Below are 111,120 nucleotides of genomic sequence, written 5' to 3'. Positions count from 1 at the left end.
GGCCGGTCGTGGGCCCTTCTCCTCGACGATACCCGGCCGAACCCATCTCCTCGACGATACCCGGCCACCGTCACTCGTCACTACAAACGACGTCCTCGACGACACGCCGCGATCTATCGTCGTCCTCGTCCGTCTCGTACACGTAGAGTTCGTCCGCTCGTTCGTCTCGCGTCGTTCGATGGGTGCCGTCACAGAACGGGTACGTCTCCGCGAGACCGCACTGACAGATCGCGACGTTCCCTTTCTCGGAATCGATGTCGTCTTCCTCGAGTTTTCGCGGGCCGGTCGCGTCGTGACGGACGAGTCGTGCCATGTCGAGAGCGACTGCTCCGCGGTACTAAACGGTGGCCACGTCGTTCGGATCGATTGCTCGAGCCGCGAAATCGGGAAAATCGGAACACGGCAGGCAGCACGCCTTTCTCCCTACCGATCGACAATCGTGCCATGGTCGACGCCCTCACCGTGCTCGCGGTCGTCCTTCTGATCGGCGGTATCGCCGGCACTGTCGTCCCGCTCGTTCCCGGCGGTGGTCTCTCGCTGGCCGGACTCTTTCTCTACTGGTGGCACAGCGGGTACAGCGAACCTGGCGTCGTCGCGTTCGTCGCGTTGACCGCCCTCGCCCTGGCAACGCTGTTCGCGGAGTTCTTCGCCGGGTCGATCGCTGCCCGCGCCGGCGGCGCCTCGTGGCAAACGACCGCGCTCGCTGCTGCCGTCGGCATCGCACTGATGATCGTGACCGGGCCGCTCGGCTTCCTGGTCGGCCTCTTCGGCACCGTGTTCGCCCTCGAGTTCGTCGGGAACCGCGACCTCGAAGACAGCCTTCGGGCGGCCGGCTACGCCACCGCTGGAACGCTCGCGTCGACGGCGGTCCAGGTCCTGTTGACGAGTGCGATTCTCGTCGGGTTCATCCTCGCCGTGTTCGTCTTCTGATCGCCCCGAACGTGCAGGATCGCTGACCACCGAAACGATTGTGTCACTGGATCGCCCAGAGTCGGCATAATGCGCTGTAGCGAGGACGGCTGCGACCGGGACGCCGCTGTAGAGTTACACATCCCGTGGGCCGAAAACCGCGTCGTGTGCGCGCCCCACGCCCGCGTCCTGGGTCGTCAGGACGGCGTCGTCGCCGACCCGTTTCCGGACAGCGGGGCGGACCTGCTCGATGAGTGAGGTGTTTCGACTGAAAGCGGCTGCTCGAGACGTCGAGCTTCGACTGAAAGCGGCTGCTCGAGACGCCGATTACGGGTGCGCGTAGTAGGCGACGACCTCGTCGCTGCCTTCGTCGACCTCGTCGATCCGGGCGAAGCCCACGCGCTCGAACTGGACGACGTCGTCGGGAGAAAGGTCCCCGACCTCGGGTTCGGCTCGCCCCTCGACGTCGCCGTCCATCGTTCGCAACGTGAGCGGGACGCTCTCGGCCGCCGGCGCCCAGTGGATCACGTCGACGTCACCCTCGCGAACGACGTCGATGGAGTCGCCCGTGTACTGGAGGACGTCCCGGGTGTACTGGAAACAGCCGAGCCCCTTCAGCCAGATGCGCTCCTTTCGCTGGGGAACGTCGTCTTGCTCGAGGACGACGGCGTCACCGACGGGGATGTGGCGCACGCCGCGGTCCTCGTGGTTCGGGTGGAGTGGTGGGTTCGCCTCGTCGGGCGGACTCCCGGCCAGCCCGACTTCGGCGCCTTCGCGAACGAAGAACCGCCGGTCGGTCTCCTCGTCGATCAGGTTTCGGTTTTCGGCGTAGATGGAACTCATCGCGAGGTCGACGTCGCTCGTCGAGGTGCCGAGCTGGATCATGGCGTCGGTGATCGCTTCGCCGCGGATCCCGCGGCGCCGGAGGCTCTGGATGGTCGGCGCCCGCGGGTCGTCCCAGCCGTCGAGGTGGCCGGCCTCGATCAACTCCCCGATGCGGGAGGTGCTCATCTTCACGTCGTAGGCGTCGACCTGCACGTGGCCCCAGTGGACGACCTCCGGGTACGTCCAGTCGAAGTAGTCGTAGAGGAACCGCTGGCGTTTCGCGGAGTCCTGCAGGTCGATACCCCGGATGATGTGGGTAATGCCAATGCGGTGATCGTCGACGCCGGACTGGAAGTCGAGCATCGGCCAGCAGCGATAGTCGGCAGCCCGCTCGCGTGGGTGGGGCGTGTCGACCATCCGGAAGGCGACCCAGTCGCGGAGGGCGGGGTTCTTGTGCTCGATGTCCGTCTTGACTCGCAGAACCATCTCGCCGCTTCCGTACTTGCCCGCGACCATGTCCTCGAACTCCGCGAGGACCGTCTCCGGGTCCTTGTCGCGGTGGGGACACGGCTCGCCGGCGTTTTTCAGGTCGCTAAACTCGTCGCCCGGACACGAGCAGGTGTAGGCCCCGCCCATCTCGATGAGCTCTCGAGCGTGATCGTAGTAGCTCTCGACCCGGTCGCTCGCGCGGTAGATCGCGTCGGGCTCGAACCCCAGATACTCGATGTCCTCGAGAATCCAGTCGTAGGCCTCGAGGTTCGGCCGCTTCGTCTCGGGGTCGGTGTCGTCGAATCGAACGCAGAACCAGCCGTCGTAGCGCTCCTTGTAGGTCCCGATGACGGCGGGCATCCGCGCGTGACCGATGTGCCAGGGGCCGTTGGGATTCGGCGCGCAGCGCATCCGGATCTCGTCGTACTCGTCGGCGTTCGGGAGGTCCGGGAGGACCGTGTCGTCCTCTTCGTCCTCGGCCTCGAGTTCGGCCAGCTCCTCGGGTGCCAGTTCCTCGAGTCTGGCGCGGCGCTCGTCGGGGTCGAAGCCGTTGACTCGAGACACGACGCCACCGACGACGCCGGGGACGTCGTCGGCGTGCTCTCGGAAGTCGGGGTTGTCGCCCATCAGCGGCCCCATGACGGCGCCGACGTTGGCCTCGCTCCCGTGTTTGACCGCGTTCAGCAGTGCGTGTTTCTCGGCCTCGCGCTCGACGCGGCCTCGTAACTCCTCGTCCATGTTGACGAACAGTTTCGCCCGCGCGTTCAAAACAGCCGCGGTGTGCGCCCGAGTCCGTGCTCGAACGCGCCGGTCAGTCCTCGAGCGTTCCGACCGGTCCTCGAGCGTTCCGACCGGCCCTCGAACGCTCTGATTAGTCCTCGGAGACGTTCGACGCCTCGGCGACGTCCTCCTCGTAGACGATCATCTGCTGAATGTTCATCCACAGTGCCATCTGCTGCATCTCGCCCTCGTTGTGGGCCTCGAGCCACTCGTTCTTGACGCCCCAGCCGTAGGCCTGCCCCTCGAGCGGGTTGACGATGTCGCCGACGAGCATGCTATAGTCGCTGTCGCCGTTCGCGACGACCGTCTGGTTGTACGCCTGGACGATGACGCCCATCTCGTCGAGGGTGGCCTGGTAGAGGTCGTGGTCGACGCCGGTCGCCGGCGAGTCATCTGACTCGTTGGTAGACTCGTCGGCGGAGTCGCTGTCCGACTCGGTAGCAGATTCGCCGTCCGACGAGTTCGAACCCCGCTCGAGGTCGTCGCCGACAGTCGACTGATACTCGAGGATGAGGTCGCCGTCGTTCTCGTAGAGCGCTTCGACGGTGATGTCGTAACCCTGGATGCCGTTCTCGAGGACGTAGTAGAATTCCTCCGGCGTGCCCTGCGGTGGATCGGATGGTTCGGTCGGTCGGAAGTTCCGGCCGGAGCTGCCGAGAAACGAGCCGAGACAGCCGGCGAGGCCAGTCAGCCCCGCCGCCCCGATACCGCCCAGCAGGCGGCGGCGAGAGAGCGAACCGTTCGAGTTGTCCATACTCTTCGTAGCGACAACACGGGCAAAAACCTCCGTTCCATTTCGAGCGGTGAGTCGTCGATCAACTCGAGCGGTGAGTCGTCGATCAACTCGAGCAGCGAAAAATCGCCGACGAACGGCCCAATCGCTGCCTCAGTAACCGCGTTCAATCAGGTAATCGGCCACCTGGAGGAGCAGTTCGCGAGCCTCGTTGTCGGGGAGCACCTCGAGGCGGTTCTTCCCGCGGTCGACGAGGTCGCGCGCCTTGTCGTTCGCGTAGGAGATCGACCCGGAGTCCTCGAGCGTGGCGACAGCGTCGTCGATCTCGGCCTCGGTGACGGCGTCGACGTCGGTGGTGTCGACCAGCGACTCGACGTCGACGCCCTGCTCGCGGGCGTGGACCGTGATGAGCGTCTGCTTGTTCTCGACGAGGTCGCTTCCGCGCTGCTTGCCGAGCTTTTCACTGGGAACGGTCAGGTCGAGCACGTCGTCTTGAATCTGGAAGGCGCGTCCGACGTCGAGTCCGTAGCCGTAGAGCGCGTCGACGGTGTCCTGATCGGCTCCCAGCAAGATTGCCGGGAGGGCCGCCGAGGCCGCGTAAAGGACGGCAGTCTTCTGCTCGACCATCTCGAGGTACTCCTCGGGCGTGACGTCCTCGCGCGATTCGAAGCTCACGTCGAGTGACTGCCCCTCACAGATCTGGGTACAGGTGTTCGCGAGAACGTCGAGCGCCTGCACCGTTCGGTCGGATTCGGCGCCCGTCTCGAGCATGATCTCGAAGGCTTTCGAGTACAGCGTGTCGCCAGCGAGAATCGCTGTCTCGAGGTCGTAGGCCTTGTGGACGGCGGGCACGCCGCGTCGGAGGTCGTCGTCGTCCATGATGTCGTCGTGGATGAGCGTGAAGGACTGAATAACCTCGACGCTGACTGCGGCGGCCATGAGGTCGACGGTCGTCGACTGGAGCGTCGGGAACTCCCGGTAGGGCGTCGACAGCGGCTCGACGTCGGCGAGTGCTTCCCCGGTGGCCAGTAGGACCGTCGGCCGAAGCCGCTTACCGCCGGCGTCGAGCAGGTACCGGGACGCCTCGTAGAGCCGTTCCGGTCGCGTGATCGGTAGCTCTTCGGGGATGGCCTCGTTGACGAGTTCGCGTCGCTCGCCGACGGCCTCGAGCACCGCTTTCTCGCGTGCCTCGGGTGATGTCATGTCAGTCGACAAGTTGGATCAGGTTGCCGTTCGCGGTGATGTGGATGTCCCGGCCCAGTTTGTAGCCCTCGTTTCCGGCGAGTCCGACGTATCCCGAGAAGCCCTTGACGTCCTGGTGGGCGGGGATGACGTGCTGGGGCTGGAGCGCATCGAGCATCTGGTAGTGGCCCTCCTGACAGAGGTGGCCCGAGACGTGGATGTCGTCGTAGATGCGCGCACCCTGCATGCCGAGCAATTTCTCGGCCTGGTAGCGTTGCCCCTCGTTGGTCGGTTCGGGGATGACGCGGGCGGAGAAGACGACCTTGTCGCCGTCGTCCAGTTCGTACGGCGTCTCGCCGCGGGCCATACGCGTGAGCATCGCGCGGGGTTCGCCCTGGTGGCCCGTCACGACGGGCAGGAAGTTCTCTTTTCCCTCGTTCATAATCCGCTTGAACGTCCGGTCGACGGACTTCCGGTGGCCGAACATCCCGAGGTCGCTCGGGAAGTCGATGAAGTCGAGTCGCTCGGCGGTGCCGGAGTACTTCTCCATCGAGCGCCCGAGCAGGACGGGCTGTCGGCCGATGTCGTCGGCGAACTCGACGAGGCTCTTGACACGGGCGATGTGGCTCGAGAACGTGGTGGCGACGATGCCGCCGTCGTAGTCTTCCATGCTGTGGAGGACGTCGCGAAGGTGTTCGCGGGCGACGTTCTCGGAGGGGGTGCGCCCCTTCTTGTTGGCGTTGGTGCAGTCCTCGATGTAACAGAGGACGCCTTCGCCCTCGCGACCAATCTCACGGAAGCGCTTCATGTCGATGGGGTCGCCGATGACGGGCGTGTGGTCCATACGCTTGTCCAGGCCGTAGACGATGGCGCCCTCGGGCGTGTGTAAGACCGGGTTGATCGCGTCGATGATCGAGTGGGTGACGTTGACGAACTCGAGTTCACACCCGTGGTCGCCGATGGTCATCGACTCGCCGGGATCCATCTTGATCAGGTCGTTCTCGACGCCGAACTTCTGTTCGCTCTCGATTTGCTGTTTGGTCAGTTCGATGGTGAACGGGGTCGCGACGACGGGGGCGTCGTAGCGGTGGGCGAGTTTCGAGATCGCGCCGATGTGGTCGAGGTGGCCGTGGGTCGGGACGATCGCCTGGACGTCGCCCTCGAGGTCGCTCATGATCCGATCGTCGGGGATGGCGCCCATGTCGATCAGGTCGAGGCTGTGCATGCGTTCGGTCTCGACGTTGTCGTGGATGAGAACCTGTGAGAGGTTCAGACCCATGTCGAAGATGACGACATCGTTTCCTGCGCGAACGGCAGTCATCTGCCGTCCGACCTCCTCGTAACCGCCGATGGTTGCAATTTCGATTTCCATGGTTGTATACACTGAGCGCGTTCAGCGCTCATCGAAACGGTCCGCGGACTGCCGGGTACGAAAGACCGCCACGGTGTCGCGTCGGTCGGGGTCCCGCTATGCGTTCGGGATCGATTCCGGACGTCGAACACGGCGAGGCCGTGTCCACGTCGCGCGAACGCACTTGCCCGCGGGTTTCGCTACCCCCGTCTACACACCCAGGTAGTATAAAGTCCGTGGGTTCGACGACCGATCGGTGCGGGTACACCACTGACTGTCGATGAACACAACGGCTGTCGCTCGAGTAGAGGGCTACGGATATCTTTGGCCGTATCCGAAATACACTCATTCAGACGAGTGGATAGAATAAACGTCTCGCACGTTGTCTCGGATTTATTCTACGGGAATACTCACAATAACATTAATATTTAGGTGTGTTGAATCGCGACCTATGCCACCACGACACACGAGTGACGATGGCACGACCGGTCGACCCGTTTCGCGACGAACCCTCCTCCGCGGTCTCGGCATCTCCGCCGTCGGTATCGGCACGCTCGGCGCGGCGACATCGTCCGTCCAGGCAGGGAAAGGCGACTCCTGCGAGTACCCGCCGATGGACTTCCCGCGCGTGAGCACTCGAGGTCACTTCGACACGACCTGGTACGGGAGCGTCTACATCACCGACGGAAACACCGACACGAACTACGACCTCGCGGGTGATCCGATCCCTGGAGTCGGCCAACCGGCGTTCGGGGAACTCCTGATCCACGCCCACGGCTGGAACAACGACCGCGAGGGCGGCGTCTGCTCGACCAGCACCGCCGCGAACACGTTCGACCTCGAGGGGTACGACCAGCCGGTCGTCGGCTACACCTGGGACGCCGACTACGGCTGGTACAACGCGACCGAAATCGCCGAACGAAACGGAGCCAAACTCGCGAATTTCCTGGTCGACTATCGTGCCCAGAATCCCGACGTGACGCTCCGCCTGTGCTCGCACTCGCTCGGTGCGCGAGTCGTCCTCAGCGCGGTCGCGACGCTCTCGTCGTGGGGGTACCACGACCTCCTCGAGAGCGTGACCCTCCTGGGTGGCGCCGCCGACGACGACGCACCGTCGCTCGAGGGGAGTTACGGCTCCGCGATCGCGAATTCGACTGGCCGCCTCGACAACTTCTGGATGAACGACGACGCCGTACTCGACTGGGCCTACGGCACTGCCGAGATGGGGACCGCGATCGGTGCGACGACGATCGATGGCACACCGCCGTGGAACTACACCGACCACAACGTCGACTACGTTCCGGATCACTTCACCCACTACAAGCCCGACGGGTGCATCCACGAGGTCGTCGCGACGTTCTGAACCCGTCCGCTTCGCTTCGTTTTCTCCGGCTGTCTGAGCGCCGCTGGGCGGTGAATCGCCTAGCTGCTAGTCGTACAATTTTAATTATCTATAGTCTAAAGTACCTCATTTTTTAGAGGTTTCTCTCAAAACCCATCAAAACTCGAATATTGCCCAATACGGCGCTCTAATGCCCATAAACGACAACAATAGGTGACTATTTAGAAATAGGCTATGGGACGGGGCGAAAAGATTGAAGTCGCCTATATTGGTGAAATACGGGGGCCTACCCATAATCTGGCTTCCTCAGTTCGAACACAGCTCACAACTAATATATATTATTAGAGTATAGTTGTCTACTGAGATATGCGTTCGGGATATCGTTGTACGTCTGCTCGAGAATACGCTTCTTCCCACTCGTTTCCCGCGGTCGTCGCGAGGTCGTGAATCCGCTCGAGTTCCGCGATCGCGTCGTCGTGCTCGTCGACCCGGAGGTCGTGAGCGAGACGGGGTTCGTCGGGGTCGAATACGCACAGGGCAGCGCTCTGGGCGTGTTCGCCGCGCTTGTCGCCCCCGGCGTCCTCGCCCGCCCGAAGGGCGTCCAGAAGTCGCCGGTCCAGTGGACTCCCGCTCGAGGCTTCGAACGCGTCGGCCACGGTTGCCAGTACGTCGGCCGATCCCAGCATGTTTCCCGCGACGGTGTACCCCTCCCCCTCGAGGTCACCGGCGACGGGGACGCACTCTGAACCGGTCACCGCGACCGTGTCGCCACCAGCGTCGACACCGTGAACCTGCCGGACGGTGGCGTGTGGGTCGTCCGCGAGCTGCGATTCGACGGCGTATTCGACGGGCGTTCCTGCCTCGAGTGCACGAATCGCTCGTACACCCAGGGGCGTGCTGGTCGTCGCCTGCGTGCAGACGGCTCCTCGCCGGCAGACGAACGGTGCGGTCGACCCGACGGCGATGGCCTTCGTCGCGACCACGACGCCATGGCGACCGTCGACCGTCGCGCAGATGGAGAACGTCACGATCGGTCCGTCTCCGACGGTGCGGGCGACCGACCGTGCACGGGGTGGCTCATCTCCTCGAGCGACAGGTGACAGGCGATCCGGTGATCGCTCTCCGCGGTGACCGGCTCGGGAAGCGGCTCGTCCGTCTCGCACACCTCACCGATCTTCTTCGGACAGCGCGTGTGGAACGGACAGCCGGTCGGCGGATCGATCGGGCTCGGGACCGTCCCCTCGAGCAGGATACGCTCGGTCTCCCGGTTCGGATTCGCGTGCGGGACCGCCGACAGCAGGCTCTCCGTGTAGGGGTGATACGGCGGCTCGAACACCTCCTCGACGGTGCCGAACTCGGCGATTTTGCCGAGGTACATCACCGCCACGCGGTCACAGAGGTGCTGGACGACGCTGATGTTGTGGGAGATGAACAGGTACGAGAGGCCGAACTCGTCCTGGATGTCGTCGAGCAGGTTGAGGATCTGTGCCTGGACGCTCACGTCCAGCGCGGAGACGGGCTCGTCACAGACGATGAGGTCGGGTTCGACCGCGAGCGCGTTCGCGATGGCGATCCGCTGTTGCTGGCCGCCGGAGAACTGGTGGGGATACTTGTCGGCGTCGGACCCAGAGAGACCGACGCGCTCGAGCAGCTCCTCGATCCGTGCGCGCTTGTCGTCCCCCGTCGCGATGCCGTGTTTCGCCATCCCTCTGCCGATGATCTGGGCGACCGTCTTGCGCGGATTGAGCGAACTCTTGGGGTCCTGGAAGATGATCTGCATCTCCTTGCGGAGGCTCCGAATCTCCTTCTTCCCGAGTTCGTGCAACGGGTGACCGTCGAAGTAGACCTCGCCGCCGGTGGGCTCGAGCAGCTGCATCACGGTCCTGGCGACCGTCGACTTGCCACAGCCGCTCTCGCCGACCAGACCGACCGTCTCGCAGCGGTCGATCGTGAAGCTCACACCGTCGACCGCCTCGACGTACCGGCGCTCGAGCGTCAGCCCGCCGCTCTCGGTTCGGGCCAGCGAGAGATTCCCGAAGAATCCGTCCCCCGCCGAGAAGTGCTTCTGCAGGTCGCGAACCTCGAGTAACGGCTCCGCGTCCGAGCGCGTCTCGCGGTGTCGACGTTCGACACCCTCCTCGACGGCGGGCTCCGAGAGGTCGAGTTCGTCGGTTCGAATGCACGCCGCCTGGGCGCCCGGCGGGGCACCAACGACCGGCTCGAGAGGTGGGTCACGGCCGGAACGGCACGCCTCGACGGCGTGTGGACACCGGTCGGCGAAGTTACAGCCATCGGGCAAGGCCTTGAGGTCGGGCATCGATCCACCGAGCGCGTAGAGGCGGTTCCGGTCCGAGTCGACCGCCGGAATCGCGTCGATCAGCGTGCGCGTGTAAGGGTGTCTCGGCTGCTCGAAGACGTCGTCGACGCGGCCCGTCTCGACGAGGTTGCCGGCGTACATGACGCCGACGCGGTCACAGGTCTGGGCGACGACGCCCAGGTTGTGGGTAATCATCAGGATCGAGACGCCGCGCTCCTCGCGGAGGTCGTTCAGCAGGTCCAGGATCTTCGCCTGGGTCGTCACGTCGAGCGCCGTCGTCGGCTCGTCGGCGATGATCAGGTCCGGCTCGCAGGCCAGCCCGATGGCGATCAGCACCCGCTGGCGCATCCCCCCGGAGAACTCGTGGGGGTACTCGTCGATGCGCGACGCCGGGTCCGGAATCTCGACTTCCTCCATCGCCTCGATGGCGATTTCGCGCGCCTCGCTCTCGCCGACGTCCTGGTGGAGCCGGATCGTCTCGACGATCTGCTGGCCCACGGTGAGCACGGGATTGAGCGAGGTCATCGGATCCTGCGGGATCAGCGTGATCCTGTTCCCGCGGACGCTCCGCATCTCCTTCTCGGTGAGCGTGAGGAGGTCGGTCCCGTCGAAGGTGACCGACCCGGAGACGATTTCGCCCGGGTAGCGGATCAGGCGCATGATCGACTTCGCCGTCACGCTCTTTCCCGCCCCCGACTCGCCGACGATACCCATCACCTCCCCGCGCTCTAGGTCGAACGAGACGTCGTCGACTGCGGTAACGACCCCGTCCTCGGTCCGGAACTGCGTGCGGAGGTCCTCGACGGCGAGGAGCGGGTCGCTGGCGATGGCGTCGCCAGTTGCCGTCACTGTATCGTCGGTGCCGCCAGAGCCGTCAGTGCTGTCGATAGTGTGTCTAGAGGTCATTCGATGATCTCCCCCTTGGGATCGAGGACGTCGCGGAGGCCGTCACCCAGCAGGTTGAACCCGATGACGGCGACGGCGATCGCTCCCGCCGGGAAGAACACGAGCCACGGCGCGTCGCCCATGAACGACCAGCCCTGGTTGATCATCAGGCCCCACGAGGGGGTCGGCGGCTGGACGCCCAGCCCGAGGAACGAGAGGCTCGCCTCGAGCAACATGGTGAACGCGACGTTGATTGATCCCTGGACGAGCAGCGGGCCGACGCAGTTGGGCAGCACCTCCCGGAAGATGATGTAACCGTCGCTCTCCCCGCGGGCGACGGCGGCTTCGACGAACGATTCGTTGCGCACCGACAGCGCCGCGCTGCGGGCGACCCTGGCGATGAACGGCGTGTACACGAACGTGAGCGCGAGGATCACGTTGTTGAGACTCGGCTCGAGGACGGCGACGATGGTCAGCGCCAGCAGGATCGGCGGGAACGACATCATCGCGTCCATGCCGCGCATGAGTCCCTCGTCGATCAGCCCCTGGTAGTAGCCGGCGACGACGCCGATGGTCGTCCCCATGACCATCGCCGCGCTGATCGAGGTGAACCCGACGTATAACGAGATCCGGGCCCCCATCATTACGCGACTGAAGATGTCGCGGCCGAGGTCGTCGGTCCCCATCGGGTGCTCGAGCGACGGCGCGAGCTCTCGGTCCTGGACGTTCGTCGCCTCGGGGTCGTGGGGAACGACGAACGGCGCGAGTATGGCCGTCGTGAAGAGCGCGACGACGATGAGCAACCCGATTATCGCCTTCTGGTTCCGGCGGAACTGGCGGGCGAATCGGCCGTAGTGGGCCTTCTTTTCGTCCGTCAGCCGGAAACGTTCGGTCGACATTACTCCGAGCCTCCGTAGCGGATTCGTGGATCGACGTACGCGTAGAACGTGTCCGCGAGGAAGTTCGAGACCATGTAGATCAGTGCAATCACGATGATACACCCCTGCAAGAGGGGAATGTCGCGGTTCTCGATGGCCGTCAGCGTCAACTGACCGATGCCCGGCCAGGAGAACACCTGCTCGAGGACGACGACGCCCCCGAAGGCGTAACTGAACTGGAACGCGATGACCGTGATGACGGGAATTGCGGCATTTTTCAGCGCGTGGCGAATCACGACCGCCCGCTCGCTGAGCCCTTTCGACCGGGCGAATTCGACGTAGTCCTCGCTCAGTTCGTCGATCATGCTCGAGCGCGTCATGCGCATGATGTAGGCCGTCAGTGCGACGCCCATCGCGCTCGCGGGCAGTGCGAGGTGGTGGGCTGCCGCTACGGGATCCTCCATCGGCGAGACGTACCCGCGGGTCGGGAAGCCGCCGAGGGTGAGCGCGAACACGTAGATGAACACCAGTCCCCACAGGAAGATGGGAAGCGAGAGGCCGACGAACGCGAGCATCGACGCCGTCAGGTCAGTCGGCGTGTTCTTCTTGACCGCGGCGATGACGCCGAGCGGGATCGACAGACTCACCGACACGATCGTCGCGGAGACGGCGAGGAGTAACGACCGCGGCAGTCTGACGCCGATCAGGTCGACGACCGGCGTCCCGTACCGGAGGGACGTGCCCATGTCTCCCTGGAGCATGCCGACGACCCAGTCGACGTACTGCAAATACAGCGGCTGATCGAGCCCCAGCTGCGCCTCGAGCTGGGCGATCGACGCATCGTTTGCGTTCGGACCGAGGATCAACAGCGCCACGTTCCCGGGCAGGATGTTCGTGAGCCCGAAGGTGATGAGCGATACGAGGAACAGCGTGATCGCCATGAACCCGAGGCGCTTGGCCAGGTAGCTAACGAACGCCATCTATGCGAGTGATCTGTGTCGCGTGGGATTGGTCGTGGTGCGCACGTGAAGTCACGGATTACTCCATCCAGGTGTTTTCGAATCTGAAGGTCGAGCCGTCGGGCGACATGACCTCGCCCTTGTAATTGGGTTGACGGGCCATCAGTGTCGGCATCCAGTACAGCAGGATGTGGCCCGACCGGCGTTCTTGCAGGATCTCCGCGGCCTCGTGGTACAGCGGCGCACGTTCCTCGATTTCGTAGAGTTGCCGCGCCTCGTCGATGAGGCCGTCGTACTCCTCGTCCTCCCAGCCGGTGAAGAAGAACGCCCCCTCGGAGTGGAGCGGTCGGTGGAAGCCGGCGTCCGGGAACCACAACGCCAGGTACGAACTCGTCGTCGCCTGGAAGTTCCGGTCGGTGTAGACGTCGCTGAGCCAGTTGCTCCAGGTGATGAGCTGAATGTTGAGGTCGATCCCGACCTCGGCCGCCTGGGATTCGATGACCTGCGCGGCAGTCACCTGGTCGTTGTACTGCTCCGGAATCTGGAACGTCGCCTCGAACCCGTCCGAGTACCCGGCGGCGTCGAGGTGCTCCTGGGCGAGTTCGTAGTCCTGCGGCCGCGGCTCCAGGTCCGGGTGCTCCCACTCACTTCCCGGCGCGGCGGGACTGGTCGCGACCTGCCCCTGGCCGTACAGCGCCGCCTCCATGACTTCGTTCTTGTCGATGGCGTACTCGAGGGCCAGTCGAGCGTCCTGGCTGTCGAACGGCTCCTCCGTGCAGTTGACGCCCAGGTAGACGAGCGACTTCGGGAACCGGCTGATGAAGTCGACGCTCGAGTCGCTCTCGAGGGATTCGGCGTGTCGCGGCGGGACGTCGTTGATGAAGTCGACCTCGCCGGCTTCGAACGTATTGAGGCGGTTGTCGTCGTCCGAAATCTCGGACTTGGTGACCCTGTCGAGGTAGGGGAGTTCGTCGTCCCAGTAGTCGTCGAACGTCGTCATCACGAACTCGGAGTCGAGTTCCATGCTCTCGAACTGAAACGGGCCGGTCCCGATTGGTTCGCTAATCGAGTCCTGTTCGGCCTGCTCGGCGGTAAGGACGTGCATGTGCGAGGTCGCCATCCGCGAGAGCATCGGCGCGAACGGTTCGCTGAGTTGCATGACGAACGTGTGGTCATCCGGCGCCTCCATCGAGTCGACCAGCGCCATGTAATCCGCGGCCAGTCCCTCGTTCTCCTCGATTCGGGTGAAAGAGGCGAGCACGTCGTTGGCGGTCAGTTCGGTGCCGTCGTGGAACTGGACCCCCTGGCGGATGTCGAACGTCAACTCGAGGTTGTCGTCCGAACTCTCCCAGTTCTCGGCCAGCAGCGGCTCGAGTTCGTAGTCCCAGTTCACTCGCACCAGCCCCTGCGTGATGTTCTCGAGGACGCGTGCGCTCGCCGCTGCGCTCTCGAAGTGCGGATCGAGGCTCTGGACGGGAACGCTGCCACCCCAGAGAAGCTCCCCGCCCTCGACCGGATCGTCTTCCTCGGCGTCGGGTCCGGTCTGGTTGCCGTTCCCGTTGCCGAGGCCATTTCCGTTTCCATTCCCATTGCCACCGCCGCCGAGACACCCGGCGAACGCGATCGGCACCCCGGCGGCGGCCGCCTTCACGAAGAGCCGACGGCTCGGACCCGTCGACGAATCGGCAGTCTCCGGGCTACTGTTATGACTTGCCATGCCTGCCTGTGAGTACCACACTCATCACATATAAATGTACGCATTATTTCGTTCGAATACTGAAGACGGGTGTCTCAGCCACTCGAGACGCGAAATTCGCTCGCCGAGATGGTCTCCGATTCGTTCAAGAATCGGCCAGTCGAGCAATCGCCTCCGCGAGGACGGCCGTCGCCCTGGCACAATCCGTCCATTCGGTCCACTCCTGGGGGTTGTGGGAGAGCCCATCTCGAGACGGGGCGAACAACAGTCCCGCATCGGTTACCCGCGCGACGTTCATCGTGTCGTGAGCCGCGCCGGAGTGCATCCGGAGGGTCTCGACGCCGGACGCCGCGCCCGCCTCGAGCATCGCGTCACGACACCGGGGAGCCATCGGTTCCGGCGGGATGTCGTACGGTCGGGTCACCGTTACGTCGACGACGCGCTCGGCCTCGACCCGCCGCGCACTCTCCTCGAGCGCCTCGACGAGTGACTCCATCGATTCGGGTTCGACGTCCCGGACGTCGACCCCCAGCCGGACCGACCCCGGAATGACGTTCGTCGCGTTCGGCGAGACTGACGCCTTTCCGACGGTGCCGACCGCGGACGCCGAGTGGTCGGCGACGATTCGATTGGCTGCGTCCTCGACGTCGAGGACGATTTCGCTCGCGGCGGCGAGGGCGTCGCTCCGGTCGTCCATCGGCGTCGATCCCGCGTGGTCGGCTTCGCCGGCGACGTCGACGTAACAGTGGGTGATTCCCGTGATCGACGTGACGACGCCCGCCGACGCTCCCGCCCGCTCGAGTTTCGTCCCCTGTTCAACGTGCAGTTCGAGCCAGGCGTCCCACGCGGCAGCGTTGAGGCGTCCCGAGCCGCGATAGCCAATGTGCTCGAGAGCGTCCTCGAGCACCGTCCCCGAATCGTCCTCGAAGGCGAGCGCCTCGTCGACGGTCGTCCGGCCCGTCGCGACCGACGAACCGAGCAATCCGTTGCCAAATCGCTGTCCTTCCTCCTCGGAGAAGCACACCACGTCGATCGGCCGGTCGAGGGATTGGTCTGACTCCCGGATCGCCCGGACGGCCTCGAGCGCCGCGTAGACGCCGAGTGGGCCATCGAAGATGCCGCCGACCGGCACCGAGTCCAGGTGGCTTCCCGACGCGACAGGGGCCGCCGTCGAATCGGCTTCGGGCGGGTCCCACCGGCCGACGACGTTGCCGACGGCGTCGATTCGTACCTCGAGACCTGCGTCCTCGAGTCGGTCGACGAACCGATCGCGCGCCAGTTCGTTCGCTTCCGTTCCCGTCAGTACCGTTCGCCCGCGGCCGTCGACGTCCGCTAACGCGCCGAACCGGGCGTTCGCTTCGATGTCGGCCCGAAGCCTCTCCTCGGAGACCATCATGTACACCTGACCGATGCGAAGCCTGCTGTGTTAAGTGTTTGCGTTTGACAGCACCCACGGTATCGAGCCGTCCGCGTTCGACGGCACCCGAACAGTTATGGGACGTTCCGTTAGAGCGTTGCGTACACTCGAGGCCTCGGCCATCGATTGAGCCGTGAATCCGAACCCAGACGGCATCCACGGGAGTGGACTGTCACCGGCCGTCGCGGGTCGAGGTCGAGACGACCACGAACGCCCACCATGAGACTCGCGTGCATTCAACCCCCCAACCGGTTCGACTACGCAACGGCGATCCAGCGCATCGTTACCGATCGATTCCCGGACGTCGAGTTTCGCGTCCTCGACCCCCGACGCGATCAGTTGCACTCAGTAGTCAATGCCGATGCGGTGATCGTCACCGGCTCTCACGCGCGCATCAACCGACGGCCCCCGTTCCTCGTCCACCTCGAGGACGCGACCCGCGCCGCCATCGCCGAAGCGATTCCGATCCTCGGCGTGTGTTTCGGCCACCAAGTCGTTACGTCGGTGCTCGGCGGCACGATCGAGACGCTCCCGGAGCGTTCGGCCGGATTCGAGGACATCGACCTGACCGAAGCGGGATCGAACCACGACCTGTTCGCCGGTTTCGACCGCACCATCACGTCGTTTTGCTGGCACCGCGACCACGTTCGGGAACCGCCACTGGACGCGCGAGTCCTCGCGACGAATCGAACTGGCGTACAGGCGTTCGAATCGACCAGGGTGCCCGCTCTCGGCATTCAGTTCCACCCCGAATTCGATCGGTCCATGGTCGAGATCATCCTCCGCGACCGGCTGGCTTCGGACCGGTGTCGCCAGCACCTCTCGCGCTCGGCCACGCCCGACCGGTACGCGAAGGCACAGGAGTCCAGACGACTCTACACGCGCTTCCTCGAGCAGTACGTCGTGGACTGAGTCGTCGCCGACGTTGCCGGCTGAACCATCGATATCGTCGGGTCGACTTCGATTGTTACTCCCTTCGAAATGAGAACGCCGGCGTTCGTTCGATTGCTGGGAGGGTCATCGCAAGCGTGTGCACCCGAGCAGTTCTCCGGATTGAGCCGACCACCGGCTAACGCTACCAGCGGTTCGCCAAATGCGAACAGTTTTGAGGTGTGCTCACGAGTGACACATATGAACGACCACGAAACCGGTTCCGCCCGGACCCTCGAGACCGTCGCTCGAGCCTGTGACGTGATCGAAACGCTCGAGAAACGCGACGGCGTCGGGGTGACCGAACTGGCGACGGCGCTCGACCTCTCGAAGAGTTCGGCCCACTCCTACCTCAACACGCTTCGGGAGAAACGGCTGGTGGTCAAACGCGGCGACACCTACCACCTCAGCCTCGAGTTCCTCTATCTCGGCAAATCGGTTCGCCATCGGCACGTCCTCTTCGAGCACGGCAAGTCGACGGTCGACCGCCTCGCCGAGCGGAGCGGCGAGTACGCCCACCTGATGTGCGAACAGCACGGCCTCGAGCGAAACATCTATAAAGTCCCGGGGGAGAACGCCGTTGGCGACGACTACCACACGGCGAAGGAACAGAAACCGGACTTTCTCCACTTCACGTCGACCGGGAAGGCCGTTCTCGCACACCTCCCCGAGACTCGGGTTCGATCGATCGTCGACAGCTACGGGCTAGTCCGGAAGACAGAACACACCATCACCGACCTGGACGCGTTGCTCGCGGAGCTCGAGTCGATACGCCAACGCGGATACGCGGTCAACGACGAGGAGGAGATCAAGGGCATTCGTGCTGTCGGTGCCCCAATCCGAAGCGCGAACGGCGAGGTGCTCGGGGCGATCAGCGTGTCGGGCCCGACCAGTCGACTCAACGGCGAGTACTACCACGACGAATTACCCCACATGGTCATGGAGAGCGCGAACGTGACCGAAGCGAGTATCAACATGTCCACTGCCAGCGAAACTCTGTGAGCGAGCTACGGCCGTTACGTGCTTATTCGTGTAATGCCTCGCCCAGAGGGTTTGTTGTTCGCATTTCACGAACACCTTCGGATTCAGGTGTGACGGGCCGCCATCGTCCGTTCGTCAGTCTCTGATGACCGCAGGGGCAGTCAATGCCGGGCATCGAGTATGCCTTCGATATGCGAGAAGCGACCACATACTAGAATTAGATATATTCTGGAACCTGTCCGCTTTGAACTGTACGCTATAACGCTCTGTAACACGAAACTGGGAGTGATACCTTCAATTTGGCGAATGAAAATATAAGAAACGAGATCCGTGTACGACTGCGTACGACCGGGTACGTTCCATCCACGATGGGTTGGTGTCTCAAGGGAAACGAACCGCGAAGGCTCGGGTAGAGTAGAATCGGTACTAAACGTATGTTGAAGTGAAGTCCTCGAAAACTATCCGTGTATCTGGCCGTGAACGCGAGGTCAAACGCACCCATAATGGATTATCACTACTATAGTACACGTTCGAAAGGGGTCGCTTCCGCCGGTACAGATCAGATTTCGACGAAGCGGCACGAAGACGCGACACCAGTATTACGAGCTTATGTGTGTAACACAAGGTGCCAGAACACGGCTGTTTGCGCGTCCCGGAAACCTGTTTGTCCACTGCAAACGATCTGTATCCAATATGATGTTCAACACTTTTTCATCACCGATCCAGAATAGCAGTGAAAGGCGTCGTATTCGGGATTACTACCACTTGAGGGGAGCAGGCGGCAAGGAGGTCGTTTGCGAGGAGCGAATCACACCTGCGTCGAGTTCACTTCGATTACGTTCGCCGCACTTCGGACGATTTCCGGCAACTCCTCGCGAAAGCGATCCCGTTTGAACCGACTGGTCGGCCCCGAAATGCTGATCGCACCCTGTATGTCTCCGTTCTTGTACACGATCGGCGCCGCAACGCATCGGAGACCGGAGAGGACCTCCTCGTCGTCATAGGCCACATTCTCCTGACGGATCCTCTCGAGTTGGTCGAACAGCGCTTCCCGCGTCGACACCGTGTTCTCGGTGTGTGCGGGCAAACCGTGCTCCTCGATAATCTCCTCGACGCGGTCTCGCGGGAGTTGGGCGAGAATCGCCTTCCCCAGTGCGGTGCAGTGAAGATCCTTTCGTTCACCGGTGTAGGAGGCGGTTCGAATAGCGTTCGCTCCGCGGGCCTTGTGGAGGTAGACGCCACGGCCGTGCTCTTCGACCATGAACTGCGCTACTTCACCGGTCTGTTCGGCCAGTTTATCGACCTCCTGTCTGGCGATCTCGTGAATCGCAACGCCGTTCTTCGCGAACTCGCCGAAATCGACGAATTTGAGGCTGATTTCGTAGCCGTTTCCGCGTTTGACCACGAACTCGTTATCCAGGAGCGTCGCCAGATGGGAGTGAACGGTCGCCTTGGAGTAGCCGGTCTCTCGAGCGAGTTCGGAGACGCCCGAACCGCCTCGTTCACGAAGTGCATCGAGCAGTTCACACGTGGTTTCCACCGCCTGTATCCGGCGTCCCCCTTTCGTTGGCGTCGATTGCTCGCTCATAGTTAGCTATACGCTGGAGAACCACCTTAACTGTTTGCAAGGACCAAACGAACGCTAGAGATGCTGGGCCGGTTCGACGTGGTCCGCCGTCGTACTATTCTTGATCGATACCCCCGACCGGTCGTCGAAGAGGTGAATCTTCTCCTCCGGAAACACTACGGCGATGTCGTCTCCCGCACCGATACGCGTCTCGCCATCGACGCTAAGCGTGTAAATCTGATCTCCAAGTTCGATGTAGGCATAGGTCACTTCCCCCATCGGTTCGACGACGTCTACCTGGGTCACGATCGCGTTCGGTTCGCTTCCATCGGTCAGTTCGATGTGTTCGGGTCGAATGCCGAGGGTCAGCTGGTCGGCCGCTTCTTCGAGCAACGATACTGTCTCTTCGGACAGTTCGTACTCGAACGCGTCGTTGATCAATCGATCCCCGTCACGGGTTACGTCGAGAAAGTTCATCGACGGCGAACCGATGAACCCGGCGACGAACTGGTTGTCGGGTTTGTGGTAACACTCGAGCGGCGTACCGATCTGTTGCAGTTTCCCGCCGTTGAGGATGGCGATTTTGTCGCCCATGGTCATCGCCTCGGTCTGGTCGTGCGTGACGTAGATCGTGGTGACGTCCATGTTCTGCTGGAGTTGCTGGATCTCCGTCCGCATTTGCGTTCGAAGCTTGGCGTCGAGGTTCGACAGCGGCTCGTCCATCAAGAATACTTCAGGTTCACGGATGATTGCCCGTCCCAGCGCCACGCGCTGTTGCTGGCCGCCAGAGAGCTCCTTTGGCTTCTGATCGAGGAGGTCGCTAATTTCGAGGAGTTTGGCCGTCGATTCCACGCGTTTGTCGATTTCGTCGCTCGAGAGGTCCGTCGTGATCTTCAGTCCGTACCCGATGTTTTTCCGGACCGTCATGTGGGGATACAGTGCGTAGTTCTGGAACACCATCGCCATGTCCCGATCCTTCGGTTTGGCGTCAGTGATGTTCCGGCCGTCGAGCCGTATCTCGCCGCTGGTCGCCCGCTCCAGGCCGGCGATGCATCGGAGCGTCGTCGACTTCCCACAGCCGGAGGGTCCCACGAGGACCAGAAAGTCGCCGTCTTCGATCGTGACGTTCAATTCGTCGACGGCGACGATGTCGTTACCGCCTCCGTCGAATACCTTCGTCAAGTCGCGTAATTCGAGTTTGCCCATGATCCTCAGTCGTGACTATAGAGTTTCTGGGCATGGTATTAAACTTCTTTCCTCGGTGGAGGTTGATGGTCCGTGACGTCGAGCGTCGTCGTTCGCCCTTACAACATGGCAATCAGCGACCCGTTCGCGTCCACCCATTCGCCCGGAGCCGGATCGCCGTCGGTACGAGAGAGCGATTCCCCGTCGACGACGACATCCGAAACTGCGGGCGTATCGACGATCTCGACCGTCACCTGGTCCGCCGAGAGTGGGGGCACCTTAAGGGAGAGGGATCCGTCGCGAACTTCGCCTGAAATCGTCACGAGCTCGTCCGCGCTCTCGTCGTAGTACCGCCCACTCGCCGCGCCGTCCTTGAGAGTAACCCGGAAGGAGAGTTCGTCCGGCGTTCCCGGTTCGACGTACGGCGTTGGCTCTCGTTGCGGAAGGACGCTCCCTGCACGAACGAAGATCGGCATTATCTCGAGTGGCGCGTCGATGGCGACGGTTTGCTCGCCATCGTACCGCTCGCCGTCCCAGAGGTGACGCCACTCGCCTCGCGGAAGGTAGACGTCACGGGTCGTCTCGGATTCGAAGACCGGCGCGACGAGCAGGTCCTCGCCGACGAGGTACTCCGTATCCAGCCGATGCGTTCGCGGGTCGTCCTGGTACTCGAGCACCAGCGGACGAACCTCCGGCAGCCCCGTCCGGGCGGCGATTTCGGCGTAGGTGTACAGGTACGGGAGCAGCCGGTACCGGAGCCGGGCGTACGTCCGGAAGATGTCGAGCGCCTCCTCACCGAAGGCCCAGGGCTCGCGGGGCGTTGTGCCGTGACACCGGCTGTTGCTCGAGAGCAGGCCGAACTGGGCCCACCGGACGTACAGGTTGTCGCTCGGGGTTCCGCGGAAGCCGCCGATGTCGTGACTCCAGAACGCGATTCCCGAGAGGGAGGCTGACAACCCGCCTCGAAGCGCCGCGGCCATCCCGTTCCAGGACGTCTGGGGGTCGCCGCCCCAGTGCATCGGGAATTTCTGGCTCCCCGTCCAGGCCGCTCGCCCCCAGACGAGGGCCTCCTCGTCGCCGTTGACCTCGCCGACCGTCTCGTATACCGCGCGGTTGTAGAGATAGGGGTAGAGGTTGTGCATCAGTCGACCGCTCTTCCCGTTGGCGAAGACGGCGTCTTCGGGGACGTACTCGCCGTAGTCCGTCTTGAAGACGGTCACGCCCATCTCGAGCAGCCGTCGGTGTTTGTCCTTCCACCACTCGACGGCGTCGGGGTTCGTGAAGTCGACCAGCGACCCGCGATAGTCCCCTTGGCAGGTGTGATCCATCACGTACGGCTTGCCAGAGCCGTCGGTGACGAAGTACCCATTCTCGGCCCCTTCGAGGAACGCGTCCGTCCCCACCGGGACGTGAGGGTGTTCCCAGAGGGAGAGCCGGAAGTTCCGCTCGCGCAGTTCCGCCATCATCCCTTCCGGCTCGGGGAACTGATCGGTGTCCCACTCGAGCGTGCAGGACTCGCTGGGGGGCATCCAGAACGGGTCCAAGTGGAGGACGTCACAGGGAATCTCCTCCTCGCGAAGCCGGTCAGCGATGGCCTCGAGTTCGTCCCGCGATTCGTAGCCGAGGCGTGACATCCACGTCCCGAAACTCCACTTCGGCGGCCGTTCGGGTCGGCCGGTGAACGCGGTGTACTGGCGAACGATCTCCTTCAGCGTCGGGCCGTAGAAGAAGACGAACGCGAACCGATCGTCATCGACGGTGACCGTCCCGCTGGCGGTCGATTCCGTGCCGAAGTCGTAGGTGACTCTGGCGGTCGTATCGACGAGGAAGCCGTAGCCCTCGGTCGAGAGGTGAAACGGGATGTTCTTGTACGCCCGCTGAGTCTCGGTTCCGAGTGGTTCCTCGTGCCAGGCCTCGATCGTCCGGCCGCGGCGGTCGAACTCGACGAACTGCTCGCCGACGCCGTAGAACTTCTCGTCGGGGCGAAGACGGAATCCGGTTCCCGTTTCGGCCATTCGACGGGGATTGTGATTGATTTTCTCCTGTACGCCGCCGAGGGGGGCGACGCGGTCCTCACCGAAGACGTCGAGATCCTCGCGCTGTTCCTCGAAGACCGTGCCGTCCTCATCCTCTATCCGAAAACTCCACTCGTCAAGGCCGACGACGACGGTGAGAACACCAGTCTCGAGATGCAGGGACCCGTCCCGTTCCGTCGCTTCGACGTCGACCGACGACCCCAGCGCCGACTCGTCGTACTCCGGGTACGTGCGTTCGGCACGGACCTCGGGATTCGTCTCGAGTTCGAACCGGAACGTCCGATCGTCGTAGAACTGAAGCGTCACGGGCCAGGTCCGCTCGGTGGCGTCCGGGGGACCGTCGACCGCGCACTCGAACCGAACCGTGTCATCCTCGAGATCGTACGACTCGACCGCCGAAACCGTCAGTCGCTCGCGTTGCATCGATACCTGGAGTGGTGTGGCTCTGGCTAATAAATGTACCCCGTCGAGCTTCGTCGAAACGTCGCTGTTCGGTCCTCCTCTCCACACCCGTTCGACAGGCCCCTCGCCCGGAACTATTTACGCCCGTTCCGCGAAGCGCCCTCCATCGACGTTCCATGCAAGAGTCCAACACGGAGCAGGTCGCCGCACTGCTTGAGACGCTCTCCCTCGAGGAGAAGGTCGCCCAGCTCGGCACGGTACGGATCGGATCGCTCCTCGAGGACGGGTCGTTCTCCCGGGAACGCGCCCTCGAGGAGATTCCCCACGGCATCGGTCGCGTCACGCGCGTCGGCCGAGAGAGCCGCCTCGAGCCCGCGGCGCTCGCTCGCGTCGTGCGCGACGTCCAGTCGTTTCTCGAGGCCAAGACGCGACCCGGTATTCCCGCTATTTTCCGCGAGGAAGCCCTCTATGGGTACGCCGGGCGAGGGGGAACCGCCTTTCCGCAGAGCATCGGGATGGCCAGCACCTGGAATCCCGAACTCGTCGGACGCGTAGCAGACGGGATCTCGAGCCAACTTCGCGCGATCGGTTGTCGGGCAACGCTCGCGCCGGTTCTCGACCTGGGGCTGGATCCCCGGTGGGGACGAATCGAGGAGACCTACGGCGAGGATCCTGCACTCGTCGCCCAAATGGGGCTCGTCGCCATCGAAGGGTTCCAGGGCGGGAGCGGAGAGCCGGTCGTGGCGACCGCAAAGCACTTCGCCGGCCATGGACGGCCCGAAGGCGGCCGAAACCGCGCTCCCGCCTCCTGCTCGTTTCGAACGCTCGAGGCGAACGACCTCCGACCGTTCCATGTCGCTGTCGAACGGGGTGGCGTCGAATCGGTCATGGCGGCCTACCACGCCGTCGAAGGCGTCCCCTGTCACGCCGACGAACGGCTCCTCACCGACGTCCTCCGGGACGAGTGGGGATTCGACGGCACGGTCGTCTCCGACGGCCGCGGGATCGAACTGCTCTGTGACGATCACCGCGTCGTCCCCGACCGTGCGACAGCTGGGAAGACTGCGTTACGCGCCGGTACCGACGTCGAACTCCCGGAACGCGAATGCTATGGTTCCGCTCTTCTCGAGGCGGTTCGCGACGGGGAGGTCCGCGAGGCGCTCGTCGACCGAGCCGCCCGTCGCCACCTCGAGCAGAAGTCTCGACTCGGCCTCTTCGAGTCGGCGGCCCCCGACCCGGACCGAGCCGGGGAGGCCTTCGACAGCGAGGAGCATCGTCGCCTCGCTCGACGAGCTGCTCGAGAACGACGGCGTCCTGCCGCTCTCGGCGGACGCGACCATCGCAGTCATCGGACCGAACGCTGACAGTCCCCGACACCTGCTCGGCAACTACACCTACGCGGCTGCGGAATCGGACGAGAGCGCCCTCGACGTGGTCACGCCGCTCGAGGCCATTCGTGATCGCCTACAAACGCGATCTGTTCGGTACGAGCGCGGGTGTGCGGTTCGCGTCGAGGACGATGCGACCGACGGCGAGTCGCGCGACTTCGATGCCGCGACGGCCGCTGCCAGGAACGCCGACGTCGTCGTGGCCTGCGTCGGGGGCCGATCCGGGATCGACGTGGAACGGGACGCGACCGGTACCGCGGGGGAAGGCCTTGACCGGACGTCGCTATCGTTGCCCGGGCGGCAGCAGGGATTACTCGAAGCGGTCGCCGAAACCGGGACGCCGCTCGTCGTCGTGCTCGTCAACGGACGTCCCCTCTCGCTGGCATCTCTCGACTCGCCCGCGGCCGTTCTCGAGGCGTGGCTTCCCGGCCAGGCCGGTGGACTCGCGATTGCGGACGTGTTGTTCGGCGTCGTTGACGCGACCGGACGCCTCCCCGTATCGATCCCGCGATCGGCCGGACAGCTTCCGGTTCACTACCGCCGGACACCCCTTTCGGCGAAACAGGGCTACGTCGACGAACCCGCGGACCCGTGGTTCCCGTTCGGCCACGGCGAGAGTTACGCGGCCTTCGAGTATGCGAATCTCGAGGTAGAATCGGCGTCGGTACCGATCGGCGGGGCAATCGACCTCTCGCTGGACGTGACGAACGCTGCCGACCGCTCGGGCGTCGAGGTGGTGCAACTCTACGTGCGCGACCGCGAAGTTAGCGTGACGCGCCCAGTTCGGGGAACTCCGCGGGTTCCGGCGCCTCTTGCTCCCGCCAGGCGTGCGTCGACGGGTCTCGTTTTCGCTCCCGACTGACGCGCTCACGCTTCTCGATCGGGACGCCGAGTGGGTCGTCGAACCGGGATCGTTCGAGGTGCAAGTCGGGCAATCGTCGGCCGATATCCGGCTCCGTGAGACCGTGACGGTGACGGGCGAGCGGTCGCCGCCGTCGTCGCCGGTCGCCGTGATGGATTCGATGGGGAATCGCTAGGCCGGCGCTAATTGCTCTCCGTCGTCGGTCGTCCGATCGAGACCCGTACCTACACACCACAAGGTTTATTCGAAGCTTCGAACATCGGTTAGACGATGCACGAGGACGAACCAGACTACCGTATCCCACAGGGCGGCGGCGTCCCCTGGCGGGACATGGGCATGCAGGAGTCACACCGACCCGCGGATCGGGACATCGAGATCACGGACGTGAAGACGATGGCCATCGCCGGAAACTTTACCTGGGGGATCGTCAAGGTCGAGACCGATTCGGGGGTCTACGGGCTCGGCGAGACGTTCCGGGCGGAGGCCGCGCTGGACATGACCGAGCGAATGTCGATCGACCTCGAGGGCGAGAATCCCCTCGACACCGATCGAATCGTCGAACTTCTCGAGCAGCGATACACCGCGACCGGCCGCATCGGTCAGGCGGCGTTTACCGCAATCGAAACCGCCTGCTACGACATCAAGGGGAAGGTGCTTGACGTTCCGGTGTACGAACTGCTCGGTGGGAAGTACCGCGACGAGATCAAGATCTACTGCGACACCCACGGCGGCGAGTCCCTCGGCGAGGCCGTCGCCTACGATCCGACGGACGTCTACACGCCGGAATCGTACGCCCGCGCGGCCCGCGAGGTCGTCGACGAGGGCTTCGACGCGCTGAAACTCGATCTCGACGTGCCGACGCACGCTGCCTACGACGAGGCGAACCGTCGAATGGACAATGCGGCCATCGAGCACAAGGTGCGACTCGTCGAGGCGGTTCGCGACGAGATCGGCTACGACATCGACCTCGGGATGGATCTCCACTGGAACTTCACCGTCGAGACCGCCATCCGCCTGGGTAAGAAACTCGAGCGATTCGACCTGGCATTCCTCGAGGACCCGGTACCGCCGGAGAAGTTCGAGGCCCAGAAGCGGGTCACTCAGGCGCTGGATCTGCCGGTGCTCACCGGTGAGAATCTCGTGAAGCCTCACCAGTTCAACAAGGCCGCCCGGGACGGGGTCTTCGACATTGCTGCTCCGGACGTGAACAAGTGCGGCGGGCTCGGGGAGTACCGAAAGATCGCCATGATCTGTGACCTCTACGGGGTTCCCGTGGCCTCCCACAACATCTCGAGCCCGCTCGGGACCGTCGCCGGAGCGCACGCGTCGGCGTCCATTCCGAACTTTCTGATGATGGAGTACCACTCCCGCGACGTCCCCTGGTGGAACGACATGGTCGAACGCGTCGAGGGGAGCGGTCCGATTCTCGAGGACGGCTACATCGACCTCCCCGAGGGCCCCGGCCTTGGCGTTCGGTTGAACCGCGACCTCTGTCGGGAGTACCTGGCTGACGGGTCCGAACTGATCGTCTGAGTCGCCCTCACTGTCTGGCTCAACTCGAGCGCTTTCGCACTCCTGTTCGTTTCCGAGCCGGGCCCGAATCCTGGAACCCGACTTTTTGCCGGCACTATCGCATCAGAGCCCCACGTCCTCGTCCGGTTTTCGCCACCAGTGATCCCTCGAGCCATCGCCTCGAGAAGGTAGATTTATGTGTCCGCTGAGCACAAGATCAGGCAGCGCATGAGTAAATTGCCGATAGCTCGTACCACCGGGGATATCTGTCGACTTTTTCGCCAGCTCGTCTCTGGTGATCGGGGATGGCAGGCGACGGTAATCGGACTCGGAATCTCGCTCGTTTTTGCAGTGGGTCTGCCCTGATGTCGCCCGTCGGGAATCGCGTTCTTCCGGGGCTCGTCGTCCTGGCAGTGCTCGGTATCCTCGCCAGGATCATCGGCGGCGCGACGGTGGTCAACCCGCTCGTCGTGGCCATCGTCCTCGGCGTCCTCGTGGCGGTTTTCGTCGGCGTACCTTCGTGGGCCGAACCCGGCGTCGGTCGATATAAATTGCTGCTGGAGACCGGAATCGTGCTACTCGGGGCGAGTCTCGCCGTCGATCAGTTGGTCGCGACCGGGCCAGTCATCGTCGTTCTTGCCGTCGCGGTCATCGCAGTGGGCGTCGGGTTTACGGAAGTAATCGGCCGCCTGCTTGGTATTGGACGGGAGTTGCGCCCGCTGCTGGCGGCCGGCGGGAGCGTCTGTGGTGTCTCGGCGGTCGTGGCCGTCGGGAGCAGCATCGACAGCGACGAAAGCGCGATCACGTACGCTGCCGGTACGATCCTCCTCTTCGACGCGGTTACGCTCGTCGCGTTCCCAATCGTCGGCTCCCTGCTGGGCGTCCCGGATCGCCTCTTCGGCGTGTGGGCGGGGTTGAGTCTCTTCAGCACCGGGCCGGCCGCGGCCGTCGGCTTCTCGATGTCCGAGACCGCCGGCCAGTGGGCGACGGTCACGAAACTGATCCGAAATACGTTCATCGGCGTTCTGGCGGTCGCGTACACGGTATATCACGTCGCCGACGCCAAGCGAACGAACGTCTCGCAGGTGTGGTCCCGGTTTCCGAAATTCCTTATCGGGTTCGTTCTCGTCGCGATGCTAGCGAATCTGAACGTACTGGACGAGTCCGCACGTACGTCCGTTTCGCTCGTCGGCGACTGGTTGTTCACGCTCGCGTTCGTCGGCCTCGGAATCGACCTGAACCCGCGCCAGTTCCGAACGACCGGGCTCCGACCGGTCGCGGTCGTCCTCGCCCAGTTCGTGACGGTCACGGGGCTCGCGTATCTCGCCGTCGTGACGCTACTGTGAGGACGCCGCACTCGTATCCACTCGTATCAAGCCTTTAATGAAAAAGTATATAGTTAACATGACTGTATGACGTTAACATGGCATGGGAAGACAGTGCTATCAGACGACGTCAGATTATCAAAGGGGCTGCTGCAGGCGGTAGCGCGTTCGTAGCTGGCTGTCTCGGTGGTGGTGGCGGGGAGGAAGATGGAGGCGGATCGATAAACTTCGTTCACATCGCCTCGTTCGAACCCTCCGCGAACGACTTCAAGGAGGCCTACGATAGCCAGTCCGACGCGACCCTCGAGGTTCAGGCGACGCCCGCGGAATCGAGCTCGAGTCGCGAGTACTACGTCAACCAGTTCGCCGCCCAGTCTTCGGAGTTCGACGTCGGGATGATGGACGTCGTCTGGCCGGCGGAGTTCGTCGACGCGGGCTGGGCCGCGGAAGTCGACGACCCGGACGGGCTCACCGACGAGATGCTCGAGACGCCGGTCGAGACGGTCACCATCGACGACTCGCTGTACGGCATGCCCATGTTCACGGACGCGAACGGGCTCTACTATCGAACCGACCTACTCGAGGAGGCCGGATACGACGAACCGCCGTCCACGTACATGGAACTCGTCGACATGGCTCAGGACATTATGGACCAGTCCGACGAGGACCTCAACGGCTACATCTGGCAGGGCGGTGCCAACGAGGGGTTGACGATCATGTGGCTCAACTGGCTCTGGGGCATGGGTGGCTCGGTCCAGGGTGACGACGGAAACCTCGTCGTCAACTCGGAGGAAGGCGTCGAGGCGTTGCAACACGCCGTCGACCTCATCTACGAGTACGAGATTACGCCCGAATCGATCCCCTCGAGCGGGACCGACGGTAACCGCCAGACGTTCCAGCAAGGGAACACGATCTTCATGCGCAACTGGCCGTACGCGTACGCGCTCTTCCAGGACGACACGCCGGTCACTGACAACTTCGCCGTGACGACGATGCCGAAAGCCGAGGGCAACGAGGACGCGCCCAACTCGTGTATCGGCGGGTGGAGCCTGTTCATCAACAGCTTCTCCGAGAACCAGAGCGCGGCCCAGGAGCTAGCGAACTACGTCGGCTCTCCCGAAGCCCAGGAGCAACTGGCCGCCGAGCGAAGCCGGCTCCCCGTCCGTCAGGAACTCTACGAGGACGGTTACTGGGAGGACAGCGACGCCGACAAGCCCGCATTCCTCGACCGGTTCAGCGAAATCCTCGACCAGACGAGCGCCCGCCCGGCGATTCCGAACTACTCACAGTGGTCGAACATCGTCTACACAGAGTGTAACAACGCACTCACGGAACAGAAATCCCCACAGCAGGCGCTCGACGACGCCCAGGATCAGATCGACAGCGACATCAACGACGCCTGAGAAACCACTGACACCGCGGATCGCGAACCGCCGTCCTCTCGCAGACGCTTGCAATCGTTCGCCCAGTCGAGAGTCCAGGTTTTGCGTGTCTCATGGTATCATTAGACACATTTATGGCTTATGAAGCCACAACGAAAAGCAATGGCAGACTCGACCACTGGAGAACAGAATATCACCCGATTCGGTGAGGAGGGATTACGCGGGCGCCTCGAGCGCTACCGCGAGCTCAGGATCACCGAAGAGGAGCTCGCGATCGCGCTGTTGACCCCGGTGATGCTCTTCTTGCTCGCCGTCTCGTTTTACCCAATCGTGGACACGGTCTGGGCGAGCTTGCACACGGGCTACGTCATTCAACTCCCCACCCAGTCGACCGAGTTCGTCGGTATCGAAAACTATCGGAAGCTCTTCTCTGACGGGAGCTTCTGGAACGCCCTGGGTGTGAGCCTCTTTTACACCTTCGTGAGCGTCCCGATCGAGCTGGTCTTCGGCCTCGGATTGGCTCTGCTCCTCAAGGCCGACTTCAAGGGCAAGTACTTCGCGCAAGCGGCGATACTCTTCCCCTGGGCGCTTCCGACGGTCATCAACGCGAAGATCTGGGCGTGGCTGTTGAATCCCGACTACGGCGTCATCAGCGACATTCTCGTTCGGGTGGGGATACTCAGCGCGCCGTACCCGTTCCTTTCGAAGCCCGATGTCGCGCTGTACGCCATGACGAGTATCACGATCTGGAAGACGACCTCCTTCATGGCGCTCATCATGCTCGCCGGCCTCTCGAGCATCCCCGACCATCTCTACGAATCGGCGCGGATGGACGGCGCCTCGAGGTGGCGTCGATTCCGAGACATCACGCTTCCGTTGCTCAAACCCACCATCCTGGTCGCGCTGATCTTCCGGACGTTGCCCGCGTTCCAGGCGTTCGGGCTTCCGTACGGACTCACCGGCGGCGGTCCCGGAGAGGCGACGACGACGCTCGTCCTCTACACCCAGCAGGCCGCCTACAACAATCCTGGACCGACCAACGGCGGATTCGCGCTGGGCTCTGCGGCCGCGACGGTCATCACCATGATCGCGCTGGTGATCGCACTGATCTACGTCGCCACCCTCTACGAACCGGAGGTGCGGTGAGATGAGCATCGTCGATTCAGTTCGCGAGACGAGGCTCGAAGACGTCGCCCTCTGGGATGTCGGAAAGCGGCTTGGATTCTACGGCTCCATCCTGGCTATGGTGTCGATCTCGATGTTCCCGGTCTTCTGGATCCTGCTCAGTTCCCTGAAGCCGCCATCAGAGCTGTTCGTCTTTCCGCAGGAGTTCCTCCCCTACACCATCGCGATCGAGGACGGCCAACCAACCCTCGTCCAGCAGTTCCCTCTCACGCTCGAGAACTATCGAACGGCCTTGCAAGAGCGTCCCGTCGGTCGGTACCTGATCAACAGCGCCATCGTCGCGTCGGCGACGGCGTTCATCGACGTCGTCCTCGGCGCGATGGCCGGGTACGCGCTCTCGCGACTCCGGTTCCCCTACAAGCTACAGGTGCTGTTGATCATCCTGTTCGCGGCGCTGCTCCCGTTCATCTCCCGGCTCATCCCGCTGTACAAGCTGGCGATCGATCTCCAGGGAACGGCGTTCGGGCCGTTCTTCGGCCTCAACCAGTACCTGGGCCTGATCCTCCCCTACGCGGCCTTCCAGATGCCGTTCGCGGTGTGGATCTTCCAGGCGTACTTCAACGAGCTTCCCGCCTCACTCGAGGAAGCCGGCCTCATGGATGGGCTCTCGCGCGTCGGCGTGCTGTTTCGTATCATCCTCCCGGTGTCGATGCCCGCCATGGCGACGACGGCGATCATCGTGTTCATCTACGCCTGGAACGAGTTCCTGTTCGCCCTGACGTTCATGACGCAGGATTCGAAACGAACGATCACGGTGGGGATCGCACTCTTCGGCGGCCAGTTCAACTCCCCCTGGGGAACGATCACGGCGGCGGTGTTCATGTCGCTCGTGCCGCTCATGGTGTTCATGCTCGTCTTCCAGAAGAAGATCGTCGAGGGGATGACCGCCGGCGTCGGGAAGGCCTGACCGCGGGATTCTGCGCGAATTATTCGTTGCGGAATCGCTCGCACCTCGAGTGTCGCTCTCGGTCTCGAGGCGGATTCGAACGAATCTCGATCCGGCATCTCCTACTGTTTGTCAGACGCCACGTCGTCGGTACGCGTACGTCGAAGTGTGCTATCGCAGTAGAACGTGAATCAGAACCCGACCCGCGACGAACGCTGCGTTACTTGACCACGCTGACGTCGACCGCGTCGACGACCTCCTGGTGGCACGCTTTGAGGCGTCGCCGCTGCTCGCCCGAGAGCGGCGCGAGCGGCGGCAGCGGTTCGCCGAGGTCCAGCCCCTCGAGTTGCACGAGGTACTTGATGGCCGCCGCCGTTGGGAGATCCTGGTAGGCGCTGACCAGCGGCATGACGAGGTCTCGAGTGAGGCGAGTGACCGTCCGGTCGTCACCGCGGTCGTAGGCCGCGTACAGTTCGGCGAGCGCTTCCGGAAACACGTTCGCCGGTCCGGCGATGAGGCCGTCGATCCCGACGTCGAGCGAGGGGGCGGCAGTAGCCGTCATTCCGTTGAAGACCGCGAACGACTCGGGCGTTGCTTCGATCACTCGATGCTGGTAGATGAGATCCCCTGACGTGTCTTTCAGGCCGACGATGGCGTCGTGTTCGGCCATCGTGGCAACGGTGTCCACCGAGATCTCGTTGCCGGTGAGGCCGGGGATATTGTAGAGCAACAGCGGGAGCGGGCTCTCGTCCGCGATCATCGTGAAAAATCGCGCGAGACCGCGCTGTGTCGTGTTCAAGTAGTACGGCGAGACGACGACGGCCGCGTCGGCGCCGGCATCGGCTGCCGTCTCGAGTTTCGATCGGACGTCCCCAACACTCGTTCCGCAACAGCCAGCGAGGACGGTCGTGTCGCCGTCCGCTGCCGTGGTTACGGTCCGGACGACCGTCTCGTGTTCGGTGGTGCTCAGACTCGAGAACTCGCCGATAGAGCTTCCCGGAAAGAGGCCGTTGACGCCGCCGTCGATCAGTGTGCGCGTAAAGTCCGCGAGGGTGGTTTCGTCGATACCCTGGCCAGTTCCGTCGATAGGCGTAGCCATGGGAACGACTGTTCCCGACAGGTCCATACACCGTAGTTGCTCACCGACAAGTTATAATTTGGGATGATTCGACCTCGTCGCAAGACTTATTCTTCCCTTCCCCAACTGTTCGAGCATGAGTCTGGACGTAGCTAGCAGTCTCGACAAGCGGATGCTCATCGCGGGCGAGTGGACCGACAGCGAGAACCGAACGGACGTCGTCCACCCTTACGACGGCGAACGGATCGGCTCGGTACCGATGGCCACCGACGCGCAGGTACGCGACGCGATCGAGGCCGCCGAGGCCGCCTTCGACGCGTCGACGCTCTCGGCGTACCAGCGGTACGAACTACTGGAGGATACGGCCGACCGTCTCGAGGAGCGCGCGGAGGAGGTTGCGCAGGTGATCACGGGCGAACAGGGGAAACCGATCGGCGAAGCCCGAACCGAGGTCGACCGAGCGACACAGACCCTGCGCCTCTCCGCGGAGCAGGCGAAACGGATGTTCGGCGAATACGTTCCGATGGACGCCCAGAAGGGCTTCGCAAAAGACCACTGTTTCACCCAGCGCGAACCCCTCGGCGTCGTCGCCGCCATCACGCCGTTCAACTTCCCGCTCAATCTGATGGTTCACAAGGTCGGTCCCGCTCTCGCCGCGGGGAACGCCGTCGTCGGCAAGCCCGCAACCAACACGCCCCTCAGCGCCATCCTACTGTTCGAGTGCTTGCAGGAGGCCGTCGAGGACTCCCCCGCGCCGGACGGCCTCGTGAACGTCGTCACCGGCAGCGGTTCGACCGTCGGCGACGAACTCCTGGCCCACGACGCCGTCGAGGCAATCTCCTTCACCGGTTCCACCGGCGTCGGAAAGTACCTCGCCGAGAACAGCGGCATGAAGGAGCTGACCCTCGAGCTGGGCGGTAACGACCCGACCATCGTCTGGCACGACACGGACGTCGAGGCGGCCGCCGAGGAGGTCGTCGGCGGCGCATGCTCGAACGCGGGTCAGGTCTGTAACAGCGTGGAGCGCGTCATCGTCCACGAGTCGATCGAGGACGAACTCGTCGACGCGATGGTTGACGCCTGCCGGAACCTGACAATCGGCGACCCGTTCGACGAAGAGACTGACCTCGCGGCGATGGTCGACGGCGACCAGTTCGAGGACGTCGTCGAGATTTTCGAGGAGACCGTCGAGCAGGGCGCGACTGTCGAGTGCGGCGGGAACTACGGCGGCGACCTCGGCGAGTGGGTCTTCGAACCCACCGTCCTTTCGGGCGTGACGCCGGAGATGCCGGCCGCGAAAGAAGAGACGTTTGGCCCGCTCGTGCCCGTCATCAGCGTCGACTCCTTCGACAAGGCAATCGAGGAAGCAAACAACACCAATTACGGCCTCGAGGCCGGCCTGTTCACTCAGGACATCGACCGGGCGAAGCGAGCGGCCGACGCCATCGACGCCGGTGGGGTCAACATCAACACCGTCAGCGGGTTCCGGGCCGACCACATGCCCTACGGTGGGTTCAAGGATTCAGGCGTCGGAAAGGAGGGAATCAAGTACGCGGTCGAACACTTCTCGCGAGAGAAGCTCGTCGGATTCCACCAGGGATTCACGGACGTCTAGGTCGGAGTCACGCGACTACGGCCATCGACCTTTCTCCATCACTCGAGCGAGACCCACCGATCTTCTTCGGCCCCCTCGTAGACTGCTTCCATGATGTCCATGTCGGCGATTCCGTGCTCTCCGTCCGGGTGCAGCTCCGCGCTCCCGCGGACGCGATCGGCGAAGTAATCGAACTCCTCGAGCATCTGATCGACTGGATCGAGTTCGATCGAGGCGCGCCCGTCGCCGCGGGAGACGTACAGCGTTCGACGCTGGTCCTGGAAGAACGCGGGTTCGACGCGGACCTGTCCTTCCGTCCCAGTCACCGTGATGGAACTGGCCTGGCGGGCGTTGTGGCTGGCGTAACACCGCCCGGTCACGCCGTCGGGGAACCGGAGCGCGAACGAAACCGTCTCGTCAACGTCGTCAAAGGCGTCGTGGGTGCTCGAGGTGGTTCCCGTGACCGCGATGGGATCCGAGCCGAGCAGGAAGCGAGCGGTGTTGAGCGGGTAGATGCCGATGTCGAAGAGCGCGCCGCCGCCGGCGAGGTCCTCGTCGAGACGCCACTGCCCCGGGTCGGGGTTTATCCGGTCGAGCAGTCGCTGTGACATCTGGCCATCGACGGCCATCGGCGATCCGACGTAGCCCTCCTCGACGAGTTCGCGGGCGCGTCGGACGGCTGGTTCGGTGTGCATCCGATAGGCGATCATGAGGTCGACGCCGGCGTCCGCGGCGACGGCCTCAAGTTCCCGGGCGCGGTCGCTCGAACGCTCCATCGGTTTCTCACAGAGGACGTGCTTGCCGTACTCGGCAGCCGTCTCGACGTACTCGAGGTGGAGGGCGTTCGGGGTGACGACGTAGATTGCGTCGTAGGCGTCACGGGCGACGCCGTCGTGGAACTGATTGTAGGTGAGCCCGCACGTGGCTCCGTCCGTTTCGTCGGCGAGTCGCTGGGCCTTCTCGGCCGAGCCGCTGACCAGCACCGAAGGAACGCACCGGTTGCTCGACTCGAGGGCGGGCAGGGCTCGTCCTCTGGTAAACCAGCCGAGTCCGATTACGGCGAATCGAACCGGATCCACGTCGCCCGGGTCGACCGTCTCCCAGTCGCGCGCACAGCCGTTACCGATCGCCGTCTCGAGGTCCATGCCTACACCCACCGAACGCGCGCTAATAAACTCTAGGCGGCGGGAATCGTCTCGAACCCGAACCTTTTTTATCCGGAGCGACGGATCCGACTACGTTACCGTGACCAGAACGAACAGCGTGGTTAGCCACTTCGAGTGCTACGACTGTGGCTCGACCTACGACCTAGAGCACACCGAGTTCCCCTGCCCCGAGTGCGGGGGCATCCTCGATCCGAAGTACGACTACGACGCCATCGACGTCTCCCGCGAGGAGATCGAAACCCGAAACGGCTCGATGTGGAAGTACCGCGAACTCCTCCCCATCCTCGACACGGATGACATCGTCTCGATGGGTGAAGGCAACACCCCGGTCGTCGAGTGTCCCGAACTCGCCGAGGAGATGGGCGTCGCCCGCGTCGCGATCAAGGACGAGGGGCAGAACCCGACGAATACCTTCAAGGACCGCGGCGCGTCGGCCTCGGTCTCCGGGGCCTCCCAGCAGGGAATCCGAGAGGTCGCCATCCCCTCGGCCGGCAACGCCGGCCAGGCCGCCGCCGCGTACACGGCTCGAGCGGGCATCGACTGTACCGTCGTCCTCAACTACCAGTCGAACGACATCCAGAAGACGATGGTCGAGGCCCACGGCGCGGACCTCCACCTTGTCGACGGCAAACTCGACAAGGCCGGCGGGAAATTCGGCGAGTTGCGAGACGAGAAGGGGTGGTACACCGTCGCGACGTTCCAGACGCCGTTCAGACACGAGGGCAAGAAGACGATGGGCCTCGAGCTCTTCGAACAGTACGACTGGGGCAGTCCCGACGAAATCTTCTACCCGACCGGCGGCGGCGTGGGCCTGATCGGCATCTGGAAAGCCTATCAGGAACTCGCCGAACTTGGCTGGCTCGAGGACGAGACCCCGCCCAGCCTCAACGTCGCTCAGTCGAAGGGCTGTGCGCCGGTCGTCGACGCCATCGAGGAACACAGAGAGGTACACGAAGCCTGGGACTGTCCCGAATCCATCGCCCGCGGAATCGAAGTTCCCGATCCCGGGGCGTCGCCCTGGATGCTCGAGGCCGTCTACGAGACCGGCGGCACCGGCGTCGCCGTCTCCGACAGCGAGGCCCTCGAGGGCGCGCTGGCGGCCGCGCGACACGCCGGCATCGAGATGTGCGTCGAACCCGGCGCGGCCCTGGCGGCGGCCATGCAGATGGCCGAGGAGGGCGAACTGGACGAGGACGACGAAATCCTCATCATCAACACCGGCGCGGGGAACAAGGCGACCGACGCCCTGAGCTACGCGCTGAACTGAGCGCGTTACAGGCGATCATCGACGCGTTTCGCTCGTTTGAGCGCGCGTTTCGCTCGCTCGGACTCCACGCGATCTCGCTATCGATTTTTCGAACAGTCGAGATACCGATAACGGATTACCGATACCGGTTATCGCCTACCGCGGGAGCGCGTCCGCGAGCACCTGAACCGGCGTCGGCGGACCCTGGCCGTCTGCCGAGAGCAGGTCGTGATTGGTGTCGACCTCGAGGTCATCGAGCTGGGTTCGGCAGGAGGCCCCGGGGGCAACGACGACATCTCCCGTGCTCTCTCCGAGTTGCCCCTCGAGAATTTCGCCGATGGCCGTACTCATCGCGTGGTGTTCGGACTCGTAGCCGAAGGTGCCGGCCATCCCACAGCACGTCGAGTCGATCGGATCGACGGCGAAGCCCGCTCGACGAAGGACGCCGACCGCGTGGTGGTCCTTCTTCGTCGCCTTCTGGTGGCAGTGCCCGTGATACGAGAGCGAGACTGATGGGGCGTCGAAGTCGATCGACTCGTCCAGCCCGAACCCGTCGAGGTACTCGCAGACGCCGTAGGTGTGTTCGGCGACGGTCTCGACGTCGCCTCCCGAGAGCAAATCGAGATAGTCGGACTGAAACATGACGGCGTCGGACGGTTCGACGAGAACGACGTCCCACCCGTTCTCCACGAGGGGTGCGAGCGCGTCGACGTTTTCGGCGGCCGTTCGGCGCGATTTCTCGAGAAATCCCTTCGAATGAGCGGGCCGACCGCTGTCCGTCTGGCCGGCGAGACTGACGTGGACGTTCGCCCCCTCGAACACCCGTATCGCGGCCTTTCCGACCTCGGGGTGACTGTAGTTCGTATACGTGTCCGGGAAGAGAACGGCGCGGCGGTCGGCCGTCGAGCGGGGGACTCGAGAGCCGTCGCGCGCTCGAAACCAGTCCTGGAGCGTCTCCCGCTCGAACGTCGGTAGCGTTCGTTCGCGGGCGATGCCGAGCGTTCGTTCCGCGACGAGGCGACCCCCCGGCAGTGAGGGGAGGACGTTCGAGAGCGGTGCGGTCGCGCTCCCGATTCGAGCGAGCGTATCGACGTTCGCGAAGAGCCGATCGCGGAGACTCGCCCCCTCTCGCTGGTGACGAGCGTGGCTCACTTCTGCTTTGAGTTTAGCCATGTCGACCTCGCTCGGGCAATCCTTCGCGCAGCCCTTGCAGCCGATACAGAGGTCGAGCACCTCAGTGGCGAACTCCTCGTCCGTCGGGTCGTCCGGCAGGTCGCCGCTCATGGCCTGCCGGAGCATGTTCGCCCGCCCCCGTGTGGTGGTGATCTCCTCGTCGGCGGCCCGGTAGGTTGGACACATCACGCCGCCGGTGTTCTCCTGGGTACCGCGACAGCCGCCACAGCCGTGACAGAGCTCGACCATCCCCTGCATGCCATTTTCGTTGTCCCACTCGAGGGCGGGTTCGAACCCTGCATCGAACGCGTACTCGCCGTCGAACCGGAGGTTCTCGGTCATGTCGACGTCGCCGCAGACCTGGCCTGGATTCAGGAGCCAGTCGGGGTCGAACGCAGTCTTCAGGTCGCGAAACGCCTTCCAGAGCACGTCGCCGTAGAGCTTCCGGTTCCACTGGGTTCGGGCCCGGCCGTCGCCGTGTTCGCCCGAGACCGCCCCGCCGAACTCGACCACGAGGTCGGTCACCGCGTCCGAGATGGCCACCATCGTCTCCCGATCCTTCGCCGACTTCGCGTCGATGAGCGGGCGAATGTGCAACACGCCGGGGCCGGCGTGGCCGTAAAACGAGGCGAACGTGCCGGACTTCTCGAGCACGTCCTGGAACCTGTCGACGAACGCGGGCAAGTGCTCGGCGGGAACGGCGCAGTCCTCGATAAAGCTGATGTGTTTGGCGTCGGAGGTTCGCGAGAGCAAGATCGGGTTCGCGGCCTTGCGCATCTTCCAGAACGTCGCCCGCTCGTCGGATTCGTGGGCCTCGAGCGCCTCGAGGGCGGTCGCATTGCGCCCGCTCCGCCCTTCGTTTTCCGACCCTCCGTCGTCGGTTCGCGCTCGCTCGCGCTCGCCGGATCGGACCCGATCGTCGACCAATCTCGCGACCTTCTCCCTTCCCTTCCGGTCGTCGCTCGCGTAGAACTCCACGAGCAACGCCGCGTTCGTCTCGTCGGGCAGCACCGAGACAACCTCCGCGAACTCGGCCGTCTCGCTCGCTAATTCGAGCAGCATGTCGTCGATGAGTTCGACGGCCGCCGGTTCGTGCTTGAGGACGGGTTCGACGTCGGCGACGGCGTCGTGTAAGCGCTCGTAGGTCAGCAGCGCGATGGCCTTCGTCTCGGGAACCGGCTCGAGGGCGACCGTCGCCTCCGTCACGATCGCGAGCGTCCCCTCGCTGCCGGCGAGCAGTCGTGCGAGGTTTACCGATCCCGTCTCGGCCTCCTCGAGCAGTCGGTCGAGGTTGTATCCCGAGACGTTGCGCTTGAGCGCCGGATATCGCACCTCGACGTCGTCGGCGTGGTCGTCGATAATCGTGAGGACGCCGGCGTAGATTCGCGGCAGGATGTCGTCGGCTCTGGCGTCTGCTCGTTCGCGCAGTTTCGATACGGTCACCTCCCCGAAGGTTTCGACAGACCCGTCGGCGAGCACGACCTCGCAGGACTCGACGTAGGCGTCGGTCTTGCCGTATTTGAGGGAGTGAGCCCCGGTCGAATTGTTTCCGATCGCCCCGCCGATTACGCTCCGATTGCCGGAAGCGGGATCCGGCGCGAATTTCAGACCGTCGGGGGCGAGTCGCTGGTTCAGATCCTCGAGAACCGTTCCAGCCTGCGTGCGAGCGATTTTTGCATCGGCGTCGACTTCGAGGATGCCGTCCATGTGGCGCGTGAAATCCAGCACGATTGCCTCGTTGACCGTCTGACCCGCGAGGCTCGTGCCGCCGCCACGAGGGAGCACCGGAATCTCCCGATCGGCACAGTAACTGACCACCGAGGCGACTTCCGCCGTGGTTCGCGGAAAGACGACGCCGATGGGTGTTACCTCGTAGGCAGACGCATCTGTCGCGTACAGCTGTCGAGTGTACACGTCGAATCGCACCTCGCCATCGATTCGGCGACGGAGATCCTCGACCAGGTCAGGGCGCTTGAGGTCGTCGCTAACGTAGTCGTAGTTCGACCGGTCGTCGAGCGCGAGCGCTGTACCGTCGTCTCGGCCCCCGGCATCGTTGCGTGCCATCGCTTGGTTCCCGCTATGAGTTGCCGCGTCTTTGACTTTCGGGTCCCACGTCGACCCGCCGCCGGGATCCCCCTCAATTTGCTAACAACTCACCACTCTCTCGTTCGTCGATCGTATTCGAATCGCTAGCATCGGTTCGGACGGGTCGTGGGCGCGTTTCGGTACAAGAAAGATATATAAAATGGTATTTTCACCTAACCATATAAAATTCGATGTTTTCTGCTGTTCGTTCTGCTAGCGCTCAGTGGAATCCGCTCTTTTCGAATGTGTGCCATCTGTATTGCTTCTATTGGCCATATTCAATCGATATATCGCCACATTCGAACGCCTTCCCGCTACAGTCGATCGGTGCTCTGCCATTCGCGAACGTTCTCACGAATATCGTTCCTCATCGACCGTATACCTCCTCGAGAACAGATTTAGCCCCTGAACGATCGTTTAACGCCGACAGGATCGATTCGACCATCTCCATCGGACGGTACAAATTGTATATTGATATAACACAGTAAAGACTATTATTTGAATTAGACATGTGTGCTCGGCGAGTACCAGTAACCCTTACTCGAGCCAGCGCTAATTTGGTTCATGATCCGATCCTTCGACGGCCGAGAACCGACGATCGCGGATTCGGCATACGTCGACGAGCGCGCAGACGTCATCGGTAACGTCACGATCGAAGCCGACGCTAGCGTCTGGCCGGGGGCCGTGCTCCGGGGCGACCACGGCGAAATCGTCCTCGAGGAAGGCGCGAACGTCCAGGACAACGCGACAGTTCACGAGGGGTCGACGATTGGCCCCTACGCGACCGTCGGCCACAACGCGATCGTCCACGCCGCGACGGTTGGCGAGCGGGCGATGGTCGGGATGGGGGCAATCGTCCTCGACCGGGCGACGGTCGGCGCGGAGAGCCTGGTCGCTGCAAATAGTGTCGTCACAGAGGACACCACTGTCCCCGAGTCGGTGCTGGTCGTCGGTGCCCCCGCCAAAGTCAGAAAGGAGGTCGAGAATTCGCCGTGGGCAACCGCTGCGGATCACTACGTGGAACTCGCGGGGCGGTACGCCGAGACGTCCGAGGTTCTCGAGCGTGGGACGCTCGAGCCGGATATGGAGAGTGAATCCGATTAGGCCGAATCTCCGATTACGTCGTCGGTGAGATGTCCGTCACCGTCCCGACGCCCTTGCTCCGACCCTCGCGGAAGACGAACTTCTGGCCCTCCTCGACGAGGTACGAGCGGAACTTGAACCGCACCCGGGTTGTGCCCTTGTCGCCCGGCAGGAGGCGCCCGTCCTCGGGATAGAACGCCGCGGCCTCGCCGATGGTCTCGAGGTGGACGACGGGTTCGTAGCCGTCGCCGATTCGCGTGGGGTGGTTGAGCACCATCACCTCGGCCTCGAACTCACGAACGGGCGTGGGATCGGCGTCGCCGGGCAGGAGGACCATCCCGCGCTCGATCTCCGCCTCCTCGACGCCCTTGAGCGCGATGCCGACGATCCGCCCAGACTGGGCCTGATCCACGCGGTGGTAGTGCATCTCGATCGAACGAACCTCGACCTCGCGGAACGAGCCGTCGGCCATCGGTCCGAGCAGGAGTTCGTCGCCTGCCTCGACTTCGCCGCGCATGACCGTCCCCGAGGCGACGGCGCCGACGCCGGTCACGGCGTAGCTCCGGTCGATGTACATCCGGAACTCGCCGTCGTCACTGGCGGTCTTCGGCAGTCGGTCGAACAGTTCGTCCAGGACGTCGAGGCCGTCCATCGTGATTGCGCTGGTTTCGACGATGGGGACGACGGTGTCGCCAATTTCCTCGACGGCGGCGTCGACGCCGTGACGGCCAACCCGGAGCGGGGACTTGCCGACGTCCCGGAGGAGGCGCTCGACCTCGAGGACGACCTCCTCGATGCGGTCGTCGTCGACGAGGTCGGTCTTGGTGAGCGCGACCACCGTGGGGAGTTCCGTGGCGAGTAACACCCCCAGGTGTTCGCGTGTCGTGCGCGTCGGCCCGTCGTCGGCGGCGACCACGAGCAGGCCGTAGTCGAGTTTCTGTCCGACGAGGCCGCGGATCGTGGTCCGGAGCCAGGGCTCGTGACCGACGGTGTCGACGAACGAGACGAGGCGGTCGGCCTCTTCGACGACGGCCGCGCGGTCCTGTTTTCGGTTCGGATTCACGACGTGCACCGGGCCATCGTCGTCGAAGCCGTAGACGGCGTAGGAGAGGTCCGCGGACAGCCCCCGCTCGACCTCGTGGGGCTGGACGTCGAGGAAGGCCCGCGTCGCGCCGTCGCCGTCGTCCGGGCGGCCGGTGACGAGCGAGCCAACCAGGGTGCTCTTTCCGTGGTCGACGTGACCGGCCGTCCCGACGACGACGTGCTGGTCGTCCGTCTCGAGGACGGCGCCCTCGCGGATCAGGGCGATGCCGACGACGCCGCCCTCGATCCCCCAGGTCTGGACGTCCTCGATGTGACACTCGGCTTCCTCCGCGAGCAGCGAGAGCACGTCCATCGACTCCGAGAAGGTGTCGACGTCGATGCCGGCGAGGCCGCCGTCGTCGGTGACGCCGACGACGTACGTCGCCTCGCCGTCGCCCGAGAGGACCCGGTGACGGAGCTGTGCGGCGAGACTCTCCCGTCGCCCCCCTTCGAGGTGGATCGACTCGAGCAGTCGTTCCTTGAACTCGACGTTCCCACCGTCCTGTTCGCCACGTTCCAGGGCCCGCTCCAGCAGGGCCCGGTCACGGCTCATATCCGGTGATAGCGAGTCACACGGCAAAAGCCTTCCTGCCGAATGTCAACGTGTCTCTCTCGAGGGAGACTGTGACACAGAGTGTCATGTCTTCACTCGCGGAGGCGATCGTAGGCCGCCGTCACCCGCTTGAACTCCGCCTCGTCGCCGCCGCGGTCGGGGTGAACGTCCTTGACGCGGTCTCGATAGGCCCGCTTGATCGTTGCCTGGTCGGCCGTCGGGTCGACGCCGAGCACGCTCCGGGCTTCGGCGGTCGTCGGCTCACTCGAGGTCGCGGACACTCGATTTCGGGGATCTTCACTGCGCCAGCCTGTGGGGCCAGATCCGGACCCATCCCCACCCAGACCGACACCGAACCGGGCCTCGCGCTCCCCACGCGTTCGCGGGTCGCCTCGAGCACGTGGACCGGCTCCGAAGCCGCCGCGGTCGCGGTTGCCCCGGGCGTGTCGCGTCCGTTCGTGCTGTCGCTGGCGACTCCGTACCTGGCGACGGCGAAGGCTCTCGAGGAGTTTTCCGCTGCCGTGGTAGTACATGAAGTAGGCCGTTGCTCCGAGCGGAACCGCGACGACGAACGGAATCGGCGAGCGCGAGACGAACGAGCCGATCACGAGCAGGGCCGTCATGCCCGCGAACAGCGCGGCGACGAGCAACACGATCGGTGACCGTTGCACACTCGAGATAGGGACTCGAGCGGCCTAAAGGATGCGGCGACCGAACACACGTCGGTCTCGCCTCGAAGTGTCGTCGACCCCCGCGTCGAATACGCGACCGTTTGCGTTCACTGAGTGATTCGGCCCAGGGTTGGCAAGCCGAGCGGTGGCGGGCCGAGTGGTGACGACGTGTAGCCGGGACGCGGCCTCGAGCTTAAAACGAACGCTCTTTCGTTCGACCTTCTGTTCGAACCGATCGTTGGGCTGTCTGGCGGGCATTTCAGCCCTTTGAGCACGGAAGCAAAACCGTTCACAAACGATTCTGAATCTCCAGAACGAACGGCACTGCTTTACCCGGTTCCTGTCTGGAAGGAGTAATGCCAAACGATCGAGAAAGCGACGAGTCGAGGCGGGCGAACCACCAATCGAAACCCGGCGTGGGACGCCGAGCGTTCATCGCCGCCGGCGGTAGCGTCGGTGCGACGGCGCTCGCCGGGTGTACGTCCGGTGACAGTCCCGAGAAATCGAGCGACGAGGGGACGCCCGACCAGGACACGCAGTCCGACGATGGGTCACAAACTGGTGGCTCCGAGGAGCGCACCCAGGAGGGGAATTTCAGACTGCTGATCAGCGACATGCCGGCCGACATCGGCGACTTCGAACGGCTGGACGTCACGCTCGATTACGCCCGAATTTTCGACGGTGGTGGGGACGAGGGCGACGACGAGGACTCGAGCGAAACTGAAAAAGACGGAAGCGAGGAATCGAACGAAACCGAAGAGGACGCCGACGATCAGCAGGACTCGAGTGACGATGGCGAAGAGGATGTAGACGCGGACGGGGAATCCGACGGTGACGAAGGTGACGAGGGCGATGAAAACGGGGAAGGCAACGATGACGAGAACGACACTTCCGACGGCGTCGAACGAAAGCGCGGATTCTACATCGTCGACCTCGAGGGAAGGACGGTCGACCTCACGAACCTCGTCGGCGAGCGAGCGGTCTCCGTGTTCGAGGGTGAACTGTCCCCGGGTATCTACCGAAAGATCGAACTCCACGTCTCGGCGGTCGAGGGTATCGTCGATGGCGAGCAGGCGAACGTCAAGCTCCCGAGCGAAAAGTTACAGATTACCCACTCGTTCGAGATCGGTGCCGATGACCCGGTCGGTTTCGTCTTCGACATCAACGTCGTGAAACGCGGACAGGGATCCGATTACAACCTGAAACCCGTAATCTCCGAAAGTGGGATCGCAGGCAAGGACGTCGAAGTCGAGGAAGTAGAACGCGACGACGGAGCGGATGGTGGAGAAGAGACGAACGACCAAGCGGACGAGGAATCCAACGAATCGGAAGAGGCTGAGGAAGATACTGGCGAGAAAACCGACGAATCCGGTACCGACGGCGACGGGAACAGCGAAGACGAGTAGCGGCGTACGAGCCCTTCGACGGCGTTCAACTCCGGTTCCCAGCGTCACGAAAGAACTCAACCCTCCGGGCCTCGGCGTCTCTTCAGGCCAGCGTTGCGGGCATCGAACGGCATTTCCTCTCCCGATGGCTAATAATGCATTTTCTGAAGTTGCTATAGAAAATGTACTATTGACCGTTTCTCCTGCTCGAGCGAACTATGTCCCCAGTGCCGGCACCGGTTTGAAGCCACTCGAGTCCGTACCTCGCCTATGAGCGTCAGCGGCCTCTGTCAGATCTGTGAAACGCGGTCGGCCGAGGAGCGGTGTGACAACTGCGGCGCCCTCGTCTGTCGGGTCCACTACGAGGAGGGTGTCGGCCTCTGTGCGAACTGCGCCAACACGGTGAATCCGAACGACCCCGACGACGTGGACATCAATCGGCTCTGAACCGATGACGTCGATTCGCGACCTGGTCAGTGGTTCACTCGGCATCGGGGAACGCTACTGCCTCGAGGTCACGAGCGCCGACGACGGAACGCTGATCGCCGCACATCCCTCCGACCGGAGCCCGATGGACGTCGTGGTCTGTGAGGGGCTCGAGACCCTCGATTCGCCGACGGGGCGGCCGCCCGAGGGACCGCTCGAGGTCGAAGTCGAAATCCTGGGCCGCGTCGTGGACGGTCGCCTCGCCGGGCGAGTCGTCTCGCCGTCGTGTGCGTCGCCGGAGAACGTGGACTGAGGCGGTTTCGGTCTCGAGACGAGTCGACAGTCAGTCCCGTGTGGCCTCGAGGAAGGTAGTCAGGGCAACCTCGAGGAAGGCAGTCAGTCCCGTGTGGCCTCGAGGAAGGTAGTCAGGGCAACCTCGAGGAAGGCAGTCAGTCCCGTGTGGCCTCGAGGACCTCTCGCAACACGGTCCGGTGACAGCGCTTTTTACCCGTGTTCTCGAAACAGACGAGAGCAATTGATTCGCCGTCCTCGAGTCGCCCCTCGAGTTCCGCGAGCGCCTCCCGGGCCTCACTCTCGGTCTCGAGGTGCTCCCGGTACCGGTCCTCGAACTCCACTTGCTCCCAGGACGCGTTGTGGGCGCCCTCGTCGCACATGCCGGCCATCTTCAGGTCCTCTGTGGCCGTTTTGGCGTCCTCGAGCAACGGCGACGGCGGCCCGAGCGCCGGCAGGTTCTCGTCGACGGCGGCGTGAAACCACGAAGTCGGCTGGCGGACGACGCCGACGAGCGTGGTCTCGGACTCGAGGTCGACCAGATCGTGCTGGAGGGCGGCGACGTAGGTGTCGGTGAGCGTCGACTCTCCGTTCGCTCTGTCGGCGGCCGCTCCGTCTGACTCGGGTTCGGCGCCCGCCTCGGGTTCCGCTTTCGCCCCGGCGTCCGGATCGGTGCCCATACGCCCCGTACGGTCCTCCAGCATTTATATACGATGGCGCGACTACTCTCGAGTCTCTATGGCCGGCGACAGCGAAGACCCGAACGCCGACGTACAGTACCACCTCGAGGTCGCGGCCGACGACGTGGCTGACACCGTCCTCTTGCCGGGGAATCCCGAGCGCGTCGAGAAGATCGTCGCCCACTGGGACGACCACGAGGAGCGCGCGCACCACCGCGAGTACCGCACGGCGACTGGCACCTACGACGGGACGCCGATTTCGGTCACCTCGACGGGAATCGGTAGCCCTTCGGCGGCCATCGCCGTCGAGGAACTCGCCCGCGTCGGATGCGAGACGTTCATCCGGGTAGGTTCCTGTGGGGCGCTTCAAGCGGAGATGAGCGTCGGCGACCTCGTGATCACGACCGGCGGTGTTCGCCAGGAGGGCACGAGCGACGAGTACGTCCGCGATGACTACCCCGCCACGGCCGACTACGAGGTCGTCAGCGCGCTGGTCGCCGCCGCCGAGCGCCTGGGCTACGACTACCACACCGGCGTTACGATGAGCGCCGACTCCTTCTACGCTGGACAGGGACGACCCGGATTCGACGGCTTCGAGGCCGCCGGCGCCGACGATCTGATCGACGAACTCACCGAGGCCAACGTCGCCAACATCGAGATGGAAGCCAGCGCCATCCTCACCATCGCGAACGTCTACGGCCTCCGGGCCGGGGCGGTCTGCTCGGTCTACGCCAACCGCGTGACCGGCGAATTCCGCACCGAGGGCGAGTCTCGAGCAGCCGAAACCGCCTCGCTGGCGACGCACCTGCTGGCGAAGATGGACGCGGTCAAGCGCGAGGCCGGCGTCGACCGCTGGCACGCCGGACTCAGCCTCGAGTGACGTTCCAGGGGGGCGAGAACGAGAAGCCCCGTTTATCCGCTCCTCGAGCGTGCGTTCGGTATGTCACTTATCGTCCCGTTCGACGGCTCGGAACTCGCCGAGGCTGCATTGTGGAAGGCAACCCGGTTCGCTGCCGTGTTCGACGAACCGATCCTGGCTGTAACCTCCGTTCCAGTGGGAAATCGTTCCTACGCCGCCGACCGTGGCTGGATCGACGACGAGAAGGCTTTCGACGGCGACGCGATCGTGCGGGGACTTCGCGAACGGGTGGAAACGGTGTGTCCGGACGCTTCCTTCCGCGTCGAGCGAGTGGACCGATACGCCCCGTCGGGGACGATCGCCAAACGGATCCGACGCATCGCCCGCGAGGAAAGCGCGTCGATGGTTTGTATCGGCAGCGAGAACGCTGGCCGGCTCGTCACCTCGGTGAGTAGCGTCGCCGCCGACGACACCTACGACGTCCTCGTCGTCCGCCGGGCCGATCAGACGCACGTCGAACCGGCCGGGGACGGAACGCAGACGAACGGTCCGTCGCAATGATTTCGGATCGAAACGCATAGGTCGCCCGTGGCGAATCTCCACTCGTGAGCAGATACCGAAACTTCGCCCTCTTTCTCGCGCTGGCAGCCGTCTGGGGAACCGCGTTCGTCGCCATCGGGGCCGGCCTCGAGTACTTCCCGCCCGTGCTCTTCGCCGCGCTTCGGTACGACGTCGCTGGCATCATCATGCTGGCCTACGCCGCGTACGTCGTCGACGGTGGTGACTTGCTCCCGAGCGGACGCGACCAGTGGTTGCTCGTCACGATCGGATCGGTGCTTCTCATCGCGGCCTACCACGCATTCCTCTTCGTCGGTCAGCTCAACACGACAGCAGCCGCCGCCGCGATCGTCGTGTCGCTCTCGCCCGTCCTCACGACCGGGTTCGCCCGTGCGCTCGTCCCCTCGGACGCGCTCTCGGCGGTCGGACTGATTGGCGTCGGAATCGGCCTCTGTGGAGTCGTCGTCATCGCCCAGCCGGACCCAAACGACCTGCTCTCGGCGAACGCAATCGCGACCGGCCTCGTCTTCCTCGCCGCGGCGTCGTTTGCCCTCGGGAGCGTCCTCACCCGTCGGCTCGACGCCGAGATGGCCATCGAGACGATGGAGGCCTGGTCGATGATCGGCGGCGCGATCCTCATGCACCTGCTGAGCCTCGGGCTGCGCGAACCGATCGAGCCGGCGTCGTGGCTCCACCCGAACGCGTTCTGGGCGCTCGCCTACCTCGCGCTCGTCTCGAGTGCCTTCGGCTTCCTCCTGTACTTCACCTTGCTCGAGCGCCTCGGCCCGATCGAGATCAACATGGTTTCCTACGTCGCGCCGGTGTTCGCCGCGATTTTCGGCTGGTTGCTCCTCGACGAGGTGATCACCGGGACGACGGTGTTCGGTTTCGTCTTGATCGCGATCGGGTTCGTCCTGGTCAAGCGCCGGGCCATCCGCGACGAGTTCGTGAACCTGCGTGCGACGACCAGGAGCTAACGCTGGCTGTCGTCGCGCAGTCGGGGACCGTCGCCTCACTGGCGACCAAAATCGCAAATACGATTCTCGAGTATCTACCGCCATGGACGACGTTCGCATTCGACGAGCGACCGTCGGCGACGCCGCCGAACTGGTCGCAACGTATCACAACGCGTACCGGGAGAACCGTCGATTGGGCTTCCCGGCCAAAGCCGAAACCGTGACCGAAGACGAGGTCGTGGAGTGGATCCGGAATCACCGCGTCTACGTCGCGGTTCTGGGGGCCGATACGGGCGAAGAAGGCGACGGAGCCGAATCGGGTTGCGGTGAGGTCGTCGGCGGTGTTCGCCTCGAATCGACGGACCCCGGTCGGATGAAACTCAGCCGACTCGGCGTCCACGAACAGTGCCAGGGAGCCGGCATCGGGACGGCGCTCCTCAACCGGGCCGAGGCGGTCGCTCGAGACGCCGGAATCGAAACCGTCTGGCTCACGACGCCCGAGGATCATCCGTACCTGCCCGACCTGTACCGGCGCCGCGAATACGAAGGGACGGGTCGCTACCCGCTCGAGTATCGCGAGTACGACGAGATCGTCATGGAAAAAGAACTCGGCTGATCTGACGTCGGCCTGAGCGCACCGAAGGGCCCGCCGCCCGCTCGAACGCCACCTCGAGGCTATCCGAACTTGCCGGTGATGTAGTCCTCGACGCGCTGGCTCTCGGGATTCTCGAAAATCTTCGTCGTGTCGTCGAACTCGACGAGTTCCCCGCCGGTGAGGAAGACGGCGGTCTTGTCCGAAATTCGGGCCGCCTGCTGCATGTTGTGGGTGACGATGACGACGGTGTAGTCGTTGGCCAGCTCCTCGATCAGGTCCTCGATCTTCGAGGTGGCGACGGGGTCGAGCGCCGACGCTGGCTCGTCCATCAGGATGACCTCGGGGTCGGTGGCGATGGCGCGAGCGATGCACAGGCGCTGTTGCTGCCCACCAGAGAGGTCGAGCCCGCTCGAGTCCAGTTGATCCTCGACCTCCTCGAGCAACGCGGCACGCTCGAGGGCGCGTTCGACGCGCTCGTCGACGTTATCGTCGATGCCTTGCACCTTCAGGCCGTAGGCGACGTTGTCCCGGATCGACTTGGGGAACGGATTGGGCTGTTGGAACACCATTCCGATTTTGCGGCGCAGGGCGACGGGGTCGACGTCGTCGTCGTAGACGTTCTTCCCATCGAACAGCAGTTCGCCCTCGACGCGGGCGGCGTCCACGAGGTCGTTCATGCGGTTGATACATCGGAGGAACGTCGACTTCCCGCAGCCGGAGGGGCCGATGACCGCGGTCACCTGCTTCTCGGGCAGTTCCACGGAGACGTCCTGGAGCGCCTGGTCGTCGCCGTAGTAGACGTCGAGGCCGCGACTCTCGAGGATCGTTCGACCGTCGGTGGTGGTCGATGAATCAGTTTCGGTACCCCGGTCGGCCAGGCTGTCGGTCTTCGGCGTCGGGGAGGCGTGGTCGTCGCTCGATTCGGTCTTCGAGGTGGTCATGGGTTCTCGGGTCATTGGTCGTGCTGGTAGTGGTTCCGGATGAGGATCGCGACGGAGTTGATCGACAGCAAGACGACGAGCAGGGTGACGACGCCGGCGGCGACGACCCCGTACTGGAACTCGGCTTCGGGGTACTGCGCCCAGGTGTAGATCTGCATGGGCATCGCGCTGACCTTGCTGAGGAGGCTGTTCGGGACGCCGAAGACGGTCGTCGGCGCGCCGATCATGATGAGCGGGGCCGTCTCGCCGATGGCTCGACCGAGCGCGAGGATGGTCCCGGTCAGGATCCCGGGCATCGCCCGCGGCAGGACGACGTTGCGGATCGTCTGCCATTTCGTCGCGCCCATCCCGTAGGAGGCCTGGCGCTGGGAGTCGGGGACGGCCCGGATCGCCTCCTGGGCGGAGATGATGACGATGGGTAAGATGAGCAGGGCGACGGTGAACGCGGCCACGATCAGGGTCCCGAAGCCGAGGCCGATGAGGCTCACGAACAGGCCCAGTCCGAGCAGGCCGTAGACGACAGACGGAACGCCCGCCAGGTTGGCGATGTTGATCTGGATGAACGTCGTGAGGGGGCCGTCGCTCGCGTACTCCTCGAGGTAAATCGCCGCGCCGACGCCCAGCGGGAAGGTTACGAGCGCGATCAGGAGCATGAGCGCGATCGACCCGACCAGCGCCGGGAGGATGCCCGCCTCGAACGGGTTCGGGTGGGGCGGATTGGTGAGGAACTGCCAGTCGAGCCAGCCGATCGCGTCGACGGCGACGTACGCCAGCAAGACCGCGAGCGAGAGGATGCCGACCAGCGCCGCCGCGAGGGTCAGCCAGCGGAAGGCGACGTCCTTCGTTCGACTCACGCGTCCGAAGCCGGAGTCCTCGACCGACTGGTCGTTGGTGCCGGTTTCGGCCGCCATCACTGGTACACCTCCCGGTAGCGCGAGGCGATAAATTCGCTCACGAGGTTCATCACGAAGGTGATCACGAACAGCGTCAGGCCGACCGCGAACAGGCTCTTGTAGGCTACCGACTGGCCGACGACGTCGTTCGTCCCGATCTGGACCATCGCCGCGGTCATCGTCTGGACCGACTCGAGGAACAGTGCGGCCGGATCGGTCAGGTCGATCAATTTGGGCGTCTGCCCCGCCGCGATGGCGACGATCATGGTTTCGCCGATCGCTCGCGAGAGCGCGAGGATGAATGACGAGAAGATGCCCGACAGCGCCGCGGGGACGACGACGGACGTGGAGACTGTGAACTTCGTCGCCCCTAGCCCGTAACTGGCCTGCCGGAGCGAGTCCGGCACCGCGCTCATCGCGTCCTCGCTGATCGAGGAGACCATCGGGATGATCATGATGCCGACCATGATCGAGGCCGACAGTGCGTTGAACGTCGACAGCTCCACGAACGGAATCGCGTCCAGCGCCGGCGTCACGTACACGAGCGCGAAGTACCCGTAGACGACCGTCGGCACGCCTGCCAGCACCTCGAGCGCCGGCTTGAGGTAGGCCCGTCGACGACTCGAGGCGTACTCGCTCAGGTAGATGGCCGTCAGCAGGCCGATCGGCAGGGCGATGGCGGCAGCCCCGAACGTGATGGTGAGCGTCCCCGTGATCAGCGGCAACACGCCGAAGGCGACGGGCTCGTTCGTCGGACTCCAGCGGGTGCCAAAGAGGAAGTCGATCGGCGAGACGGCGGCGAAGAAGTCCACCGCGTCGAGCAACAGCGTCAGGACGATGGCGACCGTCGTCAGGATCGACACCAGCGCACACAGCGTGAAGAGGTATTTGAAGAAAACGCCACGGGCCGTCCGATTCCCGTCGTGGGAGAGGTCCATCGCGCTCATGCGGTCACCTCGTCGATGGCCGTCTCGAGTTTCTCGAGGTTCTCGTCACGCACTTCTTCGGTGACGGGGACGTAACCGACCTCCTCGACGAGGTCGGTCGCCGACTGCTCGATGTAAAAGCGGAGGAAGTCCTGAATCTCGGGCTCGACGAGCGCCTGGTCGGCGGCGTAGATGAACAACGGTCGCGACAGCGGGGTGTACTCGTCGTTCATGGCCGTCTCGATCGACGGTTCGACGCAGCCGTCGCCGTCGTCGATGCCGACTGCCTTGATCTGGTCTGGGTTTTCGACGTAGTAGGCGAACCCGAAGTAGCCGATGGCGTGTTTGGAACCGCGAACGCCCTGGACGATGGTCCGATCCTTCTCGGTCGCGTGGTAGTCGCTTCGGTGGTTCGCGTCCTCGCCGATGATCGCCTCGACGAAGTAGTCGAACGTGCCGGAGGTGGTGTCGGCCCCGTACAGTTCGAACTCCTCGTCGGGCCAGTCGTCTCGCACGTCGCTCCAGCGCTGAGCGCCGTCGGTGCGCCAGATCTCCCGGAGTTCCTCGACGGTGAGGCAGTCAACCCAGTCGGCGTCGGGGTTGACGACGACAGTCAGCGCGTCCCTCGCGATGGTGAACTCGATCGGTTCGATTCCGTTCTCGCTACACTGTTCGCGTTCGATGTCCGCGACCTCGCGACTTGCGTTGTTGATCGCGGTCATGCCCGGACAGAAGAAGTTCGAGAAACCGCCGCCGGTCCCCGTCTGACTGATGGAGACGTTGACGTTCGGTCGTTCCTCGAAGTACGCCGCGGCGACGGCTTCGGTCACGGGAAAGACCGTGCTGCTTCCGGCGATCGGTACCTGTTTCCCCTCTTCAGCCAGTACGTCGGTACAACCGGCCAGCCCGGCGGTCGCCGCGACCCCCGTCGCGGCGAGCAGTTCCCGTCTCCCGAGACCGGTCGACGGCACGCCAGAGGCGTCTCTCGACATCACCGGATGGATACCCCAGACGAGGTAAATAGTCTACTATGATGAGAACATAGTTCTATATAGTCATACGTGGCGAAAGGCGATTCTCCGCGATTCGAGTGCGCTTGGGGGTTGTAGCGGCGGTATGTGTCTTCAGCAAGAGCACCGATATGTAGCTCGAGTTGCAAGCGATTTTCGGCCTCCCGAATACGTCGGCGCGCTATATATGTCGAGACCCGGTTGTCGGGAGATCGACCCGACGCATTCTCGTCGACGGATGAAGACTCGAGAGGAGCAGAACTCGCCGATGCCATCGTTATCGGCGTATTCCCGCGCCGAACATCTAACGGTCGTCGCGGTTTGATCGGTACCAGTTCCATCAAACGAAGTTCCATCGTGCACGATGAACAGGTCCCCAGCAAGGCACGGGGCTGCCCTCCTGTCACCCCGATCACCGTTTCTCGAGGCGGTTTCGCAGGATGATCGCGGCCGCGTTCATGCCGAGAAGGATAACGAGGAGCGTGATGACGCCCGCCGCCACGACGCCGTACCGGAAGTCTGGGTCGAAGTAACTCCGCCAGGAGAAGATCTGGAGCGGCATCGCGGTGACGGTCCCGAACAGCGAATCCGGGGCGCTCGAGACCGACGTCGCGGCCCCGATCATGATGAGCGGCGCGGTCTCCCCGATTGCTCGGCCGAGCGCCAGAATCGTTCCGGTCAGGATGCCGGGGAACGCCTCCGGGAGGACGACCTCTCGCGTCGTCTGCCATCGACTCGCACCCATCCCGTAGGACGCCTGTCGGACCGAGTTCGGCACCGACCGAATCGCCTCCTGGGTCGAAATGATGACGATCGGCAAGACGAGTAGCCCCACGGTTAACCCCGCCGTAATGACCGTTCCCCGTCCGAAGCCGAAGTGACGAGCGATGATCGCCAGACCGAGGAGTCCGTAGACGACCGATGGCACGCCCGCCAGGTTGGTGAGATTGATGCGAATGAGGCGAGTGAGCCAGTTGTCCGTGGCGTACTCCTCCAGATAGATCGCCGCACCGACGCCGAGGGGGAACACGGCGACGATCATCACGATCAGCATGAATATCGACCCGACGATCGGCGGGTAGAGGCCAGCTTTTTCGGGGGTTCGGGACGGCCCCTGCTGGAAGAACTCCGGCCGAAGCCAGGGGTTGGGCATCGGGACTCCCAGCAGCAAGGAGGCGACGACGGCCGCGACCGCGCCGCCCAGGATAATCGGGATCGCGAGCAGACCGATCCTGGCGGCGGGGCCGCGACGGTAGCCGTCCGCGAGAACGACGGTCGCCGGACCGACGAACCCGAGCAGGAAGGCGATCGGCGCGCCGGCGCTCTCGAGCGCTCCGACCTCGACGAGGAGGCCGAGTCCGACGGTCGCCGCGACGGTCAATGCGGCGGCGACACCGGCCGCATGGTCGTCTCGAGTCCTCGCCCACCAGAGGAGCGCACCGGCGACGGGAACGGTCGCCGTGAGCAGGTACAGGATCCACGGCTTCGCCAGTCCGAGGATGGCGGTGATCGGCCCTAGCAGGGCGGTCGCGACGATCACGCCCAGCGCGACGGTCGCCATCACGAGCGGACCGGAGCCGTCGAGTCGCTCGAAACGGTCGCCGTACCGCGCTGCCGCGACAGTGGGCGCGACCGCCAGCAGAACGTACGCCGCCCACACGTAGGGGGTGACGACCGTGAACGCAACGGTCAGGAAGCAGCCGAGGCCCGCCGCGAGCAACACGCCGCCGACGCTCGTCTTCGCGACGTCGGCCGCCGGGGTTCCCCGAACCCGCCAGCCGAACAGCGCGATTGGGAAGACGAGGGTCGCTCCGACGATGGCGAACCAGGCAGGGTCGGCCTCGCGCAACTCGACTGCGTCGATCGCGACGTACGCGAGTAGCACGAAGAGCGTGACGATGCCGAACAGCGCGGTGCTGAGACAGACGTACTTGAACGCTCCGCCGCGGATTCTCGCCAGGGTGCTCGAGCCGCCGACCCACTCGCGTTCGTTGGTGCGAATTCCCATCTAGTACACCTCCCTGTAGCGACGCTGGACGGCGTCGGCGATCAGATTCATCGTGAAGGTGACGACGAACAGCGCGAGGCCGAGGGCGAACATCGACCAGAACACCGGCGTTCCGCCCGCCGTGTCCGATCCTGCGGCCTGTACCATCGCCGAGGTGATCGTCTGGATCGAGTCGTACAGGTTCTCGTCGAGTCTGGTCGGATCGACGATCAGCATCTTCGGGTTCTGCCCGGCCGCGACGGTGACGATCATGGTTTCGCCGATGGCTCGCGAGAGCGCGAGGATGAACGACGAGATGATCCCCGAAAACGCCGCGGGCACGATGACGCGAACCGACACGTCGAATTTCGTCGCGCCCAGCCCATACCCCGCCTCCCGAAGTGAATCGGGAACCGCACGCAGGGCATCCTCGCTGATCGAGGAGATCATCGGGACGATCATGATCCCCATCATGATCGAGGCCGACAGCGCGTTGAACGTCGATAGCGGCAGGAATCGGTCGAGGAACGGCGTGACGTACGCGAGCGCGAAGTAGCCGTAAACGATCGTCGGAACGCCCGCCAGCACCTCGAGCGCTGGCTTCAGATACGCTCTCGTCGTCGGGCGGGCGTACTCGCTCAGGTAGATCGCCGCGCCGAGGCCGCACGGAAGCGCGATGGCGGCGGCAGCGACGGTGACGACGATCGTGCCGCTCAGCAGCGGCAACAGGCCGTAGGCGTACGGCCGAATCGTCGGCCGCCAGTTCTTCCCGGTGACGAACTCCGAGAGGGCGTTCGCGATCGAGCCGTCGAGCAAGCCAGCGTACTCTTCGAAGAAGTACAGCGCGTCCGAAAAGAGCGTGTAGAGAATCCCCACCGTGATCACGACGGTCAGCGTCGCACAGCCCAGAAGCGCATACTCGTAGATCCGCTCCCGGCGAACGTTCGCTTCCGGGCGTTGCCACTCGCGTTGCGAAACGTCGCCGCTCATCGGTGGGTCCCTCGTCGAATGCATGTTAGTGCCATGGGAGTACTGAACGACCGTCGAGGGTCAGTTTGCCGACGGGATCGCGTCTTCGTCGCTGATCTCGCCATCGATCGCGGCCTGGAGGCGCTCGAGGTTCTCCTGCACCTCGTCGTCGTTCATGGCGACGTAGCCGATCTCCTCGGAGACGATCTCGAAGTCGCCCGACAGCTCGATAGCGAACTCGACGAACGCCTGTACGGCCTCGTCCTCCTGGAGCTTGTTCTGGTTGACGTACCAGAAGATCGGGCGTGCGAGCGGGTATGATCCATCGGAGGCGGCCTCGAGGCTCGGCGCCGTACACCCGTCGCCGCCGTCGAACTCGAGCGCCTTGATGCCCTCGGGATTGTTGTCGTAGTACGCATAGGGAAGATAGCCGTGTGCGTACGGATTCCCGGCGACGCCCTCCGCGATGAGATCGTCCTCCTCGGTTCCCTGGAAGTCCTCGCGGATGCTCCGGAAGTCGTCGAGCACTTCGCCCGTCCAGTAGTCGTACGTCCCCGACGTCGTGGCGGGGCCGAAGAGCTCGATTTCCTCGTCGGGCCACTCGGGGTCGATGTCGGCCCACGTCTCGGGCGCGTCGTCCGGGAGCCATACTTCCTGCATCGTCTCGTAGTCGACGCAGTCGAGCCAGTCGTTCTCCGGATTGACGATCGCCGTCAGCGCGTCGCCCGCGCACTGAAACTCGATCGGCTGAAAGCCGGTGTCCTGACAGCCCTCGATTTCTTCCTCGAGTATCGGCCGACTCGAGCCAGTGACGGCGCTCTCACCGGGGATGAAGAAGTTCTCTATCCCGCCGGTGCTCCCGTCGCTCGAGAGTTCGTACTCGAACCCGCCGTGCATGGTGGAGAACTCCTCACCAGCGGCTTCCGAGACGGGGAAGACGGTGCTGCTTCCGGAGATACGGACGGTTCCCTCGACGGTGTTTTCGGTGTTGCCATTGCCATTTCCGTTTCCATTGGCGTTGCCGCCGTTACCACTGTTCCCGTCGCCGCTCGCTTCGTTCTCTGCACATCCGGCAATCAGACCCGTCCCCACGGCGCCAGTCGCCGCGATGACCTTCCGTCGCGTTGCCAGACCGCTCACCGTTCGAAGCTGATTGTCGACCATCGAATGAGGGATTCCCCTATCTCCGTAAGTACGATGCTATGACTGGTATATACGGCTACAGAGTCGCCAATACTGGTATCGTTGGGACCGTAATCGAACGTATCGGACGTATCGGACGTATCGGACGTATCGGAGGTATCGGAGGTATCGAACGAAACCTGAGGCCGTCGACAGCGTCGCTTCGCTTAGCCTCCATCGATGCCGATCGCTCGAGCGAACGTCGCCGGGACGGGCGGCTCGAGGCGTCGATCCGAAGAGGTGCATTCAAGTATGCGCCGCGACTTCGTGAGCGTATGCAAGACCAGGGACGCTCTACGCGAAAGCGCACCGGCGGACGACTGAAGTCCTTCAACAACCGACGAAAACACCAGCTCGGTCGCCACCCGACCGAGACCCAGGTCGGCGAGTCTCGCTTTCGTACCATCGACGCCCGCGGTAACGGCGAGAAGACTCGCGCGCTCGCGACGAACGTTGCCAGCGTCAGCACGGGCGAGGAGACGGTGACCGCCGAGATCACGGACGTCGTCGAGAACGACGCCAATCCGAACTACGTGCGTCGAAACATCATCACGAAAGGCGCCGTCATCGACACGAGTGAAGGCCAGGCCCGCGTCACCTCGCGACCCGGGCAGGTCGGTCAGGTCAACGCCGTCCTTCTCGAGTAAGCGCTCGGTCGTCGATTTTCCGTCACTGTCACCGCATCTCCTCGAGGTCGACGAACACGTCTGCGTTCGCGGTGAGCCACGTCGTCATCGTGTCGAATCCAGCCTCGCCTGCAGATGCGTCCCGCGGTGCGATCGTACAGCGGGCGGGACGGTCGTCGTAGCGAACGATAATCGCCGTGTACATCGGTGGTGCCGCCTTTCCGTCGCCGGGATCGGTCGCCGTTCGCGTGTCGGAACCGTTGGACACAGTCGTCATTGGTATACCAGCGTCCTCCTGGGGACCCTGTATTCGGGGCCTCGAGCGACCTCGTAAAAATCGCTGCTAGTTGTATTCCCGATGCGGCCGGATGGCTACGTACCGCTATGGAGGACTGACGAGGACCACAGTCAGGGACGGGGCGCCGCCTTCTGGAGTGCCGTCTCCGCGATGTTCCCGCCGTAATCGGCGCTTCGGGAGAGCGAGTCGACGATCAGGCCGAGCGACTGGGCCTGGACCGAGTCGAGGTCCCGGAGCATGTGGTCGATCGACCGCGTGTGCTCGTCGATCTCGAGTACGGCCTCGAGCGCGTCGTGACCCAGCTCCGTCGCCTCGTCGCTGTCGTCGGCGAAGAGCGCGTCGAGGGACTTCTCGAAGACGTCGAACGTCTCGTCGTACAGCTCGACCAGCGCGTCGGCGACCTCCTCGGAGACGTCCTCGAGCTTCATCGCGAGTTTGCTGATCTTGACCGCGTGATCGGCGACGCGCTCGAGCTGGCGGGCGCTGGAGTGATAGTCGAAGCAGTCCTCACGGGAGACGCCGAGTTCTTCGGAGGCCCGGGGCGAGCGGAGCGTCGCACGGAAGATGCGGGAAACGACGAGCCAGAGCCGGTCGACGTCGTCGTCGCGCTCGATCACGTCACGAGCGATGTCGTCGTCGTTCTCGATGAGCGCCGTGACGGCGTCCTCGAGCATCGAGGCGGCGATCAGGCGCATGCGGTTGACAGCGTTGACGATTGACAGCTCCGAGGAGTCGAGCAGGTCCTGGATGACGACGCTGTTGGTCGTCTCCTCGAGGACTTCGACGCCGACCAGCCCCTGGGTCGCGCTCCTGATCGCCCGGCGCTGGTCGGTCGTGATGCGACTGGCCTCGAGCGCGATGATGTCGAAGCCGCTGACGTACATCGTCATGACCGCCCGAGTGAGACGCTCGCCCTCGAGGTTGGAGATGTCGAGGGTTCCTTTCTGGCGGTCGCTCTCGCGCTGGGGCGTCAACAGGAGGGCGTCGTCCTCCGGATAGCACTCGACGACCGATCCGGCGCTGACGTCGTTCGCGGTTGCCCAGGACTTCGGGAGTGAGACGGTGTACGTCGACCCGCCGGTCACCTGGACTTTTCGCGTCTCCATACCGAAACCACGCAATCACGAACATATAAATCTATACAAATCTATAGATCGTCCTCGTCTCAGTAGCACATGCCGGTAGATTTGTACTATGAAGTTGGTTTTCGCCAGACGTACGTAGGGAATAGGGCTGCCGAAGACCGCTACTTACCAACCCGAAATTCTATACCAGACTATTTTGATCGTGAGAGATCACTCGAGAATACCTCTCATACGTAGTGCTATATAGAATAAAACGATCTATAGTCTCTCGAGGAATCCGACCAGCGCTTCGTTGAACGCGGTCGGTCGCTCGAGCATCGAGAGGTGGGCGGCGTCGGCTATCTCGACCCCGTCGGCGTCCGAAATCTCCTCGACGAGGAACTCGTGGAACCACGGCGGCGTGAGCTGGTCGTGTTCGCCGTAGATCGCCCGGACGGGAACGTCGACCTCGTGAAGTCGATCTCTGACGTCGAACTCGTGGCACGTGAGGAAGTCCCGTCGCGTGACCGTCTGCCCGCACTCGCGCATGGTCTCCATCGAGATCGATCGCAGGCGCTGGTCCGGGTCGTGAAAGAGCCGGTCCGGTTCGTGCAGGAACTCGATCGCCCGCTCGAAGTCGTTCTCGAGCCACCAGCGAAGGTCCTCGAGCACGCCCAGTCGTGCCCCCGTTCCGGTCAGTATCGCTCCGTCGAGGTCGACCTCGTCCGCTCGCTCGAGGAGGACGTGCATGGTGACGGCCCCACCCAGGGAGTTGCCGACGAGCATGCGAGCGTCCGTCTCCTCGAGGACCGCGATGACGTCGTCAGCGTACGCCGAGAGCGTCGAGTAGCCTGGATTGGCGTCGACGTCCGTGGAGTCTCCGTGACCGCTCAGATCGAGCGCGACGATGGGGTGCTGACTGCCGAGGCGGTGCTGGGACTTCCAGACGGCGCTCGAACCGCCGCTTCCGTGAACGAAACAGATCGGGTCCCCTGACCCGTCGCGGTCGGCACGCACGTATGCCGTTTCGCGTTCTTGGTGTTCCACCGTGTGCATGCGTAGATACACGACGGGCGCCCTGATAAGTGGGAATGACGGGGGACTCATTCGTCTCGTCACTGTCGTCGTCGGTTTTCGTCGACCAATGGGGGTAGGACCGCAAAACTATCGCTATCGGTATTTCTGTTCACGTATGGCGATTCCTTACGGAAGATATTTATACTAGTACTGCTTACCTTGGGTTAGTTACAATGAAAATAGCACAACTTGCTCGCGACGACGAACGACTGGTCCGTCGGTTCGAGAACGACGACGGATCGACGATCGTCATCGACTTTGGCGGCGACTCCGTCGACGCATCCGCCGAGGTCGTCGACGGGACCGTTCTCGTCGTCGCTGGCGACGAACAGTACGAACTCGAGGTGCCAGCACAGGCGAGTGACGCGCAAGCGTTTATGAAAAACGGCGTCCTCACTATCGACCTGGAGGCATCCCAATGAAACTCACCGTCAGACCCCTCAAGCAAAAAGACGCAGGTCGCGGACTGGCCGCCATCGACCGCTCGTCGATGAGCGAACTCGGCCTCGAGAACGGCGATTACATCCTGATCGAGGGCAACGGCGAGGACCGGGCCGTCGCCCGCGTCTGGCCGGGGTACCCCGAGGATGAGGGCCGAGGCGTCGTCCGCATCGACGGTCGCATCCGCCAGGAGGCCGGCGTCGGCATCGACGACCGCGTCACTGTCGAGAAAGCCGACGTGAAACAGGCCTCGAGCGTCACCGTGGCGCTTCCCCAGAATCTCCGGATCCGCGGTGACATCGGCCCGCTCGTACGCGACAAACTGAGTGGCCAGGCCGTCACCGAGGGCCAGACGGTGCCCTTCTCGCTCTCGTTCGGCCCGATGGCCAGCTCCGGTCAGTCGGTCCCTCTGAAGATCGCCTCGACGTCCCCGAAAGGGACAGTCGTGATCACGGACTCGACGGAGATTCAGATCTCCGAGACGCCTGCCGAACAGATCAGCGCCGGCAGCGGCTCTGGCCAGGAAGGAATCCCGAACGTCACCTACGAGGACATCGGTGGTCTCGACAGCGAACTCGATCAGGTTCGCGAGATGATCGAGTTGCCGATGCGCCACCCGGAACTGTTCCAGCAGCTCGGCATCGAGCCGCCGAAGGGCGTTCTCCTGCACGGCCCGCCGGGAACGGGGAAGACCCTGATGGCCAAAGCCGTCGCCAACGAGATTGACGCCCACTTCCAGACCATCTCCGGGCCGGAGATCATGTCGAAGTACTACGGAGAATCCGAAGAGAAGCTCCGCGAGGTGTTCGAGGAAGCCGAGGAGAACGCCCCGGCGATCGTCTTCGTCGACGAACTCGACTCGATCGCGGCCAAGCGCGAGGACGCCGGCGGCGACGTCGAACGACGCGTCGTCGCCCAGCTGCTTTCGCTGATGGACGGCCTCGAGGAGCGCGGACGAGTCACCGTCATCGCGGCAACCAACCGCGTCGACGCCATCGACCCCGCGCTCCGACGTGGCGGCCGGTTCGACCGCGAGATCGAGATCGGCGTTCCGGACAAGGACGGCCGGACGGAGATCCTGCAGGTGCACACCCGCGGGATGCCCCTCTCGGACAGCGTCGACCTCGATCAGTACGCCGAGAACACCCACGGCTTCGTGGGTGCCGACCTCGAGAGCCTGACGAAGGAAGCGGCAATGAACGCGCTTCGGCGCATCCGGCCCGAACTCGACCTCGAACAGGAGGAGATCGATGCCGAGGTGCTCGAGCGCCTGCGCGTCACCGAGAAGGACTTCAAGGAGGCGCTCAAGGGCATCACGCCATCGGCGCTCCGCGAGGTGTTCGTCGAGGTGCCGGACGTCACCTGGAACGACGTCGGCGGTCTCATGCAGACCAAAGACCGACTCCAGGAGACCATTCAGTGGCCGCTGGACTACCCCGAGGTCTTCCAGGCGATGGACATGGAGGCCGCGAAGGGCGTCCTCATGTACGGTCCGCCGGGGACCGGGAAGACCCTGCTCGCGAAGGCCGTCGCCAACGAGGCCCAGTCGAACTTCATCTCGATCAAGGGTCCCGAACTGCTGAACAAGTACGTCGGCGAGTCCGAGAAGGGCGTCCGCGAGGTGTTCGAGAAGGCCCGGTCGAACGCACCGACCGTGATCTTCTTCGACGAGATCGACTCCATCGCGACCGAACGTGGCAGCGGCCAGATGGATTCGGGTGTCGGGGAGCGTGTCGTCTCCCAGCTCCTGACCGAACTCGACGGCCTCGAGGAACTCGAGGACGTGGTCGTTATCGCAACGACGAACCGGCCGGACCTGATCGACACGGCCTTGCTCCGACCCGGGCGACTCGACCGTCACATCCACGTTCCCGTCCCGGACGAGGAGGCCCGCAAGAAGATCTTCGAGGTCCACACCCGCGACAAACCGCTGGCCGAGGGAATCGACCTCGACTGGCTCGCGAGTCAGACGGAAGGCTACGTCGGTGCGGACATCGAGGCCGTCTGCCGCGAGGCGTCTATGGCCGCGACGCGCGAGTTCATCGAGACGGTCGATCCCGAGGACATCGGCGATGCCGTCGGGAACGTCCGGGTCAGCAAGGCTCACTTCGAGCAAGCGCTCGAGGAGGTTCCTCCGAGCGTGACCCAGGAGACGCGCGAGCGCTACGAGGAGATCGAATCGCAGTTCCAGTCGAGCGAACCCCAGCCGAAAGAAGAGCAGGTCGGCCGAACGTTCCAGTAAGCCGACTGCTCTCCTTGCGAGCCTGAAGGCTGAAACGCGATTTTGCGGCGAATTTTCATCGACCGACTGACGAACTACTGAGCGGATTCATAGCACTCCTGCGACGAACCCGAGCCCCATTACGATGAGGACAGCCGCGGAGAACGCCGGCAGGTACGGCGTGTACTTCTCGACCGTCTCTTCGTGACGTTCGTAACCCGCGACCAGCAGCATGGTCAGGGTGACGATTCCAATGATGACGGTGATCGCGTAAGCGGCCATCAACTCGAGGCAGTAGTTCGACCCCGAACAGAGGGCGATGATTTCGAACTCCTCCTCGTGGGCGAATCCGAGGAGGAAGGCGAACCAGGCGATGCCGAGGAGTCCGCGGTCGGCGGCGTCCTCGAGGTTGCCGTGCCCGTGGTCGTGAGTGTGGTCGTGGTCGTGGCCACCGACGAACGGGAGTGCGCGTTTCAGTCGGGTCAGAAGTCCGGCGCTTTCGTGGTGGTCGTGGTCGTCTTCGTGGTGGTGCTCGTGATGGTCGTGATCGTGGTGATGGGACTCGTGTGAGTGCCCATGTCCGTCGTGTGAGTGGCCCTGACCGTGCCCGTCTCCATCGTGTGAGTGTCCGTGTCCATGACTGTGCCCGTGACGATACTCCCGAACGCCGAGCCCGATGAGCAAGATGCCAGCGACCAGACTGACCGGACCGCCAATCTGTACGCCACCGGGTATCGTCAGCGGTTCGTTCACCTGCGTGAGTTCGAAGTACGACTTCGCGTAGAAGAAGGCCCCCACCATCGCGATGCTGCTCACGAGGTGGCCGACGCCGAGGATGAAACTCGCCGCGAACCCGTACACCCACTTGTTCGTCTGATCGAGCGCGTACGACGCCGCCACCGGCCACCCGTGCCCTGGCTCGATGCCGTGTATAGCCCCGAGGACGACCGCCCCGAGGAACAGCCCTGTTAGATCGGACGGGATCATTCGTGTCGCCTATCGCGGGACGCCCGGCTTAACCATTGTTACTACCGAAACGGGGGATTCATCATACGCGGCCTGCTTTTCCCAGCAACGAACCACCATGCGAACCAGTTTTAGCATTCCCGACGACGTCGTCGACGCGTTCGACCAGGTCTGGCAGGACCAGGGACTCGACAACCGCTCTCGAGCCGTGAGAGAGGCAATGCTCGAGTACATCGAGTCACATTCGCGGCTGGAGGAGACGACCGGCGAGGTGGTCGCCCTCGTCGGCTTCGATTACCGTCACCACGACGTGATCCGGGAACTCCACACCGCCCAGCACGAGTTCCAGGACGTCATCCTCAACACGAGCCACACCCACCAGCAGGAGTGGTGTCTCGAGTCGCTGTTCTGCCGGGGAAGCGCCGACCGCGTTCGAGAACTCACCTATCGACTGCGCGACTTCGACGGGGTGCGTCGGGTGAAGGTGATGGTGATTCAGGACCAGGTCGGCTGACTCGAATCCAGAACGACGTTTCGGGTTCACACCACGTCGAATTTCGAAGTACTGTTAGCGTGTCGAATCGGCTCGGTCGTCGAGTTGCTCCGAATCCTCTCTGATAGAGGCGTAGACACGTTCGGCCCACTCGCGTGCAATTGGTTCGTCTGTATCGACGAACACCTGCATGAGCCCCGTCGTTTCGTCGTATCCTCCTATTCCGACGCACTCGTCGAAGAGAGCGAGCCCATACGGCAGTTGGTCGCGCGTTCGAAGGGCGAGGTGGCCACTCTCGATCGCCTTCTGAGCACGCTCGGGATACGTGTCGAAGAGCGTCTCGGCGATATGGGGGAGGTAGACGATTTCCGTGTCAGTTGCATCGAACAGTTGCTCGTGGAATCCGCCGAGAGCAAGTGGTGCCATGTGTGTCGTATTGAATCCACGGAACGTCTCCGACTCCCGGACGAGTGAGATAAACCGTTCGACAGGCCGGTACGGGTCATCTGGTTCTGCGACGGTAACGGTCGCGTCCACGAACGGTTCGACGACGAACTCTCGGTGGTTTTCACAGATCACGTCGAGCAGCGGTGTCAGCTTCTGTGCAGTATGTACGTTCGCCTCGAATCGGAGCACTTCCTCTGCGACGACTTCGCCTCGGCCGGTCAATCGAAACCGCCCGTCGACTTTCTCGGCGAATCCCTGTTCGCCGAGCCACTGTGTGAAGCGGTGACTCGTCGCTCGAGAAACGTCGAGACGGTCTTCGATCTCTCCACGGTCGAGAGGTTCTTCTAGGAGTGCTTCGAGGACGGGTCCATGTCGGACGATATCGCCGAGCTGGTCTGTATCCACGCGATTTCCTGCTGTGTTCAGCCGGTGGCCGAGCTGGCGACGGTTTCGCTCGTTCTCCAGAATGGCCTCGAAGATCGGCGAGCCTGGTCGGAGGTGACGGTCGTCACCGTATCTACCGTGTTTGTCAGGCATCATCTGGCTCACTTCCTAGAGAATCGTCGGCAACGAGGGTAACTCTATCCCGTTCGTGCTTCGTAACTCCTCTCACGGTCTGAAACGCCGCTCATCCCATCGAACAGCGCTCGACAGGTGAGGCCAACAGCTGTGACGCCGTACAGGTGGGCATGACACGTCAAAAGGCCGGTGACGATCGGATCGAACAGTTCGAAGCGGAATTTCACGGCGATCTGATTCGACCCACCGATCCCCACTATGACGATGCACGCGCCGTCTGGAACGGGATGATCGACAAGCGACCCGCACTCATCGCTCGGTGTCGTGGAGTCGCCGACGTCATCATCGCAGTACATGTCGCCCGTGAACACGACCTGGTGGTGGCGGTTCGCGGTGGTGGCCACAACGTCGCCGGGACTGCCGTCTGTGATGACGGCCTCGTTATCGACCTGTCCGAGATGAGGAGCGTGTGGGTCGACCCTGACGAACGGACGGCGTGGGTTCAAGCCGGCGCCACGTGGGCAGACGTCGATCACGAGACGCAGGTGTTCGGGCTGGCGACCCCCGGCGGCGTCGTCTCGGACACGGGTGTCGCGGGACTCACCCTCGGCGGTGGGATTGGCCACCTCCGGTGTAGGTACGGCCTCAGTTGTGACAACCTCCGCTCCGTGGACCTCGTTACCGCGGATGGCGACTATCTGACTGCCAGCGAGGACGAACACGAGGACCTCTTCTGGGGACTTCGCGGGGGCGGCGGAAACTTCGGAGTCGTCACCGGCTTCGAGTTCGAACTCCATCCGATTGGGCCCGACGTGGCGGCCTGCCTGGTGTTCTATCCGAGTGATCAGCTGACTGATTGCCTGCGAGCGTACCGCGAGTACGTCGAATCGTCACCCGACGAGGTGAGCACGCTCGTCTTCGCGGGCGAACTGCCCGACGAAGAACTGTTCGAGGGCGACGACGTCCATCGCCAGAAATTCGCCATTATGGGATGCTACGCCGGACCCGTCGACAACGGGACACGAGCGCTGTCCGCCCTGCGTGAACTCGCAGAGCCGATCGCTGATTTCAGCGGGGTGATGCCCTACACCGACCTCCAGCAGATCCTCGATGAGGACTACCCAGACGGGATGCGCTACTACTGGAAGTCGCTGTATCTCGACGGACTGTCAGAGTCCGCCATCGACCGCATCGCCTACTGGGCCGACGTGGCACCCTCTCCGCTCTCGACGGTCGACGTCTGGCAGCTAGGGGGCGCAATCGCTCAGGTCGACCCCGAGGACAGTGCGTTCGCGGGGCGGCACGCTCCATTCCTGCTGGGTGTCGAAGCCAACTGGGAACGTCCGGACGACGACGATGCCAACCTCGAGTGGGTGCGTGACTGTCTCGACGACATGCGGCAGTTCTCGGACGGGTCGGTCTACCTCAACTTCCCTGGATTCCTCGAGGAAGGCGAGGACATGATGCGGACCACGTTCGGACCTGCCTACGAGCGATTAGTTGCGCTGAAGGACGAGTACGACCCGACGAATTTCTTCAGCCGTAACCAGAACATCACACCGTCCGGGGCTGTGCAAACTAACGGTGGGGATGGCATCGATGAGTAAATTCGAGAGCGAATCGGTAGGTGCCCCGCAGCGACCGTCGACCGCCCGCGTCGTGTTCGTGAGTATACTCGGGGTTTCGGTCGGCGTTCTACTGGTCGCAGCTACGTTTCCCGTCATCCGCGATACGTATACAGTACCGAGTGGAACTGTGCAGGCTCTAACGGTTGTCGGCCTCGTACTCGCCGAGGCTATCGTGCTGTACGTCGGTTACGGCGCTCTCGTGGCAATCGTCAAGCCGTCGATTCGTGAGTTGCTCGGTGGAGACTCCGCATGGAATTCCTCGGATTAAGCCTCGTATCGATTGCCGTCTTCGTCGGATTTGGTCTGCTGGTCGGTGTTCTCTTCGGGTTCTTCGGGATGGGTGGGTCGTTCCTCGTCACGCCAGCGCTGCTCGTCCTTGGCTATCCGGCAAAAGTGGCAGTCGGAAGTGGACTCGCCTTCGTGTTCGGGACGAGCGTCGTGGCCGCGCTCAGGCATCGCACCCACGGTCAGATCGACTACAAACTCGTCGCGTTGCTGACGGTGGCTATGACCGCCGGGATCGAAGTCGGGAGACGAGCAGTCGTGGTACTGGAAGAGTTCGGGTCGGCTGGCCTCGTCATCGGCGTCGCGTACATCACCCTTCTCGCCCTCGTCGGACTGTTCACCCTGCGTGATGCACGTCAGGAGAGGGACGAATATCTCGGAGATAATCTCACTAATCGTGTACAAACTTTTGACTGTCCTCCGATGGTGTCGTTGACCGGTGACGTCAGGGTGTCAGTCTGGGTTATCCTGGCAATCGGTGGGATCGTCGGAACGCTCTCTGGATTCCTCGGTGTTGGTGGAGGATTCCTGCTACTGCCCGCGATGCTATATGGACTCGGCGTTCCTGCTGGAATCGCCGTCGGAACTGACATCCTTCAAATCACCGTGTCCGGTGCGTTCGGCGCGTTTGTCTACGCACGAACCGGCGCGGTTTCCCTCCCCGTTGTTAGTTTGCTACTCGTGGGAAGTGCGCTCGGTGCTCGCATCGGTGCAGGAGCATCGACGCTCGTCGACGAGGACGTCATCAAGGAATACTTCGCAGCAGTACTGCTCGTAGGAAGCCTGGCTGTAGCTCTGAAAAAGCTGAGTGCGCTACTCGGCGTCGAACCACTTCACACGGCAAGTATAGTTCTCATTTTTGGTGCGGCGATTGCAGCGAGTGCTGCGGTAGTAATCACTGCCATCGGTCGCGCACGTGTCTCTGCGTCACGAACGCCGGATGCGTCGTAACCAGAGCAAGCTGGGCCCGAACTTCCCCTTAATGATGGATGGATGATATTACGTTAATCCGACTACGAGGTAAACACAAGCCGGAAGTTGACTACCCGGTCAGCAATAGATGCCCTGAAACAGCCGAATCCGGCTATCGACTTTCTTGCTGCTCGACGCTGTTTAGGTCGATAATTTACGTTACACAGTTCTGTGTACTTTGCCGCTTTTCCAGTCCGCCGTTCTCCGTTCGTAACGAGCATGGTCTAGACGCCATACTTTTTAAGTGTGCATGTAGTGCTGTGTACTACAATGGCGACAAAAACGATTTCACTCGACGAAGAAGCCTACGAGCGGTTGAAGGCTCGAAAGAAAGAAGGGGAGAGTTTCAGTGAAACCGTCAAACGCCTCGCGGGAGAACGGTCGTGGAACGAAGTCGCAGGTATCCTTTCCGAGGAGGAGGCGACGGACCTCGAAAGCGCTATCCAGGAGGGGCGCACTCGGTCCAAAGAGCGGAGTAACCGCCTCACAGCGGAGCTAGACGAAGCCGTTGGTAACGAGAAGGCGGAATGATTCAGGATACATCGTTTATCATCGACCTGTTACGTGGTGACGAAAACGCAAAACGGATTCTCGACATCGTTGAGAAGGAATCACGACCACAGAAAGTGTCCTCCGTAACGGTGCTCGAACTCTACGAGGGTGTCGCCCGTTCACAAGCGCCAGAAACGAAACGAGAACGTATCCTTGACGTACTGGAAACGAAGCACGTGGTAAGTGCCGACCAGGCCGTCATGCGAAAAGCCGGGAAACTCTCCGGTGAACTAATTAACGGCGGCAGGCGGATCGAGCGAGAGGATTGTATTATCGCAGCAACTGCCCTCCTGAACGATGAGCCGATTATCACGAGAAATACCAAACATTTCAACCGTGTCGATGACCTGGAGGTACAGTCGTACTAGTGGAAATTATCGATAGAGTAACTGCTACCGGTTTCCCCTTTGCTCAACCTTATTCAGCCAGGTGAAATCCTTGGTACGCTCACAGAGGATAGCCACTGTGGGTAATAGTGGGTAAGGCTTATCCAGAAGTGACCCGTAGTGCGTACCATGACGAAAGTAGATGCTCACGACCTACAAACCAACGAGACTGACGACCGAGGTCGAATCTACCTCGGGACGGAGTACGCGAACAAGCGCGTGACTGTCGCCGTCGTCGAAGTCGAATCTGACCGACCTGACGAGGACGAATTAGCTGCCGCGTACCGCGAGGCATCCGAGAGCGCCGACCATCTCGCTGAGGAGTGGAAGGGAGCATCTGACGAGGCATGGAACGGACTCGATGAATGAGCGAGAAGACCGAGGTTCGGCGCGGTGACGTCGTAGTCGTTCGTCTCGACCCTGCCGAGGGCCACGAGATGAAAAAGACTCGGCCTGCGGTGGTCGTGCAAAACGATATTGGAAATCGCAACTCCAGTACGACCATCGTTGCTCTAGCGACAGGTACGCATCGAGGCTACCCGTTCGAAGTGCTGGTCGAAGAGGATGGGTCACCGTTCGAGAAGGACTCCTCAGTTCGCCTCGACCAGATTCGCGTCGTCTCTATCGAAAAGCGGATTCACTCGGTTATCGGGAGTCTGAGCGAGCCGACCATGTCCGAGGTGGACGAAGCACTGAAACTGAGTCTCGGGCTGGATTGAGTCACCGATTTCCGGGTCAACTACACCTGCGACCGGCGCTATCGGTCTTCGTGTGATGGCCTTTGGGAAACCTTGTTCAAATCTCGGACTGACGTTACAGATTCCATCTACGTTACTGCATTCTTCATAGCGTCCGGAACGGCAGTTGGCAACGTGAGTATTCTCTCGTAAACCTAAGCCGGAGTTCTTCGTTCGAGCGCCAGTTTAACTCCGAATCCGATGAGGACGCTTCCGCTGGTCACACGAAGGGCATCTTTCACGAGTTCGCGTTCAGTAATCACTCGACTTGCTCGGGCGGAGAATACCGCGAGCATCGCTTGATAAATAACGCGGTATCGAACGTATAGCTAAGAGCGTTATGTGCTACCTAGACTCGCGCTGTTCTACTTTGTTCAGTTCGATGAAATCCACCATGGATTCTCGCGAAAACAACGTCTGATCACAAAATCATCCTGTCGAATATAGGGTTTAGCGTCCTTCACTAGGCGACATATATAAACGAAACTGCCGAGGCCTATAATTGTTAGTATCGGTCGGTTAGCGCGTGTCGAACGAGTCGATCACGTCGGTCGTCGAATGGGTCTCGACGATATCTTGCTCATCGAAGTCGGTGTCGTCGCTCCAGATGTCCGCGTCACTGGCGAGGGCACACGCGACGTACAGCACATCGTCGGGATCAGTCTCACCGATCGCCGCGTTGGCCTCCTTGATATAGGGATAGAACTTGCTGGCGGGGACGACCTCAATATACTGAAACAGGAGGTCAATGAACTGCGCGACTCGATCCGGGTGCATCCCAGATTTATCGACGATCAACTCCGTGTAGTTCTCGATTTCGTCGTGGACGAACTCGGGTGTCACGAGATCTGGTTCGAGCGTAACGATGAGTTCGCGGGTTTTCGAGTCGGCGATGAGCGCTGAGATGACGACATTGGCGTCGATAACCAACTTCATTCGTCGGGACTACTCCAAATCCTCTTCGACGCGGTCGCGTGCGCTCTCGTTGACCTTGTTGGCTATTTCTGCGACGTCGCTCTCGGTGAGTTCGCTTCCGGATGTGAGCTCGTCCATCACTTCGAGTGTCTCGATTTTCTCTTGGATCGCCTGGCGGGTGACCTCGCTCCAGTTGATTTCCGGATGTCTCTCCATCCGATCTTTGAGATCGTCGTCGACATTGACGGTGATACTGGGCATACAGAAAACTATGTAGACACAGAATCTTGTGTCTTTGGATGGAGACACAGCAGCAAGAACTGACCGCTAGCTTCACGGTATTCCTCTCATCGAGACTGAGCAGGGTACCCGAGCGGTGTTGTTGGAACGTGTTCGACCGGACGAGTATCCAGTCTTCCGGGTGCTCATCGACTCCGAGTAAACGCGAAGAATCCCGCAGAACCGAATTTTATATTCCTATTTGGAGGATTGAACGCCTATAACGTATGTTTTGAACCTTACCGGTTCTCTCGCTGCTCGACCTTGTTCAGGTCGATAATTCACGTTACACTGTTTCGTGTATTTTGCCGGTTTCGTTACGTTGGCTCATTTTTCTACTGAAAGGAGGGGCTTCGAACCAGTATTTTTAAGCATGCATGTAGTACTGTGTACTGCAATGGCAACGAAAACGATTTCACTCGACGAGGAAGCCTATGAGCGGCTGAAATCCCGAAAAAAAGAGGGTGAAAGCTTCAGTGAAACCGTCAAGCGCCTCGCTGGAGAACGGTCGTGGAACGAGGTTACGGGAATCCTCTCCGAGGACGAGGCGGCAGACCTCGAGGCCGCTATCGAAGAGGGACGAACGAAGTCCAGAGAGCGGAGTGACCGCCTCACAGTAGAGTTAGATGAAGCCGTAGACGACGAGACGTCGGAATGATTCAGGACACCTCGTTCATTATCGACTTACTTCGGGGCGATGAAAACGCAAAACGACTTCTCGATATCGTCGAAAAAGAAGCGCAACCACAGAAAGTGTCCTCCGTGACGGTTTTGGAACTCTACGAGGGTGTTGCTCGGTCTCAAACACCGGAGACGAAGCGAGAACGCATTCTCGAGATACTAGAAACAAAACACGTCGTGAGCGCCGACCACACCGTGATGCGAAAAGCCGGAAAACTCTCCGGTGAGCTGATCAACCGTGGCGAACGGATTGAGCGAGAAGACTGTATTATCGCTGCGACTGCGCTTCTCAACGATGAACCGGTTATCACGAGAAACACCAAGCACTTTGGCCGTATCGGCGGCCTCGAAGTACGGTCGTACTAAGGCACGATTGTGTTGGCTGTTACCTATTTTCGCGCTGCTCGACCTTGTTCAGTTCAATAACTCACGTAACACGATTGTGTGTACTTTACCGGTTTCCAAACGAGTGAACCGCAGAAACTCAGCTATCCACTGGATCGCTCAATACACGTGTGAACTGAGCAGTTGTTGGTGGGCAACTTGATAGAGGGGAACAGTTAACTCAGATAACCACACAATCAACGATAGGGCTCAAATGGTCAACGGAGACGAGAACCGTCGGGCAGCGGCAATCTGTGAAAACTGTGGAACCGCCCACTCGGTTCGTATTGGGCCAGTGGGTGAGATTTTGCCAATCGGTACTGGAAGGGGGCCTGAGTGTACGTGCGGAGATGGCGATTTTCGGATTGTAAGCGACGACTCGGATCTGGTAACTGATGCCGAATCAAAGACACAAAAATAATTCTTTCAGTACCAGATGAGAAGTGAGATACCTATACTGAACGGCAACCACACGTGCGAACTGATCGCCGATAATTAGGACATTTCACACTAGTATTCAAAAAAGTATGATGAATACACGGCGCTTCTCAATCGAGATCCGTGTCAGTCGGTAACCGCATGATCGAGAGCCAGAACTGCTCTAACTCCTGTATCATGTTGATAAACTCGCCGGGATCAACTGGCTTCGTCAGGTACCCGCTCGCACACAGTTCGTAGGACTTGACGACATCCATTTCTTCTTCCGAACTCGTGAGGACAATCACCGGAATACGCCTACGGTTCGAATCCTCGTGAAGTTCTGCAAGCACCTCGTCACCATTTTTGCGGGGGAGATTGAGGTCTAACAGAACGATATCGGGGCGCGGTGCGTCAGCGTAGTCATTCCGTTGAAAGAGGAAATCGAGGGCGTCAACACCGTTTTCGACAACGTGGAGTGTGTTCGCTATCTTCCCGTCCTTGAATGCCTCTTTCGTGAGACGTATGTCGCCAGGATTATCCTCAACGAGGAGGACGTCAGCCGGTTCGGCACTCCCATACTCACTCGTCATGCTCATCCTCCGCTGGAAGAGTAAATGAGAACGTCGCTCCCTCGCCTGGCTCGGACTCAACCCGGATTTCGCCACCGTGACGTTCGACGATCCGCTCGCATAGTGCCAGGCCAATACCTGAGCCCCCGTGGTCGTTACGGGATTGGAGCCGCTGGAAGACCTCAAAAATACGATCTTGTTCGTCCGGCTCGATTCCGATCCCCTCATCCCGAACCGACACTTCCCACATCGAACCGTTCCGGATGGCGGAAATATGCACTCGTGGCGGCTCGTCCCCACTATACTCAATCGCGTTGCTCAATACGTTCTGAAACACCTGCCGTAACTGATGTTCATCTCCCACCACACGAGGTAGCTCCTCAATATCTACGTCGGCATCACTTTCAGTTATACGTATCTCGAGGTCGTCTCGCACGTCTTCCACCACTTCGTTGAGGTCGATCGGTTCGAGCGCCTCTCCCTGGGTCTCCACGCGTGAGTACGCCAGTAACCCGTCGATCATGTCACGCATGCGGTCAGCCCCGTCCACGGCAAATTCGAGGAACTCTTCGGTCTCCTCGGTCAGTTCCTCGTCGGCTCGGTTCTCGATCAACCGCAGATAACTCGATACCATCCGAAGCGGTTCTTGGAGGTCGTGGGAGGCCGCGTAGGCGAACTGTTCGAGTCGCTCGTTCGAGTCCTCGAGCTTGCGCTCGTATGTCTTCCGCTCGGTGATGTCCCGGGCCACGCCGATCATCCACGTCGGCCCGTCATCATCTTGGACTGGCTGCCCAGGAGCCTCGATCCACCGCACTTCTCCGTCTCGAACGATACGAATCTCTTCGTGCTTCGGCTCGCCCGTTTCCAGAGTGTTCTCGATAGCCTCTTGTGTCTTCTGTCTATCCTCTGGATGGATCACTTCGATAAAGTCCTCCCAGGTTTCGACTGGGGTTCCATACAGCGACTCCGCCGAAGGATAGAATGTGGCCTGATCCTCCTCGACGTTCCAGTCCCAGACGACCGCATCGGTAGCATTGAGGGCGAATTCCATCCGCTCGCGGACGCGCTGGAGTTCTTGTTCCCGCTCGACACGATCCGTAACGTCGCGCCCGATGCCGGCCAGAACAGGGTCTCCGGACGTGTTCTCGAGCGTAGATCCAACAAACTCGAAGGGAACGGTATCACCGTCCTTAGTGCGCAGCTCGAGTTCTACATCTACTGAGTCGCTCTCGAAGCCCTTGCGGATTGCAGCCTTGGCTGTATCACGGTCATCGTCCTCGAAGAAGTCAGCTACAGCCATTGATGCTATTTCATCGTCCGTGTAGCCAGAAACCTCTGAGAGGCTTTGGTTCCACCGTGTGAGAGAGTCATTTTCGTCTAAAACATAGAACACGTCATCGATTGCGTCGAGAATATCGTTGGTGTACTGCTGGTGTCGTTCAAGGCGCGCATTCGAGGTTTCCAGTTGATCGACTGTTTCTTGGAGTTCGAGTTGCCGTGTTTTGGCCCGTGCGTCGTACCCACCTGCGCCGAAGCCCGCGAGACTGCCCAGTGCCGTGAGCAAGAGTGTATTTCCGACGATATTTGGATCGTCACTGGCAAGAACGATAGGAAGGATGATAGCGAGACCGACCACAATGCCGCGAAGGCACCACTTGCCGATGATAGGATAGAGTTCAGAACGGATGTCTGTTTGAGGTAACCGATAGCCACCGTACAACAGGACGAGACCGGGGATACCAACTAAAATGCCAAGCACAATCCAGAGTTCGGACGATGCATCGTCAACAATGGGGAGGAACGGATAGCTGACTACGAGTGCGACGAAAAGCCCTCCAAGGGCTACAATAAATTTCCTCCCAACAACGTCGGAACCGATCCGATCCCTAAAGCCCATTACCCGTAATCTGTAAGGGGGCTCCTATAACGTTGCTATGCGGAATTCAATGAGGGAGTCTGCGGCAACCTGATTTGTCTCCACCAATGGCACCTCAATTGGCTCTCCTCTCGCGGATCTCTCTATCTATGGCGGATTTCAACACGCTGCTCAAACGAATCCACTGGCCACATACTTTGGTCTCTCAGACGTATTTCTGCGGGTATTTACGAAAGCGGGGGTGAGTGTCGAGTGCTGGCGCAGGCGGTCAGGTGACCGAGTAGACGGACATGTCTTATTGCGCCAGCATTCCACGCCTCCGAGTAACGACGCTAGCCATCAAGCGTCTCGCAGAAGGATTGGTATGCAATCCAGAGGCGTGCGGGTGTCTCGGTCGGTGTGATGGTTTTCCGGTCGTGGTCGTAGTCCACGATAGTTTCCTCGAGGATCGTCATGTGCTGCTGACAGAGGCTGATGTAGACGCGTTCTCTTTGTTTCGAGGAGAGTTCGTTCACGGTGCAGTCGTTTTCGCGCGCGGCCACTGCTTCTGCAAGATCGGACACCGTCACCACGTCGTCCGGTGGCTGATCGGCCAGGTGCTCGATGGCCCAGCGGCGCCGGTCGGACGACAAGATGGTCAATACTTCACTGTGATCGATGGGTGTGACGTGTGACTGTGACGCGCGCGTGTGATGGCGGCTTTGATGCGACTAACCGGATTGCAGATTTGCATTTTCATTGGTGTTTCGGGCGCAGGTCGTCCCGACGTACCCGACATCTACTGTCGGGGCGACCCGCACCCGCTTCGGCCAGTACTGCTCATGGTCTAGTGATAAAGGCAAAGACCAGCTCACCTGTTTCTGAGCTTTAAACCGGGGTATCGCGTACATACACGCAAGATGAAGAACACTGCAATGCTCCCCAACGATTGGCACCGGAACCCGGGAATGGCCATGCGAACAGCCCGACGCATGTGCTTCGAACACGAAACCCTCAACGCCTACATCGACGTGTGCGCACCACAGAATTCTGAAGGGCTGTTCGACGTCGACGAAGATGCTTGGGCGGTGGCCAAGCTGTACACGTCACACGACACGCTCGAGGGCGTTCAATTCCGAATCCAAACGGAGGTCGAGAACCAGGAAGACATGGCCATCGTCGTGCGCGACCTCGCCGACAAGTTCTACGACGAATTCAGCGACGATCTCGACGTTGAGTCTCGAGAAGAACCCGCCCCGGGCCTGACGATCCCGGACGACTGGGAGGAAGACGCGGAGCACAAGACGCTCGACGAATTCTAGTTGTGACGTTCTTCGAAGAACTCTTTCTGATGCTTCTCGCATAGCCACTCCTCACCAGGCCCAGACACTGCGTCGCGGTCGCAGCGCTCACACGTCTGCCCTTCCGGTGGGGTGTCTGCCATACTGTCGCCCATCTCGGCTGACTCCTCGACGATTTTCCGGGCTTCCTCGTCAACGTCGAAGTCGTCATCGGCGTTCTGCTGTTTTATCATCGCCGTGCCGACCGCGTCAAGGACTTCGTCAGGGTTCATCTCTGCGAGATCGTTTTTTGTGATTCCTTCTTCGGATAGGGCGTTCAGGATTTCTTCGCGTTTTTGTTCGATGTGTTCTTCGTCGAACTGTGGGTCGGTGGTCATGAATAGGTGTTTGTGGGGTTGCTTCAAGATGGTATCGACCAGCACGGCTTCTTCGAGATCGCACGCGGGCACACGGCACGTTGATGTATCCAGAGTCTGTCGCCCGCAGTATGGTTAATCCAGATCCAGACCCGGATGTAGATCTGTACGACATTGAGGTTTCTGAAGAGCAAGATGAGTTCTTTCAGCGCATTCGGCAGCGCCATGCGGAGCTATTCGATGCACCCGAGTCGCAGGAATGGCTGCACAGTTCGTCTGACCGCTGGTTATCGGACATCCAGATGCCGCCAGAGTCGGTCGAGGCAGTAATCCAAGTGATTGTCGAGGTGTGGGAAGTAGACGGTCTGGATGCTCGTGATGAAGAATACGCGACGTTGTTGGAAGCGATCGAGATTGAACCGGTGGCCGACGATCTAGTTCCTGACGCGCTCAAAGAATAGCACCAGACTCTGTTCTTTTGTTTAAACGACGGTAGGGCGTACTTCTAGTTACAATGTCAGAAACAGACGCAGACGCAGAACCGATAGTGGCCGGCAGTTCAGTTACTGAAGACCAAGCAGGTTTCAACCTGATGTTCGTAGCGATCGGATTCCTTGCTGGAGCTGGAGTGTCCCAGCTTGTTGTTCGAGGGTGTCATAGAACGATTCACATGGCGTTTTTTCGCCCTATATGGAATGAACTATCCGTTCACTACACCTGCGTACTGATCAGAGGGAGGGTATCTCTCTTTCCCTATGGATAACAGTTAACTCGTACATCACACAAGAACCAGAGTGATGGCAGGAGAAGGTGAGAGACAGCGGGCAGCAGCAGTCTGTGAAAACTGTGGGACTGCCCATTCGGTGCGTCTTGGGCCTGACGGTGAAATACGGCCTATTGGGAGTGGACGAGACGGAACTTGTACCTGTGGGGATGGCGATCTCCGTATTCTCAGCAACGATGGTTCTGTTCTCGAAGACGTAGATATGTAGACTACTCGGCCTGTACTGGACAAATCAAGGGAACCTACTTTAGTGACGACTCCATTACGCCCCTTGATCATGGCTTCGGAGGAACTTGACTCGGTTGACAAAGGCATCCTGTATCTCTTGCAGGAAGATGCCCGGAACAACACGACGAACGCCATCGGGGAAAAGGTCGGCGTCTCGTCCAGCACAGTCGCCAATCGCATCACCAAACTCGAAGAAAACGGCGTTATCACGGGATATCACCCAACAGTTGACTACGAGCAAACGGGGATGGGCCATCACTTGCTCGTCATGGCGACGATTCCAATTGATGACCAAGAGGAGATCGTTGACGACCTCGTAAGCGTCCCTGGTGTGGTGAGTGTCAGTGAGTTACTAACGAATAACGCAAACCTCTCGATTGAGTTGGTCGGGCAGAACAAGCAAGAAATTGAGAAGAGCATCGGTGAGATGGGCGAATTGGGCGTCGATATCGAGCGCATAGATTTGTTGAAGCGGATTCGAGCGTTCCCTTACAATCACTTCGGAAAGAAATTTACGAACGAGGACGACACTGGCTGATTTCCATAGCCTATTTAAGCCCTTCTGGAAAATATCAATCAAGCTATATGTTTAAGGAGGTGGATGGTCTACAGGGGTTGTGAACAAAATCCAGACCGAAATACCCGACGAGAAGTGTGTTAGTCAGACTGTAGTTGAAGCAGTTGCTGAAGCAGAAGGTGTTCGGCCTGTAGAACTCACACCCCCATTGTACGATGCCATTGATCCCGAGGCCTTAGACCGCATTTTTGACGATGCCCTGACCGTTGGAAAAGTTACATTCAACTACAACGGTTGCGAGGTTAGCGTGTTCTCTGACGGGTATGTGGCCGTCGAGAAGCAGTATCACGGTCATGGGCGTATCAAGAGTTGATTCTCGGCCATCACCCATGCACAACACTACTGTCCACCAGTCCTCTACCGAGGACGAGATCGACATTTTGCTTGTCGAAGATAATCTCGGTGATATTCGGCTCACTCGAGAGGCATTCAAGTCGGCCAAACAGAAGGTAGCACTACAGACAGTCACTAATGGTGACGACGCTGTGGAGTTCTTACGAACGTCTTCAGATAACGAGCTTCCCGATCTCATCCTGCTGGATTTGAATCTGCCCGGTCGAGATGGGTGCGAGGTTCTTGAAATGATTCGGGATGATCCCCGGCTCAAACCACTGCCTGTGCTTATGCTCACGAGTTCGGAGGCTGAAGAGGATGTTGCGCGGTGCTATGATGCCCGCGCTAACGCCTATCTGACAAAACCAACAGATCCTGCCAAGTTCATCTCTCTTGTAGATACTTTTGAGCAGTTCTGGGTTGAGAAGGCACGGCTCCCACCAATTCCGCCGTAATGTTCACCTTTTGCGGATGTCTGATCTGTGCTGAGTAGTTACCCTGTACTGATCGAACGAAAGGTGACGGATTGCTCACTACATGTGCGAACTGATCGCGAGGAGATCGTTAGCTACCTCACTGGCGAGTAATCGTCAGCTCCTCACCGTCGATTCGCACCCGATAGTCGTCGATCAGGAACGACAGGTCAACACGTTCTTCGCCAGCGACAAGCGTGTCTAGCGCTTCGGGATCGATGTGGTCGTACAGTGTGGTACCGAGAACATCGGGAAGTTCCACCGGATCGACCTTTTCGAGTGTTCCGAGGGCAGTGAGCGTGGCCATACTCGCTGCTGTATCTGACCAATCGTATGTTCGGCGGAATAATGGCTCGCGTGCATCGGTAGATTGATCGGTACCGTCTCGTTCTGCGACCATACTCTTCGCACGGGATCGAGAAACAAGAGTGTAGTGTGACTTTCTGAGTGAACTATTGGGCAGCCTTACGACGGCTGGTTCGTGTTGAGTCGCCAGGTGAAAATCGCCCGAAGGACGACGACGAGACTGTTTCGGTCGCCGGCACCCCAGATCGCCGTCTCCTCGATTTCTTCGGCAGTGGAGATATCGTCCACGCGCGCGCTCACGAGCGCCGTCTCTTCGTCCGTGATCAGCAGGCTTCCAGCGGGCGTCTCCTCCCATTCCCAGAGGGTCTCGAACAGTTCGGCTTCCGGTACCGATTCCTGGATGCGTTTCTGGACTTCGTCGGAAATCCCCGCCAAGTGAATCTCGACGCCACGCTCCGCGGCAGCCTGAAGCCTGTCGAGGTGTTCGTCGGTGAGCAAGTCGTCGATAGTCATGTAGACGATCTGCTCGTCAGCGTCGGCGATGAACTCCTCAATGCGGGATGCCACCGCCTCCCGTCCAGTGACCGTCCAGACGCCGAACTGTTCGCGTTGTGGCTGGGCGGGGCCGATCTCCTCGAGACACTCCGCGAGTTCGGTAATCGTGTTCTCGCGTTTGGTGGCGAGCAGTCGGATGATCGTTTCATTAGATATCACGGTGAATTTTCGTGGCGTCGTGTGCTGGATGTCGATGAATCCCAATTCGTGGAGTCGCTCTGCCGATTCGTACACGCGAGTTCGAGGGACACCGCCGATTTGCGTGACGTCCTGTGCGGTTCCCGCCCCGAGGCGTAGGAGATTGATGAGTGTTTGAGCCTCGTACTGGGACAGCCCAAGGTCTTGCAATCGTTCCAGCGCCTCGGCTTCGGCCTGCTCCTCCTCAAAACTCACCATGATAACTAGTGACCTCTCGAGGACAAAAAGCCCCTACCGTCTCAAGTCCCCTATTCCAGCTCTTCGGTGACGAATTGGAGCACCCTCTCGACGCGCTCGTTCGAGGTATACCGAATCGTTTTCGTACGCGGGTCGTACTCGATCAAATTTGCGTCCTCCAGTTTTGGGAGATGTGTATGGTGTACGTCGATAAGAAGGGGGTCGGCGTGAGTTGTATTGGTCTCCGGAGGTGGATTCTCGAGATTGATACGATCAACGAGGGTATCCGTCGTAATCACGGTCTCCTCGCCGTCGATCAACTGGGAGAGGATTGATCGCCGACACGGATCTGCCACTACCCGTAATGCTGTTTCGGTCGAGACTGTTTGGGTTTCCTGGCTCATTGACGGATCTCATAGCAAAAACAAGGGGGCTCACGGATAACACTCTCATTCACTCGAAAAATCACATTCGGACAGACGCAAGCTCGAATAGTAACACCGGAACAAGCTGGTAATACACGCATCCCTGTACTGACCACTGACCTCGAGGACGGGATTCGCGGACACGCTATTCGGTAAGTACGTGTGCGAACTGAACGAAAAGCGCATTCACTCACATAATCAAAACATCTTTTCGGGGTAGTTGGGAGTGAACTTTATACGCATCGATGTCTGTGTCTTGTCCATGGACTACGAGGGGAGTGACGAAACCAGAGAGAATGGGAAACCTCAGAGCGAGGGAATAATGCTAGTAGAGGAGGTTTCGGTAGATGAAATCCTTGAATTGCTCTCCCACCAACGTCGTCGTGCAGTTCTTGATTTCCTTCTTACGCATGACCGGCCATTAACGCTCAATGACCTGCGTAACGAGGTTGTCGAAGAGGAGCAAAACACAGACATAACCGAAATCCCTAGTCAACAGGTAAAACAGACCCATATATCATTACATCACGTTCACATTCCAAAATTGGAGGATAAAGGAGTCGTCAATTATGACCCGAACCGGAATATCGTTGAACCGACAGAGAAACTTACTCAACTGGAACCGTTCCTCAACCAACTATAAATCACTTGGAGATACTGCCGATTGCGTGTTCTCCATCGGGCTGAAATATCGGGAGCGATGGTCTCAGACACTCGTCCCTCGTTCGTCAAAATTCACCGAGAAGGGCGCCTTCGGGACTGAACGCCCATCGGGTACGATTATGGAGAATTCTAATCACTAGGTTGTTCGTTGGTCAATTGCAGAGCGAATGCACCGGCATGATTACCCAGAGGGATGAACGCCTCCACGTTCAGCAAAAGCTCTATTCATAATTTCTCTTATATTTAGTGGGAGGATGTATCGGGGACGTGGTTCAGCAAGCATAACCGAGTGGCGCCATTTTTAACGAGTGATGAAGCCCTTGACCGGCATTTTGTCAATTATCGGCGGGCGACGTGCCATCTTGGGTCTCGGGAGTGCATATATCATACTGAGTGTCATATGGCCGTTCGCGAGTATCCCGAGACCGACACCACTTGAGGAGGAACTGATTATTTCTGTTCTGATCGGTGGTACTGGAATCACTCTCTTCTATTGGAGCTATCGCCTGCCGCAGACTGAGATCCGACCCGAATTCTTCGATACCGTCGCCATCTGGTGTTTCCGTGCAATAGGTGTGATGGTTAGCATCCTCGTCGTTATCGCACTCGTTGCCGAGTTGAACGATCCAGCCCACAACTTTCTCATCCTGCCGGCGCTTGCTGCCGTCGCCGGCACTGGCGCAGGTAGGCATGATGCACGGGCCAAAACGCGGACGTTTACCCTCAAACAACGGAACCGGGAGCTACAGGAAACGCAAGCGGAACTCGAAGAGACCGTCGCCCGACTCGAGGAATCCGAGCAACGATACCGGACGCTCGCGGAGAACTTTCCAAACGGCGGGGTCGCTCTCTTGGACGACGAGTTACGCCATACAATCGTCGGCGGTCAGGGCTTTGAATCAGTCGATTTTGTCGCCGCAGATCTCCAAGGAGAAGAGGTTCAAGAAGTGTATTCAGGCGAAATCCTAGAAACTATCGAATCGCACTATCGCACAACACTCGCCGGCGAGCCGACCTCATTCGAGGTGACGATGCAAGGACGCGTGTTCGAGTTCCGTACGCACCCGCTGACCGATGACGACGGCGACGTGTATGCCATCTTAGCGATGTCCCAAGACATCACGGAACGCAAACAGTACGAGGAGAAACTCGAACAGTTAGTCGCCGATCTTGAGGAATCAAACGAACGCTTAGAGCAATTTGCCTATGCCGCCTCCCACGATCTACAAGAACCACTTCGGATGGTTTCTACCTACCTCCAGCTCATCGAACGCCGATACGGAGATGAACTCGACGAGGAGGGCGAGGAATTCTTCGAGTACGCCGTGGACGGAGCCGAGCGCATGCGTTCAATGATCGACGGGCTGCTCCAGTATTCCCGGATCGAGACGATGGGCAACGAGTTTGAGCCAGTCGATCTTGATGTCGTTTTCGACGACGTCTGTGAGGACTTACGGGTAACAATCGAAGAAAGCGGGGCTGAAATAACCACAGATCGGCTTCCTCGTGTGGAAGGGGATGAAAACCAGTTGCGCCAACTGTTCCAGAATCTGCTGTCTAACGCGATCAAATACAGTGGTGAGGAGCCACCGAAGATACACGTCACCGCCGAACAGAATGGTGAAGAGTGGATAGTCTCTGTTATTGACCAAGGAATTGGAATCGATTCTGACAATCAAGAACAGATATTCGAGGTCTTTGAGGGATTGCACGGCGACGGGGACTATGTAGGCACGGGAATTGGCCTCGCAGTCTGCGAACGTATCGTCGAACGTCACGAGGGGGAAATATGGGTCGAGTCCGAACCCGGTGAAGGATCGACGTTTTCGTTCACTCTTCCAGCAGTGGCTGGTTCAGGTGCGTAGATTATCTGTACCGGAATCACAGAACGATTCCCATGACGTTCCGTTTTCCTCCTCTGGACTGATCTATCTGTTCACTACACTGCATACTGATCAGCTGCCGTCAGTAGCTTCGTCAAAATCTTCTTCGTCTACTCGGGAGAACGATGTCCCGCCACATCTGCAACCATTTCGAGAACCAATCGGGACTATTTCTCCATCGTCAGTAATCATGGCCGCATATGCGTTTCCACACCGGTCGCAGACCACGAGAAAATCTCGATCTTCCCCCATACGTTAAGAGTTTCCAACTTCGTCAGATTACTTAAACTTTACAGGGAGCTAAACCAGTTCTGATTGAACACACCAGCTCCTGTACTGAACGACAACTACGTGTGCGAACTGAACGAACAGCGGAGTCACCCACATAATCAAAACATATTTTCAAATCGTATTGGCGAGAACTTTATACCCACTGGTGCCTGTGTCTTGTCCACGGGATACAATGAGTGAGCAAACCAGCGGGAGTGGAGAAACTCCAAAAGAAGAAATAGCCATACCAGTAGAGGATACTTCGGTAGACGGAGTCCTTGAATTGCTCTCTCACCACCGCCGTCGTGCAATTCTTGACCTGCTTCTCACTCATGACCGACCACTAACTCTTACTGATATCCGTAACGAGGTTGTCGAAAAGGAACAGGGCACAGAAATAACTGAAATCCCCAGTAAACAGGTGCAGCAGGTTCATATATCATTGCACCACGTTCACATTCCAAAATTGGAGGAGAAAGGAGTCATCAATTATGATTCAAGTCGGAACCTCGTTGAACCGACTGAGGAGATTGGCCAACTGGAACCATTCCTCGCTCAGCTATAAGCGACCACCAGTTTGTTGCTGTCAACTGTATCTCGTAATTGCCCCTGGCCTCGGAGGAACTTGACTCGGTTGACAAAGGTATCCTGTATCTCTTGCAGGAAGATGCTCGGAATAACACGACGAACGCCATTGGGGAACAGGTCGGCGTCTCGTCCAGCACGGTCGCCAATCGTATCACCAAGCTCGAAGAGAACGGCGAAATCATACGGGCACCCCGCTGATCTCCTCTACTCAACCCGAGGCTCGAGCCCGCGGCGACGACGTGGTGGCCCGCCCCATCAAGCGACATTTGTGCTATTTTGCGACGGCGTAACCCGGAGCGATGGGGACGCAATAGCGTGGTACTCTTTGTAGCAATGTGGTCAAAATCACCGACTGTATCATCGTAGTATGAGCGTGTAGTTTGTCACTGTGAAAGTGAGAGAAGATTGCTACGCTCTCAACGAAGGGTGTCAGAGAAAAAATCCAGCGCCAAGACCTCTGACCGGTTCGATACTGACGAGGTAACAGTCACTCTGGGCGCTGCTGGCGTCGTGATTTGGGTTCGTTCTGTATATTCTCTAGCCTCTGTACCATGCCCGAGTTTAAGGGCCTTCGTAAGTAAATAGCGCCAATGGATCGAACAACAAAACAGACCCACGAGCCTGAAGTATCTGGCCTCGAATCTACTCAAGAGGCCCTTCGTCACGATGATGATTTTCGCGGAGTAGTCGAACCTATCCACGACCATGAAGCTGCAAACGACCATTTTGCACTCATCTACGAGAACCGCGAAGACCAGTTTGCGACAGCCATCCCCTTTGTACGTCAGGGGTTAGAACGGGGCGAGCGAGTCCAATACATCGCTGACGAGAACTCACGAGAAGTTGTGTTAGAGGCGATGAACGCTCACGGTATTGATGTGGATAGCGCCCTCAAATCAGGAGCACTGTCGATCCATACCAAACACGACATCTATCTCCGCGGTGGGACGTTCGATCGCGAGGGGGTGCTTGAATTTCTACACGATACGATCGACGATGCGACCGAGGAGTACGAAGCGTTACGGGTCGTCGGCGAGATGACTTGGGCCCTCGGGGATGAACCCGATACCGAAGCTCTCATCGAATACGAGAGCTTATCGAATAATGTCTTTGACAGTAGGGACTTCATCGGGCTCTGTCAGTACAATCGCAATCGGTTCCCATCGGAGGTCATCCGGGAGATTATCAGTACACATCCGCATCTGATCTCCGACCACGATATCTTTCAGAACAATTACTATATACCCCCGGAGGAGTTCCTCGGCCCAGAGAACCCAGATCAGGAAATTGACCAAATCATGGGGTCACTACGGAAGCAGACCGAAGCGAGATCGGAATTACAAGAGCACAAACGGTACCTCCGCGAATTCTCCGAGCTAACCGAAAATAATGATTTGCCGTTTGAGGAGACAGTAGAGAAGTTGTTGGAACTCGGGTGTGACTATTTCAATCTCAAGGGCGGTAGCCTCTCGTATCTCCCGTCGTGGGATGACGATTTTCGGACAGAGGTTATGGTGGGCCCCGAGATGCCCGATGAAACAGGCGTTCTCGAAATACAACCTGGTGAAGACTGTTTTTGCCGACAGGCTATCACCCAAACTGAACTCACTGCCGTGCCCGATACTGTCGGGGAGGAATGGGACTCCGACCCAGTGTTTCAGGAACTCGGCGTCAGGACATATTTCGGTCTCAGGGTGACCACTGACGGTGATCCATACGGCACGCTCTGGTTCTACGATACGTCGCCGCGCAAGGAGTCGTTCACCGACGACGAGCGGACATTTCTGGAACTGATGGGGAAGTGGGTGAGCAACGAACTAGAACGTACCGAACGCGACCGCGCTCAGCGCGCCCTCTACGAAATAACCTCTGCCCGAGACCTTACTCTCGAAGACAAGATTGGGAAACTTCTTGACATAGGGTGTGACCGGTTCGGTTTGGACATGGGATTCCTCCTCAAGGAAGAAGGGGAGAAATTCCGAGTTATCCGCACCCACGGCACCGATCTAGAGGAGGGTAGTACAATGTTTTCTCCGAAACCCGACCAGTACTGTAATAAGACGATCTCGCTGGACGTTCCAGTCGGAGTCGAGGACGCTGAAGCAAATGGTTGGGACGGTGACCCACTCTACCAGGAGTATGGCCTCGGCTGCTATCTCGGGACAAGGGTGACCGATAGCAATGGCGTCTTCGGCTCAGTCTGTTTCGCCGATAGTTCCGCTCGCGAGCGGAAGTTCACCGACGACGAGTACACCTTCCTCGACCTGATGAGTCAGTGGTTGAGCTACGAACTCGAACGGGAACACCGTGAGGAACAGCTGACGGGCCTCAACGAGATAAGTCGCGACCTCATGAATACGGAAACGTGGGCTGACATCGCCCAGAAAGTCATAGACCGTTCGGAGTCAGCATTTGATCTCCCGGTAACTGCCATTATGCAATACGATGAATCTGGGTGCCTCTCACTAGCGACACAGACATCTGATGCAGAAACTGCCCTGCCATCGGAAATACTGGGAGAATCTCAAGAGGGAGCCGTCTGGGAGGCATTCGTTACGAACGAGATGCAGATCATCGAGGGAGGAACAGAGCACGACTCGTTGAACAAAATCGTTATCGTACCACTGAGGAATCAGGGCGTATTACTTACTGCCACGACGGGATCGAGCGAGTTTGCTGAGTCTGAGGTCGAGTTCATCAAGACGATGACGGCAACTGTCGAGGCCGCGTTCACTCGTGCTGACCGTGAACGAGAATTAGATGAGCAGAATGCAGAGCTACACCGCCTTAGCCAGATCAATGCGATCATCCGTGGGATCGGTCAGACGTTAGTGCAAGCCGAGACGCGGGCTGAAATCGACCGGGCTGTCTGTGACCAGTTTGCGGACTCCGACCTGTTTGAGTTCGCATGGATCGGAGAACACGATGCTGGTACCGACACGATTACGCCCAGTGAATGGGCTGGGGTCGAACCGGACTACTTGGACAGTCTCACAATTACCAGTAACGATGCACCTACAGGACAGGGCCCCATCGGGACGGCAGTGAAAACTCGTGATGTCCAAGTCGTCGATGACATCATCTTGGACTCTCAGTTTGATCCATGGCGCGATCAGACACTCGAGCAAGGTGTTCGAGCGTGTAGTGCCGTTCCGTTGACCTACGAGGACTCGTTATACGGCGTCTTAGCAGTCTACGCAGACCACCAACAGAGTCGCGAACGCGATATTGAATTACTGGAAGAACTCGGTGAGACGATCGCCTATTCGATCAATACCGTCGAGTCTACGGAGACCCGCCAGACGGACAGCGTGGTCGAACTGACGCTTCAGATTTCAGAGCCCGGCACGACGCTCGCAACGCTCGCACAAAACGTCGGCACTCAGATCAGTTTTGAGGGATTGGTTCCCGCAGAAGACGATTCAGCACATGTGTTTCTCACAGTTAACGGTGCTTCGGCTGAGGCGGTCGATACAGTTGCAAACGATCGTGCTGCCATCGAGGAGGTCGAACAGATCACTGAGAGTGACGATTCACTCTTACTCAGGGCGACCGTGTCCGGTTCCACACTCGTGCCAACCCTCACTGGGCAGGGAGTCGCAATACACACTCTCACATTCGATGGAGACCGTGCAACAGCTGTCGTAGATCTTCCGTCGAGTACCGATGTCCGCCCATTCCTCGAGAGCCTTCGCGACACCTATCCGGCGGTCGAACTCACCTCTCGTCGCTCGTGTAACAGACCGCTCAAATCAGTTCGGGACATCCAGACGGCAATCAAAGAACCGCTCACCGACCGCCAGACGGAAGTTCTCAAGATGGCCTATCTGAGCGGGTTTTTCGAGTCACCCCGGTTGAGCACTGGGCAGGACATCGCTGATTCACTCGGTATTTCCCCGCCGACTTTCACGCAACATCTCCGTGCTGGCCAACGGAAGGTGTTCTCCTTGGCTTTCGACGAGGAATAACTGTATCCCCGGGGTTTGTTATTTAGGTATATCTCTCGCAGGGTTTTTCGTTATTGCGGTACAACGCATTAGCGGTTCAACCCCCTCTATAGGGTGATGAGTGAGAACGAGTGTAACGAGGACGCGTCAACCGACTTGAAGAGTTTTCTCCGACAAGACCGAGCCGGGTACGATCCGAAAACTGAGTCTTACTACGCCCAATACGATGTGGAAAATTCCGAGACGCTAGTCACCACTGTCGTTCGATCAGTTGCAGCTATTACAGGTAAAACCCCGGTAGAGTTAGATCCGCTGTACACAACTATCGATCCCGATGCATTGAAACAAGTACTCGACAACTCAAGGAGCGACTCCACCAAGCAAGGGAGTGTGTCCATCACATTTGATTTTGCGTCCTGTGAGATAACGATCTCCTGTGACGGCACGATGCGTATCGAACCGCCAGATGACGCACCACCCCACAGAAAGTAGATCTCCGACTCCCTGTAGGAAATAACTAGCGGAATTTTCCGGAGGTACGGATAACGGACTGACAAGATTGTTTTTGATTACCGACTCCCACGCTGCTTGGTGTTCAGTTTAATAACTCTCATTACACAATTTCGTGTACTTTACCGGTATCCAAGTAACCCCTTTGTAGCAGTCGGGTCGAAATCACCACTCTGAAATCACCGACCCCGGAGTGGTGTGTGAGCTGAGGCGATCCCGACGCGTCTTTTGGATGCAATTCCGCGTATTTAAGCCAGCATTCTACTCCGTTGAGTAGCGACGCTAGCCGTCAAGCGAGCGCTGGAAGGCGCGGTATGCACTCCAGAGGCGTGCAGGTGTCTCGGTCGGTGTGATGGTTTTCCTATCTCGGTCGTAGTCAACGATGGTTTCTTCGAGAGTCGTCATGTGCTGCTGACAAAGGGCGATATAGACGCGTTCTCTTTGTTTCGAACTGAGTTCCTGAACTGCGCACTCGTTTTGCTTGGCTGTGACGTGCTCGGCCAGGTCAGAGACGGTTACTGTGCTGTCCGGTGGGTGGTCGGACAGATACTCGATTGCCCACCTGCGCCAGTCAGACGACAAAATGGTCAGCATGTCACTGTGATCGATGTCCGTGACGTGTGACTGTGAGGTGTAAGTGTGACGTACGCGTGTGATTGTGGTTTTGATGCGACGAAATGGATTGCGTAGAGATTGCATTCTCATAGTGTGTTCATCCCGGGAACAGTCGCCCCGACGCACCTGACCCCATATTGTCGGGGCGACCGCTCCCGTTCGGCTAGTACTCCTTAGAGAGCTAGGATAAAGGCAAAGACCAGTTCACCTGCTCTCCAGCTTTATATGGGGTGTCATAGGATTGTTTGCACATTCACATCGTAAGGAATTAAACTGTTCAGTTCAGGGTGTTGAATTAGCAGACGGAGCACTCGAAGAGCGGGTCTCTGGGCGCCAGTCCAGGGCTTCCAGCCATAGTTATATGGTATCACGCAACATACTTATTTATCCAAGCTATCGGAAAAGCTCGCTAGCCGCACGGCCACGTAACTCATTCAATGACACATAGTATCTGCACATCGGAAGCGGGTGGGGGATTGCCCTATTTCCAGCGCCTGTGGCGAACGCTGTTGGCCCCCAATATCGAACCAAGAACCAAACTCGAACAACTGTTCGAACAGGAAACCGACAAATTCGAGCTGAATTGCGCGTTTCTGTCGCATATCGATCTAGAAAACGAGACAGAATCTTTCGAAATCGTACATGGTTCCCACGGGAATCTAAAACCGGATACCACCGTTCCACTCTCCAAAACCTACTGTCGGAAAACCATCGCAGACCCGGAAGGGACAATGGCCGTCAGTGATGCCCTCGCTGAAGGGTGGGAAGATGATCCAGCATATGTAACACTCGAGTTCGGGAGTTACCTCGGGACGACGGTCTTGGTTGACAACGACCTCTATGGAACGCTCTGTTTTGCGGACACTGCCGCCCGCGATGAACCATTCATCGACAAAGAGAAAATCCTTGTCGAGATGTACGGCCAGTGGGTAGAGTACATATTGTCCCTCCGGGATGAGCCGCTGATTCGGGAGACGCGTACCGATACTATCGAGGGACGCGCCGTTTCTTTGGAAGTCATCGACTTGATGATGGACGCACTCACAAGTCGCACAAGACGCGTTATTCTCATGACGTTGTTAGGAGACACCACCGAGACCAGTATCGTCACCATCGAACGACGGCTAAACCACGAGAACGACCGAATACGGCTGCACCATACGCATTTACCCAAATTAGCCAACGCCGGATACATCAGGTGGGACAATAAGACGGAGATCATCTCCAAGGGGCCGAAGTTCTCCGAGGTGGAACCACTTGTTCGACTGCTGAAAGAGTATAATACTTCATTCCCCGAGTAGACGTTATGCGTTGACCCTTCTATCAGTTCTGACGAAGCTTTTGTTGGTCAGTAAGTATATGTATTGACCTATCAGAGGATTCCACTATTGTTGTTTTAAAGAGCTATAGTCAATTGACTATATGTAATATTTTTCTATAGGGCGGGTGTCGGGTGGCGTAACATGCCTGAATCGGCCTCTTCAAGTGATATTTCGAGCCATCCTGAGCTCATTCAGGTTGTAATTGAAAACTCACCAGAAGCTGATGAATGTGTATTATTTCCAGAGAATGCAACAGACGACGAGCTACAGACGAAGTGGATTCTTGCTAGGGAAGGTTCGTATATCCATCCAAAAGATGCTCAGTAGTCCACCTGTATTTACCGCAGTTTCGAGCCGAGACCCGCCACGCGAACATCGACGTCTGTCTACCCGGTAACTTGGAGGGGCTGTTCGACGTGGATAGTGACGCCTACGCAGTGGCCAAGCTGTACACGTCACACGACACGCTCGAGGGCGTGCAGTTCCGGACTCAGACCGAAATCGAGAACCAAGAAGACATGGCCATCGCTGTGCGAGAACTCGCCGACAAGTTCTACAACGAATTCTCAGACGATCTCGACATTGAGTCTCGAGAAGAGTCCAGTCCCGGACTCTCAATCCCTGACGACTGGCCCGAGGAAGCGAACACCGAACACTCGACGAATTCTGATCAGTTGTGACGTTCGCTGAAGAACTCTTTCTGGTGCTCAGCGCATAGCCATTCCTCGCCTGGCCCAGCTACTGCGTCGCGGTCACACCCCTCTCTTTCACACGTCTTCCCTTCCGGTGGCGATTTTGCACCTCTGTCACCCATTTCGGCTGACTCTTCGATGATTTTCCGAGCTTCCTCGTCAACATCAAAATCTCCATCGTCGGGATGGTTCTTCACCATCGCCGTGCCGACCGCATCAAGCACTTCGTCAGCGCTCATCTCAGCGAGCTCTTCTTTGGAGATTCCTTCTTCGTCTAGGGCATTCAGGACTTCTTCGCGTTTTGCGACGATATAATCGTCGTCAAGAATCGGGTCGTCAGTCATGGTGTGTGTTTTGTGGGGTTGCTTCAAGATGGTATCGACCAGGAAGACGTGGTAGAAATTCGTATCTGTCTGAGCCGGTTCACGAAGTGTTCAGATAATAGTGTTTGAGAGTGGTTTCAGCGTTGAAGAGACCGGTTCCCGTTAGTTCATCTCGTCCACTGCCGGTTAATCTGTAGTTCGATACAGTGTCTCGGGCATTGGGTTTCTCCACGATGTTCGCGTCGATGAGCTGTTGCAGATGTTCCTGAATCTCTTCTCGTTCCAGACTGGGGTTCATCTCGTCGAGTTCGAGCAGGGATGGTGACTCGTTCGGGTGGGCGACAATTCCTTGGAGAATTGTGAACTGTGTTTTCGGGATCTGGGCCATGTGCTATTGTTGGTGTGTTCGGGGTTAGTTCTTCTCGTGGTTACTTGAGAACCGGGTAGTACTCTGGTATTCCAACTCTCCAGACTGGATTCATAAGTGGGTTAGGCTGTGTGTTGCTCGACGAGTTCTTCTGGGTTCAGCCGGTCTGTGCTCCAAGTTACTTCAGTTGAGTATTCGACGTTGAAGGGATGCTGGTAGCCGCGGACGTGGTCGCCGACAACAGGGTGCACTGCGGATGCTGCGTCACGGAAGAGGTCTTTCTCAACACGATCGAGTTCTGGCGCGCCGTGGTACTCGATCGTGGTGGTAGGTGCGGTGAAGTGCATCCGGTTTTCGCCTCCGATCACTGCCAGGTTGCCATTGATGATCCCGTCACGCCACCAATCGCTGATGGCCATCTGTCGGTTTTCGATTGCAGTAATGGCTTGATCGGTGTTTGCTGTCCAGTGTTCGGCGTTTTCGAGGATTTCTCGGGCAGCATTGAGGTCAAGTTCTTCGTGTTCGACCGATGGGTTCCCGGCGGTGATGTAGTGGATTGTGCGTTCTGGGCCTTGCTGGTTCGTATGTGTCTCGATGAGTAGCCATACTTCGTGTTTGCGGTGCAGGTTGTAAGTGATAGGGAGACTGTTGCGTCCCCAATTGGCGACTCGAGTGTTACGATCGATGCCGATGGCATCGAGTGCATCTTCGCTGATTTTGACTTTGTCACCCGTTCGCTTGCAGTCATCCAGTGTTTCGATTGCTTCTTCTGCTATGGAGCGTGGATTTGTTTTGGACATATTATTTATGTATATATGATCACGTTGTGTTAAGTCTGTGGGGAAAAGAAAGATGATTTGCCTATATGTGTTCTTGCCAATGGTGGGGTCTGGGTGAAATGCCCACCAGTCACTGATAAACCTCTGGGAACACCTAACCCACTCACACTGAGGGGTGTCGGCGAAGGCAGGAAGACGTTGCAGATCCGATTCTAATGCGGTGAAAGGTGGGGTGATTGTACTCATAATCCAAGGCCGGTGTCTCTATGTGTCGATATCTCCCTATTTACAGAAAAGACGACAGTTCTGGAGAGGTCGTGCTCGCGTCGGCTAGCGCAGGCGTCCTCTTCGAACCAACTTGTGTGTAGGACTTATCGTGTCTTGAGCACAGATACGGACTCCTCACTGGGCACTTTTTCGATGGAGTTAACGAGGACATCTACGGCCCCAGAGTCATCCATACTCCCGGGGAGAACAGATGTCGCTCCCTGATTCTGGTACGGCTTCTGTGGACTTCCAGAACCAGCGTCTGACGCAGCTTTAAACCTATAGCACTCACTATATGAATTACTACAGTGAATCCTATAGGTGGCCTTGAATGACTACACGAATCGCCAGCTTCCTCGATAAAGGAGGGACAGGCAAAACCACCAGTATCGCACACCTCGGCGTCGCACTCACCCAACAGGGCCACGATGTCCTGCTAATCGATCTCGCTGGCAAGCAGGGCGACCTCGCCAAAGCATTCGACGTCTGGAGCGACGTCCAGGACGCCATTGAGGCCGACGAAGCGTGGCCCAACATTAGCACTGTCTTCGACGACGCTTGGCCGACCATCGCGGGGAAGCTTGGCGACGACGCCGTCCACGACCTCGTCTACGAGACCGACGAAGACGTCGATCTCATCCCCGCCCACCCGGGCCTCGATACGCTGGACTCCGAGCTGGGAAATATCGATGATGCTGGCGAACGCTACGCGCGCCTGGAGGCGTTCCTCGATGACTATGTGGAGGGTCTCCCCTACGACATTGTTCTCATCGATCTTCCCGGGATGTCGAACAACGTCACCTACAATGGTCTCTGGGCAGCCCGGCGTGTCCTCGCTCCGGTTGAGATGGGGCCGTTTGAAGCCGAGCAGGCTGGCGCACTCCGCGAAGACCTTGAGAAGATTCGGTCGAGCTTCGGGATCGACGTCGAACTCGTGATGGTACTTCCAAACAAGGTTGACGACCGCACCAACCTCGCCACCGAGTACTTGGAGGCGTTCCACGAGGAATACCCCGACACAATTGCACCTGAGTACGTCCCGTACTCACAGGACATCCGTAACGCCACCCAGCAGGGTATGACTGCCTTCGAGCTGGAGAATCCGAGCACGACTGCACAGCGCGCGCGTGAGGCGTTCCTCGCTGACGCAGAGGCACTCATCGAACGCGTGGAGGACTAACCATGGACGAAGACCTCGAACAACTACGCGAACAGACCAGTTCTGGCGACCGCCTCGACGAAGCGAGTAGTAAACAGGAACAGCACGAACTCCAGGAAGCAATCCTCGATGAACTGGAGGTGATTGACGCTGGTGGGAAACAGAAGACAGTGAGTGTGTGGGACGGGCCGATGGCTGCGCTACTCGGTGCGCTTGAAGCCCACGAGGATGATTTGGTTGAGACGGGTGAACAGTTGCGTGACGCACTGGGAATCGAGGACGAGAGTGAGCCCGACCGGAGCGAGGTGCTCCGGCTGGCCCTTCGCCTCGGCTTCGAGACCGCGGCACCTGACAAACTCGATGCCACCCGCGGTGCGGTCGAAGAACACGCCAGTCAGCGACTATAGCAATTCCTATAGGGTTTCCCATAGGGCATTTGCTCTGGTTCATGCAGGGTGAATCTACCTATTCCCAGTTTGGGTGTCTCGACAGGTTTTCTGTGGCTGTGGTCGGTGCCTGTGGCCCGCGACCTCTAACTGTGTTATGGGGCCGTTTACTGTTCATGAGGTCAGCAGTCCCTGTTTAGATGTTGTTCTCGCTGAGTGCCGAAATTACTGTTTCAAGATTCCCGCTTTCTGGACTTTGATATCCGATTGGAAGCTATGCTCCCGAGCGCGATCCAAAACAAGATCGACAACATCTACAGACTCCCAAGAACTCTCGTCGAAACCTTGGACGGAAATCAAGGGTCTTTCTGGATGAGCACTTGCAGCAATGCCTGCGTAGCCGTGAACTGTGTACTCTTCACTCCGTAATCGGGTGGCGAGTTTGTGCCCCGCCTTGTGTCCACAAGCCTCACAACCTGACTTTGCTAGATTCGTGACAACACCTTTCTTGCGAAGGTCTGCGAATATGTCGTGCACCTGAATGGGATAATCAGTCGCTGGACGTATATCGCGCCCGTCGCAGTCCATGTCCTCAACAGCATTGATTGCGAACTCGGGACGACGATGACTCAGGTCAATCCCTTCGTTCAATCCGTCCAGAGCTGGTTCAGGAAATCCTGGCACCGGTTCTAGGTTCCGTGAAGTGCCACTTTCTTGAATCAAACGGTCATGGTATGTCCGAACGAGATCATCAAGCAGTTGATCGTGGTGTTCTTCTTTGACAACTTGGCAGACGATGGGGTGCAGCGCGAGCGTATCGTCTTCGCGTACACGCAGATAGTCTGCCACGAGTACTGGATCAACATCAAAACGATTTTGCAGTTCCAAGCTATTCATATTCGCTCGATCGAAGAGCCTGCCAGCTTCCGCAGAATGAACCCCTGAGAGAGAATCAATATTCGTCTCGATGTGGTGGTTGATTGCTGTACGGTTTTGAGACGGCAGTAGTGGCTCTGCGTTCGGTGGAAGAGTCAGTTGGCCTTTCGACATATGGGAATAAGGTCATTTGTCACTTATAAGGCTCTGGGGTTGGATCGAGAATACAGCAGGCAGTAGTTTGCTTCAACCGGGATGTTTCTGTGTTCACGGGGTGGGTGGACGTAATCGAGTTCCCCTGTTAAATTTTCACCGACAACATCATACGTGAACTGCACTACTACCAGTACCACATCAAGAATAATGGTGAGTCTTGGGCACTAACTAGAGGAACTTGAATGGTTCAATCCGCCCGGAACTATACCCATTTTGGTGTGAATCCTCCTTTTCGGGGTTTTTGTTGGCGCCACTTGCCGGTGGTGAAACCGGTTCTGGTAATATTGCGGCGTGCGCGATGGAGTCCATTGTGAAGGATTCGGAGGGAAGTCTCGATACTCGTATTAGGATTCCTGCACATTGTTAACTTGTGTCATTACAAACCCTTTTAAGTCGCTGAGGGTCAAGTCAGGTTGGAAAGCAGAACGCGCCTTCCATTCGTGACTGAATATGCCCGCCCTCTACCTTTGAAACCCCGGGTATGAGCGTGGAAGGTTCTCTGGCAGTCGATAATACCAAACAGTCTAAGCTAATGACAACAGAATCAGCCCCAAACGAGAACGTTTTGACCGTTCTTAATGAACTCGACGAATGGACGTTTAGTGACACAGAACTGACTTACCACAGTGGTGACTATATGCGCGTGAATATCGACCTGAGCAAGTTGGATAGTGCTGCAATTGCCGGACTCATTGAATGGCATATTGACCAAGGCTGGAGTCTTGAAGACCTCGAAGTAACAAACCGTAGTGCAGAGATGTCCGGCCTGGCCGACGACGTCCAATAGCACGTCGCCCAATATACGTTTTCAAAGGTAGATTCGCCATTCAGGACAACTCCCGCAAGTAGCATCGCTGCTGTGTTGTAGAAGGCAGGAAGTCGTTGCAAAGTCGAGCCTTTCCCTCCCGAAGGTGGGGTAAATGTCGTCAGGAACCGAAGTAAACAACAGTTCATATCTCTGCTGCGGTTCGGCCACGAAATACGTTCGTGGGAACGACTTATACGGAAGTCACCGGAATGGTGAATCATCAATGAAAGCGGATACCCTCGATTTGAAGGATATTTTTCGAAAGGACACTCGGTACGTCGTTCCTCGGTTTCAACGTCCCTACGTATGGAAGGAGGAAGAACACTGGCAGCCTCTTTGGGGGGATCTCCAGCTCGTTGTGGACGAACTGATGGATCGGCAAGCAGGGGCAAATACCAGTATTGAACGCCAAGAAGCCCAACAAAACACATCTCCACACTTCTTGGGAGCAATCGTTCTCGACCAGCAATCGACACCAACACAAAAACTAGAGACGCGAGAGATCATCGACGGTCAACAGCGGCTTATAACGCTCCAAGTGCTCCTGTCTGCGGTACACTCCGTAGCGACTGATCTCGATCATAAGGAGCCCGCATCCCTGGTGGAGAAGCTGATGTTTAACGATAAGGATCTGACCTCCACCGAGACAGACCGGCTGAAAGTATGGCCAATCGAAGCTGATCAGGATGCGTTCATTGACGTGATGACGTTCTCAGACCCGGAGTCGGATCATACGGAGCTTGATGATGACGAAAACCTGGAAGAATGTTTCCAGTACTTCAGTGATGAGATTCGAGAGTGGGCGGAATCAGGTGATGAATCCACCGAAGAACATCTTGATGCACTCGTCACGACGATGTGGCACCTTCTCCGTGTCGTCGTAATTGATCTTGAATCAAGCGACGACGCGCAAGTGATTTTCGAGACGCTGAATGCGCGTGGGACACCGTTGCTCGCCGCAGATCTGATTAAGAACTACCTCTTTCGAGAGGCGACCCTCCAACACAACGATCCCGGCGAACTGCACGACAAGTACTGGAAGCAGTTCGACGAGGACGAATGGCGGGTAGATGTCTCTCAGGGCCGCTTGGATCGTCCAAGGATAGATGTGTTCATCATGCACTGGCTCACGATGCAGATGAGCCAGCAAGTACGTGCAAAGAAGCTATTCCCAGCGTTTCGGAAGTACTTGGACAGGTCTGAACAGTCCGTTGAGGAGATTGTAAAGGACATTGACTACTACGCATCCATTTACGAAACTATCTCTGAACCGGATCGGGGCTCACGAGAAGGAATCTTCTTCCGCCGATTGGACGTGCTGGATACGACGACACCATACCCGGTTCTCCTCTGGATTTTCGGTGAAGAAAGCGTCCCAAAGCCCCAACGAGTGAAAGCCATTGAAGCTATCGAGAGTTGGTTGATGCGTCGGATGCTGTCACGATTGACCTCAAAGAACTACAATAAAATCTTCATCGAGCTTCTAGACGAACTCAAAACGAGCGACGATGGTCGTGTCGGAGATACTGTCGTCGAGTTCTTCCGCAGCAAAGAGGGCGAAAGCGATTATTGGCCCAGCGATGAGAAGTTGACTGATTCGATGGTGAATCTGGAGTACTGGGCAGTCATCAATCAGCGACGGCTTAAGATGGTGTTCGCAGCTATTGAACGGGAGTTACGTGACACTGGATACAGCGAGACGCTAGAGTTTACGCAGGACTTGGAAATTGAGCATATCCTCCCTCAGAAGTGGTCTGCACATTGGTCGCTCCCCGGTGAACGGCCTGCTGAAGTAGAACGTATGGAGCGTGACGATGCGAAGGATAGGGTAGGGAATCTCACAATCCTCACTGATAAGCTGAATCCGTCGATATCCAATGCAGCATGGGATGATAAGCGCGATGCGATTCAAGATCACACAGTTCTACGTTTGAATAAGCACCTTGTCACAAGTTGGCCAGACGAATGGAACGAGGAAACAATAGCAGAGCGTGGGGAGTGGCTTTCGGAACGAGCGAGCGAAGTCTGGCCGGAGCCAGATGTCGATTACTGGGATAAGTAAGCCAGAATCAAATCTCTCTACCTGCCTTGTTGCTGTTTGGAGCGGTGAGAGGGTTGTCACTCCATCTGATAAGGTAACCAATCCGATTTATTACCGTGTACGGTCGAGTCTCTCTGTGGAGACGCTATACGAGGATCTCGAGGAGGATTCCCAACACGAAATTGATGTTCGTGTTCGTGATTGCTCTCTCGCAGAAAAGGAGAATCGCGCTTTTGAGTTGAGCTTGGAGGATTCCAATGGAACGCGATTCCCGTTCGTTGTTTGGGAGAAATCAGAGGAGGGCAGGAGCTTTGATTGGGAGATTGGTTGCTGGTATCGATTAAGTGGTGTTTCAGTAAATTCGTGGCCTTCTGGAAAAGTCCTTCACGGCACCTCTTCTCTCAAAATCGAAAAGCTTGGCACATTTCAAAGCGAAAACTCATCTGACATACTATTTCTGACCGACAGTCACCTAGGAAAGACAACCCACAGCTATGGTGGACTGTCTTGGTCAGTGAACCCGGAAGAGGGGCTCCGTGCTGCAATAGAATATGCGATTCACAAAAATGTAGATGCAGTCGTCCATGGAGGAGATCTATTCCACAACCCAGGGAGTGGAATTGAAGAAGAGGATACTGCTGTATGTCGTAGAGTTTTGACCGAGTTAGCAGAACATGGAATTCCGTTCTACTTCGTCTATGGGAACCACGAACGACAAGCTGGCCGACGAATCATGGAACGGTTTACCGATGATGGTCTTGCTGTACATTTGGGCTCTCGTTACGAAGTAATCGGGGACGCAGTAGCATTCTATGGGGTTGATCACCAGTCTGACTGGACTGATTTTGTTCTTGATCTTGAACGTGCACCAGAGAATCTAGCAACGATGCTCTGTCTCCATCAATCGATAGCACCATTTACAGCAAGTGGCAGCCCCGATTGCTCACTAAACGGACTTCTGGACACTTCCAATATTCCACTCGATCTTGTTATCACTGGCCATACTCATTCACGTTCAGAGCATCATCATGGTGAGTCCCGGGGACTATCTGGAGGGGCAACTACACGAGTAGGTGAAACCAAAGATGACCTCCTCCCCAGCATCGAGCTAATCAGTGTACAGGGGAAGAAAGTTTCCTTAAAAAGAGAATTCCTGTAGTCTCGACTCTTTTGAAATCCTATTCTCCGGATATACTTTTATCCGAAACAGCCGGTTGGTAGACGTGCGAACGTACCATTGGAGACTCCACCAGTGAGAGAGTTATTGCAGTTGCTCGCGTACTTCGTCAATATAATCGGGCTTGAGCTGGTGCGAAGCGTGTCTAGTGTTCCCGTCAATATCACTCTCATCGACCCACTCGATATTCACCATGTGCCGTGGATACCTTGTGGTTCTGGCTATTACACCGTTCATTGCCCTTTTTGAGAGTTCTATACCGTAGTCCTCTCGTAACCGACGACGTACCTCAACACCACGAAGAGCCTCACCGTCTGCGTCTGCTAATACTTTCAGTATCCCTTTCATATTCTCTGTCAATTCCGTCAAATCGCTATCACTGTTTGAGCTCACCATACACCCAAGTTGATTGACGAACAATTCAATCTTTCCACAGTTCCGGAATAAAAGGGTTGAGGAGTAAATAGCCGATGAGTACCGTCTCTGTATGTCTCAGATGGGGCGTGGTGCAGAAAGGGGTAGGTTATCCGGTAGACAGGTATAATCGCGTCAAAATTCCCGGCACCTCGAAGCATTCAATTGTCGGATTCCACTTCCCAAAGCAGTTCAAAACCGCCAATGATGAGAGAAACTGAGATATTGAACCACTCAATAACGGTCTCTCGGTCGATCTCCTCTAGTGACTCGTCACCCGGATGAATCACCGCGTTCCTGAATCCTCGGTTGCCGTGTTCACCGTGGAACTCGTGCCACAACTCTCCGTACGGGCCGTGCGCGTCGGTGAGAGATGAACCAGTAATCTCGTTCAGGGCGTCCTTTGCGAGATCCGTGGAGTAGACGTTGTCGTATTTGTCCCCAAACTTGTCTCTGATTCGATCTCCCGCCTCATCTCTATCATAGCCGTTCAACACATAGTACAGGGAAATCAACCGGAAGAGACCACCATCTACTGCGGAGGTAAGCAGGGGGACAGCCGAGATAAGATTACCGCGAAGGATTGCCTGCTCCGCCTCACGAAGGAGATCAACCCACGCCGGGTTCGTCGCATTTGCCCGCGAGAGCTTCGCATCGTACACTACTTCCAGTTCGTCGCCAGTCTCAACCACCGAATCAGCTTTCTCCTGAAGATTGGCGGTCACGACTATCTCTTGTGGCCCGATGGGATGGAGGGCGACCAGGACGGACTCGCCTAGAGAAGCACGCGTGTACGAGTCGTCAAGTCGCTCTATCGGGAGTCGATTGTCGCCGCTTGCATCTTTACGCTCGGCACCAAGGAGTTGGACAGTTTCGAATTCATCCCCCGAGAAGAGGTCGTTGACGATATGGCTGTGCGTCTCGCCGACCGTCACAGTGGTGAGATTTCGCATCTTGCTACCGGCGAGAGCAAACGGGAAGCCGAAATAGGCATCCCCGTCCAAGTTGTGAAGCGTGTAGAGTAGACCATTCTCAGGAAAGAACCATGTCCCGCAATAAGGGCAGACAAGGTACGCGTCAGGATTGATGTTCTCCCCTGATGGTTGGAGATGAAGCGTGTCTATTCGATCGTCGCACTGCGGGCATGTCAGATTCGTGTTTCCTGCACTAAGTTCGCTTGAGGGAGTCATGGATGGTTGAATTCCGGGGGCTCGTCTACTTAGTCATACGGTTAGGTTGGTGACTGTACGGTAGGGTTCGCCCGGGACTATACCCATTTTGGTACGAATCCTCTTTTTTGAGGTTTTTTGTCGGTAGTTCTAGCCGGCGAGCGTCGGCGCGGTGAGGCGCTGTTGCGCGCGCCGCTGGTCGGTGGCGAGAGACTGTGTCCTGAGAGTGTGAGGTGGGAGTATCACGAGTGAGTGTGATCTTTGTCTGTGAGCCGAGACTGTGACACGTGAGAGCCACGCCTGACTGTGACTTGAGACTGTGATCCAAGAGTGTGAGCGGACAGCGACGAAGCGAGCTGCCCCATGTGTCCGTCTACAGCGAAGTCAGTCCCGGGAGGGAGGTCAGTAGAGTTGCTTGTAGGCGTCCACGACCTTGTCTCGGTGCGTGTCAAGCCCGTGTACGGTGTATTGCCCCCAGTTCACTTCGTCGAATACGCCCGTTCCGTCGTTCGGATGAACCTCTCGTACTCGGCGGAGTTGGAGAGTTTTCATCGTCTTCTCCCCACTCGCTTTTCGGGCTTCGTAATCACGCAGTTCGATGTCGCTATGTGCAGGTACCTGGCCAAGGAGCCCACCTTCGATTTTCGGCGTATTTGTGGCCGGAATGAACACGAGCCCGCCGTCTCGACACAGGTCGTACATATTGTCCATCGATGTTTCCCAGTCATCCTCGGGGCTTGCTGCGGTAGACACGGATGCCCCGACACCCCAGTCGATGCCGAATCGCCGTTGTTTGTACATCTCGAGGCGCGCATCATCTGAGATGCCCGCCTTATCGAGTCCGACCATCACGTTCGCGAACGATACGGGATCAGTGCGGGGGTCTTCCAGCATGCAATTCTTTCTGTCAAAGAGTATGGTTAATAATTTTCCCCTCAGAGAGTTCCTCCGTCTGTGAGGTGTGCGTGTGAGTCGAGACTGTGACTTGGTCGAGTCACACGTGACTGTGATGTCTCACTGGGATGCTTCCACAGCTTCTTCCTCACGCTCTTTCTGGGCCCATCGCTGCATCGTCAACCGGTTACTTATCTCCGACACCAACAACTGGCACTCTCGCGTCCCCATCTTCTCATCTGTAATCTCCAGGCTGACGCTGTCAAGGTAGTTGAACCCGTTAATTTGGAACATCACATCGACGTAGTCTCCCTTATCGAGAATTGTCGGGATTGGCCGACCCTCGGGGAACCCGTGTACGATATTTCCTTCGCCTGGGTCTTTGTGTCGCTCGAGAAATCGTTCGTCGAAGTCTGCGTTGAGGTCGATGTCCGTGATTTTCGCCCGACCGTACGACCGGTTTGTGAATCGAATCGTGCAACGAACCACCTTGTGGTTCTCGAAGGGAGACCCGACATCTTCGACGTCCTCGATTCTGTAGGTGAGGTCTGGGAGTTCGGAGTCGCGTTTGCTGACCTCGAAGATTTTGAATGACAGATATCCGGTGATGACCGCTTGTGTCCACCCGACACCCAGCATCATGTTTTGGTAGATAGTGAGGTCTGTGGCGGCGTTCGCGCCCGCGATTGCGACCGGGGCGAGCAGGAATACTGCGAGAAAGATGTACGCGTGGTACCGAAAGAAGAGATAGACGAGTGATTCTTTCAGAGGCGGTTCTTGCTGTTCTTGCACGCCTCGGCGTTTTTATCGCGAGTATATCAAGATATCCACTGTGAGGTGTGGGTGTGAATCGAGACTGTGAAACGACGACAAGATGGCCGGAGGAACCGGCACACGAAGACGCTGTGGTGGGTGGTGAGGCTGGCAAAGACGAGTATCCTGTGGAGCTTCTGGCGGACATCGACAACGTCAACGAGGACTGACGGTCTTACCAACCCGTTTTGGATGTCGTATACCCCTGTATCCCTCACAAAGAACCCTAGTTACGGATTCAAAACGGGGATGAATCTGAATTGAAACGAAGAAAGACATCGTGTGTGTCGTATATTCCGCCGATATCGCAGAAATAGACGTCTGCGGATTCCCTGAGATAGGGAACATCCGACCCCAGAGAGTTTTACTTACAGTCGATGCCAAATCCTTTCAACCGTTATACGCCAATGTCCAACCTAGAGACGACTTCGTGATTCACCTATGCCACCTCTAAACCCGACGGATCGACGGGAACTATACGAACACTTTCAGCACGTCATCGAAGGAACCTATGACCAGCTGCTGGAAGATCAGAAACTGAACTACAAACAGAACATGCTCAAATCGTTCCTCGTCGAAACCAACATTGAGGCCACCTCTCTTGAGGAACAGTTCGAGCATGTAAATGTCGAGAAGGTGGATTACAGCCTGTTCGAAGTGCTCATCGACACTTCGAGCGACGAAGACGAGGAAGAAATTCTGACGTTCTACTTGGATAGCCAGAATGAGCGATTCTGGACGTTCTATTCGATCGAGAAGTCTCGACCAGCGAAGGATGCGATGGAGGACTTGATTATGGCGGAGCGAAGCGGGCTCGACTATCTCTGGTTCCCGGCGCAGCTACAGCGGTACTTCACTAAACTTGGTGAGTTCCAAGGGGCAGGCATCAATTACGATGCTGAGGATGTGTTCTCTGAGGAGTATATTGACCAGTATCTCCCATTTGGTGAGCTGTCGATTCAGAGTTCAGGCCAGGGAACGAGCTGGCTGCTGGATGCGTTGAATGATGCTGACCTGAAGCGGTTCATGTCTTTGTCTTCGGTGAAGATTCGCCGGGAAATGGAGGAAGGGGTCGTGATTGAGCGGATCGACAACAATGGCCGTATAACCACCAGAGGCGGCGATGACATCCAAGCGCATCTGTCGTTTGTCGAAATCATCCGTGAGCTCTATGCAGACCTCATCCGAGGAATCGAAGAAGAAGGCCGGATTGGATATCCGGTTCGAGAAATAGAGGCTGAGGAAGGCGAACGCCATTCATCAGGACAATCTATCGAGGGAACGCCGATAGTAATCAACCTCGCCAACACGGTTGAGAACCTGAAAGAGTTCGCTGACAGCTTCACGTCCGCCACGAAACCACTCCGACTCTGGGGGGTTGGTACCTGGATTGCAGACGACTACTACAAGGTTCGCGGGACGGATCTCCACAACAACGATAGTTTCACACTGGAAATCAAGCGAGATTGGATTCGCCTCTATCTCCCGGATGACGCTTGCGGGAATACTGCCTTGCGAATTTTCTCGAATATCCAGCGGTACTACGATGCAGAGGCTTCCTTTGGTGAGCGCAGTGACCCGAAGAACTCGAAGGTTGGTCTGACTGCATAATGACGTACTATCTGTCGCCCCACACGATACAGATGAATGCGTGGATTGGTTTGTGCCAATTGGACGATCGGTTCCCAGACACGCTAGCTAAGTTAGGATATACTGTGGACATCATTGAGCCAGAGTTCATGATCAAAGGGGACTATATTCAGCCGGATTTGATTCTAACGGCACATCGGCGCAAGCATAGTTTGCTATTGGATTTCAAGTCATATCAACTGAAAGACCACCAGAATGAGCGGTACGAAACTGCCGTTCAGAATCCCGACCAACTAGTGCTTCGAGGGGCTGTCCAAGGTGTTCCTCCCGATGAGTTGAGTGCCGACTTTTCGTACTCTTCGTTCCGTGACTTGGCCGATGCCCATGACCTGAGTGAGTTCGATTTCACAACAGTACAGTTCGAGGCACACATTGGGGATGCGAATCTTCGTATAGAGATTGTTGGGTCAGAAGGCTTTGGGGAGCCCGACCTTGATGATGCGTTCCCGGTTGAGGTACCCCATGGAAAGGATATCCCTACGGATTACTACCCATTTGATGCTGAGGATGAGGATCAGACTCAGTTCTGTATCTATATGCTGAATGCTGCGATTCAGCTGGCGAATGACTACGACTCAGACCCGTTCAACGTAGACGAGTTATTGGCCGAGTCGCACAAGCTCTGGGATTCAATGAGTGAGGAGAAAAAGAAGGAGTTGCGGACGTGGGGTGAGAAGTTCCTTGACAAGTACAATCAGAAGGGGTTAGATGAGCATTTGCGGAAGGTGCAGAAGGACGATCAGCCGGCGTGGTTCCACAAATCGAGTTCGTTCCAAGCTCTGCGGAACAAGGCAGATGAATTTATTGCAGATCTTGAGAAGGATTTGGCTCAAAAGACGTTGGGCGAGTTCTAATCCGAGGCTGTCTGAGTTTGGGAGTCTGTTATCAGAATCCAAAACTGAACGCCGAATTCGGGCCTATATCCAGTCAAACCAGGGGGTCAAACACCCCATTTCACGGATTCCAAAGCTGACCCCACTAGTTAAGTTGTTCCAGAGACAACATATCGTATGAGCAAACAAGAAACAGTACACCGGTACATTGACCTCACACAAGTAGACCCACTCCGCGACGCAGCACACGACCGCCCCCTCCGCTACGACAACCTCGGTCGCCGCCTGCGCGACGAACTACTCATCGTCCTCGGAATCGACCTCGGCGCGCGCGCCAACGAACTGCGTGGACTCAAGCAGTCAATGTTCCGACTCTCTGAAGGAGAGGTGACCATTCCCGGACACGTGCAGAAAGATTACCCCAACGAAGACCTCTCACCGGGGAGCGTCACGATGCGACTCGATCCGTTCGGCCACTTCGGAACCGTCCGTCTTCTCCGGTCGTACTTCAACAGTGAATGGTACCAGGAGCGAGACAGCGACTACATCTTCCCATCACGGCAGTCAGACCAAATGACGACGGAGTCAATGCGCAACGTCGTCGAAGATCTCGCAATTCACGCAGACATCACGGTTCACCGAAGCGACGGAGAGCCAGCTGACCCGTCAGAATTCCACCCACATGCACTCAGACACTCGCTGTCGAACTATATGTTGGGTGACCCAGAAACTCGGCTTGTCGATGTGAGGAACAGACTCCGCCACCGCAGCGTATCGACGACAGAACGCGTTTACGATCACTTTCAGCGGCGCTGAATTCTACCAGGGGAACCTAACTTCAAGAAGACAGCCATAGATTCTTACCAAAAGACGACATATCAGAATGTATGGCGTCACGAACCACACCAACGCCACATCCCAGCACCGCAGGAGACCTCGGTGGCCGCGCACTTCAGGGAGCAATTTTCACCGGTCTGATGCTCCCACTGCTTCAGCACATCCTCTGGTTGATACTCATCGACGCTCCATCTACGTCGGAAGTTCTCTCACAACCACCGAATGCCTGGATGTTCATCGCCGTTCTTGGAATCCTCCCGCCACTTCTGTTCATCGCTGGGATAGCACAAGCAGCAGTGGAGGCTGGTGCTGTTGGTGGTGTCGCATACGTTCTAATGGTGATTGCGGGTCAGTCACTATTCGGCCAACCACTCCTCGCAGTCTTAACGATCGTCGGCCTGGTGCTGGGTCTGTTCGTATTCCTAGCGTTGAAAGTAGCAATAAGCAGTGGGGGCCGCCGACGTAGGGGACGTGGCGGAATGTATCGCTAATAGTTGACCGACACTGCCCGTTACCTCTTCAACGGACTCTACCAGGGTAATTCGTCTTCAAGAAGGTGAGTGACCACCATTCTGGCAGTGCACGTTGGAGCATTCCCCATCGCTCAGCCAGGGATTATTGAAGGAGTACTATGGTTCTACATCACCGAGGAAGTATAAGGATACTAGGAAGACGATTGTATAGAAAGCGCCTGCTGGTGGAATGACCCAAGAAACTGGAACAAGGCCAACAACAATAGTGGCGATGAGTCCAGCGACGTACTTTCGCCAACCGACTCGTTCGAGAATCAATGGTTTGATTTTTGCAGCACCAGATTTGATGCGCCGAAGTGCTTTCGATAGCATGATTGGGTGTTTGTTATAGAATATCAAAAAGTAACCGGATAGCTACCTTCAGAGATAGTTTTTTGTATCGAAACGATGACTAACCATATAAATGTCAGGAGATGTCGGGCCGATCATTGGACTCATCGTACTCGTTTTGCTTCTCCTATCAATGGGAATGTTAGGAGAGGTGCTTGGAGCGTTCGGTGAGGCTGGTCAAGCATTCTGTCCGGATTCGGGCCCGTACAAAAACTACTGGCCGTGGTGCTAACACAATGAGGAAACGTGTGAAGAACGGACGGTATCAACCTGGGCGACATAGACAGAGACGACGGTTCGACTTACGTCACTGGCTCTCTCACGCTCCACCGCGTCAAGTCGTGGTTAGCATATGTGCTGGAATTCTGCTTCTCCCACTCGCTCTTTACCTACTAGTCCCATTCACGATAGCTGCTGGGATCGTGCTCGGGTACCTGTTTATGAAAATCGGCGGGATTGCAATTGGTGCTGTTTCGATCCTTGATGAACATAGTGACTATGAAGCGCCGGTGTGGTTCCCGTACGTGAAGAAGGGTTCAATGCCACTCAGGGCTGTGGATAGTGCCACCTCTCTCTACGATGCAGGCGAAGGGGTCTGGAAGGATCGGTAGCGATGTTATCCGTGCCGTTCTCGGAAAAATTCTTTCGCGTGCTCCTCGCAAAACAGATGTCCATGCACGGGGTCTTGCCACGTCGCGTCGCGATCACAACGACTGCATTCGCCGTCTACTGTCTCGACAGGCCCTTTGTCGTCCATCTCTAACGACTCTCGGACGATCTTCGCGGCTTCAGTTTCGACCTCCTCGTCCGTCATATCGGTCATACATGTTAACTCGCAGCAGGACAGAATGAAACTCGGGTATGGACACCAATAACGCTCAATTCACGCTTGTGCAGTGCATCGTCGCTCACCCGGAGGGACAACCATCGTTCGGTGAGCTGGAAGAGATGAATCCGAGTCTCGACTCTGAAACGATTCAGGAGGAACTGCGGGAACTCGCCGGTCACGGTGTTGTCGAGAGAATGGACGTGGACGGGATGATGCGGTATCGACTGACCGACGATGGCCACGACGAACTGGAAGGAACAAGATTGTTCGAGGCTGAATCCACGCTGAAGCACTACTACGAGCAAACAGAGTGAGCACGTCCACCCAGACCGTTAAATATCGCTGACGGTTCTATTCACATATGACCGATGACGCTCCGGGGGTCTCTGCCAGCGACGAAGAGGTCTACCAACGGTTTGTCCGCGGGGATATCCCACGATCCCGTGCAAGGAAATTGATTGGTGATGATTGGGAGACCGTCGCTCAAGCGGTGTCTATCAAGAATGCTCAGGAATCTAACGAAGAGAACGAGTTTTCTCCCGATGAATTAGCCGATCTCATCGAATAAGCATCGTATCCGCTATGGTCGGTGTGTGTCCCACAGGTCACTGCGATCCCATGCATTCAATCGGCGCTCGCCGGACGACAGGCACTGGGTGCCGTGCTTATTCAACACGTTCTGGAGTGCCCGCCGTTCTTTCTTCGCGAGCACGTGGTCGTTCTCGACTTTCTGGAGGAGCTTCTCGAGGTCGGCAATACCCGAATCGACGACTGAGCAGTAGTTGATGGCTTGCCTCACTGCCTTCTTCTGACCAGGCGTGAACAGAGTCGAGCGGTCGGCGAGCATCGATTCCATCCGTACGCTACGAGGGATTGAGGTGCTCATCGTTCGTCACCTCGCAGGAGCGTGAACCCACCATCATCGATGTTGTCTCCGTGGATTCGATAGCCAACGTAGAGGACGTGCGCGACCACGTCCTCCGGAATCTCTGTAACTGATACCGACTGCTGGTAGGTATCCTCAACGACTCGAGCAACCCCAGCAGAGGAGTCGATAGCGAACGAGACCGACCGACCACCCGCAGTGACGACCAACCGACCGCTGGAATAGGCCGACTGCACACCTTCACCCGGGATATCGACGCTCACAGACCGCTGAACCACGTACGTCACTGGGAATTACTTGCAAAGTCATCGAAACGTCGTTGCTGCTCAAGATCTTCGAGTTCCTGCACCCGAGCTTCAAGCACGCCCTTCTCTGCTTTGAGACGGGCGACATTTGCAAGGAACCCACACGACATCGATTGCAATTCAAGTGTATCGAATTCGAGAAGGGCACGTTGCTGTTCCCGGTGTTCGTCCACGATGTCGTCGAGTTTATCGACGATCTCCTCGTCACTCATCGGGAGTTACTTGTTGCGAACTCGTCGAGTCCCTGCTCTGGAGAGCACTTAGATGTTAGTCTGCATGTTGTGCAGGTATGACGATCAGTTATGCACTCAGCGAAGAGGAAAAGAATCGCATCAACCGCGAGTTTTTCGACTCATTCGATCTTCTGGAGATCCATGAACCGAGTGTAACTCAAGATCTTCGTCGACATCGACAAGTCTACGTGGGGAATCGAGAAACTGTACACCAGTCACGACAATTTTGGTGCGTGCAGTTCCGTGGCCTGTAAGAAGCTGAGAATCCTGTTTGGTAAATTGGTCAGGATATACCCATCATGGACTTAAAAATCTCCGGGGCAAGGCTTTAAAAGTGACTGATGGGTTGATCAGGGTGCTGTTATGAAACAAAACAAGGAAGGCGCTGATCGGTCAGTGCACGCGGACGAAGATATCGTATTGGAAGCACAGACACTTCGGCGGCTCGAATCGATCCGAAAAGACGACGAAAACTGTGATGATGTTCTCACTCGGCTACTGGATAACGCGGTTCAAAACGTACCAATCGAAGAAATTCTGCGAGATCTTCTCAGTCAGTTCGAGGACGCTGTAAGCATCGATGTTGATCTATCATCCCGATACAAGAATCCAGGAATGTTGATTATCTCGGTGCATACCGGAGAAGTATCGTTTGAAGAAAACGTTTCTCTCTACGCAGGGAAAGAATCCCGCGCCATGATCGAATCTAAAGTCGGTGAACAATTCTACCTGCCGTTCGACATCATCGCAACATGTGACGGGCCAAAGAGAGAGACGATGAGTACAACACCCGTCTATGCGACCGATAGCATTCTCGGGATGGAGCCGGTTTCGCTTGATGAAGGACTTGATCAATTGCGAACGAAGATTGGAAAGCCCAGAGACGAACTTCGAGAACTTGTTAACGATCACTAAGATCGCTCATCCACCCTGAACGACGACGATTCCAGGGATTTGTAGCAGAAGATATTCCCGATATTGCTATTTTGATCGAAGAAGATTTTGAGGAGTAAGGTTAGTGTAGGAGTCTGGTAACAGAAAGCCAAGCTAAGGCGTGTTTTCGGGGCTAGATTTGACGCGGGGGTTTTGACTTGGTTTTGATTCCATGTTCACAGCTGTCATTCCACGATATGTCCTTACCGGTGAACGGCTTAGACAGCGTCCGAGTAGGTCTGGATCGTGGAGTCTGGATCGCCATCCCAGTTAAAGGGCACGTTATGGGCATCGAGTCTTGCGGCAATGAGTTTTCCAAGTTCTCTCGTAGTTAGCCGTTCGTCGTCGAAACTCTCATAGCGAAGGGTCGGACTCTCTGAGTTGGTCTGTGCTGAAAATCCAGCTCGACCCCTGACAGAGGTGTTTTCGGCTTCTAGGGTTTGATGGAGCATGTCGATGGCGGCACAACCACAGGTAAAGCATCCAGACTGTCCGATATTGGTAATAACGTATTCGCCTCTGAGGTCGGCTAGTGCGTCGAGAAGTGCGCGGGGATAGTGGTGGGCCGGTTTGATTGCTTCGATGCCACAGGCACCGCCATGCTGTCGCCCTCGGAGGTTGTACGGTGCGTAGAAGTAACCTCGGTTGGTAGATTGGTCGGCGAGTAGCGCAAGAGCGTCATCAAGGAGTCGGTCGACGTAGCGGTTCGAGGCATGCCGACGTACGTGTGGTTCCAGAGCAATCGTCCCATCGTTTCGTTCTCGAAGTATGTCAGCCACTCGTAACGGTTCGGAGCCATTGTGGAACCCGCGATGATTCAGATCAGCGAGCGATGTAGCCCCGAGACCGACAAGGTCAGTGAGGTGATCTTCGACGGTTGGCGAGTCACGTTTTTTTGCAGGTGGGTAGTGCATTGGTGTGCCTATAGGCCCACTCACCTGGTTTAAACCGTTGTCAGACAATATTTAGATAGTTGACCATTGTCACCAATGTGCGCGACTCTGAGGACAGTCGGATTTAGAAAGTCCTCCAGTAGGTCATTGTGAGCGGTTCCTTGGTGTCGAATACGTCACGAACCCTGAGAATCGCTGGTCGATCAACGCCCTGAGTAAGAACGATTTTCTGGAGTCTCGACTGCCCGCCATCGGTCACTGGGCAAAGACGCTCTCTCCCGGCGAGGGCGGTTTGTCGTCAACGAATTTCAAGGCGTGGGTAATCAAGATATTTGGTTGCTATTGTGACATTATTTC

The 111,120-nt window shown here is 59.2% G+C and carries 117 protein-coding genes; 63 read left to right on the top strand and 54 right to left on the bottom strand.

All coding sequences use genetic code 11. The features are described 5' to 3' along the window. Positions 1 to 70 precede the first annotated feature (70 nt). The gene (locus J1N60_RS14100) at positions 71 to 313 is read right to left on the bottom strand and encodes a CDGSH iron-sulfur domain-containing protein (protein WP_312908400.1); all 243 of its coding nucleotides are present in this window, start codon (positions 311 to 313) and stop codon (positions 71 to 73) included. A 131-nt stretch (positions 314 to 444) separates the two neighbouring features. On the opposite strand from J1N60_RS14100, the gene J1N60_RS14095 reads away from it, so the two are divergent. Together J1N60_RS14095 and J1N60_RS14090 are read left to right on the top strand one after the other, a co-directional pair. Continuing rightward, positions 445 to 930, top strand: coding sequence for a DUF456 domain-containing protein (locus J1N60_RS14095; protein WP_312908398.1), 486 nt, complete (start codon positions 445 to 447; stop codon positions 928 to 930). Positions 931 to 999: 69 nt separating this feature from the next. After that, positions 1,000 to 1,167, top strand: a complete 168-nt coding sequence (locus J1N60_RS14090) for a DUF8014 family protein (RefSeq protein WP_312908396.1) — start codon at positions 1,000 to 1,002, stop codon at positions 1,165 to 1,167. Positions 1,168 to 1,236: 69 nt separating this feature from the next. On the opposite strand, the gene J1N60_RS14085 is transcribed toward J1N60_RS14090, so the two are convergent. The 4 genes from J1N60_RS14085 to J1N60_RS14070 form a co-directional block, all read right to left on the bottom strand. Further along, positions 1,237 to 2,961, bottom strand: coding sequence for a glutamate--tRNA ligase (locus J1N60_RS14085; RefSeq protein ID WP_312908395.1), 1,725 nt, complete (start codon positions 2,959 to 2,961; stop codon positions 1,237 to 1,239). A 133-nt stretch (positions 2,962 to 3,094) separates the two neighbouring features. Continuing rightward, positions 3,095 to 3,757, bottom strand: a complete 663-nt coding sequence (locus J1N60_RS14080; protein WP_312908394.1) for a DUF8159 domain-containing protein — start codon at positions 3,755 to 3,757, stop codon at positions 3,095 to 3,097. Between the two features lie 132 nt (positions 3,758 to 3,889). After that, positions 3,890 to 4,939, bottom strand: coding sequence for a geranylfarnesyl diphosphate synthase (gene idsA3 / locus J1N60_RS14075; RefSeq protein WP_312908393.1), 1,050 nt, complete (start codon positions 4,937 to 4,939; stop codon positions 3,890 to 3,892). Between the two features lies 1 nt (position 4,940). Then, positions 4,941 to 6,290: an RNase J family beta-CASP ribonuclease gene (locus J1N60_RS14070; RefSeq protein ID WP_312908392.1), complete on the bottom strand. Its 1,350-nt coding sequence runs from the start codon at positions 6,288 to 6,290 to the stop codon at positions 4,941 to 4,943. Between the two features lie 430 nt (positions 6,291 to 6,720). On the opposite strand from J1N60_RS14070, the gene J1N60_RS14065 reads away from it, so the two are divergent. After that, positions 6,721 to 7,632 (top strand): DUF726 domain-containing protein, encoded by a 912-nt coding sequence (locus J1N60_RS14065; protein WP_312908391.1) that lies wholly within the window; start codon positions 6,721 to 6,723, stop codon positions 7,630 to 7,632. A 335-nt stretch (positions 7,633 to 7,967) separates the two neighbouring features. Here J1N60_RS14065 and J1N60_RS14060 read toward each other — a convergent pair whose 3' ends face one another. The 6 genes from J1N60_RS14060 to J1N60_RS14035 all read right to left on the bottom strand — a co-directional run bounded on the left by J1N60_RS14060 (position 7,968) and on the right by J1N60_RS14035 (position 15,742). After that, on the bottom strand, positions 7,968 to 8,639 hold the full coding sequence (locus J1N60_RS14060; RefSeq protein ID WP_312908390.1) for a DUF1028 domain-containing protein: 672 nt from the start codon (positions 8,637 to 8,639) through the stop codon (positions 7,968 to 7,970). After that, entirely contained in the window at positions 8,636 to 10,834 is a 2,199-nt protein-coding gene (locus J1N60_RS14055; RefSeq protein WP_312908388.1) for a dipeptide ABC transporter ATP-binding protein, read from the bottom strand. Before J1N60_RS14055 ends, J1N60_RS14060 begins: the two co-directional genes overlap by 4 nt. Then, a complete protein-coding gene (locus J1N60_RS14050; RefSeq protein ID WP_312908386.1) occupies positions 10,831 to 11,712 on the bottom strand; it encodes an ABC transporter permease in 882 nt (293 codons plus the stop codon). Before J1N60_RS14050 ends, J1N60_RS14055 begins: the two co-directional genes overlap by 4 nt. Further along, positions 11,712 to 12,671: an ABC transporter permease gene (locus J1N60_RS14045; RefSeq protein WP_312908384.1), complete on the bottom strand. Its 960-nt coding sequence runs from the start codon at positions 12,669 to 12,671 to the stop codon at positions 11,712 to 11,714. Before J1N60_RS14045 ends, J1N60_RS14050 begins: the two co-directional genes overlap by 1 nt. 58 nt (positions 12,672 to 12,729) lie before the next feature. Then, on the bottom strand, positions 12,730 to 14,367 hold the full coding sequence (locus tag J1N60_RS14040; RefSeq protein ID WP_312908382.1) for an ABC transporter substrate-binding protein: 1,638 nt from the start codon (positions 14,365 to 14,367) through the stop codon (positions 12,730 to 12,732). A 124-nt stretch (positions 14,368 to 14,491) separates the two neighbouring features. Next, the gene (locus tag J1N60_RS14035) at positions 14,492 to 15,742 is read right to left on the bottom strand and encodes a Zn-dependent hydrolase (RefSeq protein ID WP_312908380.1); all 1,251 of its coding nucleotides are present in this window, start codon (positions 15,740 to 15,742) and stop codon (positions 14,492 to 14,494) included. A 240-nt stretch (positions 15,743 to 15,982) separates the two neighbouring features. Between J1N60_RS14035 and J1N60_RS14030 the strand changes: the two genes are divergently transcribed. Both J1N60_RS14030 and J1N60_RS14025 read left to right on the top strand, forming a co-directional pair. Then, positions 15,983 to 16,675, top strand: coding sequence for a type 1 glutamine amidotransferase (locus J1N60_RS14030; RefSeq protein ID WP_312908378.1), 693 nt, complete (start codon positions 15,983 to 15,985; stop codon positions 16,673 to 16,675). Between the two features lie 219 nt (positions 16,676 to 16,894). Beyond that, positions 16,895 to 17,695: an IclR family transcriptional regulator gene (locus J1N60_RS14025; protein WP_312908377.1), complete on the top strand. Its 801-nt coding sequence runs from the start codon at positions 16,895 to 16,897 to the stop codon at positions 17,693 to 17,695. 787 nt (positions 17,696 to 18,482) lie between these two features. On the opposite strand, the gene J1N60_RS14020 is transcribed toward J1N60_RS14025, so the two are convergent. From J1N60_RS14020 to J1N60_RS14010, 3 genes are all read right to left on the bottom strand, one after another. Next, positions 18,483 to 19,262 carry an IclR family transcriptional regulator gene (locus J1N60_RS14020; protein WP_312908375.1) on the bottom strand — a complete coding sequence of 260 codons (780 nt, stop codon included), beginning with the start codon at positions 19,260 to 19,262 and terminating at the stop codon, positions 18,483 to 18,485. A 54-nt stretch (positions 19,263 to 19,316) separates the two neighbouring features. After that, positions 19,317 to 20,447 (bottom strand): ABC transporter ATP-binding protein, encoded by a 1,131-nt coding sequence (locus J1N60_RS14015; protein WP_312908373.1) that lies wholly within the window; start codon positions 20,445 to 20,447, stop codon positions 19,317 to 19,319. Positions 20,448 to 20,545: 98 nt separating this feature from the next. Then, on the bottom strand, positions 20,546 to 22,885 hold the full coding sequence (locus J1N60_RS14010) for a glycoside hydrolase family 31 protein (protein WP_312908371.1): 2,340 nt from the start codon (positions 22,883 to 22,885) through the stop codon (positions 20,546 to 20,548). Between the two features lie 155 nt (positions 22,886 to 23,040). Between J1N60_RS14010 and J1N60_RS14005 the strand changes: the two genes are divergently transcribed. The 8 genes from J1N60_RS14005 to J1N60_RS13970 all read left to right on the top strand — a co-directional run bounded on the left by J1N60_RS14005 (position 23,041) and on the right by J1N60_RS13970 (position 31,425). Next, positions 23,041 to 24,228: a glycoside hydrolase family 3 protein gene (locus J1N60_RS14005; protein WP_312908369.1), complete on the top strand. Its 1,188-nt coding sequence runs from the start codon at positions 23,041 to 23,043 to the stop codon at positions 24,226 to 24,228. Further along, complete coding sequence (locus J1N60_RS14000; RefSeq protein WP_312912589.1) at positions 24,137 to 25,114, top strand: glycoside hydrolase family 3 C-terminal domain-containing protein; 978 nt, start codon at positions 24,137 to 24,139, stop codon at positions 25,112 to 25,114. The genes J1N60_RS14005 and J1N60_RS14000 overlap by 92 nt, the downstream gene beginning before the upstream one ends. Beyond that, on the top strand, positions 25,080 to 25,289 hold the full coding sequence (locus J1N60_RS13995) for a fibronectin type III-like domain-contianing protein (RefSeq protein WP_312908367.1): 210 nt from the start codon (positions 25,080 to 25,082) through the stop codon (positions 25,287 to 25,289). Before J1N60_RS14000 ends, J1N60_RS13995 begins: the two co-directional genes overlap by 35 nt. A 95-nt stretch (positions 25,290 to 25,384) precedes the next feature. Next, complete coding sequence (locus tag J1N60_RS13990) at positions 25,385 to 26,647, top strand: mandelate racemase/muconate lactonizing enzyme family protein (RefSeq protein WP_312908365.1); 1,263 nt, start codon at positions 25,385 to 25,387, stop codon at positions 26,645 to 26,647. A gap of 344 nt (positions 26,648 to 26,991) precedes the next feature. Beyond that, positions 26,992 to 27,972 carry a YeiH family protein gene (locus tag J1N60_RS13985; protein ID WP_312908363.1) on the top strand — a complete coding sequence of 327 codons (981 nt, stop codon included), beginning with the start codon at positions 26,992 to 26,994 and terminating at the stop codon, positions 27,970 to 27,972. 77 nt (positions 27,973 to 28,049) lie between these two features. Further along, positions 28,050 to 29,354: an ABC transporter substrate-binding protein gene (locus tag J1N60_RS13980; RefSeq protein ID WP_312908361.1), complete on the top strand. Its 1,305-nt coding sequence runs from the start codon at positions 28,050 to 28,052 to the stop codon at positions 29,352 to 29,354. Between the two features lie 141 nt (positions 29,355 to 29,495). Beyond that, the gene (locus J1N60_RS13975) at positions 29,496 to 30,479 is read left to right on the top strand and encodes a carbohydrate ABC transporter permease (RefSeq protein WP_312908359.1); all 984 of its coding nucleotides are present in this window, start codon (positions 29,496 to 29,498) and stop codon (positions 30,477 to 30,479) included. Position 30,480: 1 nt separating this feature from the next. Then, complete coding sequence (locus tag J1N60_RS13970) at positions 30,481 to 31,425, top strand: carbohydrate ABC transporter permease (RefSeq protein ID WP_312908357.1); 945 nt, start codon at positions 30,481 to 30,483, stop codon at positions 31,423 to 31,425. Between the two features lie 199 nt (positions 31,426 to 31,624). Here the strand turns inward: J1N60_RS13970 and J1N60_RS13965 are convergent, their stop codons facing one another. Next, positions 31,625 to 32,503: a dihydrodipicolinate synthase family protein gene (locus tag J1N60_RS13965; RefSeq protein WP_312908355.1), complete on the bottom strand. Its 879-nt coding sequence runs from the start codon at positions 32,501 to 32,503 to the stop codon at positions 31,625 to 31,627. A gap of 115 nt (positions 32,504 to 32,618) precedes the next feature. Here J1N60_RS13965 and J1N60_RS13960 point away from each other — a divergent pair, with 115 nt between their 5' ends. Next, positions 32,619 to 34,097, top strand: a complete 1,479-nt coding sequence (locus tag J1N60_RS13960; protein WP_312908353.1) for an aldehyde dehydrogenase family protein — start codon at positions 32,619 to 32,621, stop codon at positions 34,095 to 34,097. 38 nt (positions 34,098 to 34,135) lie between these two features. Here the strand turns inward: J1N60_RS13960 and gfo6 are convergent, their stop codons facing one another. Next, positions 34,136 to 35,221, bottom strand: coding sequence for a D-xylose 1-dehydrogenase Gfo6 (gene gfo6 / locus J1N60_RS13955; protein WP_312908352.1), 1,086 nt, complete (start codon positions 35,219 to 35,221; stop codon positions 34,136 to 34,138). Positions 35,222 to 35,321: 100 nt separating this feature from the next. On the opposite strand from gfo6, the gene J1N60_RS13950 reads away from it, so the two are divergent. After that, complete coding sequence (locus J1N60_RS13950; RefSeq protein ID WP_312908350.1) at positions 35,322 to 36,509, top strand: threonine synthase; 1,188 nt, start codon at positions 35,322 to 35,324, stop codon at positions 36,507 to 36,509. Positions 36,510 to 36,644: 135 nt separating this feature from the next. Here J1N60_RS13950 and J1N60_RS13945 read toward each other — a convergent pair whose 3' ends face one another. Then, on the bottom strand, positions 36,645 to 39,725 hold the full coding sequence (locus J1N60_RS13945; protein ID WP_312908349.1) for an FAD-binding and (Fe-S)-binding domain-containing protein: 3,081 nt from the start codon (positions 39,723 to 39,725) through the stop codon (positions 36,645 to 36,647). Positions 39,726 to 40,310: 585 nt separating this feature from the next. On the opposite strand from J1N60_RS13945, the gene J1N60_RS13940 reads away from it, so the two are divergent. Next, positions 40,311 to 40,850, top strand: coding sequence for a gamma carbonic anhydrase family protein (locus J1N60_RS13940; protein ID WP_312908347.1), 540 nt, complete (start codon positions 40,311 to 40,313; stop codon positions 40,848 to 40,850). A gap of 13 nt (positions 40,851 to 40,863) precedes the next feature. Here the strand turns inward: J1N60_RS13940 and J1N60_RS13935 are convergent, their stop codons facing one another. Further along, positions 40,864 to 42,465, bottom strand: a complete 1,602-nt coding sequence (locus J1N60_RS13935; RefSeq protein WP_312908346.1) for a GTPBP1 family GTP-binding protein — start codon at positions 42,463 to 42,465, stop codon at positions 40,864 to 40,866. Positions 42,466 to 42,557: 92 nt separating this feature from the next. Continuing rightward, entirely contained in the window at positions 42,558 to 43,136 is a 579-nt protein-coding gene (locus tag J1N60_RS13930; RefSeq protein WP_312908344.1) for a J domain-containing protein, read from the bottom strand. A 356-nt stretch (positions 43,137 to 43,492) separates the two neighbouring features. On the opposite strand from J1N60_RS13930, the gene J1N60_RS13925 reads away from it, so the two are divergent. The 3 genes from J1N60_RS13925 (at position 43,493) to J1N60_RS13915 (ending at position 45,260) form a co-directional block, all read left to right on the top strand. Continuing rightward, entirely contained in the window at positions 43,493 to 44,542 is a 1,050-nt protein-coding gene (locus J1N60_RS13925) for a DUF4382 domain-containing protein (RefSeq protein WP_312908343.1), read from the top strand. 249 nt (positions 44,543 to 44,791) lie between these two features. Then, complete coding sequence (locus J1N60_RS13920) at positions 44,792 to 44,968, top strand: hypothetical protein (protein WP_312908341.1); 177 nt, start codon at positions 44,792 to 44,794, stop codon at positions 44,966 to 44,968. A gap of 4 nt (positions 44,969 to 44,972) precedes the next feature. Continuing rightward, positions 44,973 to 45,260 (top strand): hypothetical protein, encoded by a 288-nt coding sequence (locus J1N60_RS13915; RefSeq protein ID WP_312908339.1) that lies wholly within the window; start codon positions 44,973 to 44,975, stop codon positions 45,258 to 45,260. Between the two features lie 136 nt (positions 45,261 to 45,396). On the opposite strand, the gene J1N60_RS13910 is transcribed toward J1N60_RS13915, so the two are convergent. Then, entirely contained in the window at positions 45,397 to 45,918 is a 522-nt protein-coding gene (locus J1N60_RS13910) for a DUF488 domain-containing protein (RefSeq protein WP_312908338.1), read from the bottom strand. Between the two features lie 58 nt (positions 45,919 to 45,976). Between J1N60_RS13910 and J1N60_RS13905 the strand changes: the two genes are divergently transcribed. The 4 genes from J1N60_RS13905 to J1N60_RS13890 all read left to right on the top strand — a co-directional run bounded on the left by J1N60_RS13905 (position 45,977) and on the right by J1N60_RS13890 (position 48,907). Continuing rightward, positions 45,977 to 46,798: a nucleoside phosphorylase gene (locus J1N60_RS13905; protein WP_312908336.1), complete on the top strand. Its 822-nt coding sequence runs from the start codon at positions 45,977 to 45,979 to the stop codon at positions 46,796 to 46,798. A 60-nt stretch (positions 46,799 to 46,858) separates the two neighbouring features. Then, complete coding sequence (locus J1N60_RS13900; protein ID WP_312908335.1) at positions 46,859 to 47,338, top strand: universal stress protein; 480 nt, start codon at positions 46,859 to 46,861, stop codon at positions 47,336 to 47,338. A 44-nt stretch (positions 47,339 to 47,382) separates the two neighbouring features. Continuing rightward, positions 47,383 to 48,312, top strand: coding sequence for a DMT family transporter (locus J1N60_RS13895; RefSeq protein WP_312908333.1), 930 nt, complete (start codon positions 47,383 to 47,385; stop codon positions 48,310 to 48,312). Between the two features lie 82 nt (positions 48,313 to 48,394). Then, entirely contained in the window at positions 48,395 to 48,907 is a 513-nt protein-coding gene (locus J1N60_RS13890) for a GNAT family N-acetyltransferase (RefSeq protein ID WP_312908331.1), read from the top strand. A gap of 59 nt (positions 48,908 to 48,966) precedes the next feature. Here the strand turns inward: J1N60_RS13890 and pstB are convergent, their stop codons facing one another. The 7 genes from pstB to J1N60_RS13855 all read right to left on the bottom strand — a co-directional run bounded on the left by pstB (position 48,967) and on the right by J1N60_RS13855 (position 56,776). Further along, positions 48,967 to 49,827 carry a phosphate ABC transporter ATP-binding protein PstB gene (pstB, locus tag J1N60_RS13885; RefSeq protein ID WP_425499294.1) on the bottom strand — a complete coding sequence of 287 codons (861 nt, stop codon included), beginning with the start codon at positions 49,825 to 49,827 and terminating at the stop codon, positions 48,967 to 48,969. 11 nt (positions 49,828 to 49,838) lie between these two features. Beyond that, positions 49,839 to 50,738 carry a phosphate ABC transporter permease PstA gene (gene pstA / locus J1N60_RS13880; RefSeq protein ID WP_312908328.1) on the bottom strand — a complete coding sequence of 300 codons (900 nt, stop codon included), beginning with the start codon at positions 50,736 to 50,738 and terminating at the stop codon, positions 49,839 to 49,841. Further along, positions 50,738 to 51,667 carry a phosphate ABC transporter permease subunit PstC gene (gene pstC, locus J1N60_RS13875; RefSeq protein ID WP_312908327.1) on the bottom strand — a complete coding sequence of 310 codons (930 nt, stop codon included), beginning with the start codon at positions 51,665 to 51,667 and terminating at the stop codon, positions 50,738 to 50,740. Before pstC (J1N60_RS13875) ends, pstA (J1N60_RS13880) begins: the two co-directional genes overlap by 1 nt. After that, on the bottom strand, positions 51,664 to 52,638 hold the full coding sequence (locus tag J1N60_RS13870) for a PstS family phosphate ABC transporter substrate-binding protein (RefSeq protein ID WP_312908326.1): 975 nt from the start codon (positions 52,636 to 52,638) through the stop codon (positions 51,664 to 51,666). The genes pstC (J1N60_RS13875) and J1N60_RS13870 overlap by 4 nt, the downstream gene beginning before the upstream one ends. Positions 52,639 to 53,068: 430 nt before the next feature. Then, a complete protein-coding gene (gene pstA / locus J1N60_RS13865; RefSeq protein WP_312908325.1) occupies positions 53,069 to 54,664 on the bottom strand; it encodes a phosphate ABC transporter permease PstA in 1,596 nt (531 codons plus the stop codon). Next, positions 54,665 to 55,633 (bottom strand): phosphate ABC transporter permease subunit PstC, encoded by a 969-nt coding sequence (gene pstC / locus J1N60_RS13860; RefSeq protein ID WP_312908324.1) that lies wholly within the window; start codon positions 55,631 to 55,633, stop codon positions 54,665 to 54,667. Positions 55,634 to 55,693: 60 nt separating this feature from the next. Continuing rightward, positions 55,694 to 56,776, bottom strand: coding sequence for a phosphate ABC transporter substrate-binding protein PstS family protein (locus tag J1N60_RS13855; RefSeq protein ID WP_312908323.1), 1,083 nt, complete (start codon positions 56,774 to 56,776; stop codon positions 55,694 to 55,696). Positions 56,777 to 57,069: 293 nt separating this feature from the next. Between J1N60_RS13855 and J1N60_RS13850 the strand changes: the two genes are divergently transcribed. Then, complete coding sequence (locus J1N60_RS13850) at positions 57,070 to 57,441, top strand: 30S ribosomal protein S8e (protein WP_312908321.1); 372 nt, start codon at positions 57,070 to 57,072, stop codon at positions 57,439 to 57,441. Positions 57,442 to 57,469: 28 nt separating this feature from the next. Here the strand turns inward: J1N60_RS13850 and J1N60_RS13845 are convergent, their stop codons facing one another. The 3 genes from J1N60_RS13845 to J1N60_RS13835 form a co-directional block, all read right to left on the bottom strand. Beyond that, positions 57,470 to 57,697: a DUF7511 domain-containing protein gene (locus J1N60_RS13845; protein ID WP_312908319.1), complete on the bottom strand. Its 228-nt coding sequence runs from the start codon at positions 57,695 to 57,697 to the stop codon at positions 57,470 to 57,472. Positions 57,698 to 57,828: 131 nt separating this feature from the next. Continuing rightward, positions 57,829 to 58,824 (bottom strand): PhoU domain-containing protein, encoded by a 996-nt coding sequence (locus tag J1N60_RS13840; RefSeq protein ID WP_312908317.1) that lies wholly within the window; start codon positions 58,822 to 58,824, stop codon positions 57,829 to 57,831. A gap of 237 nt (positions 58,825 to 59,061) precedes the next feature. After that, positions 59,062 to 59,838, bottom strand: coding sequence for an alpha/beta fold hydrolase (locus tag J1N60_RS13835; protein WP_312908315.1), 777 nt, complete (start codon positions 59,836 to 59,838; stop codon positions 59,062 to 59,064). Between the two features lie 194 nt (positions 59,839 to 60,032). Here J1N60_RS13835 and J1N60_RS13830 point away from each other — a divergent pair, with 194 nt between their 5' ends. Both J1N60_RS13830 and J1N60_RS13825 read left to right on the top strand, forming a co-directional pair. Continuing rightward, a complete protein-coding gene (locus tag J1N60_RS13830; RefSeq protein ID WP_312908314.1) occupies positions 60,033 to 60,281 on the top strand; it encodes a DUF7127 family protein in 249 nt (82 codons plus the stop codon). Next, positions 60,278 to 62,542: a CDC48 family AAA ATPase gene (locus J1N60_RS13825; protein ID WP_312908313.1), complete on the top strand. Its 2,265-nt coding sequence runs from the start codon at positions 60,278 to 60,280 to the stop codon at positions 62,540 to 62,542. The genes J1N60_RS13830 and J1N60_RS13825 overlap by 4 nt, the downstream gene beginning before the upstream one ends. A gap of 87 nt (positions 62,543 to 62,629) precedes the next feature. On the opposite strand, the gene J1N60_RS13820 is transcribed toward J1N60_RS13825, so the two are convergent. After that, a complete protein-coding gene (locus J1N60_RS13820; RefSeq protein ID WP_312908311.1) occupies positions 62,630 to 63,508 on the bottom strand; it encodes a hypothetical protein in 879 nt (292 codons plus the stop codon). A gap of 97 nt (positions 63,509 to 63,605) precedes the next feature. Here J1N60_RS13820 and J1N60_RS13815 point away from each other — a divergent pair, with 97 nt between their 5' ends. Then, complete coding sequence (locus J1N60_RS13815; RefSeq protein ID WP_312908309.1) at positions 63,606 to 64,001, top strand: CopG family ribbon-helix-helix protein; 396 nt, start codon at positions 63,606 to 63,608, stop codon at positions 63,999 to 64,001. A gap of 54 nt (positions 64,002 to 64,055) precedes the next feature. On the opposite strand, the gene J1N60_RS13810 is transcribed toward J1N60_RS13815, so the two are convergent. Continuing rightward, entirely contained in the window at positions 64,056 to 64,967 is a 912-nt protein-coding gene (locus tag J1N60_RS13810) for a helix-turn-helix transcriptional regulator (RefSeq protein ID WP_312908308.1), read from the bottom strand. A 149-nt stretch (positions 64,968 to 65,116) separates the two neighbouring features. On the opposite strand from J1N60_RS13810, the gene J1N60_RS13805 reads away from it, so the two are divergent. The 7 genes from J1N60_RS13805 to J1N60_RS13775 all read left to right on the top strand — a co-directional run bounded on the left by J1N60_RS13805 (position 65,117) and on the right by J1N60_RS13775 (position 69,488). Then, entirely contained in the window at positions 65,117 to 66,553 is a 1,437-nt protein-coding gene (locus J1N60_RS13805; protein WP_312908306.1) for an FAD-binding oxidoreductase, read from the top strand. Positions 66,554 to 66,668: 115 nt separating this feature from the next. Next, positions 66,669 to 66,842 (top strand): DUF7512 family protein, encoded by a 174-nt coding sequence (locus tag J1N60_RS20670; RefSeq protein WP_425499355.1) that lies wholly within the window; start codon positions 66,669 to 66,671, stop codon positions 66,840 to 66,842. Beyond that, positions 66,824 to 67,810, top strand: coding sequence for a sulfite exporter TauE/SafE family protein (locus J1N60_RS13795; protein WP_312908304.1), 987 nt, complete (start codon positions 66,824 to 66,826; stop codon positions 67,808 to 67,810). The genes J1N60_RS20670 and J1N60_RS13795 overlap by 19 nt, the downstream gene beginning before the upstream one ends. Positions 67,811 to 68,101: 291 nt before the next feature. Beyond that, entirely contained in the window at positions 68,102 to 68,362 is a 261-nt protein-coding gene (locus tag J1N60_RS13790; protein WP_312908303.1) for an antitoxin VapB family protein, read from the top strand. Then, positions 68,359 to 68,751, top strand: coding sequence for a type II toxin-antitoxin system VapC family toxin (locus J1N60_RS13785; protein WP_312908302.1), 393 nt, complete (start codon positions 68,359 to 68,361; stop codon positions 68,749 to 68,751). Before J1N60_RS13790 ends, J1N60_RS13785 begins: the two co-directional genes overlap by 4 nt. A 147-nt stretch (positions 68,752 to 68,898) precedes the next feature. Then, positions 68,899 to 69,138: a hypothetical protein gene (locus J1N60_RS13780; protein ID WP_312908301.1), complete on the top strand. Its 240-nt coding sequence runs from the start codon at positions 68,899 to 68,901 to the stop codon at positions 69,136 to 69,138. Then, positions 69,135 to 69,488 (top strand): type II toxin-antitoxin system PemK/MazF family toxin, encoded by a 354-nt coding sequence (locus J1N60_RS13775; protein ID WP_312908299.1) that lies wholly within the window; start codon positions 69,135 to 69,137, stop codon positions 69,486 to 69,488. Before J1N60_RS13780 ends, J1N60_RS13775 begins: the two co-directional genes overlap by 4 nt. A gap of 537 nt (positions 69,489 to 70,025) precedes the next feature. On the opposite strand, the gene J1N60_RS13770 is transcribed toward J1N60_RS13775, so the two are convergent. Beyond that, positions 70,026 to 70,442 (bottom strand): PIN domain-containing protein, encoded by a 417-nt coding sequence (locus J1N60_RS13770; protein ID WP_226777400.1) that lies wholly within the window; start codon positions 70,440 to 70,442, stop codon positions 70,026 to 70,028. 9 nt (positions 70,443 to 70,451) lie between these two features. Beyond that, positions 70,452 to 70,682, bottom strand: a complete 231-nt coding sequence (locus J1N60_RS13765; RefSeq protein ID WP_226777401.1) for a hypothetical protein — start codon at positions 70,680 to 70,682, stop codon at positions 70,452 to 70,454. Positions 70,683 to 71,097: 415 nt separating this feature from the next. Between J1N60_RS13765 and J1N60_RS13760 the strand changes: the two genes are divergently transcribed. Further along, complete coding sequence (locus tag J1N60_RS13760; RefSeq protein ID WP_312908294.1) at positions 71,098 to 71,358, top strand: antitoxin VapB family protein; 261 nt, start codon at positions 71,098 to 71,100, stop codon at positions 71,356 to 71,358. After that, positions 71,355 to 71,747 carry a type II toxin-antitoxin system VapC family toxin gene (locus J1N60_RS13755; RefSeq protein ID WP_312908293.1) on the top strand — a complete coding sequence of 131 codons (393 nt, stop codon included), beginning with the start codon at positions 71,355 to 71,357 and terminating at the stop codon, positions 71,745 to 71,747. The genes J1N60_RS13760 and J1N60_RS13755 overlap by 4 nt, the downstream gene beginning before the upstream one ends. 566 nt (positions 71,748 to 72,313) lie before the next feature. Here the strand turns inward: J1N60_RS13755 and J1N60_RS13750 are convergent. The 3 genes from J1N60_RS13750 to J1N60_RS13740 all read right to left on the bottom strand — a co-directional run bounded on the left by J1N60_RS13750 (position 72,314) and on the right by J1N60_RS13740 (position 75,262). Further along, on the bottom strand, positions 72,314 to 72,775 hold the full coding sequence (locus J1N60_RS13750) for a response regulator (protein ID WP_312908291.1): 462 nt from the start codon (positions 72,773 to 72,775) through the stop codon (positions 72,314 to 72,316). Further along, positions 72,765 to 74,651, bottom strand: coding sequence for a PAS domain S-box protein (locus J1N60_RS13745; protein WP_312908290.1), 1,887 nt, complete (start codon positions 74,649 to 74,651; stop codon positions 72,765 to 72,767). Before J1N60_RS13745 ends, J1N60_RS13750 begins: the two co-directional genes overlap by 11 nt. A 311-nt stretch (positions 74,652 to 74,962) precedes the next feature. Then, a complete protein-coding gene (locus tag J1N60_RS13740; RefSeq protein ID WP_312908289.1) occupies positions 74,963 to 75,262 on the bottom strand; it encodes a DUF7344 domain-containing protein in 300 nt (99 codons plus the stop codon). A 267-nt stretch (positions 75,263 to 75,529) separates the two neighbouring features. Between J1N60_RS13740 and J1N60_RS13735 the strand changes: the two genes are divergently transcribed. Continuing rightward, complete coding sequence (locus J1N60_RS13735) at positions 75,530 to 75,931, top strand: hypothetical protein (protein WP_312908288.1); 402 nt, start codon at positions 75,530 to 75,532, stop codon at positions 75,929 to 75,931. Here the strand turns inward: J1N60_RS13735 and J1N60_RS13730 are convergent. Continuing rightward, the gene (locus J1N60_RS13730; protein ID WP_312908287.1) at positions 75,928 to 76,287 is read right to left on the bottom strand and encodes a hypothetical protein; all 360 of its coding nucleotides are present in this window, start codon (positions 76,285 to 76,287) and stop codon (positions 75,928 to 75,930) included. The two genes, J1N60_RS13735 and J1N60_RS13730, sit on opposite strands and share 4 nt — an antisense overlap. A 110-nt stretch (positions 76,288 to 76,397) precedes the next feature. Here J1N60_RS13730 and J1N60_RS13725 point away from each other — a divergent pair, with 110 nt between their 5' ends. The 4 genes from J1N60_RS13725 to J1N60_RS13710 all read left to right on the top strand — a co-directional run bounded on the left by J1N60_RS13725 (position 76,398) and on the right by J1N60_RS13710 (position 78,643). Next, positions 76,398 to 76,727 (top strand): hypothetical protein, encoded by a 330-nt coding sequence (locus tag J1N60_RS13725; RefSeq protein ID WP_312908286.1) that lies wholly within the window; start codon positions 76,398 to 76,400, stop codon positions 76,725 to 76,727. Positions 76,728 to 77,327: 600 nt separating this feature from the next. Continuing rightward, positions 77,328 to 77,816, top strand: coding sequence for an Lrp/AsnC family transcriptional regulator (locus tag J1N60_RS13720; RefSeq protein ID WP_312908285.1), 489 nt, complete (start codon positions 77,328 to 77,330; stop codon positions 77,814 to 77,816). Between the two features lie 79 nt (positions 77,817 to 77,895). Continuing rightward, positions 77,896 to 78,168, top strand: a complete 273-nt coding sequence (gene ddfA, locus J1N60_RS13715) for a DdfA family disk-determining factor (RefSeq protein ID WP_312908284.1) — start codon at positions 77,896 to 77,898, stop codon at positions 78,166 to 78,168. Positions 78,169 to 78,184: 16 nt separating this feature from the next. Next, positions 78,185 to 78,643 (top strand): response regulator, encoded by a 459-nt coding sequence (locus J1N60_RS13710; protein ID WP_312908283.1) that lies wholly within the window; start codon positions 78,185 to 78,187, stop codon positions 78,641 to 78,643. Between the two features lie 118 nt (positions 78,644 to 78,761). Here the strand turns inward: J1N60_RS13710 and J1N60_RS13705 are convergent, their stop codons facing one another. From J1N60_RS13705 to J1N60_RS13695, 3 genes are all read right to left on the bottom strand, one after another. Next, complete coding sequence (locus tag J1N60_RS13705) at positions 78,762 to 78,968, bottom strand: HalOD1 output domain-containing protein (RefSeq protein WP_312908281.1); 207 nt, start codon at positions 78,966 to 78,968, stop codon at positions 78,762 to 78,764. 158 nt (positions 78,969 to 79,126) lie between these two features. After that, positions 79,127 to 79,918 carry a TrmB family transcriptional regulator gene (locus tag J1N60_RS13700; RefSeq protein WP_312908279.1) on the bottom strand — a complete coding sequence of 264 codons (792 nt, stop codon included), beginning with the start codon at positions 79,916 to 79,918 and terminating at the stop codon, positions 79,127 to 79,129. 50 nt (positions 79,919 to 79,968) lie between these two features. Next, complete coding sequence (locus J1N60_RS13695; RefSeq protein ID WP_312908277.1) at positions 79,969 to 80,301, bottom strand: ArsR/SmtB family transcription factor; 333 nt, start codon at positions 80,299 to 80,301, stop codon at positions 79,969 to 79,971. A gap of 283 nt (positions 80,302 to 80,584) precedes the next feature. Between J1N60_RS13695 and J1N60_RS13690 the strand changes: the two genes are divergently transcribed. From J1N60_RS13690 to J1N60_RS13665, 6 genes are all read left to right on the top strand, one after another. Then, a complete protein-coding gene (locus J1N60_RS13690) occupies positions 80,585 to 80,965 on the top strand; it encodes a DUF7344 domain-containing protein (RefSeq protein WP_312908275.1) in 381 nt (126 codons plus the stop codon). Between the two features lie 331 nt (positions 80,966 to 81,296). Beyond that, positions 81,297 to 82,850, top strand: a complete 1,554-nt coding sequence (locus tag J1N60_RS13685; RefSeq protein WP_312908273.1) for an ATP-binding protein — start codon at positions 81,297 to 81,299, stop codon at positions 82,848 to 82,850. Positions 82,851 to 83,331: 481 nt separating this feature from the next. Then, positions 83,332 to 83,703: a DUF7344 domain-containing protein gene (locus J1N60_RS13680; RefSeq protein WP_312908271.1), complete on the top strand. Its 372-nt coding sequence runs from the start codon at positions 83,332 to 83,334 to the stop codon at positions 83,701 to 83,703. A 38-nt stretch (positions 83,704 to 83,741) separates the two neighbouring features. Beyond that, positions 83,742 to 83,924 carry an Lrp/AsnC family transcriptional regulator gene (locus J1N60_RS13675; RefSeq protein WP_312908269.1) on the top strand — a complete coding sequence of 61 codons (183 nt, stop codon included), beginning with the start codon at positions 83,742 to 83,744 and terminating at the stop codon, positions 83,922 to 83,924. Positions 83,925 to 84,316: 392 nt separating this feature from the next. Continuing rightward, positions 84,317 to 87,694: an MEDS domain-containing protein gene (locus tag J1N60_RS13670; protein WP_312908267.1), complete on the top strand. Its 3,378-nt coding sequence runs from the start codon at positions 84,317 to 84,319 to the stop codon at positions 87,692 to 87,694. Between the two features lie 96 nt (positions 87,695 to 87,790). Next, complete coding sequence (locus J1N60_RS13665; protein WP_312908265.1) at positions 87,791 to 88,165, top strand: HalOD1 output domain-containing protein; 375 nt, start codon at positions 87,791 to 87,793, stop codon at positions 88,163 to 88,165. Positions 88,166 to 88,465: 300 nt separating this feature from the next. Here the strand turns inward: J1N60_RS13665 and J1N60_RS20665 are convergent, their stop codons facing one another. Then, on the bottom strand, positions 88,466 to 88,777 hold the full coding sequence (locus tag J1N60_RS20665) for a DUF7344 domain-containing protein (RefSeq protein ID WP_425499293.1): 312 nt from the start codon (positions 88,775 to 88,777) through the stop codon (positions 88,466 to 88,468). A 458-nt stretch (positions 88,778 to 89,235) separates the two neighbouring features. On the opposite strand from J1N60_RS20665, the gene J1N60_RS13660 reads away from it, so the two are divergent. From J1N60_RS13660 to J1N60_RS13650, 3 genes are all read left to right on the top strand, one after another. Further along, positions 89,236 to 90,099 carry a DUF7344 domain-containing protein gene (locus J1N60_RS13660; protein ID WP_312908263.1) on the top strand — a complete coding sequence of 288 codons (864 nt, stop codon included), beginning with the start codon at positions 89,236 to 89,238 and terminating at the stop codon, positions 90,097 to 90,099. Positions 90,100 to 90,261: 162 nt separating this feature from the next. Then, entirely contained in the window at positions 90,262 to 90,447 is a 186-nt protein-coding gene (locus J1N60_RS13655) for a DUF7511 domain-containing protein (RefSeq protein ID WP_312908262.1), read from the top strand. Positions 90,448 to 90,536: 89 nt separating this feature from the next. Next, complete coding sequence (locus tag J1N60_RS13650) at positions 90,537 to 90,800, top strand: hypothetical protein (protein ID WP_312908260.1); 264 nt, start codon at positions 90,537 to 90,539, stop codon at positions 90,798 to 90,800. Here the strand turns inward: J1N60_RS13650 and J1N60_RS13645 are convergent. From J1N60_RS13645 to J1N60_RS13635, 3 genes are all read right to left on the bottom strand, one after another. Further along, positions 90,791 to 91,156, bottom strand: coding sequence for a hypothetical protein (locus J1N60_RS13645; protein ID WP_312908259.1), 366 nt, complete (start codon positions 91,154 to 91,156; stop codon positions 90,791 to 90,793). The genes J1N60_RS13650 and J1N60_RS13645 overlap by 10 nt on opposite strands. 79 nt (positions 91,157 to 91,235) lie before the next feature. Further along, the gene (locus J1N60_RS13640; protein ID WP_226042449.1) at positions 91,236 to 91,523 is read right to left on the bottom strand and encodes a hypothetical protein; all 288 of its coding nucleotides are present in this window, start codon (positions 91,521 to 91,523) and stop codon (positions 91,236 to 91,238) included. 101 nt (positions 91,524 to 91,624) lie between these two features. Then, on the bottom strand, positions 91,625 to 92,302 hold the full coding sequence (locus J1N60_RS13635) for a hypothetical protein (protein ID WP_312908256.1): 678 nt from the start codon (positions 92,300 to 92,302) through the stop codon (positions 91,625 to 91,627). 577 nt (positions 92,303 to 92,879) lie between these two features. Here J1N60_RS13635 and J1N60_RS13630 point away from each other — a divergent pair. Further along, complete coding sequence (locus J1N60_RS13630) at positions 92,880 to 93,728, top strand: ParA family protein (protein WP_226042451.1); 849 nt, start codon at positions 92,880 to 92,882, stop codon at positions 93,726 to 93,728. A 2-nt stretch (positions 93,729 to 93,730) separates the two neighbouring features. Further along, entirely contained in the window at positions 93,731 to 94,114 is a 384-nt protein-coding gene (locus J1N60_RS13625; RefSeq protein WP_312908253.1) for a DUF8115 family protein, read from the top strand. A 204-nt stretch (positions 94,115 to 94,318) separates the two neighbouring features. Here the strand turns inward: J1N60_RS13625 and J1N60_RS13620 are convergent, their stop codons facing one another. Beyond that, positions 94,319 to 95,143, bottom strand: coding sequence for a hypothetical protein (locus J1N60_RS13620; protein WP_312908252.1), 825 nt, complete (start codon positions 95,141 to 95,143; stop codon positions 94,319 to 94,321). Between the two features lie 523 nt (positions 95,144 to 95,666). Between J1N60_RS13620 and J1N60_RS13615 the strand changes: the two genes are divergently transcribed. The 3 genes from J1N60_RS13615 (at position 95,667) to J1N60_RS13605 (ending at position 99,193) form a co-directional block, all read left to right on the top strand. Continuing rightward, the gene (locus J1N60_RS13615) at positions 95,667 to 95,972 is read left to right on the top strand and encodes a hypothetical protein (protein ID WP_312908250.1); all 306 of its coding nucleotides are present in this window, start codon (positions 95,667 to 95,669) and stop codon (positions 95,970 to 95,972) included. A gap of 244 nt (positions 95,973 to 96,216) precedes the next feature. Further along, complete coding sequence (locus J1N60_RS13610; protein ID WP_312908248.1) at positions 96,217 to 98,055, top strand: DUF262 domain-containing protein; 1,839 nt, start codon at positions 96,217 to 96,219, stop codon at positions 98,053 to 98,055. Further along, on the top strand, positions 98,033 to 99,193 hold the full coding sequence (locus J1N60_RS13605) for a metallophosphoesterase (RefSeq protein WP_312908246.1): 1,161 nt from the start codon (positions 98,033 to 98,035) through the stop codon (positions 99,191 to 99,193). The genes J1N60_RS13610 and J1N60_RS13605 overlap by 23 nt, the downstream gene beginning before the upstream one ends. 102 nt (positions 99,194 to 99,295) lie before the next feature. On the opposite strand, the gene J1N60_RS13600 is transcribed toward J1N60_RS13605, so the two are convergent. From J1N60_RS13600 to J1N60_RS13585, 4 genes are all read right to left on the bottom strand, one after another. Continuing rightward, positions 99,296 to 99,559 (bottom strand): hypothetical protein, encoded by a 264-nt coding sequence (locus J1N60_RS13600; RefSeq protein ID WP_312908244.1) that lies wholly within the window; start codon positions 99,557 to 99,559, stop codon positions 99,296 to 99,298. A 227-nt stretch (positions 99,560 to 99,786) separates the two neighbouring features. After that, complete coding sequence (locus J1N60_RS13595) at positions 99,787 to 100,815, bottom strand: hypothetical protein (RefSeq protein ID WP_312908242.1); 1,029 nt, start codon at positions 100,813 to 100,815, stop codon at positions 99,787 to 99,789. Between the two features lie 381 nt (positions 100,816 to 101,196). Then, the gene (locus J1N60_RS13590) at positions 101,197 to 101,688 is read right to left on the bottom strand and encodes a hypothetical protein (RefSeq protein WP_054583635.1); all 492 of its coding nucleotides are present in this window, start codon (positions 101,686 to 101,688) and stop codon (positions 101,197 to 101,199) included. Positions 101,689 to 101,808: 120 nt separating this feature from the next. Next, positions 101,809 to 102,480 (bottom strand): hypothetical protein, encoded by a 672-nt coding sequence (locus J1N60_RS13585; RefSeq protein ID WP_312908235.1) that lies wholly within the window; start codon positions 102,478 to 102,480, stop codon positions 101,809 to 101,811. Between the two features lie 53 nt (positions 102,481 to 102,533). Between J1N60_RS13585 and J1N60_RS13580 the strand changes: the two genes are divergently transcribed. From J1N60_RS13580 to J1N60_RS13550, 7 genes are all read left to right on the top strand, one after another. Further along, on the top strand, positions 102,534 to 102,671 hold the full coding sequence (locus tag J1N60_RS13580) for a hypothetical protein (RefSeq protein ID WP_312908233.1): 138 nt from the start codon (positions 102,534 to 102,536) through the stop codon (positions 102,669 to 102,671). Between the two features lie 271 nt (positions 102,672 to 102,942). Beyond that, the gene (locus J1N60_RS13575; RefSeq protein ID WP_312908231.1) at positions 102,943 to 104,112 is read left to right on the top strand and encodes a hypothetical protein; all 1,170 of its coding nucleotides are present in this window, start codon (positions 102,943 to 102,945) and stop codon (positions 104,110 to 104,112) included. 104 nt (positions 104,113 to 104,216) lie between these two features. Further along, complete coding sequence (locus J1N60_RS13570; RefSeq protein ID WP_312908229.1) at positions 104,217 to 105,005, top strand: hypothetical protein; 789 nt, start codon at positions 104,217 to 104,219, stop codon at positions 105,003 to 105,005. A 156-nt stretch (positions 105,006 to 105,161) separates the two neighbouring features. Further along, the gene (locus tag J1N60_RS13565) at positions 105,162 to 105,800 is read left to right on the top strand and encodes a tyrosine-type recombinase/integrase (protein WP_312908227.1); all 639 of its coding nucleotides are present in this window, start codon (positions 105,162 to 105,164) and stop codon (positions 105,798 to 105,800) included. A 71-nt stretch (positions 105,801 to 105,871) separates the two neighbouring features. Further along, the gene (locus tag J1N60_RS13560; RefSeq protein WP_312908225.1) at positions 105,872 to 106,312 is read left to right on the top strand and encodes a hypothetical protein; all 441 of its coding nucleotides are present in this window, start codon (positions 105,872 to 105,874) and stop codon (positions 106,310 to 106,312) included. 1,320 nt (positions 106,313 to 107,632) lie between these two features. Then, positions 107,633 to 107,827: a hypothetical protein gene (locus tag J1N60_RS13555; RefSeq protein WP_312908223.1), complete on the top strand. Its 195-nt coding sequence runs from the start codon at positions 107,633 to 107,635 to the stop codon at positions 107,825 to 107,827. Between the two features lie 47 nt (positions 107,828 to 107,874). Then, positions 107,875 to 108,081 (top strand): hypothetical protein, encoded by a 207-nt coding sequence (locus tag J1N60_RS13550; RefSeq protein WP_312908221.1) that lies wholly within the window; start codon positions 107,875 to 107,877, stop codon positions 108,079 to 108,081. A 12-nt stretch (positions 108,082 to 108,093) separates the two neighbouring features. On the opposite strand, the gene J1N60_RS13545 is transcribed toward J1N60_RS13550, so the two are convergent. The 3 genes from J1N60_RS13545 to J1N60_RS13535 are packed head-to-tail and all read right to left on the bottom strand — an operon-like array spanning position 108,094 to position 108,916. Beyond that, positions 108,094 to 108,399, bottom strand: a complete 306-nt coding sequence (locus tag J1N60_RS13545; RefSeq protein ID WP_312908219.1) for a hypothetical protein — start codon at positions 108,397 to 108,399, stop codon at positions 108,094 to 108,096. After that, positions 108,396 to 108,662: a hypothetical protein gene (locus tag J1N60_RS13540; RefSeq protein WP_312908217.1), complete on the bottom strand. Its 267-nt coding sequence runs from the start codon at positions 108,660 to 108,662 to the stop codon at positions 108,396 to 108,398. Before J1N60_RS13540 ends, J1N60_RS13545 begins: the two co-directional genes overlap by 4 nt. Before the next feature lie 20 nt (positions 108,663 to 108,682). Further along, a complete protein-coding gene (locus J1N60_RS13535; protein ID WP_312908215.1) occupies positions 108,683 to 108,916 on the bottom strand; it encodes a hypothetical protein in 234 nt (77 codons plus the stop codon). A gap of 384 nt (positions 108,917 to 109,300) precedes the next feature. Here J1N60_RS13535 and J1N60_RS13530 point away from each other — a divergent pair, with 384 nt between their 5' ends. Then, positions 109,301 to 109,852 (top strand): hypothetical protein, encoded by a 552-nt coding sequence (locus J1N60_RS13530; RefSeq protein ID WP_312908213.1) that lies wholly within the window; start codon positions 109,301 to 109,303, stop codon positions 109,850 to 109,852. A 236-nt stretch (positions 109,853 to 110,088) separates the two neighbouring features. Here the strand turns inward: J1N60_RS13530 and J1N60_RS13525 are convergent, their stop codons facing one another. Next, positions 110,089 to 110,784, bottom strand: a complete 696-nt coding sequence (locus tag J1N60_RS13525; protein WP_312908211.1) for a DUF6891 domain-containing protein — start codon at positions 110,782 to 110,784, stop codon at positions 110,089 to 110,091. Positions 110,785 to 111,120: the final 336 nt, after the last annotated feature.

Origin of the sequence: Natronosalvus caseinilyticus, from assembly GCF_017357105.1 — an archaeon.
GTDB lineage: Archaea > Halobacteriota > Halobacteria > Halobacteriales > Natrialbaceae > Natronosalvus > Natronosalvus caseinilyticus.
The sequence above is the reverse complement of the archived record's forward strand: the minus strand, read 5'-3'. Positions and strand labels throughout refer to the sequence as shown.

What these genes read in the sequence shown, in the direction of transcription:
- J1N60_RS13595 (WP_312908242.1), bottom strand. Translation starts at nt 100,815, where the DNA reads ATGACTCCCTCAAGCGAACTTAGTGCAGGAAACACGAATCTGACATGC.
- J1N60_RS13835 (WP_312908315.1), bottom strand. Translation starts at nt 59,838, where the DNA reads ATGCACACGGTGGAACACCAAGAACGCGAAACGGCATACGTGCGTGCC.
- J1N60_RS14050 (WP_312908386.1), bottom strand. Translation starts at nt 11,712, where the DNA reads ATGTCGACCGAACGTTTCCGGCTGACGGACGAAAAGAAGGCCCACTAC.
- J1N60_RS14095 (WP_312908398.1), top strand. Translation starts at nt 445, where the DNA reads ATGGTCGACGCCCTCACCGTGCTCGCGGTCGTCCTTCTGATCGGCGGT.
- J1N60_RS13755 (WP_312908293.1), top strand. Translation starts at nt 71,355, where the DNA reads ATGATTCAGGACACCTCGTTCATTATCGACTTACTTCGGGGCGATGAA.
- J1N60_RS13965 (WP_312908355.1), bottom strand. Translation starts at nt 32,503, where the DNA reads ATGGCTACGCCTATCGACGGAACTGGCCAGGGTATCGACGAAACCACC.
- J1N60_RS13535 (WP_312908215.1), bottom strand. Translation starts at nt 108,916, where the DNA reads ATGAGTGACGAGGAGATCGTCGATAAACTCGACGACATCGTGGACGAA.
- J1N60_RS13985 (WP_312908363.1), top strand. Translation starts at nt 26,992, where the DNA reads ATGTCGCCCGTCGGGAATCGCGTTCTTCCGGGGCTCGTCGTCCTGGCA.
- J1N60_RS13925 (WP_312908343.1), top strand. Translation starts at nt 43,493, where the DNA reads ATGCCAAACGATCGAGAAAGCGACGAGTCGAGGCGGGCGAACCACCAA.
- J1N60_RS14035 (WP_312908380.1), bottom strand. Translation starts at nt 15,742, where the DNA reads ATGATGGTCTCCGAGGAGAGGCTTCGGGCCGACATCGAAGCGAACGCC.
- J1N60_RS13600 (WP_312908244.1), bottom strand. Translation starts at nt 99,559, where the DNA reads ATGAAAGGGATACTGAAAGTATTAGCAGACGCAGACGGTGAGGCTCTT.
- J1N60_RS13845 (WP_312908319.1), bottom strand. Translation starts at nt 57,697, where the DNA reads ATGACGACTGTGTCCAACGGTTCCGACACGCGAACGGCGACCGATCCC.
- J1N60_RS13545 (WP_312908219.1), bottom strand. Translation starts at nt 108,399, where the DNA reads ATGAGCACCTCAATCCCTCGTAGCGTACGGATGGAATCGATGCTCGCC.
- J1N60_RS13730 (WP_312908287.1), bottom strand. Translation starts at nt 76,287, where the DNA reads ATGACCACCGACCCACAGTTCGACGAAGAACACATCGAACAAAAACGC.
- J1N60_RS14100 (WP_312908400.1), bottom strand. Translation starts at nt 313, where the DNA reads ATGGCACGACTCGTCCGTCACGACGCGACCGGCCCGCGAAAACTCGAG.
- J1N60_RS13555 (WP_312908223.1), top strand. Translation starts at nt 107,633, where the DNA reads ATGAATCCGAGTCTCGACTCTGAAACGATTCAGGAGGAACTGCGGGAA.
- J1N60_RS13625 (WP_312908253.1), top strand. Translation starts at nt 93,731, where the DNA reads ATGGACGAAGACCTCGAACAACTACGCGAACAGACCAGTTCTGGCGAC.
- J1N60_RS13645 (WP_312908259.1), bottom strand. Translation starts at nt 91,156, where the DNA reads ATGACTGACGACCCGATTCTTGACGACGATTATATCGTCGCAAAACGC.
- J1N60_RS13735 (WP_312908288.1), top strand. Translation starts at nt 75,530, where the DNA reads ATGAAGAACACTGCAATGCTCCCCAACGATTGGCACCGGAACCCGGGA.
- J1N60_RS13695 (WP_312908277.1), bottom strand. Translation starts at nt 80,301, where the DNA reads ATGAGCCAGGAAACCCAAACAGTCTCGACCGAAACAGCATTACGGGTA.
- J1N60_RS13870 (WP_312908326.1), bottom strand. Translation starts at nt 52,638, where the DNA reads ATGTCGAGAGACGCCTCTGGCGTGCCGTCGACCGGTCTCGGGAGACGG.
- J1N60_RS13550 (WP_312908221.1), top strand. Translation starts at nt 107,875, where the DNA reads ATGACCGATGACGCTCCGGGGGTCTCTGCCAGCGACGAAGAGGTCTAC.
- J1N60_RS14005 (WP_312908369.1), top strand. Translation starts at nt 23,041, where the DNA reads ATGCAAGAGTCCAACACGGAGCAGGTCGCCGCACTGCTTGAGACGCTC.
- J1N60_RS13575 (WP_312908231.1), top strand. Translation starts at nt 102,943, where the DNA reads ATGCCACCTCTAAACCCGACGGATCGACGGGAACTATACGAACACTTT.
- J1N60_RS13790 (WP_312908303.1), top strand. Translation starts at nt 68,102, where the DNA reads ATGGCGACAAAAACGATTTCACTCGACGAAGAAGCCTACGAGCGGTTG.
- J1N60_RS13725 (WP_312908286.1), top strand. Translation starts at nt 76,398, where the DNA reads ATGGTTAATCCAGATCCAGACCCGGATGTAGATCTGTACGACATTGAG.
- pstA (WP_312908328.1), bottom strand. Translation starts at nt 50,738, where the DNA reads ATGGCGGCCGAAACCGGCACCAACGACCAGTCGGTCGAGGACTCCGGC.
- J1N60_RS13850 (WP_312908321.1), top strand. Translation starts at nt 57,070, where the DNA reads ATGCAAGACCAGGGACGCTCTACGCGAAAGCGCACCGGCGGACGACTG.
- J1N60_RS13630 (WP_226042451.1), top strand. Translation starts at nt 92,880, where the DNA reads ATGACTACACGAATCGCCAGCTTCCTCGATAAAGGAGGGACAGGCAAA.
- J1N60_RS13980 (WP_312908361.1), top strand. Translation starts at nt 28,050, where the DNA reads ATGGCATGGGAAGACAGTGCTATCAGACGACGTCAGATTATCAAAGGG.
- J1N60_RS13635 (WP_312908256.1), bottom strand. Translation starts at nt 92,302, where the DNA reads ATGTCCAAAACAAATCCACGCTCCATAGCAGAAGAAGCAATCGAAACA.
- J1N60_RS13615 (WP_312908250.1), top strand. Translation starts at nt 95,667, where the DNA reads ATGAGCGTGGAAGGTTCTCTGGCAGTCGATAATACCAAACAGTCTAAG.
- J1N60_RS13855 (WP_312908323.1), bottom strand. Translation starts at nt 56,776, where the DNA reads ATGGTCGACAATCAGCTTCGAACGGTGAGCGGTCTGGCAACGCGACGG.
- J1N60_RS13760 (WP_312908294.1), top strand. Translation starts at nt 71,098, where the DNA reads ATGGCAACGAAAACGATTTCACTCGACGAGGAAGCCTATGAGCGGCTG.
- J1N60_RS14065 (WP_312908391.1), top strand. Translation starts at nt 6,721, where the DNA reads ATGCCACCACGACACACGAGTGACGATGGCACGACCGGTCGACCCGTT.
- J1N60_RS13710 (WP_312908283.1), top strand. Translation starts at nt 78,185, where the DNA reads ATGCACAACACTACTGTCCACCAGTCCTCTACCGAGGACGAGATCGAC.
- J1N60_RS13815 (WP_312908309.1), top strand. Translation starts at nt 63,606, where the DNA reads ATGCGAACCAGTTTTAGCATTCCCGACGACGTCGTCGACGCGTTCGAC.
- J1N60_RS13605 (WP_312908246.1), top strand. Translation starts at nt 98,033, where the DNA reads ATGTCGATTACTGGGATAAGTAAGCCAGAATCAAATCTCTCTACCTGC.
- pstC (WP_312908324.1), bottom strand. Translation starts at nt 55,633, where the DNA reads ATGAGCGGCGACGTTTCGCAACGCGAGTGGCAACGCCCGGAAGCGAAC.
- J1N60_RS13745 (WP_312908290.1), bottom strand. Translation starts at nt 74,651, where the DNA reads ATGGGCTTTAGGGATCGGATCGGTTCCGACGTTGTTGGGAGGAAATTT.
- J1N60_RS13890 (WP_312908331.1), top strand. Translation starts at nt 48,395, where the DNA reads ATGGACGACGTTCGCATTCGACGAGCGACCGTCGGCGACGCCGCCGAA.
- J1N60_RS13525 (WP_312908211.1), bottom strand. Translation starts at nt 110,784, where the DNA reads ATGCACTACCCACCTGCAAAAAAACGTGACTCGCCAACCGTCGAAGAT.
- J1N60_RS13660 (WP_312908263.1), top strand. Translation starts at nt 89,236, where the DNA reads ATGACACATAGTATCTGCACATCGGAAGCGGGTGGGGGATTGCCCTAT.
- J1N60_RS13530 (WP_312908213.1), top strand. Translation starts at nt 109,301, where the DNA reads ATGAAACAAAACAAGGAAGGCGCTGATCGGTCAGTGCACGCGGACGAA.
- J1N60_RS13750 (WP_312908291.1), bottom strand. Translation starts at nt 72,775, where the DNA reads ATGACGAGTGAGTATGGGAGTGCCGAACCGGCTGACGTCCTCCTCGTT.
- J1N60_RS13705 (WP_312908281.1), bottom strand. Translation starts at nt 78,968, where the DNA reads ATGGCCACGCTCACTGCCCTCGGAACACTCGAAAAGGTCGATCCGGTG.
- pstA (WP_312908325.1), bottom strand. Translation starts at nt 54,664, where the DNA reads ATGGGAATTCGCACCAACGAACGCGAGTGGGTCGGCGGCTCGAGCACC.
- J1N60_RS13795 (WP_312908304.1), top strand. Translation starts at nt 66,824, where the DNA reads ATGGAATTCCTCGGATTAAGCCTCGTATCGATTGCCGTCTTCGTCGGA.
- J1N60_RS13665 (WP_312908265.1), top strand. Translation starts at nt 87,791, where the DNA reads ATGAGTGAGAACGAGTGTAACGAGGACGCGTCAACCGACTTGAAGAGT.
- J1N60_RS13700 (WP_312908279.1), bottom strand. Translation starts at nt 79,918, where the DNA reads ATGGTGAGTTTTGAGGAGGAGCAGGCCGAAGCCGAGGCGCTGGAACGA.
- J1N60_RS20665 (WP_425499293.1), bottom strand. Translation starts at nt 88,777, where the DNA reads ATGCTGACCATTTTGTCGTCTGACTGGCGCAGGTGGGCAATCGAGTAT.
- J1N60_RS13810 (WP_312908308.1), bottom strand. Translation starts at nt 64,967, where the DNA reads ATGATGCCTGACAAACACGGTAGATACGGTGACGACCGTCACCTCCGA.
- J1N60_RS13590 (WP_054583635.1), bottom strand. Translation starts at nt 101,688, where the DNA reads ATGCTGGAAGACCCCCGCACTGATCCCGTATCGTTCGCGAACGTGATG.
- J1N60_RS13945 (WP_312908349.1), bottom strand. Translation starts at nt 39,725, where the DNA reads ATGGCACGCAACGATGCCGGGGGCCGAGACGACGGTACAGCGCTCGCG.
- J1N60_RS14070 (WP_312908392.1), bottom strand. Translation starts at nt 6,290, where the DNA reads ATGGAAATCGAAATTGCAACCATCGGCGGTTACGAGGAGGTCGGACGG.
- J1N60_RS13655 (WP_312908262.1), top strand. Translation starts at nt 90,262, where the DNA reads ATGCCTGAATCGGCCTCTTCAAGTGATATTTCGAGCCATCCTGAGCTC.
- J1N60_RS14045 (WP_312908384.1), bottom strand. Translation starts at nt 12,671, where the DNA reads ATGGCGTTCGTTAGCTACCTGGCCAAGCGCCTCGGGTTCATGGCGATC.
- J1N60_RS14015 (WP_312908373.1), bottom strand. Translation starts at nt 20,447, where the DNA reads ATGGGCAAACTCGAATTACGCGACTTGACGAAGGTATTCGACGGAGGC.
- J1N60_RS13685 (WP_312908273.1), top strand. Translation starts at nt 81,297, where the DNA reads ATGAAGCCCTTGACCGGCATTTTGTCAATTATCGGCGGGCGACGTGCC.
- J1N60_RS13840 (WP_312908317.1), bottom strand. Translation starts at nt 58,824, where the DNA reads ATGGAGACGCGAAAAGTCCAGGTGACCGGCGGGTCGACGTACACCGTC.
- J1N60_RS14040 (WP_312908382.1), bottom strand. Translation starts at nt 14,367, where the DNA reads ATGGCAAGTCATAACAGTAGCCCGGAGACTGCCGATTCGTCGACGGGT.
- J1N60_RS13805 (WP_312908306.1), top strand. Translation starts at nt 65,117, where the DNA reads ATGACACGTCAAAAGGCCGGTGACGATCGGATCGAACAGTTCGAAGCG.
- J1N60_RS13825 (WP_312908313.1), top strand. Translation starts at nt 60,278, where the DNA reads ATGAAACTCACCGTCAGACCCCTCAAGCAAAAAGACGCAGGTCGCGGA.
- J1N60_RS13935 (WP_312908346.1), bottom strand. Translation starts at nt 42,465, where the DNA reads ATGAGCCGTGACCGGGCCCTGCTGGAGCGGGCCCTGGAACGTGGCGAA.
- J1N60_RS14090 (WP_312908396.1), top strand. Translation starts at nt 1,000, where the DNA reads ATGCGCTGTAGCGAGGACGGCTGCGACCGGGACGCCGCTGTAGAGTTA.
- J1N60_RS13785 (WP_312908302.1), top strand. Translation starts at nt 68,359, where the DNA reads ATGATTCAGGATACATCGTTTATCATCGACCTGTTACGTGGTGACGAA.
- J1N60_RS13990 (WP_312908365.1), top strand. Translation starts at nt 25,385, where the DNA reads ATGCACGAGGACGAACCAGACTACCGTATCCCACAGGGCGGCGGCGTC.
- J1N60_RS13690 (WP_312908275.1), top strand. Translation starts at nt 80,585, where the DNA reads ATGGACTACGAGGGGAGTGACGAAACCAGAGAGAATGGGAAACCTCAG.
- J1N60_RS13920 (WP_312908341.1), top strand. Translation starts at nt 44,792, where the DNA reads ATGAGCGTCAGCGGCCTCTGTCAGATCTGTGAAACGCGGTCGGCCGAG.
- J1N60_RS13565 (WP_312908227.1), top strand. Translation starts at nt 105,162, where the DNA reads ATGAGCAAACAAGAAACAGTACACCGGTACATTGACCTCACACAAGTA.
- J1N60_RS14080 (WP_312908394.1), bottom strand. Translation starts at nt 3,757, where the DNA reads ATGGACAACTCGAACGGTTCGCTCTCTCGCCGCCGCCTGCTGGGCGGT.
- J1N60_RS13975 (WP_312908359.1), top strand. Translation starts at nt 29,496, where the DNA reads ATGGCAGACTCGACCACTGGAGAACAGAATATCACCCGATTCGGTGAG.
- J1N60_RS13970 (WP_312908357.1), top strand. Translation starts at nt 30,481, where the DNA reads ATGAGCATCGTCGATTCAGTTCGCGAGACGAGGCTCGAAGACGTCGCC.
- J1N60_RS13780 (WP_312908301.1), top strand. Translation starts at nt 68,899, where the DNA reads ATGACGAAAGTAGATGCTCACGACCTACAAACCAACGAGACTGACGAC.
- J1N60_RS14030 (WP_312908378.1), top strand. Translation starts at nt 15,983, where the DNA reads ATGAGACTCGCGTGCATTCAACCCCCCAACCGGTTCGACTACGCAACG.
- J1N60_RS13905 (WP_312908336.1), top strand. Translation starts at nt 45,977, where the DNA reads ATGGCCGGCGACAGCGAAGACCCGAACGCCGACGTACAGTACCACCTC.
- J1N60_RS13915 (WP_312908339.1), top strand. Translation starts at nt 44,973, where the DNA reads ATGACGTCGATTCGCGACCTGGTCAGTGGTTCACTCGGCATCGGGGAA.
- J1N60_RS13830 (WP_312908314.1), top strand. Translation starts at nt 60,033, where the DNA reads ATGAAAATAGCACAACTTGCTCGCGACGACGAACGACTGGTCCGTCGG.
- J1N60_RS14025 (WP_312908377.1), top strand. Translation starts at nt 16,895, where the DNA reads ATGAACGACCACGAAACCGGTTCCGCCCGGACCCTCGAGACCGTCGCT.
- J1N60_RS13620 (WP_312908252.1), bottom strand. Translation starts at nt 95,143, where the DNA reads ATGTCGAAAGGCCAACTGACTCTTCCACCGAACGCAGAGCCACTACTG.
- pstB (WP_425499294.1), bottom strand. Translation starts at nt 49,827, where the DNA reads ATGACCACCTCGAAGACCGAATCGAGCGACGACCACGCCTCCCCGACG.
- J1N60_RS13940 (WP_312908347.1), top strand. Translation starts at nt 40,311, where the DNA reads ATGATCCGATCCTTCGACGGCCGAGAACCGACGATCGCGGATTCGGCA.
- J1N60_RS13610 (WP_312908248.1), top strand. Translation starts at nt 96,217, where the DNA reads ATGAAAGCGGATACCCTCGATTTGAAGGATATTTTTCGAAAGGACACT.
- J1N60_RS14055 (WP_312908388.1), bottom strand. Translation starts at nt 10,834, where the DNA reads ATGACCTCTAGACACACTATCGACAGCACTGACGGCTCTGGCGGCACC.
- J1N60_RS14010 (WP_312908371.1), bottom strand. Translation starts at nt 22,885, where the DNA reads ATGCAACGCGAGCGACTGACGGTTTCGGCGGTCGAGTCGTACGATCTC.
- J1N60_RS13680 (WP_312908271.1), top strand. Translation starts at nt 83,332, where the DNA reads ATGAGTGAGCAAACCAGCGGGAGTGGAGAAACTCCAAAAGAAGAAATA.
- idsA3 (WP_312908393.1), bottom strand. Translation starts at nt 4,939, where the DNA reads ATGACATCACCCGAGGCACGCGAGAAAGCGGTGCTCGAGGCCGTCGGC.
- J1N60_RS14085 (WP_312908395.1), bottom strand. Translation starts at nt 2,961, where the DNA reads ATGGACGAGGAGTTACGAGGCCGCGTCGAGCGCGAGGCCGAGAAACAC.
- J1N60_RS13960 (WP_312908353.1), top strand. Translation starts at nt 32,619, where the DNA reads ATGAGTCTGGACGTAGCTAGCAGTCTCGACAAGCGGATGCTCATCGCG.
- J1N60_RS13775 (WP_312908299.1), top strand. Translation starts at nt 69,135, where the DNA reads ATGAGCGAGAAGACCGAGGTTCGGCGCGGTGACGTCGTAGTCGTTCGT.
- J1N60_RS14020 (WP_312908375.1), bottom strand. Translation starts at nt 19,262, where the DNA reads ATGAGCGAGCAATCGACGCCAACGAAAGGGGGACGCCGGATACAGGCG.
- pstC (WP_312908327.1), bottom strand. Translation starts at nt 51,667, where the DNA reads ATGAGCGCGATGGACCTCTCCCACGACGGGAATCGGACGGCCCGTGGC.
- J1N60_RS13560 (WP_312908225.1), top strand. Translation starts at nt 105,872, where the DNA reads ATGGCGTCACGAACCACACCAACGCCACATCCCAGCACCGCAGGAGAC.
- J1N60_RS13770 (WP_226777400.1), bottom strand. Translation starts at nt 70,442, where the DNA reads ATGAAGTTGGTTATCGACGCCAATGTCGTCATCTCAGCGCTCATCGCC.
- J1N60_RS13670 (WP_312908267.1), top strand. Translation starts at nt 84,317, where the DNA reads ATGGATCGAACAACAAAACAGACCCACGAGCCTGAAGTATCTGGCCTC.
- J1N60_RS13765 (WP_226777401.1), bottom strand. Translation starts at nt 70,682, where the DNA reads ATGCCCAGTATCACCGTCAATGTCGACGACGATCTCAAAGATCGGATG.
- J1N60_RS13900 (WP_312908335.1), top strand. Translation starts at nt 46,859, where the DNA reads ATGTCACTTATCGTCCCGTTCGACGGCTCGGAACTCGCCGAGGCTGCA.
- J1N60_RS13640 (WP_226042449.1), bottom strand. Translation starts at nt 91,523, where the DNA reads ATGGCCCAGATCCCGAAAACACAGTTCACAATTCTCCAAGGAATTGTC.
- J1N60_RS13910 (WP_312908338.1), bottom strand. Translation starts at nt 45,918, where the DNA reads ATGGGCACCGATCCGGACGCCGGGGCGAAAGCGGAACCCGAGGCGGGC.
- J1N60_RS13720 (WP_312908285.1), top strand. Translation starts at nt 77,328, where the DNA reads ATGGCTTCGGAGGAACTTGACTCGGTTGACAAAGGCATCCTGTATCTC.
- gfo6 (WP_312908352.1), bottom strand. Translation starts at nt 35,221, where the DNA reads ATGGACCTCGAGACGGCGATCGGTAACGGCTGTGCGCGCGACTGGGAG.
- J1N60_RS13820 (WP_312908311.1), bottom strand. Translation starts at nt 63,508, where the DNA reads ATGATCCCGTCCGATCTAACAGGGCTGTTCCTCGGGGCGGTCGTCCTC.